This window comes from Caballeronia sp. PC1 (genome assembly GCF_021353155.1).
GTDB lineage: Bacteria > Pseudomonadota > Gammaproteobacteria > Burkholderiales > Burkholderiaceae > Caballeronia > Caballeronia cordobensis.
In genome coordinates this window covers 230561-345903 of record NZ_JAJUBH010000002.1, presented here as the reverse complement: position 1 = coordinate 345903, position 115343 = coordinate 230561, and the positions used below count along the sequence as shown (strand labels likewise).

The following is a 115343-nucleotide window of genomic DNA, read 5'->3' as shown; positions in this document are numbered from 1 at the left end:
CGTGCAGCGCATGCGCTACGAGCCCGGCGTGAAATTCGCGCTCGTGCAGTCGGACGTGTATCAGGCGTACATGGACATGGCGACCTCGGGCAACACCGACGCCGGCAAGATCATCAAGCCGCTGCGGCTCATCATGCCGCTCTACGACGAAGAGATTTACTTCGTCGCGCGCGCCGATTCGCCGATGAAGTACATCCACGAGATCAAGGGCAAGAACATCAGCGTGGGGCCGATCGGCAGCGGCACGGCGCAATCGGCGGAAACGCTGTACCGGCTGATGTTCGGCGAGCCGATCGCCGAGGCCAGCGAGCAGCATCTGAACAACGAGGATTCGCTCGCGCGGCTGATCGTCGGCAAGATCGATGTCGCGGTGATCGTCGCGGGGCAGCCGGCCAAGCTCTTTCAGGACATGAATCCCGAGTTGCTGAAGCAGATCAAGCTGCTGCGCCTCGATTCGGCCGCGCAGGAAACCGCGCGCGCCAAGCAGACGTATTTCCCGGCGACGATCCGCACGACGAGCTATCCGAACTGGATTCAGGAAGACACGCCGACGCTCACCGTGAAGGCGTTTCTCGTGACCTACGACTACGGCTTGCGCGGCACGGTCGGCGCGCTGTCGAAGTTCGCCGATTCGCTGTGCACGAACTTCGACACGCTGCAGGCGCAGGGCCATCCGAAGTGGAAGCAGGTGCATCTGGAATTGCCGCCGCTCACGAAGGGCTGGAAATACTATCCGCCGATGGAAAAGCACTTGCGCGCGTGCATCGCGCAGCGCAATGCGGCCGCGGATCAGTCGCAGAATCCGACGCGCAGGGTCGCGACGCGTCAGCAGGACGCCACCACGCAAAAGCCGAAGAAGGAGAGCTGCACCGCGCAGGAAAAGCTGCTGTTGTTGTGCGATCAGTGATGGTGGGGCGTTAAGGGTGAGCGCGGGGCGTCATGCCGCGCTCTTTTCAGCCGCCCTGATCGAACACCGCCTCGCAAAACCCCACGCCGTCCTCCGTCAGCCACGCGCTGCCCGTCCCTTCCTCGCTCGTCCGCACCTCGACCAGCCCGCCTTCCGTCAGCGCGGTCAGTAGCCGCCGTAGCGCGCTCATCGGCAGGCCGGACTGCTTCGCGAGCTTCGCCAGCGACCACGCGCGCGCCGGCGTTTCGCCGTGCGCCCGCCAGAGCTGCGCCAGCACGGCGACGAGCGCCGGATCGATGTCATCGTTCACTTGCATGCTCCTTCACCAGCGCGCCCAGCCGCTGCAGCGCGGCCTCGCTCTGTGCTGTCCACGGATAACTGTAATTGAGCCGGATGAAGTGGCTGAACGCATTGCGCGTCGAAAACATATAGCCCGGCCCGACGGTGATGCCGCATTCGAGCGCCGCGCGATAAAGCCGCATCGAATCGACGCGCTCCGGCAACTCGACCCACAGCACGTAGCCGCCCTGCGGCGCCGACATGCGCGTGCCCGCCGGGAAAAAACGCTCGACCATCGCGCTCATGATGCGCGCCTGCTGGCGATACAGCTTGCGCACGCGCCGCAGATGCCGGTCATAGCCGTCCTGACGCAGATAATCCGCGATCGCGACCTGCGGCACCGATGGCGTCGTCAGCGTATTGAGAAACTTGAGCTTCTCGACCTGCGCGCGATACCGCCCCGGCATCGCCCAGCCGATCCGGTACGACGCCGTCAGGCTCTTCGAGAAGGACGCGCAGTGCAGCACGAGCCCTTTCGTGTCGAAGTTCTTGAGCGCCGACGGCCGCGCATCGCCGTAGTAAAGCTCGTGATAGACATCGTTTTCGATGACCGGAATCTCATGCGCCGATAACAGTTCCACGAGCCGCCGCTTGCGCTCGTCCGGCATCTGAAAGCCGAGCGGATTCTGAAAGTTCGGCATCACCATGCACGCGGCGATCTTTCTGCGCGCGATGATCTGCCCGAGCGCATCGATATCGATGCCTTCCGCCGGATGCGTCGGCACTTCGATCGCGCGCATGCCGAGGCGCTCGATCGCGTGCAGCATCGCGTAATACGTCGGCGATTCGACCGCGACCGTATCGCCCGGTTTCGCGACCGCCTGCAGGCTCAGGTTGATCGCCTCGGTCGCGCCGACGGTGATCACGATCTCCTCCGGGTCTACCGGCACGCCGTTTTCCGCGTAGCGCCGCGCGATCTGGCGAATCAGTTCGCCATTGCCCGGCGGCAGATCGTCGATGAGATTCCAGGTCGCATGCCGCCGCGCGATCGCGTTCGCGTACTGGTTGATGCGCCGCCACGGAAACGGCTCGGGATCGGGATACGGCGAGCCGAACGGCACGGCGTCGTGGGCGCGGATGCTGCGCAAGGTCGAGAGCACGAGCCGGCTCACATCGACTTCCGACGCCACCGCCAGCGCGCGCGCCGGGCGCTTCGGCTCGGGCTTGAGCGTCGCGAGCGTCGCGCGCACGAAGTAGCCGGACTGCGGGCGCGTCTCCAGAATGCCGCGGCTTTCCAGAATCGCGTACGCGTGCAGCACCGTCTTGATGCTCACGTCGTGCTGCTGACTGGCCTGCCGCACGGACGCGACCTTCTCGCCCGGCGCGAACACGCCGCGGCGCACGGCTTCCTCGATTTCATCGGCGAGCTTCTCGTAGAGCTTCAACGCGCGTTTTCCTTTCTGCTCGATATGAGTCGCAGTCTATGTCAAAACGTCGCAACTGTATCCCTCTGATTTCGCATTTTCTGTGCGCCGCGCTCGATTCGGAACACAGTACGCTTCGTTCATCGCCTGCTCCGTCTTGAACCACCGCCATGAAGAAGCCTGAAGTCCGCGTCGAACCGCGCATCGAGCCCTACACGCATCCCGCCGCCGGCTGGGGCGCGCTGAAGCAGGTCGCCATCAATCTTGTCAAGGAGCGGGTCGCGGGCGGCAACTACCGGACGCTCTTCAAGCAGAACCAGCCCGACGGCTTCGATTGCCCCGGCTGCGCGTGGCCGGACCGCGAGCACGCATCGACGTTCGAGTTCTGCGAAAACGGCGTGAAGGCCGTCGCCGCCGAGGCGACGAGCAAGCGCGTCACGCCCGCGTTCTTCGAAGCGCACACGGTGGCCTCGCTGATGACGCAATCGGACTACGAGCTGGAGCAGCACGGACGGCTGACCGATCCGCTCGTCTACGACGCGAAGCGCGACCGCTATGTGCCGATCGAATGGGAGCAGGCGTTCGAGCTGATCGCCTGGCATCTGAAAAAGCTTCACGACCCGAATCAGGCCGCGTTCTACACGTCGGGCCGCGCGAGCAACGAAGCCGCGTTTCTGTATCAGTTGTTCGTGCGCATGTTCGGCACCAACAATTTCCCCGATTGCTCGAACATGTGCCACGAAGCGACGAGCCGCGGCTTGCCGCATACGGTGGGCATCGGCAAGGGCACGGTCACGCTCGACGACTTCGAGCACGCCGACACGCTGCTGCTCTTCGGCCAGAATCCGGCGACGAACCATCCGCGCATGCTCGGCGAATTGCGCGACTGCGCGAAGCGCGGCGCGACCATCGTGTCGATCAATCCGTTGAAGGAGCGCGGCCTCGAACGCTTCGCGAGCCCGCAGCACCCGCTCGACATGCTTTCGCCGAAGGGCGTGAAGATCAGCTCGGTGTTCATCCGTCCGAAAGTGGGCGGCGACTTCGCCCTGATCAAGGGCGTCGCCAAGCGCGTGATCGAACTGGATGACGCCGCATGGGCCGCCGGCGCGCCACGCGTGCTCGACGTCGAATTCATCGCGGAGCATACGGTCGGCTTCGACGCATTCGCCGACGACCTGCGCGCCGAAAGCTGGGATGCGATCGTCGCGGAATCGGGCGTGGACATGGACGGCATCCTCCAGCTCGCCGATATCTACGCGAAGGGCCGCGCCGTCATCGCGACATGGGGCATGGGCCTCACGCAGCACAAAAATTCCGTGCCGACGATTCAGCTTCTGTCGAACCTGATGATGATGCGCGGGAATATTGGCCGGCGCGGCGCGGGGCTATGCCCGGTGCGCGGCCATTCGAACGTGCAGGGCGACCACACGGTGGGCATCGAGGAAAAGCCGGCGCAAGCGTTTCTTGACCGCCTCGGCGCAGCCTACGATTTCGCGCCGCCGCGCGAGCATGGCTACGATGTGGTCGATACGATCCACGCGATGCTCGAAGGCAAGGTGAAGGTGTTCATCGGCCTCGGTGGCAACTTCTCGATCGCGACGCCCGACACGCCGCGCACCTGGGAAGCGATGCGCGCGTGCGATCTCACCGTGCACATCACGACGAAGCTCAATCGCAGCCATCTCGTGCATGGCCGCGACGCACTCATTCTGCCGACGCTCGGCCGCACTGAAATCGACATGCAGAACGGCGTGCCGCAAGGCGTAAGCGTCGAGGATTCGATGAGCATGGTGCACATCTCCTACGGCATGAACAAGCCGGCCTCCCCCAACCTGCTTTCCGAAGTGGCGATCGTCGCGCGCATGGCGGACGCGACGCTCGGCTCCGGCAAGGTCGACTGGCTCGCGCACGCGAACGACTATGCGCTGATTCGCGATGGCATCGAGAAAGTCATCGACGGCTTCGAGCGCTATAACGAGCGACTGAAGCAGCCCGGCGGCTTCCATCTTGGCGTGGCCTCGCGCGATCGCGTCTGGATGACGCCGAGCGGCAAGGCGCAGTTCATCGTCCACGAGATCGCGTTCGATACGCCGATTCACCGCGCCCGCGCCCTTCACGGCGAGCGCCTGATGACGCTCATGACCACACGCTCGCACGATCAGTACAACACGACGATCTACGGTCTCGACGATCGCTACCGCGGCGTATATGGGCAGCGGCACGTTCTGTTCGCGAACCGCGAGGATATCGATATGCTCGGTTTCGAGCCGGGCGAAGTTGTGGATATTACGAGCGTGTGGGACGACGGCGTGGAGCGCCGCGTGGACGGCTTCACGCTGGTCGAATACGACATTCCGCGTGGCTGCCTCGGCGCGTATTACCCGGAGACTAACCCGCTCGTGCCGCTTTCATCGGTCGCGGATGGCGCCGGTACGCCGACGTCGAAGTCCATTCCCGTGTTGTTGACACGCTCCCATCAGGCCGTGGCTGCCTGAAGACACCGCTTGCCGGTCCGCCGCAAAGCGCATGCAGACGCGCCTTCTGCCGCCGGCGGATACGGCGTTCGAGCGCCTTCGCGCCGCTGAACCGGCGATCGACGAATGCGCCCAGCGTAGCGAGAATCGCGACCCATGCGATCAATCCGGCCGCAACGCTGTTGAGCTCGCTGCTGAACCACACGCCGCCCAGCATGGCGGCGGCAAACACGAGCATGACCATGGCGAACGGCGGGCACTGCTCGTTTTCGACGTGGGCCACACCGATCACGCCCGTGCTCAGCCGATAGCCACTCATGGAATAAGTATCAACAGAACGATTCATTCCGTTCTCCAAACTGTTTCAGGTACTTGTAATTTGTCAATTTACCCAGTCGGAGACGCAAGCAATACAAGATTATTCCGAACTACGGCTTCGGCATAACACGGTTGACTTTTCGTGAAACGCCGAAACTTCGTGGTCTGTTATTTCGCGCCGGCAAACTCCTGAATGTCCGCATCGGCTTCGCCCGCGAGCGGCACCACGCCGGACGGCCCCGTCGCGTGCGGTTGCAGCAGCAGCGCCACCAGTCCGCTCCAGCCGGTCTGATGCGATGCGCCGACGCCGCGCCCGTTATCGCCGTGAAAGTATTCGTGGAACAGCACGAGATCGCGCGAGCGCGGATCGGCCTGCAGCAGCGGGTACGCGGCCATGACGGGCCGCTCGCCGTTGCGGTCGAGCAGAAAGAGCGTCGTCACGCGGCGCGCGAGCTCGTCGGCGATCTGCGCGAGCGAGAACTTCTGCCCCGAACCCGTCGGATATTCGACGCGGAAATCGTCGCCGTAATAGCGATGAAACTCGTGAATCGATTCGATCAGCAGATAGTTGACCGGCATCCAAACGGGGCCGCGCCAGTTCGAATTGCCGCCGAACACGCGCGAATCCGATTCCGCCGGCAGATAGCGGATGCTGAAACTCTCGCTGTTGTGATAGAAAACGAACGGATTGTCGAGATGCACGCGCGAGAGCGCGCGCACGCCGTGATCGGAGAGGAATTCGGTTTCGTCGAGCATGCGCCTCATGAGCGCCTTCATGCGATGCCCGCGCAACAGCGACAGCAGCACGCTATTGCCCTGCCCCTGCACGTTCCAGCGCGACACGAGCCGCGCGAGATCGGTGCGATGCTCCAGGAACCAGTGCAGACGCTCGCGCAGTTCCGGCAGCGAGCGGTACACCTTCGGCTCCAGCACATGCACGGCGAAAAGCGGAATGAGCCCGACGATCGAGCGGATACGCATCGGCACGTTCGAGCCGTCCGGCAGGCGCAGCTTGTCGTAGAAGAATTCGTCCTCGCTGTCCCAGAGTCCCGTCTCGCAGTTGTCCTCGCAACTCACCGCTTCCGCGATATACAGAAAGTGCTCGAAGAACTTCACGGCGATATCGACGAACACCTTGTTCGCATACGCGAGCTCCAGCGCGATGCGCATCAGGTCGAGCGCATACGCGGCCATCCATGCGGTGCCGTCCGCCTGATCGATGTGACCGCCCGTAGGCAGCGGCGACGAGCGATCGAAGATGCCGACGTTGTCCAGCCCGAGAAAGCCGCCCTGAAAGATGTTCTTGCCGTCGGCGTCCTTGCGGTTCACCCACCACGAAAAATTCAGCAGCAGCTTGTGGAACACGAGTTCCAGAAAGTCGCGGTCGCCGCGTCCAGTGATCGCGCGATCGATCTCGTACACGCGCCAGGTCGCCCAGGCGTGAACGGGCGGGTTGGCGTCGCTGAACGCCCACTCGTAAGCGGGCAACTGGCCGTTCGGATGCTGATAGCGGTCCTTCACGAGCAATAGCAGCTGACGCTTCGCGAACTCCGGGTCGATCAGCGCGAACGCGGCCGCATGAAACGCGAGGTCCCACGACGCGTACCACGGATATTCCCATTTGTCCGGCATCGACACGATGTCCGCGTTGCACAGATGCCGCCAGTCCGCGTTGCGCCCGAAGCGCCGCTGTTTCGGCGGCTTCGGCTGAAGCGGGTCGCCGTCGAGCCAGCGCGTCACGTCGAACTGATAGTACTGCTTCGACCACAACATGCCCGCGAGCGCCTGGCGCTGCACGAGCCGCTGATCCGCATCGGCAATGTCGTGCTGCAGCGCGCCGTAGAACTCGTCCGCTTCGGCGAGCCGGCGCGCGAAGAGCGCTTCGGCGTCGAGCGCGACCGCGTCCGGCGCGGATTCCGGCCGCCAGCGCATATAGACCACGGCCTTGCCGTGCGCTTCGAGCCGCAAGTGCGCGTGCGCCGCCGCGCGCGTGCCCGTGTCGCGGCGGATCGCGTCTTCGTCGCCGTTCAGGATGTAGTCGTTGAAGCCGTCCTTGAACGGACCCTCGCCTTCCATGCGAAAGAGCCGCTTCACGTTGGTTTCGTTCTCGCAGAACAGCCATTCGATGTTCGCGCCGCCCGGCGACCAGGCGGTCACGACCATCGGCTCGTGCGCGGCCTGCTGCGCGAGCACGTAGGTGCCCTCGCCTTCCACGGTCGCGACTTTCAGCGAAGGCCTGATCGGCGCGGGTTTCCACGACCACGTATTGCGCGCCCAGATTTGCGGCAGCACGTCGAGCGTCGCGGCCACGTTGCCGCGGTTTTCGACCGTCACGCGCATGAGGATGTCGTCGGCGGTGTGCTTCGCGTATTCGACCTGCACGTCGAAGTAGCGCTCGTCGTCGAACACGCCGGTGTCCAGCACTTCGTACTCGGGCATGTCGGCGCCACGGCGGGCGTTTTCATCGACGAGATCGGCATACGGAAACGCCGCATGCGGATACTTGTAGAGCATGCGCATGTAGGAATGCGTCGGCGTGCCGTCGATGTAGAAATACAGCTCTTTCACGTCCTCGCCGTGATTGCCCTCTTCGTTCGTCAGACCGAAGAGCCGCTCCTTGATGATCGGATCGCAGCCGTTCCAGAGCGCGAGCGAGACGCACCAGTTGAGCTTGTCGTCGCCGAAGCCCGCGATGCCGTCTTCGCCCCATCGATACGCGCGGCTGCGGGCGTGATCGTGCGGGAAGTACTCCCACGCGGTGCCGAATTCGCTGTAATCCTCGCGCACCGTGCCCCATTGACGCTCGCTCAGATACGGTCCCCAGCGCTGCCAGCGCGGGCCGTCCTTCGAATGTAGCCGGGAGCCTTCGACGGTGTCGATCTGATTGACGGGACGCGATTTCGGCATGAGCCTCTCCTCGTTGCGGCGTGCGAGCCGGCGGGCAAGACTCGTAATTTAGCGCGTTTTGATGCCGTCACGCGCGCCGCGCGCTCAAGTCCCGCCGAGCAGCTTGTCGAGGCGCATGAGTTCGGCGAGCGACCATGCCTGAAAGGGCGTGCCGCCGGGCACGTGAGGCGCGTCGGCATCGGCGACTTCGCTGATGTGATCGAGCCCGTAATGATCCAGATGGTCATAGAGCGGCGTCAGGAAACGCTCGCGCGCGCCCGCCGCGCCATGCACGCGCACCCACGCCTCCACGAACGGGCCGATCAGCCACGGCCACACGGTGCCTTCGTGATACGCGCCGTCGCGTTCCAGCACGCCGCCCGCGTAGTGGGCCTTGTACGCCGGGTCGGACGGCGCGAGCGTGCGCAGGCCGAGCGGCGTCAGAAGCTGCGTCTGAACCTGTTCGACGACGGCGCGCGCGATCTCGCCATCGACTAGCGCGAACGGCAATCCGCCGACCGCGAAGATCTGATTCGGGCGAATGGCGTGATCGATCTTGCCGGGCGCGTGATCGGCGTCGACGACATCGAAGAGCGTGTGCGTATCCGGATCGACGAAGCGCGCCGCGAACGATGCGCGCGCCTGATCGCGCAACGCCTGCCAGCGCGGGTTCCACGCGCTCGCGATGGACAGCGCGTTGATCCACAGCGCCTGAATCTCGACCGGCTTGCCGATGCGCGGCGTGACGACCCAGTCACCCGCTTTCGCGTCCATCCATGTGAGTTGCACGCCGGGCACGCCGGCGCGCAGCAGGCCGTCGGCATCGGCGGCAATATTGAAGCGCGTACCGCGCGAGTAGCCGTCGAGGATCGCGTCGACGGCGCGTTGCAGGCGGCTCGTGGTCGCGGCGTGCGCGTGGCCCGTGGCCAGATAGTCGTGAACGGCGACGACGAACCACAACGAGGCGTCGACGGAGTTGTATTCCGGCAGGCCGCCGCTGTCGGGGAAACGGTTCGGCACCATGCCTTCGGAGATCGTGTCGGCCCATTCGAGCAGGATCGATTCCGCTTCCTGATGCCGGCCCGACGCGAGCAGCAGACCGCGCATCGAGATGAAGGTATCGCGGCCCCAGTCGGTGAACCACGGAAAGCCCGCGATGATCGTCTTGCCGACGTTGCGCCTGACGACGTAGGCATCGGCGCTGCGCGCGAGCCGCGAGCCGAACGCCGCACGGCGCTCCGTTTCGCGCGATGCGAGCAGCGCTGCGCGTGCCGTTGCGGTTTCGTCGAATGGTTTCTCGTGGCCCGTGTGGGCGTGCAGGATCAATACGGCTTCGCCGCGCGCAAGATCGAAGGTGAAGACGCCGGGCGTCGCGAGGTCCTCGGTGAAATCCAGCCCGCGTTCGCGTTCGCGCACGTAGCAGAAGTTGCGGTACCAGTCGGGGGCGTGCTGGTAAGCGCCGTTCGACGTCGCGCAGATCGTCGGCAGATCGCCGTAGGGTTGCCATTGCACGCGCTCGCCTTCGAGCGTGGCATCGAAGGAAAAGGCCGGATTTTCGTGGTGCAGCGCGTGGTAGTCGCGGCCCGACAGGAGCGGGCGGACTTCGAGTTTTATCGCGTTGTTTGTTGTTTGTGTGATGCGCCAGCGCAGGACCGTTTCGCTGGTTTCTTTCACGACGAATGTTTCGGCGATTATCGTTGTGTTTTCATCGATGCGGTATTGCCAGGTTGGCCATGGGTCTGTGTCGAAGGAGAGCAGGCTCGCTGAGGTGTCGGGATAGAGAACGTCGGGGGCGTAGCGTTGCATCGACAGCGGGATGCGCGTGCCGTTCATGTCTAGCCATGCTTCGATGCCGTTCACGAGCACGACCCGGCCAGCAGGCGGTTGGGTTGCCGTGAGCAGCAGCGCCTGGTAACGGCGAGTGCGCATCGTGCCGACCGTGCCGGAAGCAAAGCCGCCGTAGGCGTCGGGTTCTAGCCATTCGGCTTCCAGGTTTTCTTGTCCCGCGGGGTGGTTTATTCGAGTCATGGGCTTTGGGCTTCTTTCGTTGAAAGCTGCTTTCGCGTCGGTCTATTAGCACTGCCCCTGTGCGGGGCGGCAGTTACTTTCTTTGCTGCTGCAAAGAAAGTAACCAAAGAAAGCAGCTATCCCCATCCAAAGTACTTCATGCCGGCCGCGGCACAGGCGATTGGCTGAATGGAACCCAGAGTAGCGAGTGCCCTCGTAGGCGAACCGGGCTTGGATCGCGCACGATCCGACAAGCCAGTCCACCAACGTAACTGGATCAGCAATCATACATCCGGCACAGCGCTACGCGCTGCCGCGGGGTTTGCGAAGGAAACCTGCAGGAAAGAAGCGCGCGCAAACCCGCTCTTCCCGTCGGCCGCGAAGCGGGCCGGAACTTGAAATGGCTGTACCAGTTTGTTATGTGGCGCGATGTGACGGACCGTGCGCGATCCAAGCCCGATTGGGCCTATGGGGGCACTCTTTAGGCGAGGGCCATTCCCGGAGGAGAAAAATGGCCAAACTGCGTGTGACCGCGGGCGGTGACAAAGCTGCTTTCTTTGGTGACTTTCTTTGCAGCAGCAAAGAAAGTTACCCCCGCCCCGGGGAGGGGCAATGCTAATAGACCACTACGAATACAAGTTCTACGAAACAACCACCCCCACAGCGTGAATCAAAATCCCAACCGCCCCCCCAACCAACGTCCCATTCACCCGAATAAACTGCAAATCCCGCCCGATATTCAACTCAACATCCCTTACAAGCGTCGCGTCATCCCACTGCTTGACCGTAGCGGCAATATGCTTCGCAATCCCATCCCGCAACTCCGGCGCAAGCGCCTTCAACGCATCGCGCATATGCTCGTTGATCGAATCGCGCAACGCCGGATCGCTGCCGAGCGACGCTGCGAAACTCCCCGCCATCGCCGTCACCTTCGCGTGCAGCGCCGAATCCGCGCGTTTGATATCCGCATCGAGCCACGCGATGAACTCGTCCCACAACCCGTTCACATAAGCACGCAACTCCGGCCGGCCGAGCCATTCGCGCTTGTGCTCGTCGATGCGCGTCTTGAACGACGCATCCGTCTTCAGTCGCTCGACGAAGCGTTCCACCGCCGCGTCGAAAGCCTTGCGGCGTTCGTGCTCGGGATCGCTGCTCACGTCGTGCAGCCACTGATTCGCGCCGCGCACGAGACCCGCCGCGAACTTCGCGCCAAGCTCATCGGCGTTCAGTCCGACAAAACCCAGCATGCCGATGAGCTTCGGATACTCTTCACCCGCCACCGCCACGATGCGCCCCGCCAGCATCTCCTGCACTTCAGGCTTGTCGAGCCACGCGGCCATCTGCTTCAGGCCTTCGTCGAGCAGCAGCTGATGACGCCGGTCCGACGTCAACGCCGACAGCACGCTGCCCGCCGCGTTCGCGAGATCGAACGTGTCCGCGCGCCGGCGCAGCTTGTCGTAGAGCATGTTCTTGACGCGCTCGTCGTCGACGAAGGACAGCAACTGCCCGACCGCCGTCACCGCTTTCCGGCCGAGCAGATCGGCGTTTTTCGGCTCGGCAAGCCACATCGACAAACGGCTCGCGGGATCGAACGCGTTCACGCGCGCGACCAGCGCATCGGTGCCGAGAAAACGATCGCGCACGAAAACGGCCAGATTGTCCGCGACGCGCGCCTTGTTCGCGGGCAGGATCGCGGTGTGCGGAATCGGCACGCCGAGCGGATGACGAAACAGCGCGACGACGGCGAACCAGTCCGCGAGCGCGCCGACCATCGCCGCTTCCGCGAACGACGATACCCACGCCCACGCGCCCGCATCGTGCTGGCTTTTCGCGAGCGCGAACAACGCGCCGGCCGCGATCAGCAGCGCGAAGGCGAACCACTTCATTCTTTTGAGCGCTAAGGCTTTGTCCTGGGCTGTGTCCTGCGTGTCCATCTATCTTCGCTTCATGGTTTCGGAAAGAGCGAAAGCTTACCAGCAGAACGCTGCAAATCCTGCAACGCATCCATCGCGCGCGCGGCATCGTCCACCGGTACGAAAATATGATCGTGATACGCCGCCGCAATCACGTTGCAACTGATGTTCGCTTCGCCGAGCGCACGCGCGAACGCCGCCGTCAGGCCGACCGCGTTCAGGTCCGAATGCACGGTCAGCGCGATCCACGCCGCGCGAAAAAGCGGCGCGATGCCAGCCGCCTTCGCCGCCTCTTCTTCCATCACGACGGTCATGCCCTCGCGCTCGCGAAACGTCGCGACGATGCCCGCGCCACCCACAGCCGCATCGTGCGGCAGCGAAGCGAACACGTAGACGCCCGGCTGCAATTCGGGCTCCATCGAGGCGATGAGCGTAGCGAGATCACGCAGCATTTTCAGTCGCCCTCGTTCGTCCCAACACCGGCCGCAGCGCCGCGCCCGTATGGCTGCGCGGATGCGTGGCGAGCGTGTCGGGATCGGCCGCCGCGACGATCGTGCCGCCGTTCACGCCGCCCTCCGGCCCGAGATCGAGCACCCAGTCCGCTTCGGCGATCACATCGAGATCATGTTCGATGACAATCACGCTATGCCCGCCATCGACCAGCCGATGCAGCACGCGGATCAGCTTCGCGACGTCGGCCATGTGCAGGCCGACCGTCGGCTCGTCGAGCACGTAAAGCGTGTGCGGCGGCTTCTGGCCGCGCCGCGTGATGTCGTCGCGCACCTTCGACAACTCGGTGACGAGCTTGATGCGCTGCGCCTCGCCGCCCGAGAGCGTCGGCGACGGCTGGCCGAGCGTCAGATAGCCGAGGCCGACATCGCGCAGCAATTGCAACGGATGCGCGATGCTCTGCATCGACGAGAAAAACTCGACGGCTTCGTCGATCTCCATCGTCAGCACTTCGCCGATGTTCTTGCCGCGCCATGTCACCGCGAGCGTCTCGGGATTGAACCGCTGGCCGTGGCAGACGTCGCACGGCACCTTCACGTCGGGCAAAAAGCTCATCGCGATGGTGCGCACGCCCTGGCCTTCGCACGCCGGGCAGCGCCCGTCGCCCGTGTTGAACGAGAAACGCGACGGCGTGTAGCCGCGCGCACGCGCTTCGAGCGTATCGGCGAAAAGCTTGCGGATCGTGTCCCACATGCCGATGTAGGTCGCCGGGCACGAACGCGGCGTCTTGCCGATCGGCGTCTGATCGACTTCGAGCACGCGGTCGATCGCCTCGTAGCCGGTCACGCCGCTGCACCCCTGCCACGCATGCGTCACGTCGAACTTCGGACGCGGCGCTTCGCGCGCGAGCACGCTGGCGCGCGATTTCGTCGCCGGGGCATCGGCTTGCGCTGCCTTGCGCGCGCGCCGCACCGCGGGCGACGAGAGCACCGAGCGGCCGACCGCATCGAGCAGGTTCGTCATCAGCACGTCGCGGGCAAGCGTCGATTTGCCCGAGCCCGACACGCCCGTGATCGCGACGAGCCGGTTCAACGGCATGCTGGCCGTCACGTTGCGCAGGTTATGCAGCGTCGCGCCTTCGACCGTGAGCCATTGCTCCGGCACGGCGGCGCGTTTGGCCGTCGCCGTGCGCACTTCGCGACGCGGCTGCAGCGGATGCACGATCGGATTCGCGAGGAACTGCCCGGTGAGCGACGCTTTGTGCGCCGCGAGATCCGTCACGTTGCCTTGCGCGACCACCGTGCCGCCGCGCTTGCCCGCGCCCGGCCCGATATCGATGATGTGGTCCGCGCGGCGAATCGTGTCCTCGTCATGCTCGACGACGACAAGCGTATTGCCCTTGTCGTTCAGCTTCTTGAGCGCGGAAAGCAGGATCAGGTTGTCGCGCGGATGCAGACCGATGGTCGGTTCGTCGAGCACGTAGCACACGCCTTGCAGATTGCTGCCGAGTTGCGCCGCAAGACGGATGCGCTGCGCTTCGCCACCCGAGAGCGTCGGCGCGGCGCGATCCAGGCTCAGATAGCCGAGCCCGACTTCTTCGAGAAACTGCAGGCGCCCTTCGATTTCGCTGACGACATCGCGCGCGATATCCGCATCGCGGCCTTTCAGCTTCAGCGATGCAATCCACTCGCGCGTATCGCTCACGGTCCAGCGGCCCACTTCGGTAATCGGATAATCGCCGAACGTCACCGCACGCGCGACGTCGTTCAGACGCGTGCCTTCGCAGTCCGGGCACGGCTGATCGACGATATCGTCCGGCTCCTGATCCACCGAGCCAATGCTCTGCTCGCGCCCGCGATCGTCCTGCGCGAAGAGCGTGTCGTCGAACGCGGCGCGCTGCTCCCGCGTCAGCTTCACGCCCGTGCCGACACAGGTATTGCACCAGCCGTGCTTGCTGTTGTACGAGAACATGCGCGGATCGAGCTCGGGATAACTCGTGCCGCAGACCGGGCACGCGCGTTTCGTCGAAAACACGCGCGTCTCTTCCTTGCCGCGGCGCACGCCGTCGTGCCACGCGCCGTACAGCTCATCGAGCGGCGCGCACAGATGCATCACGCCCTTGCCGATTTCAAGCGTTTCGTCGAGCAGGCGGCGCAGTTCGGCTTCGTTATCCGCCGAGACGACGAGATCCGCGACCGGCAATTCGATCGTATGCTCGCGGAAGCGGTCGAGCTTCGGCCACGGGCTCACGGGCAGAAATTCGCCATCGACGCGCAGATGCGTATTGCCGCGCGCCTTCGCCCATTTCGCGAGATCGGTATACACGCCCTTGCGATTGACGACGAGCGGTGCAAGCAAGCCGACGTGCTGCCCCTTGAAATCGCGCATGATCTGCGCCGCGATCGATTCCGAGCTTTGCGCCTGAACCGGCGTGCCGTCGTGGATGCAATGCTGAATGCCGAGCTTCACGTACAAGAGACGCAGGAAGTGCCAGACTTCCGATGTGGTCGCGACCGTCGACTTGCGTCCGCCGCGCGACAAACGCTGTTCGATCGCGACGGTCGGCGGAATGCCGTAGACCGCATCGACTTCCGGACGGCCCGCCGGCTGCACGATGGAGCGCGCATACGCGTTCAGCGATTCGAGGTACCGGCGCTGGCCTTCGTGGAACAGAATGTCGAACGCGAGCGTCGACTTGCCCGAACCCGACACGCCCGTCACGACATTGAACTTGTTGTGCGGAATATCGACATCGAGCGACTTCAGATTGTGCTCGCGCGCATTGACGATGCGCACCACGTCTTCGCCCTGCAATGCGCGCCGCGCGCTCGCCACTTCCGCCGCGAGTTGCAGCGGCACGCCCGCGCGCTTTTCCGCCGCGCCCGGCTGCATCGCTTCTTCGTAGTCGATCAGCGCGCGGCCCGTGTGCGACGCTTCGCACGCGGCCACATCGTCCGGCGTGCCGACGCAGACCACTTGCCCGCCGCCATCGCCGCCTTCGGGGCCGAGATCGATGATCCAGTCCGCCGCGCGAATCACGTCGAGATTGTGTTCGATGACGATCAGCGAATGCCCGCGCTCAAGCAGGCGGCGCAATGCCTGCATCAGCTTGGCGATGTCGTCGAAGTGCAGACCGGTCGTCGGTTCGTCGAACATGAAGAGGCGGCTATCGCTCTTCTTCGCTTGCGAGGTTTCCGCGAGATAGCCCGCGAGCTTCAGGCGCTGCGCTTCGCCGCCCGAGAGCGTCGGCACCGGCTGGCCGAGCTTCACGTATTCGAGACCCACATCGACGATCGGCTGCAGCACGCGCAATACTTCGGCATCCGAAGCAAATGCATCCACTGCTTCGCTGACGGTCAGTTCGAGCACATCGGCGACGCTCAGCCCACGCCCGCCGCGCTCGATTTTCACTTCGAGAACTTCGGCGCGGTAACGGCGTCCGTCGCAATCCGGGCAGCGCAGATACACGTCGCTCAAGAATTGCATCTCGACGTGCTCGAAGCCCGAGCCGCCGCACGTCGGGCAGCGGCCATCGCCCGAGTTGAAGCTGAACATGCTCGCGCTATAACCGCGCTGCAACGCGAGCGGCGCTTTCGCGTAGAGCTTGCGGATTTCATCGAACGCGCCGACATAGCTCGCCGGATTCGAGCGCGCCGTGCGACCGATCGGCGACTGATCGACGAACACCACATCGCTCAACTGCTCCGCGCCTTTGAGCGACCGAAATGCGCCGGGCGCTTCCGTGGCCTTGCCGAAGTGGCGCATCAGCGCGGGCGCGAGCACGTCCTGAATCAACGTCGATTTGCCCGAGCCGGACACGCCCGTCACGCAGACGAGGCGTTGCAGCGGAATATCGACGGTCACGTCCTGCAGATTGTGATCGCTCGCGCCTTCGAGAACGAGGCGCGGCGTGTTCGCATCGACGATGCGGCGGTTCCAGTTCGACGCATGCGCAACATGCTTGCGGCCGCCGAGATACGCGCCGGTCAGCGTGTCGGTGGCCTGGATATCGTCGGGCGCGCCGTCGTAGACGATTTGCCCGCCGCGTTCGCCCGGCCCCGGTCCCATGTCGATGAGACGGTCCGCCGCGAGCATCACCGACGGATCGTGCTCCACGACGACGAGCGTATTGCCCGCGTCGCGCAGCCGGTGCATCGCCTCGACGATGCGGTTCAGGTCGCGCGGATGCAGGCCGATGCTCGGTTCATCGAGCACGAAAAGCGTGTTCACGAGCGAGGTGCCGAGCGCCGTCGTCAGATTGATGCGCTGCACTTCGCCGCCCGACAGCGTGCGCGATTGCCGGTCGAGAGTCAGATAGCCGAGGCCGACGTCGCAGAGATATTTCAGGCGCGTGCGCACTTCCGCGTGCAGCAGCTTGAGCGCTTCGTCGAGCAAGGTGGACGGCAGCGTCAGCGAATCGAAGAAGCGGCGGATGCGCTCGATGGGCATCAGCATCAGATCGTGCACGGTCAGGCCCGGCAGCGCTTCGAGCTGTTCGCGGCTCCAGTCCACGCCTTGCGGCATGAAACGATCCGCCGGCGACAACACCGCGTCGGCCTGTTCCTTCGTGCCGAGACGCCACAGCAGCGATTCGGTCTTGAGGCGCGCGCCGTCGCACACGGGGCACGTCGTGTAGCTGCGATATTTCGACAGCAGCACGCGAATATGCATCTTGTACGCCTTCGACTCCAGATAGTCGAAGAAGCGCTGCACGCCGTACCACTGGTTCTGCCACTTGCCGGTCCAGTCGGGTGAGCCCTTGATGACCCAGTCGCGCTCCTGTTGCGTCAGATCGCGCCACGGCACGCCGAGACGAATGCCCGCCTTTGCGCCGTACTTCACGAGGTCGTCCTGATTTTCCTTCCACGCGGGCGTCTGCAGCGTCTTGACCGCGCCTTCGCGCAGCGTCTTGCTTTCGTCGGGAATGACGAGGCCATAATCGACGCCGATCACGCGCCCGAAGCCGCGGCACGTTTCGCACGCGCCGTAGGCGGAATTGAAGGAAAAGAGCGCGGGCTGTGGGTCGGCGTAACGCAAGTCGCTTTCCGGGCTATGCAGTCCGGTCGAGAAGCGCCAGATTTCCGGCTCGGCTTCTTCCTTCAGCACATAGACATTCACGCGGCCGGTGCCGCGCAGCAGCGCGCCTTCGATCGCTTCCAGCGCGCGCGAGCGCTCGGTGTTCTGCAGGCGGAAACGGTCCGCGACGACATCGAGCATCTGCCGCTTGCCGCTTTCGGTTTCGACGTGGCGCTTCGCCTGCACGCGCGTATAACCGCTCGCGGACAGCCATTGCGCGACTTCCTCGTCGCTCGCCGTGTCGGGCAATTCGACCGGAAACGTGATCGCGAGACGCGGATCGTCCGCGCGCGTGCGTTCGAGCAGTTCGGCGTAGATCGTCTCGGGCGTGTCGTGCCGCACGCGATGCGAAGTCTTCCTGTCGAAAAGCTCGGCGGCGCGCGCGTAGAACAGTTTCAGGTGATCGTTCAGCTCGGTCATCGTGCCGACGGTCGAGCGCGAACTGCGCACGGGATTCGTCTGATCGATGGCGATGGCGGGCGGCACGCCGTCCACGCGATCGACCTGCGGCCGGTCCATCCGGTCGAGAAACTGGCGCGCGTAGGCGCTGAAAGTCTCGACATAGCGACGCTGGCCTTCCGCGTAGAGCGTGTCGAACACGAGGCTCGACTTGCCGGAACCGGACGGGCCGGTCACGACCGTCATCTGGCCGGTGTGCAGGTCGATGTCGAGATTCTTGAGATTATGTTGACGGGCGCCGCGAATGCGGATTGCGTTGTTCGATGCCAATTTTTCAACCGGTTCAATGAGTTTGACGGTCTTCCTCGACCGATGGCGGCGCCGCGCGGGTGTTTGGAAGCGCGGCGGACGCAGCGAACAGTACTGTACACGCATACAGTATTTGTCGCAAAACGTGTCACGAGGCTCCGAACCACCGGCGCAAGACGCTCGCCTGATCCGCCTTTCTATTTCAGATGCGCGATGACCGCGTCCGCGACGGCGTCCGGCGCTTCGCGCAGCGGGAAATGCCCCGCGCCGTCGATCACGACGCGCCAGTAGCCCGCCGTGAAATAGCCGTCCTGCCCTTCCGAGCTTGCGGGCTCGTCGCAGAAATCCGCGCCGCCCTGAATCATCAGCGCGGGCACGCCGATGCGCTCGATCGTCCCGAGCCGCGCGTATAAAGTCGCGAGCGCCGGATCGGACGGCTGATCGCCGCGCCAGCGCCGCCGATACGCGTTGAGCGTGATCGGCACCCAGTCGGGATTCTCGAAGGCGCGCGCCGTCGCCGCGAATTCGGCTTCGTCGAACCAGCCGGGCGGCGACCACGTATCCCACTGAATGCGCGCGAAGCCTTTCGGATCGGCGGCGACCGCGTCCGGGCCGCCATCGAGCGACATGAACCATTGGTACCAGAAGCGCCGCGCCTGCGAGAAATCCGGCAGCCTGAATTCGCCGCGGGGCTGAAACGCCAGGGCCAGGGCGGCCATGCGGCGCACGCGTTCGGGAAACAGCGCCGCGATCGTGTACGCGGCGCGCGCGCCCCAGTCGTGGCCGACCACATCGAATGTGGCGATGCCGAGCGCATCCGCAAGCGCGACGGCGTCGTTCGCGAGCGCGACGCCCGAACCGTCGCGAACGGCGTCATCGCGCAGAAAACGCGTGCCGCCCGCGCCGCGCAGTTCGGGCACGATGGTGCGATAGCCGGCGTCGTTGAGCCGCGCCGCCACCGCATTCCACGCGCGGGCCGCATCGGGCCAGCCGTGCAGCAGCATCACGATGGGGCCGCCGGCGGGACCGGAATCGGCGTAGGCGATATCGAGCGTCGGAGTGCGCGCGTGGCGTTCGAAGTCCAGCATGGCGAGACTCCTCGAAGGGGATCGGTCATTCTAGCGAGCACGGAAAACGCCCGCTCGACCGACGCCCTCACGCCCCGATCAACACGCCCGTCCTGATCGGCGTCTCGCCCGTCACGCGTCCCATCGGTGCGCCGGCATGCACGAAGCGAATCGCACGGCGCATGTACAGCACGCCGTCGTTGCTCGTGGTGACGGTCGTGACCGCATCGCTGAGCGGATCGACGATATCGAAAACCGGATCGCCTGCCTTCAGCCGCGCGCCCGTTTTCGCGCGATACACGACGATCCCGCTCACCGGCGCCGTCAACTGCTGGCTGCCCGCGAGCGGCGTCGCGGGTTGCGCGAGCGGTGGCGCATCTTTCGAGTCGCCTTCGATCACCCCGCGCGCGATCAGATAGTCGACGATGGCATTCGCGTCCTGCGACGCCGTGTCGTAATCGACGTCGCGCTGCCCGCGATGCTCGATCGTGGCCGCGATATTCGGCGCGCCGAGCGGCGCCCGATCGCCGAGAAGCGCGCGCACTTCGTTCCATAGCAGCGCGTGAACTTCATCGAACGACTGGCCGCCGGAATCCGTCGCGAGCAGCACACCGTTCGCGCCGAGATGACGCGCGAGCGGCTCGATCGCGGGCCAGCTCGCGGGGCTCGTGTAAATGTGCATCGTCGCTTCGAGCGAGCAATGCAGATCGAGCACGATATCCGCGCGCGAAGCCAACGTGAGCAGCGCGAGCCGCAACGATTCGAACTCGTTCTTCGCGCGCATTTCGCCGAGCATCTCGACGAGCGCGCCACGCAGAATACGCGCGTTATGCGCGCCGTCGCCGGATGACAAGCGCGCGCCCACGCGTTCGATCAGCGCGGCGGCGCCCGGCATCGGAAAGCCGCGATTGAAGTTGTGGCCGCTGTTCGCCTCGAAGCGCCCGAGAAATTGCCCGAGCACGTGTTGCGAAAGGCCGATCGGATTCGCCACCGGCACGAGCGCGATTTCGCCGCGCACGCGTCCTCGTGCTTCGAGTTCGACGAGCCGCCGTTTCAGCGTCCACGCGGTGAGCATCGCGGGCGTCTCGTCGGCGTGCAGCGAGGCCTGGATGTAGACCGTTTCGCTCGAATCGCCAGCGTCGCCGAAATGAAAGCTGACGAGTTCGCGCGAGGTCCCGAGCGTCGTCGAAACGAGTGTCTTGCGTTCAGTTCGCATGGTCAGTCGCCGCTCAGTCGCCGTACACGTCGAAGTCGAAATACTTGCGCGCGATCTTCTGGTACGTGCCGTCGGCGCGCATGTCGGTCACGGCTTTGTCGACCTTGGCCTTGAGCGCCGTGTCGTCCTGGCGCAAGCCCATGCCGACGCCGTGATCGCCCATCGAAAGCGGCTCGCCGACGAACGCGAAACCCGCGCCGCGCGGCGTCTTCAGAAAGCCGTGCTCCGCTTCCACCGAGCCGAGCAGCGCCGCATCGATGCGCCCCGCGCTCAGGTCGTTCAGCACGCCGTCCATGCTCTGGTACGCGACGATTTCGACGCCGCCCGGCTGCCAGTTCTTCATCGCATAGGTTTCAAACTGGCTGCCGCTCTGCACGCCGATGCGCTTTCCGCGCAAGCCCTGCGCCGTCGCGGTGAGCGGCGCGCCCTGCTTCGCGAGCAGACGCGAGCGGAACTGAAAGAGCTTGCTGGAAAACGCGATCTGCTTCATGCGCTTGTCGGTGATCGCCATCGACGACATGATCCCGTCGATCTTGCGGGCCTGAAGCGCGGGAATCATCCCCGAAAACTCCAGCTCGACCCACTGACAGCGCATCGCGATGCGGCGGCAGATTTCATCGCCGAGATCGACGTCGAAGCCCGCGACATGGCCGTCGGGCGTTTTCACGTCCATCGGCGGATAACCGGGGTCGATGCCAAGGCGCAGCGTATCGGCGTCTTTCGCGTGAACGGACGCGGCGGCGATCAGCGCGGCGGCGATGAAGAGAGCTTTGGGTTTGAACATGAACACGGTGTCTCCGAAATTTGACACCGATGGTACGAGCGCGAAACGCTCGCAAAAAGAGCCGTTTTGCTTATCATGATCATTTTTCGAGATCATTCGACCGAACGCCGACGTGGACCTGACTCTGACGCAGTTGCGCATGTTCGTCGCCGTCGCCGATGCGGGCAGCGTGCGCGCCGCCGCACGCCGTCTCGATGTCGCGCAGAGCGGCGTCACGCAGCAGTTGCACAAGCTCGAAGCGCAGGCGGGCGGGCCGCTCTTCGAACGCGACGTGCGCGGCGCGCGCCTCACGCCCATCGGCGAGCGGCTGCGCGTGCGCGCCGAGCTGATTCTCGGTGAATGCAGGAAGACCGAAGAGGAGATGCGCCAGTTGCGCGGCGAGCTGACGGGCCGCGTGTCGCTCGGGCTCGCCGCCGAAGCGACCCTGCGGCTTTTTCCCGCGCTGCTCGCGAGCTATCGGGAACGCTGCCCGCGCATCGACGTGCACCTGACAAGCGCGACGTCGCGCATGCTGACGTCATGGGTGCGCAACGGCAGTCTCGACTTCGCGCTCGCGCTGATCGCCCCCGACGCCGATATCCACGACATGGACACGGTGCCGCTTTTCGATTCGGAAGTTGCGGTGATCGCGCGGCGCGGTCATCCGCTGGCGCGCTCGCGCACGCTGGCAGCGCTGAGAGAAGCCGAATGGGTCAGCACGCGGCAGCGCGGCGGCGGCGCGGCGGGCAACAAGCTGTCGGCTCTCTTCGACCATGCGAAACTCGCGCCGCCACGCGTCGCCGCGACGACCGAAGCGGTCTTTGACACGCTCCATTGCATCGCGTCGAGCGACTATCTCGGCCTCGAGCCCGCGAGCCTCGCGGGGCATCCGTTCTTTCGCGAGCACGTCGAGATCGTACCGGTCGCCGAACGCGCCGCCACAACGCCGGTGTGCCTGCTGCGCCGCGCGGGCGTACCGCTCACGCCCGCGGCGCAGGAACTCGCGACGATGGCCGTCTCGTTCTCCCGGATACTTCCCGCTCAGCGCGACGCGTGACGCGTACGTGAGCCCTTCGACCCGGCAGCCGCGTTCGCGCGGCGCGTCGCCCAGCCTTTCTTCGCCGCGGCCGAGCGATCGGCCGCCGAACGCCGGCTCGCCGCCGCATGCGACTGCCGCGACAGCGACTTGTGCGAAGCCGCCTTCGTGCTTTCGCGCTTGAGCACGCGCGTGGACGTTGCCGAGCGTTTGGCCTTCGACTCGGTGCTCGGACTCTTCTTCGTGCGATGCGCGGCCTTCGTATCCTGCGCGGCCTTCTTGCGCGTCGCCTCGGACGCCGCGCCCTTCTTAGGCGGCTTCATCTTCACGCCCGAGCGCCGCGCCTCGGACAGCCCGATCGCGATGGCCTGCTTCGCCGACTTCGCGCCGTGCTTGCCCTCACGGATGTGATCGATCTGCTCCTTCACGAATGCGCCGGCTTGCGTGCTTGCGGACTTGCCTTCGCGCTTGGCCCTGGACGCGCGTTCGAGGGTTTTCTTTTCGGGCATGTCAGACCTCCGTATGAAGTGAACTTGCCCTGAAGAGGCGAGCAACGTGCGTGCCCGCCTCGGCCGCAAACCCTTACTGCGTCAGGCGCAGCACACCGAGGTTGCCCGCGATCTGCTGGAAGATCTGATTGAGCGTCGCGTTGCTCGGCGCGTGATAGTAGTTGCCCGGGCTCGCGCAGCTCTGCATCGTCGCCTGCGCTTTGCCCGGATCGTCGCCGTAGTCGCCGAACGTGATCGAATAAATGACGATGCCGTCCTGCTTCATGGCCGAGCACACCGCGAGTTGGAAGGCGTTGAGATCGACGACCTCGCCCATCGAGCCTGGCCGGTCCGGCGACGTGAGCAGGGAGCCATCGTCCGCGCGCCGCACGTTATAGGCGAGCAGGTCGGCGTTGCCCACGCCCGAGAGTCCGTTGAACGCCTGGGGCGGCATGATGCCCGTCGCGCCGCCCGGATCGTTCTGCCCGTCCGACAGCACGATGACCACGCGCTGCAAGCCCTGCGTCGTCTCGGGGCGCGGCAGGCTCGTATCGGTCGAGATGAAACCGTTGCCCGTGCCCGCCACATTGTCCGACCAGGCCGATTCGAGCATGCGCCAGCCCCACAGCAGGCCTGTCGGAATGAGCGTCGAGCCGGCCGCCTGCATGTTCGAGATGGCGTTCGTGAGCGCGGTCTTGTCCTTGCTCAGGAACAGCGCCGGCGCGATGTTGCACGGTCCGTTGGTGCCGAAGTTGGTGTTGCCGTTCTGGTCGTAGGTGGTCGTCGAAGTCGAGCTGGTGTTGACATACCACTGGTCGTAGATCGCCGGCGGCGTCTTGCCCGAAAACGTCGTTTTGCACGACGTGGTCACGCTACCGCTTCGGAGATACGTCAGCGGCGCGCCAACCGTCAGCGTCGGGCTATTGGAAATCTTGCAGGTGGTCGTGCCGCTCTTGGAGGTGGTGGTCGTGTATGAATAGACCGAGAAGCCATTCTTCGGCACGTTGTAATAAAACGGCGTGAAGCCCGGCGAAGAGGCCGGCTGGTACGAGTCCGCATGCAGGTACTTCTGCGCGTCGCGCGGCTCGACCGCGCAGCCGCCCCAGCCCGAGCCGCGCCAGTTCGGGCTCGTCGCCATGGACATGTGCTGGTCGTTGTACGAAAACGTCTGCGACAGCCACTTGCCGGAGGGCAGCAGCGCCTTTTTCACGTTGACCATCGTCGTGAACGGCACGAGACCGACATACGAGTCGTTGCCCGTCACCGAGAAAAGACTGGTCACGAGGTTCTGCGCCGCGAGACGCAGACCGGTGATCTTCGTGCCCTGCGTATGGTCCTTGCTGTTGGCGTAGTCAGACATCGAGCCCGTGTTATCGAGCACCATCACGAGTTCGAGCGTGCTTTTGGGCAGGCGCAGCGCCGCGTTGCTCGCGCTCACGTTCGCCGTCTCCGGGTTCGCTGGATTCTGCCCGCCGCTGCTGCCGCCCGAGCCGTCCTGCGACGTCCTGTTGCTGAAGATGACCGGCGCGATCAGCGGCATCGTGCCCGTCGCCGAGAGCTTGATGGTCTGACCCGTCGCGGGCGCGCCCGACACCTGCGACGTGAAGTCCGAAGCGCGCAGATTCAGCGCCATGTAGCCCGTGGGCATGTTGACGTCGTAATAGGCGCGCGCATCCTTCTGCCACTGCGCGAGGTCGGCGGGCTTGGTGGTGTCGTAGTGCGCGAGATCCGCGCCCGCCGAGAGCGTCGCAACGTCGAGCGCCATCTGCATGCGCGCCTGCGTCATCTCGTAGTGGATCGCGTCGATCGCCATGCACATCGTGCCGATCATGAGGCTCGCGCAGACCGCGAACACCATCGTGACGGCGCCTTCGTCGCCGCGCAGCAGTGCGCGCGTGCCGCGCGCGCTCAATTGATCGGGGCGGTTTCGCATAGCGCGCCTGTTTTCGTGTTGTTGAGTGCGAGCACCTGTCCGTTGCGCGGCCGCACGTAAACGCGCTCGCGGATGGTCGTCGCGACGGGCGCCGTTTTCCAGAACGGCGCGGTGAGCGAGAACGGCGTGTAGTTGTAGAACACCTCGACCGCCACGGCCGAGTCGCCGTTCCAGAACGGCCAGTTCGATGGCGTCGGGCTCGTCTTCGTGACGGTCGACGTCAGTCCGCTGGCCTGCCACGTCGGCTTCGCCTGCCACAGCAGCGTCGGGGTGCCCGGCGCCTGCGTCGGATTGAACACCGACTTGCAGGTGCAATTGACGGTGCTGTCGCAGATCGACGAAATGACGACGCCGCCTTTCGTATCGAGCTGATTCGGCGATGCGAGCATCACCGCCGCCGCATAGATCGACGCGAGGCTGTTCGCATTGGTCTTGTCGGTGCTGTCGTCGATCACGTTGCTCATCTGGCCGATCGAATCCGCGAGCGTGAACGCCGTGTGCTCGACGAGGCTCACCGCGCGCATGTACAGATACAGTTCGGTGAAGCCGAGCAGCACGAGCAGCATGAGCGGCACGACGATCACGAATTCGATCGTCACCGCGCCGCGATCCGAGCGCGCGAGCCGCCGCGCCGCATGCCGCGCGCGGCGCGTGACCGCCGTCATGAATGCCGATCCCAGAGTGCCGTTCGCGGACGTCATTTTTCGTTCTGCACGAGATAGTTGCGCTGGAAGGTCAGCGTCTCGAAGCCGAACAGCTTCGGGATGCCGGAGAAAGTCGGGATCGTCACCGTGATGTTGTACGTGACCACGTCGCCGAAGCCGCCCATCGATTCCTGATAGTTGCTGCTGCCGAGGTCGTTGTAGGTGCTGTAAGCGCGCGTGGTGATGTCCACGGTGCCGCCCATCCTCGTCCAGCCGCCGAGGATGTCGTTGATGATCTGCCGCGCCTGCGCATCGCGCGTGACGTTCGACGGCACCACGGTCGTCAGACCGGCGCGCGAGGCCTGCTGCGCGGCGAATTGCACGGAGGCGTCGACGATCATGTCGAGCGCGACTTCCACCGTGCCGAGGATCAGGATGAAGACCAGCGGCCCCACGAGCGCGAACTCGATCGCCGATAGGCCGCGTTCGTCGCGCGCGAAACGCCGGAAGAAGCCGCCCGCGGTCGGCGAGAGCGCGCGCATCGTCACTTCACGCTCGCCGTCTGAACCCTGGGCGCCGCGATCGCCGATACGGCGACGCCCTTCGCCGGCTGCGCGCTCTGGCCGTCGCGCGCGCGCTGCAGCGCGTAGAAGCGCAGGTTGTCCTGCACCGACGCCTTCGGGAGATCGCGCGACAGAATCGCCGCGGCTGCGTCGTCGTTGCCGAGCAGGCCGTAGGCGAGCGCGAGATTCTGGCGTGCCTGTGGGGGCGCGGCGGGAAAGCGCGTCACGTCGAGCAGCACGTTCGCGCCCTGGCGCGGATCGCCCGCGAGCGTGAGCGACAGGCCGAGATTCACCGAGAGCATCGGATCGCCCGGATTGGCGTTCAGCGCTTCGCGCAGCAGCGCCTGCGCGTGTACGTGGTCGCCCGAAAGATCGAGCGCCGCGCCAAGGCCCGCGCACGCGAGCGGATCGTTCGGCCTGATCGCGAGCACGCGATGATACGCGGCGATGGCGTCGTCGAAACGGCGCTGATGAATCGCCACGCGCGCGATGCCGATGAGCGGCGGCGTCGCCTTCGGATCGATCTGGCTCGCGCGCTGATAGTAGACGCCCGCGCGCGTGTAGTCGCCCACGGCGTACAGCGTGTTGCCGAGTCCCGTCAGGCCCGGCACGGACTTCGGATCGGCCTGCACGGCCTTTTCGTACAGCGAGGTCGCGAGATCGAAATTGTTCGATTCGAGCGCCGTGTCGGCAATGCGCAGCTCGCTCATCGTGCTCGGCGCGGAGTTGCGCAGCACGGGGCGCGTGTCGGTGACCTGGCGCACGCTCGTCGTGCAGCCCGCCGCGGCGAACACAAAAGCGGCGGCGCAGGCGATTTGCGCGATACGTCGGATGGATGACTTCATTTCGAATTTCCCGCGATGAACGCAAGCAACTGAATAACGGCAGGCCCTGCGGCGATCGCGATGATCGCGGGGAGAATGAACAGCATCATCGGCACGACCATCTTCGGCGCGAGTTTCGCGGCCTTCTCTTCGAGCGACACGATGTGCGCGACACGCTCGGTGCGCGACAGCGTGCGCAGCGCCTGCGTGATGGGCGTGCCGTAGCGCATCGACTGCGTGAGCGTGGAGATCAGCGCGCGGATCGAAGGCAGGTCGATGCGTTCGGCGAGGTTGTTGAGCGCGCGCGTGCTGTCGCCGGAAAGCTTGAGCTCGTCGGCGGCGAGCGAGAACTCGTCGGAGAGCGGCGGGCAGATCGTCTTCAGCTCGTCGGCCACGCGCCGGATCGACACACCGAGACTGTTACCCGCGTTCGTGCAGATGACGAGCAGATCGAGCGCGTCGGGCAGGCACGCGGCCATCGCCTTGCGGCGGCGCGACGCCTTGAACGCGACGACGTACTCAGGCACGATCATCCCGACGATGAACACCATCAGCATGGCGATGCCGCGCCCCGCCGGATGCGCGCCGATCATCGGAATGCGCGAGCCGAGCATCACGGTCGCGGCGGCGCAGGCGAGCCCGCAGAAGAACTTCACCGCGAGCAGGATCGACACCGCGAGATGGCTGCGGTAGCCGCTCTTGATCATTTCCTTTTGCAGCTTCAGGCGATACTTCGCGTCGAAGAGCGGAATCTTGTCGCCGATGCGCGCGAGCCGCCGCAGGATGCGTTCGGTGCGCGGCGTGTTCTCGCCGCCGTCGTCGGCCGCCGCGCTTTCGAAGCGATGCGTGGCCGCGGCCATGCGCGCCCGCTCCGCAATGCGCCCGCGCTTGCCGCCGTGCTTGTGCGCCCACCACACCGCGAGCGCGGCGAGCAGCCCGAGCAGCATCAGCAGATTGATGAGGGTTTCGACGTTGTTCGGTGTCATCGCGAGGTATCGAGCTTCGACATCTTGCCGATCACGATCAGGCCCATGACGATGGACACCGCGCCGAACGTCAGCAGGTTCTGGCCGGACTCGGTGTTGAACAGCACCATCAGATAGGAGCGGTTGAGCATGTACATCGACAGCATGATGATCACGGGAATCGCGGCGAGAATCTTCGTCGTGATGCGCGCCTCGCCGGTCAGCGCCTTGGTCTTCTGGCGAATTTCGCGCCGCGTGCGCACGATGCCCGAGAGGTTTTCGAGCGTCTCGCCGAGCTGCCCGCCGGTTTCGCGCTGCAACAGCAGGCACACGCAGAAGAACGAGAAGTCCGCGATTTCGATGCGGCGCATCGCGACCGTGAGCACTTCGTCGAGATCGAGGCCCACCTGCAGCGAATCGGCCATCAACTGAAACTGGCTTTTCAGCGGTTCGGGGCACTCGCTCGCCGCCGAGCCGATCACCTGCGTGACCGGCACGCCCGCGCGCACGGCGCGCACGATCAGGTCGATGACATCGGGAAAGCCGTCGAGAAAGCGCTTGCGAAAGCGCTCGACCAGAAAGCGATACGCCTGCACGAGCGCGAGAATCGGCAAGCCGGCGATGACGAGCGGCCGCGCGAAATCGGGCATCGGCGCGAAGGCGTTCATCGGCACGGCGACGAGCTCGCCCGCCAGCGCCGCGACGATCACGATGCGCAGGCCGTTCGCGCCCGCGACGGTGCGCAGGCGCGCGAGACGCGGCCCGGTCCAGCGCGTGAGCGCGTTGTCCTTGCGGTTCACATGAAAGATGTCGAGATCGAGCTTGTTCGCCTGCGCCGCGTGCGCGCCCTGCGGCGTGAACGACTTCTGCATGCGCTGACGGATGCGCGACGGCGGCTGGTTGTCGCGCATATCCTGCAGGATCACGATCATCACGCCGGCGAGCAGCACGCACGCGAACGCAGCGAACGTCACCAGATTGACGAGGCTCATGGCTTCATCGCCTCCAGCAGCGCGTCTTCGAGACCGTAGTAAAGCGCGCGCTGCGCAAACGCCGGACGCACGGCCCCGGTTTCGAACACGCCCTTCACTTCCTCGCTGTACGCGCTCGCGTCGTAGCGGAACGTGAACAGATCCTGCGTGATGATGACGTCGCCTTCCATGCCGACCAGTTCGGTCACGCGCGTGACGCGCCGCATGCCGTCGCGCATGCGCTCGATCTGCACGATCAGATGCACCGCGCTCGCGATCTGGCGGCGGATCGACAAGAGCGGCAGATTGCCGTTGGCCATCATCACCATGCTTTCGAGACGCGTGATGCCGTCGCGCGGCGTGTTCGCGTGGATGGTGGTCATCGAGCCGTCGTGGCCGGTGTTCATCGCCTGGAGCACGTCGAAGGCTTCCGCGCCGCGCGTTTCGCCGAGAATGATGCGGTCCGGGCGCATCCGCAGCGCATTGCGCACGAGGTCGCGCTGCGTCACCGCGCCGAGGCCTTCGGCGTTTTCGGGCCGCGTTTCGAGACTCACGACGTGCGGCTGCACGAGTTGCAGTTCGGCCGCGTCCTCGATCGTCACCGTGCGCTCGCCGTGCCCGATGAAGTGCGACAGCGCATTGAGCAGCGTGGTCTTGCCCGAGCCCGTGCCGCCCGACACGATGATATTCAGCCGGCAGGTGCTCGCGAGCTTGAGCACGGTGGCCATCGCGGACGACAGATTGCCCTGCTGCGACATGCGGTGCAGCGTGATGTTGCGCTTCGAGAACTTGCGGATGGAGATGGACGCGCCGTGAATCGCGAGCGGCGGCAGCACGACGTTGACGCGGCTGCCGTCGGCGAGGCGCGCATCGACCATCGGGCTGCTTTCGTCGACGCGCCGCCCGACGCCAGCCGCAATGCGCTGGGCAACGTTGATCACATGCGCGTTGTCGCGGAACTTGCAGTTCGTCAGCTCCAGCCGCCCGTGCCGCTCGACCCACACCTGATCGGGTCCGTTGACGAGCACGTCGGTGATGGTTTCATCGGCGAGCAAGGGTTCGATCGGGCCTAAGCCGAACATGTCGTTCAGCAGTTCGCCGACGATCTGCACCTGCTCCGAAATCGTGACATTTAGGCGTTCGCGCTCCGCGACATCGAGCACGAGCGCCTCGACGGCGGGCTTCATCTGCTCGCGCGTCTTGCCGACCGCGGCCGATGGATTCATCGCGGCGAATACGCCCGTGCGGATCGTCCTGAAGAGATCGGAGCGCACCAGCGCTTCGTTGCCGTCGCCGGGCTGCGGGCGCACAGGCGCGGGCGGCGCGGCAGCCGGCTTTTCGACCAGCGCGAGCGGCGGCGCCTCGCCTTGCGGCGGCGCGCCGTCCTCGAGACCGGACGGCGGCGTGGCGGGCACCTGCTTTTGCCCGAACATCACGCCCTCCTGAGCTTGAGCCGGGAGAGGAACGTGCGCTCGACGGCGGCGTGCTGTCCGGTCAGATCGTTGGCGATGCGCCCGATGGCCTGCATGAAATTGTTCTGACCGCGTTCGCGCGGCGCTTCGCCGAGGTTCTCGGCGGTCGCTAGCATCTTCGGCTCGAACTGCACTTCGTGCAGCACGGTGCGGCCCAGTGCCGTCATGAAGTCGGCTTCCTGCACCTTGCCCGCAGTCGCGGCGTTCGGATTGTTGAGCAGCACAGACGTCGGCGGATTGCTGTCGCGGTCTTCGATATAGCGCAGCATGCGAATGGTTTCGCGCGTCGAATGCACCGAGCGGTCCGCGACAAGATAGACGCGCGACGCGTGATCGAACGCTTCGGCCGCGAGCGCGTCGTTCGGGTCGCCGATATCGAGAATCACGTAGTGGAAACTGTCGCACAGCAGCTCGACCACGCGGCGCAGCGCGCCGGGCTCGAACTGCTTCACCGTGCCGTAGTCGAGGTCCGCCGAGAGCACGAACAGACGGCTGCCGTTCGCGACGAGCGTGCGCTCCACGTATTGCGGATCGAGCCGATGCACGTTCTGCAGCACATCGACGAGACCGTTGTTGCTCTGCGTGCCGAGCATGCTGTTGGCCGCGCCGCCGCACAGCGTCAGATCGACATAGGCGACACGCCGGTGCGTGTCTTCCGCGAGGTGGCGCGCGAGATTGAGCGCGAGCGTCGTCACGCCGACGCCGCCGCGCGCACCCGCGAACGCAATGGTCTTGCCCGCGCGCGCCAGCGTCACCGGGCTCACCTTGCCCTCGGACACGTTGACGGTGCGCTTGAGCAGCTCGACCGTCAGCGGCTTCACGAGATAGTCGCGCACGCCGATCTTGAGCAGGCTGCGGAACAGGCCGACGTCGTTGCGCTCGCCGATCGCGACGACCTGCACCGACGGCTCGCACACTTCGGCCAGGCGGCCGAGGTCCGAGAGCGGCATCACCGAACCTTCGAGATCGACGAGCAGAAAGAGCGGCGAGCGCTCGATCTTCGACAGATGCGCGATCGCGTCGTCCATGTTGCCGACAGCGACGTGCACGTGCGGCATCGCCTGTTCGAGCACGAAGCTCTTCAACACCTGCTCGGTCTTGCGGTCCGCCACGAACGCGATGAAATCCGCGATGCGCACGCCCTGCTTGCCCTTGAAGAAACTGATCTCTGTTGTGCTCATGATGTCCGTCTTTAAGGGCGCTACTTCGCTTCGCGCGACGTGCTCGTGTCGAGCGGCGTCACGTGGCCGGTTTCGTAGCGGCGGATCGCGCTCGCCGCCGTCGCGCCGTTCGCCGGGCCGAGCGTCTGCGGCGCGACGATATCGGCCGGACGCGCGAGTTGCGCCGCGAGGTTCGTATAGGTCGCGCAGCCCCATTGCATCGCCGGGCGGCGGCGGCCCGCGTCGGTCAGCAGCGACGAACGCGTGAGCGAATCGCAATCGGGCGCGATCGCATCCTGGCCGTCATAGCCGATCACCGTATCGTTGGGCATGTTGCGCGGCGGCTGGAAGCAGCCGGTCGCGCCGAATGCGAAGGCGACGAGCGCCGCGAACATGAGATGACGTGCGTGTTTCATGGCCTGGCGCTCAATAGACGTAGCCCGCCGCGCCTACGAGACGCGGTTCGGATGCGGATGGCTGCGCGGCGTTGGACTGGCCCGCCTTGCGCTGGAAGCTGTATTCGACATCGCTCGACGGCGAGATCAGCGAATCGAGCGGCGAGCGCAGCTTCGCGGAGTCGGTTGGCTCGACGAGATACGGCGTCACCATGATGACGAGCTCGGTCTTGTTGTTCTGATAGTTCGACGACGAGAACAGCTTGCCGAGCACCGGAATCGAGCCGATGCCGGGCACCTGCGAAACGATGTCCGTCGTGTTGCTCTGCAAGAGCCCGCCGATCGCGAAGCTCTGCCCGCTCGCAAGCTCGACGGTCGTATCGGCGCGGCGCACCGACAGGCCCGGCACGGTCACGCCGCCGGTCGTCACGCTCGCGGTCGTATCGATCTGGCTCACTTCGGGGCGCACTTTCAGGCTGATGCGGCGCTCGTTCAGCACGGTCGGCGTGAAATCGAGCTTGACGCCGAACTGCTTGAACTCGACCGAAATCGCGCCGTTGGTCTGCGAGACCGGAATCGGAAACTCGCCGCCCGCAAGAAAGCTCGCGGTCTGGCCGGACATGGCGACCAGATTCGGCTCGGCCAGCACGGTGAGCAGGCCTTCCTGATTCAGCGCGTCGATGAGCGCGCGAATGTCCGTGTTGCCCGTCCTGAAACCGGCCAGAAACGAGAACGCATTGTTGGCCGCGAGATTGAACGGATAGGTCACGCCGCCGCTGCCGTTCGCGATCGGCTGATTCAGGTTCTGGATCGCGCGGCCGCTGAAGAGACCGCCGAGCCAGTTGCCCGAGCTGCCGAGCGCCTGCCAGTTGATGCCGAGCTGCTGCGTCACGTTGCGGTCCACTTCGGTGATGCGCACGCGCAGTTGCACCTGAAGCGGGCGATCCACCGTCAGGCGGTTGATCAGCACTTCCTTGTCCGCGAGAAAGGGTGTCACGGCCTGCACGATGGCATCGGCGTCCGACGCATTCGGCACCTGGCCGGAGACGAGCAGCGAGCCCTGGCCCGTGGTCGCCTGCACGTTCAGATTCGGAAAGCGCGTGAGGAGCATGTTGCGCAGCGCCGTCATGTCGCGCGCGACGACCACCGTGCGCTGCAGGAGCGTCTTGTTGTTCGGGCCGAGCACGTAGAGCGTCGTCGTGCCGGTCTTCTTGCCGAGCACGAACACGGTTTTCGGCGACGGCACGTGGACGTCCGCGACCGACGGATCGGCGACGAACACCGACGTGGCGTCTTCCGGCAGACGCAGCATCGTGCCCTTGCCCGCGTCGAGCGTGAGCGCGCCCTGTGCCATCTCGACGGCCGGCGCAACCGCGCGATTCGGCGCCGCGAGCGCAGCGTTGTGCGCGCGAGGCTGCGCGGCCTGAGCGGCCATCAGGTTCTGCGCCTTCGCGGGCATGACCGGCTGCGCCGCGTCCACGGACCATGCCAGCAGCATGCCCGCGCACGCGAGCGCGATTTGCGCGCCCCGCCTTTCGATGCTGCCGAAGTCCAACTGCGTTCTCATGAGTTTCGATCCTGGCGGTACTGTGCTGCCGCGACGGGTTGCTGCTGCTGTTTGCCGCATCACTGCGCGGTGCGCTGGACGTTCATCGGCCCGGCGGCACGCTCGGCAGCGGCGGCGCGCCATCCGACGATCCGCCGAGCTGCGCGATATTCGATGTTTCGCTCTTCTCCGAGCCGCGATAGATCGCGACCGGACGCGCGGGCGCAGGCGCGCGCGCCATCGCGACGGCCTGCGCGGGCCGCTGGCGCGGCAGATCGCGCACCGCGCGCGAGATGTCGCCGGCCCAAATCGGCGTGCGCTGCGCCGACGACGCCGCGGCGGCAGCGGCAGCCGTCGCGCCCGGACCGCGCGTATCGGTCGCGAAGCTGCGCAGCGCGAGCGACAGCGAGCCGAGACGCGCCGCCACCGCGACCACTTCGCCCATGCGCGGCGTCACTTCGAGCGTCACGGTGCGGGCGCGCGAGATCGCTTCGGCCACGTCGCCCGTAATCTTCGGCCGCTTGATCTCCGAGCCGACAGCCAGCACGCGCACATGCTCGACCACGGTTTCGCTCGACACGGCGAGGTCCGGGGAATCGGTGCGGCGATCCATTTGCTGCGTCAGAAGCAGATCGACGTAATCGCCCGGCTGAATGAGACCCGCGTTGCCGGACACGTCGTCCACGGCGACTGACACGGCGCGCATGTCGGGCTTGAGCGTGGCGGCGAGAAAGCCCGGCGCGCTCGGCAGGATGACATCGGCGGACGTGAGCACCGCACCGCTTTCGACCGGATGACGCAACAGCGCGCCCTTGATATCGACGGCGTTCTGCGCGCCTGAAACGATCGCATTCGGCGGCACCTGCGATGCGGGCACCGACTTCCACGCGAGGTCTTCGTCGCGCAGCAGGAGGCCTTGCGGCAATTCGGCGGCGCTCACCTGCACCTTCTCCGAAGTAACGGGGTGATCGGCCGGGCGCGAAGCGCTCGCGACCACCACGCGCACGATGAGCGCGATGAGCAAGGCGCCAACCAGCAGCACGGCGAATTTGATGATGTTGGACATGAGCGCGACGTCCTAGCGGATCGCAATGAAAGGCATGAGCGCCGGCAGCACGATCACGATGCCGCCGCCGAGCGCGAGGGCGACGCCGTAGGGCACGCCGCGCGCCCCGGAAAACATCGCGAGCGCCCTCATCGGCATGAAGCGCTGAACGGGATTCATGGCGCGCGTCGCGAGACTGATCAGCGACACGACGGTCCCGATCACGGAAATCAAAGTCAGAGCCGGCAGCGACAAGGCGAGGCCGGCCCAGAGAAAAATCACGGAGGCGAGTTTTGCATCGCCTCCGCCCAGCATCTTGGCCGCGAACAGCACGGCGCAGAACAGGAACACGCCAATGGCGAGCAGCAGATGCACGATGACATCGTCGAGCGGCATGCGGCGCGCGAGCGCGTCGGCAAAGAAGAGCGCCCCGATGACCAGTACGATTCTGGTCGGCAAACGGCGGGAGCGCACGTCGATGACCGCGAGCCAGAGCAGCACGCAGAGCACGATCAGACGGATGCCAAGAGACAGGAGCTGCACGATGGTCTGGTTTTTTTTGAGTGCGGGCGGTGTGTGCCTTGAGTCGGTATTCGAACGCCCGCGCAAGGAACGAACGACGATTAGTTGGCCTTGTTCTGCGCCGTCGAGACCTTGGCGAACAGGTCGCTGAACATCGTCGTGATGCTGGTGTTGAACGCGCCGGCCATCGCGCCCAGCGCCAGCACGACGATGCCGGCGAGCACCGCATATTCCATTGCGCTGACGCCGCGCTCGTCGCGCACGAATGCCTTCATCAGTTTGCGCATTTTTCTTTCCTTCAAGGTTTAGGTAGGTGTGGACCCGGCAAAAGGAATACCGGGCAGGACACATCCTAGCCATTTCGGAAAGAAATAACTTCGCGAATTAAAGGCCGGAAATGGCCTCTGTTAGCGCTTTAAAAAACCTGTGCGCGTGCCCTTGTCGGCAGGAATTCGAAAAACTTTAGAGGGTGGAATTTTTCTTTTTCGCTTTTTTCCGGAGAGCCCGGCCGCGCAAAAAATGCTTTTCGTTTCTTTAGCGCGTGTTGGCGAAAACGTTTGCGGCTGCTTAGGGAACCGCATCCGGAAAGGGAGTGTCTAGCAGCCTCGTGAAGGGCTATGGCCGGCGAAACCCCAAGCTTACATTCCTTTGCTGACCTTTGTCACGCACTTTGCGCCACGTTTTAAATCGATGCATACCATGCAGACTTAGAGGCGTTAACAGAATGACTTTTGCAGGTGTCGCCAGCATATGATGCAGCAAGCGATTTTCATGAAGGCCTCGTGGATGAAAGCGAGCCGTTCGAAGCGGATGCGCAGTCTGCGGAAGTTGTGAAGCCACGAGATGGTCCGCTCCACAACCCAGCGTGTTTTGCCTAATCCGCTACCGTGGGGCTGACCGCGCCGAGCGATTTCGGTTGCAATGCCGGCGGCATGCAGTGGACGTCGATATTTGTCGTGGTCGTAGCCTCTGTCGCCTTGAACGACCCGAGGCTTTGACAGTGGTCTGCCACGCTTGCCGCTGATAGGCGGGATGGCCTCGACCAGCGCTTGAAGTTGAGTGACGTCGTTGCGGTTGGCGCCGGTCAGTATCACCGCGAGCGGGATGCCCTGCGCTTCGGTGATGAGGTGGTGCTTTGAACCGGGTCGCGCGCGGTCTGTGGGATTCGGTCCTGTTTTTGACCTGAGCCCACAGCGCGGATTGAAGAGGAATCGACGATGACGCGAGACCAGTCGATTCGGTCAGCTGCACGCAGTCGCCCAAGCAGCACCTCGTGCAGTTGCTCCCAGACGCCTGCCGCCTGCCAGTCCCGCAGGCGACGCCAGCAACTCATGCCGCTGCCGCAGCCCATCTCGCGAGGGAGTAGGTCCCAACGCAGGCCTGTCTGTAAGACGAAGAGAATGCCGGTGAGCACCGCACGATTGTCGAGCGGCTTGCGCCCCGGATAACGGGCCCGGCGTGGCTTCGGAGGGGGCAGCAACTGTTCGATGAGTGCCCAAAGGTCGTCGTCGAGTAGCGGCTTGGCCATGTCCTTTTCACCGTCGAAACAATGAAAAGGTTAACAGGATTCATCGAGGGTTAACAGCCCCTTCGTTCATTTTGTTAAGGGTTCTTAGTCTTTGCGCTTATCGCTATTTGGGAAAACGGGCATTTCAATATCGCTGCTCGCCGACCGAAAGTTATCGCGCGCCTCTTGCGCGAGCTTCTCATAGCGCTTGCGAAACACCGCGAGTTCCTTTTCGTCGAGCTCTTCGAGATCGAGCAATGCGTTATGCGCCTTGTCCATCGCGCGGATGAGCTCGTCGAGCTTGATCTGCATCGCGGCGGTGTCGCGGTTTTGCGTGTTTTGAATCAGGAAGACCATTAAAAACGTGACGATAGTCGTCGACGTATTGATGACGAGCTGCCACGTGTCGCTGAAATGAAAGAACGGTCCGGAGAGGCCCCAGACGACCACGAGCGCGACCGCAATCATGAAAGTCGATGCGCGGCCCGCGATCTGCGCGAGCGCATTCGAGAACTTGAGAAACCACGACGTGTTCATTTCGGCGTCTCCTGATCGTTGGGTTTCGATGCGGCGGCGAGGGCGCGGCTAGAATACCGCCTGTGAACAGGAAACCCAAACCCATCGATTTTTACGCGCCGTCCGAAGAAGTCGCGCAACGCCTGATCGGGGCGATCGTGACCTTCGACGGTGTCGGCGGCCGCATCGTCGAAACGGAAGCGTACGATCGCGAAGATCCCGCGTCGCACACGTTTTCCGGGCCGACACCGCGCAACGCAGCAATGTTCGGGCCGCCCGCGCACGCCTACGTCTACCGCTCATACGGCATTCACTGGTGCCTGAATTTCGTGTGCCGCGAGGCCGGTCACGGCGCGGGCGTGCTGATTCGCGCGATCGAGCCGCTTGTCGGCATCGATCTGATGCGCGAGCGGCGCGGGATGGAGCCGCTCAGGCTTTTATGCTCAGGGCCGGGCCGTCTCGCGCAGGCGCTCGGCATCACGCACAAGCAAAATGGCATGTCGCTGCTGGAAGCGCCGTTCGAGATCGAGCCGCCGGAACAGGACTTTCCGATCGCGGTCGGCCCGCGCATCGGCCTTACGAAAGCGATCGACGTGCCGTGGCGCTTCGGGCTTGCCGGATCGAAGTTCGTCAGCAAGCCCTTCCCCAAGGGTTAATCGGCGGGACGCAGTTTCTTCACTTCCTCGTCCGATGGCTGCACGCTCGCGCCATCGACATAACGGAACGTCGTCATCACGCCTTTGCCGTCTTTCTGGCCCGTCACGCCGACATACGCGCCCATCGTCGATTGATTGTCCTGCTTGCGATACGTGATCGGACCGAACGGCGTATCGACCTGCAAGCCCTTGAATGCGGCGGCGAGCTTGTCCGGGTCGGGCGAGCCGGCTTTCTTCAGGCCGTTGGCGAGCGACATCATCGCCGCATAGCCGACGACCGAGCCCAGGCGCGGATAGTCGTGATACTTCGCCTGATACGCGGCGACGAATTTCTTGTTCTCGGGCGTCTCGATCGCATACCACGGATAACCCGTCACGATCCAGCCGACCGGCGCTTCCTTGCCGAGCGGATCGAGATAATCCGGCTCGCCGGTCAAGAGCGACACAACCGCGCGATCCTTGAACAGGCCGCGCGTATTGCCTTCGCGCACGAACTTGCCGAGGTCCGCGCTGAAAAGCACGTTGAAGATGGCGTCGGGCTTCGCGTCGGCGAGCGCCTGCGTGACCGCGCCCGCATCGATGTTGTTGAGCGGCGTGGCCTGCTCCATCACGAACTCGACATCCGGCTGCGCCGCCTTCAACAAGCGCTTGAACGTCGCCACCGCCGACTGTCCGTACTCGTAGTTCGGATAGACCAGCGCCCAGCGCTTCTTCTTGAGCTTCGCGGCTTCGGGCACGAGCATCGCGACCTGCATGTAAGTCGATGGCCGCAGCCGGTACGTGTACTTGTTGCCGTCCTGCCAGACGATCTTGTCGGTGAGCGGTTCGGCCGCGAGGAAGAAGATGCGCCGCTGCTTCGCGTAGTCCGCGAGCGCGAGACCCGTGTTCGACAGATAGCCGCCGAACAAGAGCTTCACCTGCTCGCGCGCGACGAGCTCTTGCGCGACGCGCACGGTATCGCCGGGATTGCCGTTGTCATCGCGCGAGATGACTTCCAGCTTGTTGCCGTTGACGCCGCCCGCCGCGTTGATTTCGTCGAGCGCGAGATTCCAGCCGTTCTTGTACGGCGTCAAGAATGCGGGCACGACTTTATAGCTATTGATCTCGCCGATCTTGATGGTATCGGCGTGCGCGGCGAAAGCCATGCTCGCTGCGATGGCGGCGACGGTGAAGCGCATTGACGTCATTGGGTACTGTCCTCTCTGTTTGGATGATCTTTCATACGCCAAGGAATTCGCGGCGCGCGGCGTCGTCGTGTGCGAACGCGTTCATCGCGCCTTCGTAGCGAATCTGGCCTTTTTCGAGCACATAGACGCGGTCGCTGACGAGTTCCGCGAAATGCAGGTTCTGTTCCGACAGCAGGATGGCGAGGCCTTCGCGCTTCAGTTCGAGAATCATATCGGCCATCTGCTCGACGATCACGGGCGCGACGCCTTCCGATGGCTCGTCGAGCAGCACGAGGCGCGGATTGCCCATCAGCGTGCGCGACACCGTGAGCATCTGCTGCTCGCCGCCGCTCATGCGGCTCGCGCGGCGCTCGCGCATTTCGCCGAGATTCGGGAACACGCGAAAGAGCTTCTCGGGCGTCCACGACGGTGCGCCCTCGCGCGGCGGCTGGCGGCCCGTGTCGAGATTTTCCATCACCGTCAGATCGCCGAACACGCGGCGATCTTCCGGCACGTAGCCCAACCCTTTTCGCGCGATGCGATACGGCGCCATGCCGGCGATGTTCTCGTCCATGAACGATACCGTGCCCGCGATGCGCGGCAACAGGCCCATCACGGCCTTCATGGTCGTGGACTTGCCCGCGCCGTTGCGGCCCATCAGCGCGACGACTTCGCCGCGCCCGACTTCGAAGCCGACATCGAACAGGATTTGCGCGCGGCCATAGAACGCATTCAGCGCGTCGACTTTCAGCAGCGTCATGACGATGCTCCCGCGCGCAAGGCGGCGCACGGCGCGAACGATGCGCCCGTGCCGAGATAGACCTCGCGCACGCGCGCATCGTTGCGGATCGCTTCGGCGTCGCCTTGTGCAATGAGCTTGCCGCGCGCGAGCACGATGAGCTTGTCCGCGTGCGAGAACACCACGTCCATGCTGTGCTCGGTGAACAGCACGCCGATATGGCGCTCCTTCGCGAGACGCGCGGTGAGCGACATCAACGCGTTGCGTTCCTGCGGCGCCATGCCTGCCGTGGGTTCGTCCATCAACAAGAGCTTCGGGTCATGGGCAAGCGCGATCGCCAGCTCGACGCGCTTCACGTCGCCATAGGCAAGCACGGCGCAACTGCGTTGCGCATGCGCCGTCATGCCGACGAGACCGAGCAAGGCCAGCGCTTCCTCTTCCTTCCATGACGCGACGCGCCTGAACAGGCCATAGATGCGCCGCTCGCGCGACAGCAGCGCCATCTGCACGTTTTCGAGCACGGTCATCGAATTGAAGGTCGCGGCGATCTGGAACGTGCGGCCTACGCCGAGACGCCAGATATCGCGGGAACGCATGCCGGCGATATCGTGACCGTCGAAGCGAATCGCGCCCGCGTCCGGCTTCAGTTGCCCGTTGATCATGTTGAAGCATGTCGATTTGCCCGCGCCGTTCGGACCGATCAGCGCGAGCAATTGTCCGGCTTCGAGATCGAAGGAGACATCGTCGACGGCCTGCACGCCATCGAACGACTTCGAGAGATGCGCGACGGAGAGCAGCGTCATTGCGCCTCCTTCGCGAAACGGTCGCGCACGAAGCCCGCGATGCCTTGCGGGAACGCGATCACGAGCACGAGAATGGCCGCGCCGAGCAGCGCCTGCCAGTAATCCGTCTGACGCGCGACGGTATCCTGAAGCCAGGTGAACACGCTCGCCCCGACGATGGGGCCGGCGAGCGTCTGAATGCCGCCGAGCAGGACCATCACGAGGCCATCGACGGAGCGGCCCACGCTGATCGCCTCGGGCGAGATGTTGCCTTTCGAGAACGCATAGAGCGAACCCGCGAGCCCGCACACGAGCGATGCGACGACGAACGCCGCCCATTGCACGCGCGCGACGTTCATGCCGATGGCTTCGGCGCGCAACGGCGAATCGCGGCCCGCGCGCATCGCGAGTCCGAGCGGCGAGAACAGCATGCGCCGCAGCAGCCACACGCCGATCACGGCGAAGAACAGCGTGAGGTAATAGAACGCGACGGGCGACGCGAGCCACGGCGATGGCCAGATGCCCAATATGCCGTTGCTGCCGCCCGTCACTGCATCCCATTGAAAGACGACGGACCAGACGATCTGCGCGAACGCGAGCGTGAGCATCGCCAGATAGACGCCCGACAGACGCACGCAGAACCAGCCGAACACGATCGCGCCAATGCCCGCGATGAGCGGGCCGAGTATGAGCGCCGCTTCCATCGGCAGCGCGAAGACCTTGAGAAAGAGCGCCGCGCCATACGCGCCGAGGCCGAAGTACGCCGCGTGACCGAACGAATGCATGCCGCCCGGCCCCATGATGAAGTGCAGGCTCGCGGCAAACAACACCGCGATCATGATCTCGACGAAGAGCACCGGCATGTAGGGAAACGCGTCGGCGGCAAGCGGCGCGAGCGCCAGCGCGATCACGACGGCGCCCGCCGCGATCTTCATCTTGCGTGTGGCGGCGCGCAAGGGTTGATCGGCGGGCGCGGCCGAACGCGCGATCGCTTGCGGGCGGCCGAACAGTCCCCACGGCCGCAACACGAGCACCACGGCCATCACGACGAACTCGGCGACGAGCGTGAACTTCGACAGCGAAAAGTCGATGCCCGCGATCGACACATGGCCGATGCCGATGCACATCGTCTTGATTTCGGCGATCAGCAGCGCCGCGACGAACGCGCCCGGAATCGAACCCATGCCGCCGACCACGACGACGACGAACGCGTTGCCGATGGTCTCCAGATCGAGCGACAGATTCGCCGACATGCGCGGCACCTGCAGCGCGCCGCCCAGTCCCGCGAGCAACGCGCCGACGAAGAACACGCCGGTGAAAAGCCACGCCTGATCGACGCCGAGCGCGCCGAGCATTTCGCGATCCGCGCTCGCCGCGCGCACGAGCGTGCCCCAGCGCGTGCGCGTGAGCGCGTACCAGAGCGCGAGCAGCACGAGCGGACCGATGACGATCAGCGCGAGATCGTAGGCCGGCAGCGCATGCCCGAGCAATTGCACGGCGCCTTCGAGATGCGGCGCGCGCGGGCCGAAGAGGTCTTCCGGTCCCCATAGATAGAGCGCGGCGTCGCGAATGACGAGCACGAGCGCGAACGTGGCCAGCAGGTGAAACAGCTCGGGCGCGCGATAGATGCGCCTCAGCACGCTCACTTCGATCGCCGCGCCGATTGCGCCGACGACGAGCGCCGCTGCCGCGACCGACGCCCAGAAGCCCGCGACGCTGTCGCCGAAACGGCTGGTGAGGCTATATGCGACATAGACGCCGAGCATATAGAGCGAGCCGTGCGCGAAGTTGACGATGCGCGTGACGCCGAATATCAGCGACAGGCCGGAGGCGACGAGAAAGAGCGCGCAGGCATCGGCCAGGCCGTTGACGAGTTGGACGAGCAAGTTGGAGAGCATCGGGCTCGATGGGTATTTCGGCTGAAAGAGCCGACATTATCGATGAATCGGGCGACGGCCTTCGCGAACGACAAAAAGCCCGTGCGCGACAGACATGGAAAAACCGTATTGACGGCGTTCATGTTCCGTATATGCTCCTCGAAGGGCAATCGTAATCGTCTGCGTTGCCCTGCAAATCAACTCGCCAAACGAGTGTTATCGTGAAAGTCCAAAGCCCTCTGGCACGTCGGAGCCTTCGCCGCTCCAGCGCCGATCGCTGCGGCAAGACTCCCGATCGCCGCTTCCTGTCGGTTCTGACCGTCCTCTCCCGCCGCTCGGTGCGGCGTCGCAACGTCCTGTCCGCGCGCGCGTTCATCGCCGTGCATTGCGTCGGCGCGGCATCGCTGCTGCCGTAGCGCCTCTTCCTTTTCTTCGCTGACTGACTGCTTCCGCGCGTGAACCTTCACGCGTGAATGCGCGCGCGCCTTTGCGATGCATCGCGAAGGCCGTGGAAACGCGCGCCTGTGCAAACCACGAGAACGAAAATGGAACGTATCGACGAATTCCTGCGAAAACATCGCATCACCGAGATCGAGGCGATCATCCCCGACATGGCGGGCACCGCGCGCGGCAAGATCATTCCGCGCAGCAAGTTCGAGTCGGGCGAATCGATGCGCCTGCCGCAAGCCGTGATGATCCAGACCGTGACGGGCGACTATCCCGACGACGGCAGCTTCACCGGCCTCACCGATCCCGACATGATCTGCGTGCCCGATCCCGCGACGATCCGCCTGATTCCGTGGGCCACCGATCCGACCGCGCAAGTCATTCATGATTGCGTGCATTTCGACGGCACGCCCGTGGCGATTTCACCGCGCCGCGTGCTGCGCGAAGTGCTTCAGAAATACGCCGCGAAGGGCTGGCGGCCGGTCGTCGCGCCCGAACTGGAGTTCTTTCTCGTCGACGTGAATCGCGATCCGGATCTGCCTTTGCAGCCGCCCGTCGGCAGAACGGGCCGCGCGGAAACGGGACGGCAGGCGTATTCCATCGATGCGGTCAACGAATTCGATCCGCTCTTCGAAGATATCTACGAATACTGCGAGGTGCAGGAGCTCGAAGTGGACACGCTGATCCACGAAGTCGGCGCGGCGCAGATGGAGATCAACTTCATGCACGGCGATGCGCTCAATCTCGCCGATCGCGTGTTTCTCTTCAAGCGCACGGTGCGTGAAGCGGCGTTGCGTCACAAGATGTACGCGACCTTCATGGCGAAGCCGATGGAAAACGAGCCGGGCTCCGCGATGCACGTGCATCAGAGCATCGTCGATGAAGAAACGGGCCGCAATCTGTTCACCGATCGAGACGGCGAACCAACCAGCCTGTTCTACGGCTATATCGCTGGCCTGCAGAAATACACGCCCGCGCTCATGCCGATCTTCGCGCCGTATATCAATTCCTATCGCAGGCTATCGCGTTTCATGGCCGCGCCGATCAACGTGCAATGGGGCTACGACAATCGCACCGTGGGCTTTCGCGTGCCGCACGCGTCGCCGCAGGCACGGCGCATCGAGAATCGCATACCGGGCGTGGACTGCAACCCGTATCTCGCGATCGCGGGGACATTGGCAGCGGGCTATCTCGGCATGACGCAGCATCTCGAACCGACCGAGCCGCTCGCCAGCGACGGCTATCGTCAGCCGTATCAGCTGCCGCGCAATCTCGACGAAGGTCTCGCGCTCATGGGCGCTTGCGAGCCGCTTGCGGACATGTTCGGCGACAAGTTCGTGCGCGCGTATCTCGCGCTCAAGGAAACCGAATACGAAGCGTTCTTTCGCGTGATCAGTTCGTGGGAACGCAAACATCTGCTGCTGCACGTTTGATATCGGGAGACGACGACATGAACGATCGAATCGATTCGACCGCGCATTACCGCGCACTCGACGCCGCACATCATCTGCATCCCTTCTCCGACATGGGCGCGTTGAACCGCGCGGGCAGCCGCGTGATCGTCAAGGCCGAGGGCGTGTATCTGTGGGACTCGGACGGCAACCGCATCATCGACGGCATGGCGGGTTTGTGGTGCGTGAACGTCGGCTATGGACGCCGCGAACTCGCCGATGCCGCGTTCGCGCAGATGCAGGCCCTGCCCTTCTACAACACGTTCTTCAAGACAACGCATCCGCCGGTGATCGAATTGTCCGCGATGCTGGCGGAACTGATGCCGCGCGCGTTCAACCGCTTTCTGTATTGCAATAGCGGTTCTGAAGCAAACGATACGGCGCTGCGCGCGGTGCATCGCTATTGGGCCGTGCAGGGCAAGCCGGACAAACGCTATGTGATCGCGCGAAACAATGCTTATCACGGCTCGACCATCGCGGGCGCGACGCTCGGCGGCATGCACTACATGCACGAGCAGATGCCATCGAAGGTGGAGCATGTCGCGCATATCGACCAGCCTTACTGGTTCGGCGAAGGCGCGGCGATGGATGCGCAAACCTTCGGCATGGAGCGTGCGCGCCAGCTCGAAGCGAAGATTCTCGAACTCGGCGCGGAGAACGTTGCGGCGTTTATCGGCGAGCCGTTTCAGGGCGCGGGCGGCGTGATCTTTCCGCCATCGAGTTATTGGCCGGAGATCGAGCGCATCTGCCGCAAGCACGACGTGCTGTTGATCGCCGACGAAGTGATCGGCGGATTCGGGCGCACGGGCGAATGGTTCGCGCACCAGCACTTCAGTTTCGAGCCGGATGTCATCACGATGGCCAAGGGCCTCACGAGCGGCTATGTGCCGATGGGCGCGGTCGCGTTATCGGATGCCATCGCGGACGCGATCGTGAACCACGGCGAGTTCAATCACGGCTTTACGTATTCGGGGCATCCGGTCGCGGCGGCGGTGGCGGTCGCGAATCTGAAGTTGTTGAGAGGCGAAGGCATCGTCGCGCGCGTGAAGGAGGATATCGGACCTTACTTCCAGCGGCGTTTGCGCGAGGCGCTGGACGATCATCCGATCGTCGGCGAGATCGTGGGCGCGGGTCTCGTCGCGGGCATTCAACTGGCCGCCGATCGCACGGCGCGCACGCGCTTTCCCGACGTCGACGAGATCGGCACGCTATGCCGCGACTTTTGCTTCGCGGGCAATCTCGTGATGCGTGCGAGTCACGATCGCATGTTGCTGTCGCCACCGCTCGTCGTCACGCACAGTGAGATCGATGAGATCGTCGACAAGGCGAAAGCGGCGCTCGACGCGACCGCGCACGCGATCACGCACGCCGCCTAGCGAAGTACTCCGCCGCCATGTGCCGGAAGGCGGTGACGGCGGGATTGTCCTGATCGGCACGCCAGGCCATGCTCATTTCGGCCTGAACGGGTTTGCCGGCGATTGCCCTGAACTCGACGTTGTCGTAATGAAATCGCTGCGACGATGCCGGCAGAATCGATACGCCCAGTCCCGCGCGAACGAGCGAGAGAATCGTCGGCGTCTGGTCGATGTATTGCGTGAAATGCGGCTTCACTTCATCGGCGACGAGCATGCTCAGAATGCGGTCGTAGAAGTATTTGCCGTGCGTCGGCGAATGCATGATGAACGGCTGCTCGTGCAACTGCCTGAGCGCGATGTCCTCGAAGCGGCACAACGCGTGTCCCGCGGGCAGCGCGACGATCATCGGTTCGCGATCGACGAGAAGAAACTCCACTTTCTGCCGCGACGGCAAGGGCCGCATGAAGCCGAGGTCGATTGCGTTCGCTTCGAAAGCCTCGATCTGCGCGACGGAAATCATTTCGAGCAGCACGACATCGATATCCGGCAAGTCGTGCTTCGCCGCCACGAGCAGTTCGGGAATCAGCTCATAACCCGCCGCGCCCGTGAAGCCGATGCGCACGCGCCCCGTCTTGCCCTTGCTCGCACGCCGCACCGTGCTCTCGGCCTGCTCGGAAAGATTGAGCAGCCGCGTGGCGTCCGCGAGAAACACGCGCCCTTCGGTGGTCAGCTTGACCGTGCGGCCAACGCGCTCGAACAGCTTCACACCGAGGTTCTCTTCGAGCAGATGAATCTGCCGGGAAAGCGGCGGCTGCGTCATGTTGAGCAACGCGGCCGCGCGCCTGAAGTTCAGCTCCGTCGCGGCGGCGACGAAGCAACGCACTTGTCCGAGATCGAGCATTCGTAATCGACGTTGAAGTGATAGCCGATCATTATATGTTCGCGCCGGACCTGCGTTCGCGCATGCGTCAGGTCGTCAGACTGCCTTCGGGACGCTGCCCCGCGAGACCTTGCGCGAGGCTCGCGAGCACCATCTCGCCCATCGCCGTGCGCGATTCGACCGTGGCGCTCGCGCGATGCGCCTGCAGCACGACGCGATCCATGCCGAACAATTCGGCGGGCACGTTCGGTTCATCGACGAATACATCGAGGCCCGCGCCCGCGATCGCACCGCGCGACAACGCTTCGACCAGATCGCTTTCCACCACGAGCTTGCCGCGCGCGATGTTGATGAGATAACCGTCCTTGCCCAAGGCATCGAGCACGGCGGCGTTCACGATGCCCTTCGCCTTATCCGCTGCGGCTGCTAGCACGAGAATGTCGCTTTCGCGCGCGAGCGAGAGAAGATCCGGCACGAAGCGATAACTGATGTCGTCCATCTGCCGCACGTCCGTATAAGCGATCGGACAATCGAAGGCGGCGGCACGCTGCGCAATTGCGCGGCCGACCTTGCCGAGACCGACGATGCCCACGCGCTTGCCGCTGAAACGGCGCGACAGCGGAATCGCGCTCGGGCTCGGGTTCTCTACCCATTTGCCAGTCTTGACGAAGTCGTTGCCCGGACAGATTTCGCGCAGCGCGGTGAGGATCAAACCGATGGCGAGATCGGCCACGTCTTCGGTCAGCGCCCCGAACGTGCCCGTGACCGGCAGGCCGCGCGAGCGCGCGAATTCCAGATCGACCGCATCGGTGCCGACGCCGTTCACAGCGATCACCTGCAATGCGGGCAGGCGCTCGATCAGCTCATTCGAAATGCCCGTGTGTCCACCGGTAATCACGCCGCGAATCGATGCGCCGTGCTCGCGGATATAAGCTTCCTTGTCGTCCTGTTCGAACAGGCGATGCATCGTGTAGAGCGCATCCAGCTTTTCATTGATGGTCGGTACGAGGATGGGGTTCAGTTGCAGAATGTTCGGCTTCAATTCGCGCGCTCCTGGAATTCGGTTTCTGATGTGGAGCGGATCATCTCTGCTTTTGGCGATGACGTCCAATCCCAAAAGGCTATCAATTGATCCACGAATCGAAGCGACGAAAATAGCGCGTCGAATCGATTCAATCCGGGAATCAGGTAATAGCAATAAAAGATTGGACGCTCTTGCGGGGCATCCCCACAATTCGAAGCATCGGAAGGCATATCAACAATAAAGCCTTTAAAAATGACATCGGAGACAACAGCGTGAGCCTGCGCCCTACCCGCTATCCATCCATTCGCCTTTTCCACACGGCAGTTCATGCGCAGGAGACATCGCGATGAGCAATGCCGACGGCATCATCGGGTCCGCAAAAGCGGAGCCTATCGCTGAGAAGCGCACGAAGCATCGCTGGGTCGTGATGGGACTGATCTTCTGCATCTGGGCGATCGCCTGTGCGGATCGCGCCAACTTCGGCATCGCGCTGCCGTATCTGAAGAAGGAATATCACATCACCAACACCGAGGCGGGACTCATCGTGAGCCTGTTCTCGTTCGCATACGGCTTCGTTCAGATTCCGGTGGGACTGCTGTACAAACGCCTCAGCGAAAAGACGACGGGCCTGCTGTTCTCCGTCTTCATGATCTTCACTTCGATCTTCACGGGCCTGATGGGCACCACGTCGTCGGTATTCCTGCTCATGGCATATCGCGTCGGTCTGGGCCTGTCGGAAGGGCCGCTCGGCATCGGCTGCACGAACGTCATCAACCGCTGGTTTCCCGCGCAGGAAAAAGGCACCGCGACAGGCCTGTGGATCGCGGCTTCGAAGCTCGGGCCGCTAATCGTGCCTTCGGTGTGCATCATCGTGATCCACTTGTGGGGATGGCGCGAGATCTTCTATGTATTCGCCGTGCCGGGCATCATTCTCGCGATCGTGTGGCTGTTCTTCGTGACGAACTCGCCGGGCGAGAACCGCTTCTGCTCGCCCGCCGAACGCCGCTATATCGCCGATGAAACCACGATCGGCAGCGGCAGCGGCAAGCCGCTCGCCCGCGCACGCATGACGCCGATGCCCCGCCTCGATGCGATCAATCGCACGAAACGCGTGCCGCAGCTCGAAACCATTCGCCAGGTGTTCGGCTCGTGGAATATCTTCGGCATTGCGCTGGGTTATGGCTGCATGATCGGCATCAGCAATATCTTCATCTCGTGGATTCCCACCTATCTCGTCACGGTGAAGGGCTTCGCTTCGGTGAAGATGGGCTTTCTCGCTTCCGCGCCTTTCATCGGCGCGGTGACGGGCAACATGCTGGGCGGCATCATCTCGGATCGCCTGCTCGGCGGCCGCCGCAAGCCGATGATGATGCTCGGCGCGCTCGGCACCATGATCATGACCTTCCTTTTGATCGATGCGCCCGATAGCGTCGCGTATCTCGGCGCGGCGCTGATGCTGGCAGGCCTCATGCTCGGCATCGGTTTCGCGGGCTATTCCGCGTATCCGATGGGCCTCGCGACGAAGGCCACCTATCCGACGGCGTTCGGCATCGTGAACTCGGTGGGCCAGATCGGCGGTGCCTGCGCGCCACTGGCTGTCGGCCTCCTGCTCGACAGCTATAGCTGGAGCGCGGTGTTCCTTTATATGGTCGGGACGGCGGCGCTCTGTCTGCTGCTGCTCTTGAGCGTGGTCGAGCCAATAGCGGAAGAGAAGCGATAAAACGAAACGCGCCGCTCCATGCGGCGCGATGCGCATTCAAAGGCCGTTTTCGACCATATCGAGCAAGCGCCCGGCCAGCGGCTCGATCTGCGCGCGCTTCAACGCTTGCAACGGGCCTTCGATGACGAGCAGCGCGAAGCCATGCACCGCGCTCCACGCAAGATATTCGGCTTCGGCGCGGCGTTTCGTATCGAGCGCGCCCGCCTCCACCATCTCATCCAGCGCACGGCTCAGCAACTGAAACGGATCGAGCCCGCTCGGCCCCACGCCATACGGCCCTTCGTGCTGCGCCCATTCCGCTTGCGGCGCGGCGAAAGCCGTGCGAAAGAGCCCCGTTTCCGTCTGCGCAAAACGCAGATAACCTTGGCCGATAGCGCGCAATCCCGCACGCGCGGCGTCCGCGCGCCGGCGCTTCTTGGGGCGCGCCGCAAGTTCTTCTTCCATTGCCTGCGCAACCTGCGACAGCGCCGCGGAACGCACCGCCGATAGCAATTCCTGACGGCTCTCGAAGTGGCGATAGGCTGCATTCGGCACCACTCCCGCGCGGCGCGTGGCTTCGCGCAACACGATCGCATCCGGGCCGCCTTCGCGCGCCAGTTCGATGCCCGCTTCGATCAGCGCGCGTCGCAAATCGCCATGTCGGTAGGTGCTGCGCGGCTTGCCATTCGTCATCTGATTCGTCGGGCTTTTCATATGTGGACACTGTCCATTATCTCTGCTACTTTTTGTGGACGGTGTACACAAGCGAAAATTTAGTTTCACATCGGTGCTTGCCGTTGCTTTGTCACGACGCGGCGGCATCGTGCTTAACGAGACGGAGGCAGTCATGACCCAGCCGAACGAGCGTGCGCAAGAGCGTGAAGATGTCGCGCGCATACGCGAACTCATCGAGGCGTGGCGGCAGGCGGTGCTCGCGAAAGACGTGAGCGCGCTCGTCAGCCATTACGCCGCGGATGTCGTCGTGTTCGACGTCGTGCCGCCCGCTTCGCTGCGCGGCGTCGCGCACTACCGCGAGAACTGGCAGCGCTGGTTCGACAGCATGAAAGGCCCGCTCACGTTCGAGATGCGGGAAGTGGAAGTCGCCGCGAGCGGCGATCTGGCTTATGCGCACTCCGTCAATCGCGTCGCCGTGGGCGAGCAGGAAGACATCGTGCGCGCCACCGTGTGTTTCAGAAAGATCGATGGCGACTGGCGTGTGGTGCACGAACACGCTTCGGTGCCGCTCACGATGGATATGGACCCCGACGAGAAGTCATAACCGCAAGGCATCAATCAAGGAGCAGACATGCAAGTGCAACCCTATCTGTTTTTCGAAGGCCGCTGCGAAGAAGCGATCACGTTCTATCGCGAGCATCTTGGCGCGCAAGTCGTGATGATGATGCGTTATAGCGAAAACCCCGAAGCCGGCGAAGTGGAAGCCGCCGGCGGATGCGGCATTCCGCCCGGATCCGACAACAAGATCATGCATGCGGCGTTCACCGTCGGCGATTCGTTGCTGATGGGCTCCGACGGCATGTGCAGCGGCAAGCCGGAATTCAAGGGCATCTCGCTTTCGCTCACGGCCAACGACGAACAGGAGGCGGAGAAGTACTTCAATGCGCTGTCGAATGGCGGACAGGTGCAGATGCCGATGGAGCAGACCTTTTTCGCGAAGCGCTTCGGCATGGTCGCCGACAAGTTCGGCATAACCTGGATGGTGCTCGGCGGGGCTCAAGGGAAGCCGGAATAAGGCAAGCATCGAGACGTCCGGCTGGAACGCGGCTTGCGCGCCTTTCATCGCATCATTTGAAAGGAGACGCGACATGAGCAGCAACAACTACGCCGGGCGTTCGCAGGAAGACCGCATCGCGCAGCGCAAGGGCAATCGCCCGACATCGCAGGAACAGCCGGGTGGGCCGATGGCCGAGCCCGGCACCGAACCCGACAAGGACCACAGCAGCGGCCAGTTGAGCGAAGAAGGCAAGCAGGTCTGGCGCACGGGCTCGGGCATCGATGGCGGCGGAAAAACCTGACATTCATATCGACCATCGGAAACGTGAAACAATGGCGGGATGCAAAAGGCACCGATTGCACCGATTGCATTGACCGACAGGAGTTTTCGATGAGCGCCCCGCGCAAAAACCATCTTTCAGGCTCGGACATGCCTGCTGAACAAGCCGATCGTCCGACCCGCGAGGAAGCCGAAGCCGCCGTGCGTGTCCTGCTGCGCTGGGCAGGCGACGATCCGCGCCGCGAAGGTCTGCTCGACACCCCGGCGCGCGTCGTGCGCGCGTATGAGGAGTTCTTTGCCGGCTACACGCAGAGCCCGCACGACATCCTCGCGCGCACGTTTTCCGAGGTGCAGGGCTATGACGAAATGATCGTCCTGAAGGATATCCGCTTCGAAAGCTATTGCGAGCATCACATGGTGCCGATCATCGGCCGTGCGCATGTCGCGTATCTGCCGAACAAACGCGTGGTCGGCATATCGAAGCTCGCGCGTCTCGTCGATGCCTTCGCGAAACGCCTGCAGATTCAGGAGAAGATGACCGCGCAGATCGCGGACACGCTCGACGAAGTGCTGCAACCGCTCGGCGTCGGCGTGATTCTCGAAGCGGCGCATCAATGCATGTCGACGCGCGGCGTGCACAAGGCGGGCGTGTCGATGGTGACATCGCGCATGCTCGGCTCGTTCCGCGACGATCCGTCGACACGCCGCGAGTTTCTTTCCATCGTCGGCAATCAGACCGCGTTCAGCGTGTCGAACACCTGACGCCACGCCTCGAACGGGCACGCGGAAAACGAAAGGGCCTCGCGGCCCTTTCGTCGTTTCATGCGCCGAATCCGTTGCCCGGCACTTCCGGCCCGCTGCCCTCGCGAACCTTGCCTTGCGAGACGTTGCTGCCCGGCGGCACGCTGTGCGTGAGCCACACGTTCCCGCCGATAACCGAGCCTTTGCCGATCGTCACGCGGCCGAGAATCGTCGCGCCCGCATAGATGACGACATCGTCCTCGACGATCGGATGGCGCGCGTTGCCCTTGACGAGCGAGCCGTCCGTCGTCGAGGGAAAGCTCTTCGCCCCAAGCGTTACGGCCTGATAGACGCGCACGTGCTGCCCGATCACCGCCGTCTCGCCGATCACCACGCCCGTGCCGTGATCGATGAAAAAGCTCGGCCCGATGGTCGCACCAGGGTGAATGTCGATGCCGGTGAGCGAATGCGCGATCTCGTTGATGAAGCGCGCGAGCAGCGGCACGCCGAGCCGGTGCAGCGCGTGCGCGAGGCGGTGATGCGTCATCGCCCACACGCCGGGATAACACAGAAGAATCTCGGTGATGTGCTGCGCGGCGGGATCGCCCGTGAAAGCGGCCTGAATGTCGCTGACCAGCAGCGCGCGAATGTGCGGCAGTTGCGCACCGAACTCGCGCGCGATCGCGAACGCTTGCGCGGAGAGCGCCGCTTCGCTCGTATCGCGATACTCGGGCAGAAAGCGCAGCGCGCGGCGAATCTGTTCATGCAGCAGCCGCAAGGTGCTTTCGAGCGTCTGGCCGACGTAATAGTCGACGCTTTCGTCGGTCAGATCGGGCGCGCCGTAATGCGTGGGAAAGAGCGCGGAGCGCAGGCCGTTCACGATTCTTACGATCGCCTCGCGCGAGGGCAGCTCGCGTATGCCGAGCGGATGCCGCGTGCGATGCAATTCCTCGCGCGACTGGCGCAAGTCCGCGACGATACCGGCAAGGCCCCATTCCTGCGGCTTGTCGTGCGTGGTGTCGTGAGCAATATCGAGCGGCGGTATGAAGCCAGGCGTGGGCGTGTTCTGCATGTCGGCCATGATGCGAGAGAAGCGGCCGCCGCGCTCGCGCACGGCGGAGGAAACCTCAAGCGTAACCGGTTTTGGGGAAGCCTGCCGCGCGGCGCTTTGCGCCCGTCGTGGCGTCTTCGCGCTTCATGCACGCACGGCGATCACACCGTGACGTTGCTCGCGTCGATCCAGCGCACGGCCCAGTCGCGCGCGTGCGCGATGGCGTCGTCCTCGCTGCGAAATCGCAACTCGGACGGAAAGAAGCGGTTCGCGACGAGTTCGCCATCGCTCGTTCGCGAGATCACCACATAGGGCTGGTAGCTGCCATCTCCGGCCCGGGCGGGCGCGCAGTTCAGAAGGTAGCCTCGATGTGAAAAGGCTGCATCGTGTTGCATGAGTCACCTGAGTAAAAGTGCCCTGCTCGTTCGAATCGCATTGCGCTTATCCGGCAGCAATGACAGATGCGCCCTCCTCGTGTTCGCATCGTGCCTGTTGCGCTTTGCCGCCGACAGGTTCCAAATGATACTTGCAGGACATCGGCTTGGGGTTGAAAAAAAAGCCTGAAATTTTTGGCATCTATCAGGACGCCTTCCTGCAAGGCTTGCGGTTCCGTCGCCAAATAGCCGGAATGAGATTTGCGTAACGGGCCGGGTCAGTGATATGCAACGGAGGATGCGATGAACAACGCTGAAGGAAACGAAGCGCAAGGCAAACAGAATGATCGCGCCGCCGATAGCCCGATCAAGACGCCGGCCGCCGAAACCGCGCACGTGACGATGAGCGATGCGGCGAAGGCTGCGGCGGGCGGCGAGGCTCACGCGGGCGCGGGCGATAAAACGAAAGCGGAAACGACGAAATCCGGCATGCACGTAGGGCCGCAAGGTTTCTATGAGAAATCGCCGCGCGGCGTCGATGTGGCCAACGACGACGGACTCGACGACACTGTCGACGCCGATGCGAAGAGCATCCACGCGCGGCGCGAAGCGGAAATGCTCGCGCGCGAGCCGGACTCCGTCATCAACTCGAATGCCACGACTGTGAACTACGTGGCCGAACCGGGCGATGGCCTCGGCGGCTTCGACAGCCGTCCGGCGCGCAGCGGCGTGCTGGTCGCGCTGGAGCGCGGTTATCGCCTGATCGATCGCGGCATGGTTGCGCCGACGGTGCCCGAAGTCGAAGACAAGGTCCGCTACGAAGGGCGCGATCCGCATGGCCATACGCTGCGCGGCCGCAAACATTACGCGCTCAATCATTTGCGGCCTTCGCGTCTGATCGAGCTGGAGCGTAGCTGAGCATAGCGTCAGCGCGCATAAGCAAAGAGCCGCCTGGAATAAGCGGCTCTTTTACTTCATCGCGCTTTCAGCTTACTTCTTTTCTTCCTTGTCTTTGTCCTTATCGGTTTCGATGCGCGTCACGCCGCCCGTCGCCGGCGGGTCGCTCGCGGGAAACGTGTCTTCGACCGCCTTGTCGACGTCTTCGTCGTCGCGTTCGGAATGAGGGTGTTGCTCTTTCGTGCTCATCATGGGCTCCCTGTGCCGTTATTCATCACGTTAGGACGAGCAACAGCCGTGCCCCGACCCTGGCACGGCGTATGCGGTTGACACGACGCAAAGCGACGCGAACAACACGGCCTAGAATCGACAAAAGGGGAAACGCAAGATGACCACCATCCACGCCTACGACGAGTACGAGCGCGAGCCTGACGAAGCGGCCCGGATCGAGCCGGCCGCGCGCCCGCTGGCGACGCCCGAGCAGCGTTTCACGTCCGCGATCGCATGCCTCGGCGCGGCCTACGCATTGTCATGGACCGAGCTTGCGCTGACGCTTGCAATCGGGCTGCCCGGCGACGCGTCGAGCCATCCGCTCGCGGCGTCGGTCGCGTCGCGCGTGCTTGTCGGCCTGCTTTACCTATGCGTTGCATCGCGGCTGCAATGGGCGCGCTGGCTCACCGTTGCGCTCGGCTTCGTTTCCGTCGCGCTCGTCGCGCCGACGCTCGCCCTGCAATGGCACGTGTTTCCCGCCGGTGCATTCGTGAGCGGCGCGGCGCTGGTCTGCAAGTTCGCCGCGTCGCTCTATCTGCTTTCGCCGATGCCCGCGCGCCTCGCGACGCGATAAGCATTCGAAACCGGCGGTTTGCAATCCTTGAAGCGTGCGCGCCTTGTTCGCGCGCACGTGCGCTCGCACAATGGCTGACCTCCTTCCCACTTGCGAGCTCAAACATGAAAATCGCTGTCATCGGTGCAACCGGCACGGTCGGTCGCGCGGTCGTCACGGAACTGAAAGCCCGGCATGACGTCATCGAAATCGGTGCGACGCGCGGCGCGCATCGCGTCGATCTGCTCGATCTCGGCAGCATCAAACGGCTCTTCGACGAGATCGGCCGCGTCGATGCGATCGTCGCCACGGCGGGTCACGTGCATTTCGGCGAGCTCGTCAAAATGACGCCCGAGCAGTTCCGTCTTGGTCTCGACGACAAGCTCATGGGACAGGTCAATCTCGTCCTCACCGCGCGCGAGTATCTGAACGACGGCGGTTCGTTCACGCTCACGAGCGGCATCGTGGGCGCGGCGCCGATTCGCGAAGGCGCGAGCGCGGCAGCGGTTAACGGCGCGATCGAAGGCTTCGTGCGCGGCGCGGCCATCGAATTGCCGCGCGGGCTGCGCATCAACGTCGTGAGCCCGACCATGCTCGAAGAGGCGCGCGAGAGTTTCGGCCCGTACTTCCGCGGCTTCGAGGCCGCGAGCGGCGCGCGCGTGGCGCTGGCGTACAGCCGCAGTGTCGAGGGCGCGGAGAGCGGACGTATCTACAACGTGCACTGACAGGCGCCAACTGTGCATGGAGCGCGGCGCATCGATCGCTTATCCTCGGCGCATCATGACGACGACGGAGCGGCGCGATGCAGTGGACCCGGGACGACTATCGGCTGAGCACGGACATCGATGAATTCGACTTCGATGTCGTGCATCGCTACCTGAGCGAAGTGGCTTACTGGTCGCCGGGCATCGCGCGCGAGAAGGTCGAGCGCGCCGCACGTCATTCGCTTGCTTTCGGGCTGTTTTTGCGCGGCGAGCAGATCGGCTATGCGCGCATGATCACCGATACCGCGACCTTCGCCTATCTCGCCGATGTCTTCGTGCTGCCCGCGCATCAGGGCGCGGGCCTCGGCACGTGGATGATGCAATGCGTGATGGCGCATCCCGATCTGCAAGGGCTGCGCCGCATGATGCTCGTGACCTCGGACGCGCACGGGCTTTACGCGCGTTTCGGGTTTGCGGCGAGCAGGCATCCGGAGCGGATCATGGAGAGGATCGGCAAGGCTTAGCCACCCTTCGCGCCCTGCGTATTCACATAAACCGCATACAACCCGTGGCTCGCCGCCATGAACAACCGGTTGCGATGCCGCCCGCCAAAGCACACGTTCGCGCAACGCTCCGGCAAATCGATATGGCCAATCGCTTCGCCTTGCGGCGTGAACACGCGCACGCCGTCGAGTTCGGCGTCGCCCATGCCCCAGCCGCACCACAGATTGCCGTGGATATCGACGCGAAAGCCATCGGGCGTGCCCGGTCCCGCATCGATCAGAAGGCGCGGCTCGCCGAGCCTGCGGCCGCCGTCGATGACATCGAACGCATAGATCCTGCGCGGCGTCGAACGCGATTCGACCACGTACAACACGGATTCGTCCGGCGAGAACGCGAGACCATTAGGGCCCACGAACGCGTCGATCATCATTGTGATTTCGCCGCTTTGACCATCGACGCGATACACGCACGGCTTCAGTTGCGCGTCGCGCTTCTCGCCTTCATAGAAGCCGTCGATGCCGAAGCTCGGATCGGTGAACCAGATCGAACCATCCGATTTCACGACGACATCGTTCGGCGAATTGAGCGGCTTGCCGTCGTAACGGTCGGCGAGCACGGTGATGGCGCCGTCGTATTCGGTGCGCGTCACGCGCCGCGTGAGGTGCTCGCAGGTCACGAGACGCCCTTCGCGGTCGCGCGTGTTGCCGTTCGCGTTGTTCGACGACTTGCGAAACACGCCGACCTGGCCGCTCTCCTCGTCCCAGCGCAGGATGCGATCGTTCGGAATGTCGCTCCACAAAAGCGTGCGGCTATCGCCGAACCAGACCGGCCCTTCGGACCAGCGCGCGCCCTGATACAGACATTCCACCGACGCCGATGCGATGCGCAGCGCGTTGAAACGCGGATCGAGCACGCGGATGGCGGGGTCGGGATAGCGGCGCTCAGGGTGAATCATGTTCGAGTGTCTCCTTACGAAGCGGACGCGCGGTCCGTTGTGATCAGACCGGCATGCCGGTCGCGGGCATCGCTTCGAGCGCGGCAAGCGACTTGCGCATGCCGGCGAAAATGCGCTCGGCGACGCGCTGCGGGAAGTCGTCCGGCAATTGAGCCGCAACTTCGTCGATGACGGCCGGCGTGCGTTCGACGATCCGCTGGATGATCGGCTCGGCGCTCTCGCCGAAACCGCACTTCAGCGCCATCGCGTTGAAATGCCGCCGCTTGACGTCGCGAAACCCATAGTGCCGGCTCTTGCCCGGTATCGCCATCGCGAGACTGGCCTTGTACCACGACCACTGATTCGCGCCGTCGCCTTCCACCGGCCAGATCGACATGACGTCATACAGCGGCGTGAGGCGGTATTGTCCGCCCCTCAGCAGATGAATGCTGAAGTTCTTCGCGTGGCCGTCCGGCGCGGCGAGCAGCCAGAAGAGAATCTGCGCCGTCATCAACGTTTCAATGTCGCCGCGCGCATGGATCGATTGCTGCAGCACGCGCGCGAGCGCAACCACGCCGGGACCGCCGTCCTGCTCGTACTTCTTGTGCGGCGGCAAGCCGCTCACCTGACAGAAATCCTCCTGCGGCAAGCGAAGAATCCATTCCCCGCCGGGATGCAAACGGCGGTCGAAACGCTCGACGGCGAGCACCCGCCGCCTGCCGAACCTCGCGATCTCGACGTTCGCCACGGGCACGCCGAACGCTTGCAGCAGGCGCATGCACAGCCATTCGTTCTCGACGGATGTCGTGAGGTCGGCGCGACGATTTCCGACGAGTCCAATCGGCAATTTGAGGATGTGCGTGGTCGGCGTCGCGCCATGCGGTTTGAGCCAACGGCCATCGTGCCGCAGCAACGCCGTCTTCTCCTGCGCGCCGGCGAGGGAGATGCGGAAGTCGTCGTGATCGTCGGAACCGAAGGGCGTGCCGCCGGCGACCTGATCCAGCAGGCCTTCGATGTCCGCGTCGGTAAGCGGCGTGCCTTCGATCGTTTCGACGTGCGTGGGCGATTCATCCTCGGCGAGCAATTGCACCGCACCGACGCAGTCGCGCCCGATGGCCTGCAGCAAATCGAAGCATCGGCACTTTCAGTCTGGAAACGCTGAGCGATGCGGCGCCGGATCGGTTCGCTATCGGGAAGCAGATTGTCGAAGTAGTTCACCACCGCGTCGCCTCTCAGCGGCGCGCCGTCAAGCCGGATCGGCAGTGACAGGGACAGCGGACGCGCCTCGTCCGAGCGGACCCAGGCATCGTCGTAAATGAGTTCGGCCGCGCCGCGTGTGGGCAGATGCCACGTCGCGACGCGCCTTCCGTTGGCCCAGACGGACAGCGACCGGGCGTGAGGCCGGCGGCCCGCCATCACCAGTCCGCCCCGCTCGGCTCGTTCGCCTCGAGGACAAGCGGCTCGGGCCGGTCCCGAACCAGCAGTTGCAGTCCGTAGACGCCGAACATTGCGAGCAGTTGATCCAGCGTCAACGAGCCCGAATCGCGTTCGAGCGTCGAAATGCGGCTCTGGCTGATGCCGAGATGCGCCGCCGCTTGCGCCTGAGTCAAACCGGCGCGCTTGCGGCCCGCCGCGAGAACGTGGCCCATGTGGCCGATGGTTGCGATGACTTGTTGCATGGCGCGTTTATCTGCGTGACGAATAAAAGCATTTTATTCGCTGCACGCATATTGTCAAACTCGCGTTCGCACTCGCGATAGATATCTCTCACACGAATAAACGGCTTTTATTCGCGTGAGAGATAATCTTACCTCTCATTCAATTCGGCCCCAGCTCCCCATCTCTCAGCCGCCAGAGCGACAGCGGATTGTCCTCCGCCAGCGCTTGCGGAAGCAGCGCCGCAGGCAAGTCCTGATAACACACCGGCCGCAGGAACCGCTCGATCGCCATCGCGCCGACCGACGTGGCGCGGCTGTCGGACGTCGCGGGGAACGGTCCGCCATGCACCATCGCGTACGAGACCTCGACCCCGGTCGGAAAGCCGTTTGCCAGAATCCGCCCCGCCTTGCGTTCGAGCACCGGCAAAAGCCGCCGCGCGAGTTCGATATCCCCCTTCTCCATCAGCAGCGTCGCGGTGAGCTGGCCTTCGAGATGGCGCGCGACCGAGATCATTTCGTCCTCGTCGCGGCAAATGACGATGACCGAGGTCGGCCCGAAAATCTCGCCGGACAACTGCGGCGTCGCGAGAAATTCGTCGGCGTTCACGCGATACAGCACCGGCAGCGCGCCGCTCGCCGCCTTGCCCTTCACGCCGGTCGCGATATTGCGCGCGCCGGACTCGTCGCGTTCCTTGATTCCGCTCGCATACGCGCCCGCAATCTGCGACGTGAGCATCGTCTGCGTGTCCTTCTTCATGATCGCGGTGGCGGCAAGATCGATGAAATCATCGAGATCCGGGCCGTCTAGCGCGATGACGAGGCCCGGATTCGTGCAGAACTGGCCGACACCGAGCGTCACCGAATCGATATAAGCCACCGCGAGCTTGTCGCCGCGCGCTTCGAGCGCGCCCGGCAGAGCGAACACCGGATTGACGCTGCTCATTTCGGCGAAAACGGGAATCGGCGTGGGCCGCTTCGCCGCAATATCGACAAGCGCAAGCCCGCCCCGCCGCGACCCCGTGAAGCCGACCGACTGTATCGCCGGATGTGCGACGAGCGCCTCGCCGATCGCATTGCCCTCGCCGACGACGAGTGAAAACACGCCTTCGGGCAAGCCGCTGTCCGCGACCGCCTTCTGCACCGCGCGCCCGACGAGTTCGGACGTGCCCAGATGCGCCGGATGCGATTTCACGACGACCGGGCACCCCGCCGCGAACGCGGACGCGGTATCGCCGCCCGCGACCGAAAACGCCAGCGGAAAGTTGCTCGCGCCGAACACGGCGACCGGCCCGACGGGAATCTTTTGCAAACGCAGATCGGAACGCGGCAGCGGTTTTCTGTCGGGCTGCGCGGAATCGAGCGTGGCCGCGAGCCAGCGGCCCTCGCGCACGAGCGACGCGAACAGGCGCAATTGCCCGACCGTGCGGGCGCGCTCGCCTTCGAGACGCGCCTTCGGCAGCGCGGATTCCGCCATCGCGCGCTCGATCAGCGTGTCGCCGAGCGCGATGATGTTGTCCGCGATCGCTTCCAGGAACTGCGCGCGGGTTTCGAGCGGAGCGTGGCGATAGTCGTCGAAGGCGGCCTCGGCGAGTTCGCACGCGCGCGCCACTTCCGCCGCGCCGCCGCCGCCGAACGCGGGCTCGAGATCGATATTGCGCGCGGGGTCGAACGCGCGGAGCGTGGCGTCGGCGCCCCGCACGGCCGATGCGCCGATCAGCATTTCTCCGGTGATCTTCATGTCAGCTCCTCATCTCCGTGGGCGGTGAACGGCGCGCGCGGCGCGGCTGTTCGTCAATCCGAGTGACCCGCGGCCCGCGCAAGCGTTCCATGTGAACGCGGCGGGCCGCCGTCGAGGGCGGTGAAGCAAATGCGGTGCACGGTCCCTGTCGGTGTGAACCCGCAGGTGTGAACCGCGCCGTGAATTCGGTCGCGCAGCGGGCCGGCCGCGCAACGCCAAAAACTATAGTCGGGGCGCAGCGCTTCGCAAAGGCGACGTCTTCAGGACTTCAGGACTTCGGAACGGCCGTCGCGCTCTTGCGAAACGTGATGTGCGCGATGCGCCGCACCAGCAACGCCGCCACGAGCGCGGCGACGGCCGTCAGCATCACGCCGATGTGGATCGACTGCACGAGCGCGTCGCGGGCCGCGTCGAGCAGCGCGGGGGCGTCGAGACCGGCGGCGGACAATTCGCCGATCGTGCGGTCGCGCAACGCTTCGTCGACGAGAATGCGCGGGTCCGACAGGCGCGGCAGCCATTGCGCCGCCACCGGCGCGCCGAGCACGCTGACCGTGCGCCCGACGACGCTCGCGTAATGATGCGCGACGATCGTCCCGACGATGCTCGTGCCCATCATCCCGCCGACCATGCGCGTCGATTGCAGCAGCGCCGTCGTGATGCCGAAACGCTCGCGGCCCGCGATCTCCTGCCCGAAGATGTTCATGTTGTTCAGAATGAAGCCGAGGCCGATGCCCGTCGCGGCCATCGGAATCTCGATCCACAGATACGGCGTCGAGGCGCGCGCGAACGCCAGCGCGACCGACGCGAACAGCAGCAGCGTGAAGCCGATCGACAGGATGTTCACCGGCTTCTTCATATGAATCACGATACGCGTGTTGATGAAACTGCCGAGCGCGATGCACGCCGCGATCGGCGTCGCGAGCAGACCCGCGTCCTGCGGCGACAGCCCAAAGCCGCCTTGCAGCAGCAGCGGCGCGAAGAAGATCAGCGAGAACATCACGAAGCCCGCGAGGAAGGACAGCGTGAAGAGCGTGTTCATCTGCCCGTCGCGGAAAATGTCGAGCGGAATGATGGGATGCGTCGCGCGCCGCTCGCAGATCAGGAGCGCCGCCGCGCACACCACCACGCCGATGCCGAGCGCGATATTGGCCGTCGTGAGGCCGTCCTGCGGCAGCGCTTCGATCAGCGCCTGGAAGCCGCCGAGCACGAGCGCGACGAGCGCCGCGCCGGTCCAGTCGATCTTCACGCTGCCCTCGCGCGGCCGGTGCAGATTCGGCAGATGCAGCCAGATGAAGTAAAGCGCCGCCGCGCCGACCGGAAGATTGACGAGGAAGGTCGAGCGCCATCCCCAGTGCTGGCTCATCCAGCCGCCGAGCGACGGCCCCGCCGCCGTGCCGATGCCATACGCCGCCGCCAGCACGACTTGCCAGCGCACGCGCGTGCGCGCATCGGGAAACAGATCGGGAATCGATGCGAACGCGGTGCCGACCATCATGCCGCCGCCCACGCCCTGCAAGCCGCGCGCGAGCACGAGGAACAGCATGCTCGGCGCGAGCCCGCACAGCACCGACGCGACCGTGAACGTGATCACCGCCGCGATCACGAAGCGCTTGCGCCCGAAGTAATCGCCGAGCCGCCCGAACACCGGCACCGTGACGACGGACGCGAGCAGATAAGCGCTCGCGATCCACGCGTAAAACTCGAAGCCATGCAATTCCGCGACGATCGACGGCAGCGCCGTGCTGACCACCGTCTGATCGAGCGCGACGAGCATGTTGACGAGACCGATGCCGAGCATCGCGAAAAGAGCGGTTCTGAACGGTAAGGCGTGCGGCGGCTGAGTCACGGTCGGGCGGGCAGGCTGAAGAAGTGCTAAAAAAGAGTGCGCGCAGACGCTTTTAAGCAAGCGCTGACGTCGAGAACCACGAATTGTACGGCTTGAGTTTGCGCTGGATCGACTTATCGCAAAAAAGCGGCGCGGCCGTGCAACGCGTGCGCCCTATCATGCGAGGGCGTGAAAGACGGCGCACGCCGCCCTTCAACCGATCGCTTCATGGAAGGAAACTTCATGTTCAAACGCATTCTCGTCGCCATCGACGGCAGCCGGACTTCCGAGCGCGCCTTTGCGGCCGCCCTCGATCTCGCCGTCACGCATCAGGCGATCATGCAGCCGTATTACGTCGTCGAAGCCGGGCCGATGTATCTCGACGTGCCCGGATACGATCCTTCGTTGCTCCAGGCGAGCCTGACGGAGCAAGGCGCGGCGCTCGCGGCCGAAGCCACCGGTCAGATGAAGGCGCGCGGCGTGAGCGGCGAAGTCGCGACCGTCGAGGCGACCGCCAGCGACGACGTCGCGGCGCTCATCATCAAGGCGGCGGACGCCTTCAAGGCCGATCTGCTCATCATGGGCACGCACGGCCGCAAGGGCTTTCAGCGGCTCATTCTGGGCAGCGTGGCCGAGCGCTGTCTGCGTCAGGCGACGCTGCCGGTGCTGTTGATTCCATCGGCCGCGGGGGAGCCATCCGAAAAATCAACCGGCTAAGGTAAAGAAGGTTGATAAATCCCCGGGGTGCGTCAATTTATGACTGAGCCGGGGCGGTGGCCTATGGGACAATCGTTTTGTCATTCATCAACAAACGAAGCCCAGAAAAATGACCGCCACGTCCGACCTTTCCCGCGCGCGACGCAATTCCGCGCACTGCTCGACCTGCGCGATGCGGCATCTGTGCATGCCCGAAGGCCTGTGCCCGAACGACGTCGCCAAGCTGGAGAACATCATCTCCGCCACGCGCAAGGTCAAACGCGGCGAAGCGCTGTTTCGCGCGGGCGACCGCTTCGACGCCCTGTTCGCCGTGCGCTCCGGATCGATCAAGACCGTCGTCACGCACGATGGCGGGCGCGAGCAGGTCACGGGTCTGCTGCTCGCGGGCGATGCGCTCGGCTTCGAGGGCATCGAGGAAGGCGAGCATATGTGCGACGCCGTCGCGCTGGAAGACAGCTCCGTGTGCGTCGTGCCCTACACGCTCTTCGAGCGCATGTGCCGCGAAACCGACGCACTGCAAAGACGCCTGCATCGCATGATGAGCCATGCGATGAACCGCGAGGTGAATCATGTCGTGCGGCTCGGCATGCTGCGCGCGGACGAACGCGTCGCGCGGCTGCTGCTGGACCTGTCGTCGCGGCTGTCGCGGCGCGGTTATGCTTCGTCGGAGTTCACGTTGCGCATGACGCGCGACGACATGGGCAGCTATCTCGGCATGACGCTCGAAACCGTGAGCCGCACGCTGTCGCGTTTCGACAAGGCGGGGCTCATCGAGGCGCAAGGCAAGTTCATCCGCATCCGCGACTTCGACGCCCTGCGCGCCGTCTGACGGAACGCCACGCGCAATTATTGCGCTTTCGCGAATAATCGCCGCCCATATTTCGGTTGGCACGCGCTTCGCTACGCATTAATCTCTTGTGTTCGGCCAAAGCTGGCGATCTCGCCGGCTCCGGCCGCATGCGAAGCCATTGGCCAGCCACGGAGATTGGGCGACATGAACCGCGAACCTTCCCTGCGTCATCCGCTGCTCGAACGCCTCGCCGAAGCGCGCCGCGTCACCGACGCGCTCTTTGACGTCGTCAAGCGCGAGCATCTTTACGACCGGCCAATCGCCGAGCGTCATCGCATCGTGTTTTATATCGGGCATCTCGAAGCCTTCGACCGCAATCTCTTCGATCAGCGGCTCTTCGACCTGCCGAGCCCGAATCCCGCTTACGACCAGTTGTTCGCCTTCGGCATCGACCCGGTGGACGGCGGGTTGCCGACCGACCAGCCTTCCGACTGGCCTTCGCTCGACGAAGTGCGCGCGTACCGCGACACGGTTCGCGCCGATATCGACGCGCATTTCGATCCGATCCAGCTCGCCGCCGCGCCCCTTTCCGCGGACGAACCGCCCGCCAAGCTGCTCGAAGTCGCGATCGAGCATCGGCTGATGCATGCGGAAACGCTCGCGTACATGCTGCATCAATTGCCGGTCGATAGAAAAATTGCACCATCGAATGCGCTTTCCGGGCGCGCGTCGGATCGCGCATACCGCCCCGAAACGGTGCGCGTTCCTGCGGGCCGCGCCACGCTCGGCCTAAAGCGCGAGAGCGGTTTGTTCGGCTGGGACAACGAATTCGGCGAGGAGCGCATCGACGTGCCCGCCTTCGAGATCGACCGCTACATGGTCACGAACGGCGACTATCTGCGCTTCATCGATGCGGGCGGCTACTGGAACGCGGCATTCTGGGACGACGCGGACTGGTCGTGGAAGGAAGACGAGCGCATCGCGCATCCGGCCTTCTGGATTCCCTTAGACGGCGACGACGGTGAAGGGTCGTGGAAGCTGCGCACGATGTTCGACGAGATCGAGTTGCCGCTCGACTGGCCCGTGTATGTGAGCCATGCGGAAGCGAAGGCGTATGCGCGCTGGGCGGGCAAATCGCTGCCGACCGAAGCGCAATGGCAACGCGCCGCGCTCGGCGTGCCGCATGTCGCGGAAGGCAATTTCGATTTCCGCCGATGGGACCCGTCGCCGGTGCAGGCGCATCCGGACAATCGCAGCGAGTTCGGCATCGAAGGTCAGTTCGGCAACGGCTGGGAATGGACCTCGACGGAATTCGGCCCGCTCAATGGCTTCGAGCCGTTTCCGTTTTATCTCGGTTATTCCGCGAATTTCTTCGACGGCAAGCACTTCGTGATTAAAGGCGGCTCGCCGCGCACCGCGGCCTGCATGCTGCGGCCGAGTTTCCGCAACTGGTTCCAGGCGCATTATCAATACGTGTACGCGGGGTTCCGGTGCGTGAGCGGCTGACGATACCGCGCAAGCCACTTTCGCCTGCCCCATCGATATGAATTTCAGGTCCTTGCAGTGCTTCATCATTCTTGCAGAGGAACTGAACTTCAGCCGCGCGGCCGAGCGCCTGCATATCGCGCAACCCGCGTTGAGTCAGCAAATCCGGCTGCTGGAAGAGCGGCTCGGCACGCAGCTCGTCGATCGCGCGAGGCGGCCGCTACGGCTCACCGAAGCGGGCCATTATCTCTGCACCGAAGCGCGCCAGATTCTCGGTTCCTGGGAACAGGCCAGCCTCGGCGCGCAGGAAATCGGCATCGGGCGGCGCGGCTGGCTGTCGATCGGCTTCACACGATCCGCGATGTACAGCATTCTGCCGCCCGCGCTGAAGGCCTTCCATCACGCGTATCCGCAAGTCGAACTCAAGCTCTTCGAAATGCTGACCGAAGAGCAGACCGACGCGCTGCGCGACTTGCGCATTCACGTCGGCATCGGACGGCAGCCGCTCGAGATCAACGGATGCACGTCGTATCCGCTCCTGCGTGAGCATGTGGTGGCGGTGCTTGCGCCGGACCACCCGCTGGCGGCGAAGAAGAAAGTGCGCATCGCCGATCTCGCGGATACGCCGCTCATCCTCTATCCGAAGCATCACAACGCGCAGTTCAAGCGCACCGTGCAGTCCTTGTATCGCGATGCGGGCGTGACGCCGTTCGTCGCGCATCAGGCCTACGAGATACAGACCGCGATCGCGCTCGTCGCGGCGGGGCTCGGCGTGACGTTCGTCGGCGAGTCGGTGGCGCGGCATGGACGCACGGACGTCGTGTTCCGTCATCTCGCGGGGCCGGGCGGAACGCTCTGGTCGACGCTCGCCGCAACCTTCCGCACCGACGATGATTCGGCGCACCTGCGCGCCTTTCTCGGCTGCCTTCCCGCACCGCTCGGCGACGCCGCACTATAAGCGAAGTTATATAGAAGAATAAGGAACGCGTCTTGGACGCGGACCTCCGCGCTTTCTATCATCGGTTTTCGTGCTCGGACCGGCCCGCCATGCGGCCCGCTTCGAGCCGGCACGCGGCGCAAGCCATGTGTAAGGCAGGGCCGCAGAGCCCTCGCGATCCGACGAAAAGAACGTGGAGACGGCATGACCCCATTCAACGAAGCGGCAACCATGCGAAAGGTGTACGGGCGGCTCATGCCGCTGCTTTTCGCGATGATGTTCTTCAACTACCTCGACCGCATCAACATCGGCTTCGCGGCCCTCGACATGAACCGCGCGCTCGGCTTTTCGCCCGCCGTGTTCGGATTCGCGGGCAGCATCTTCTTCGTCGGCTACATGGTGCTCGAAGTGCCGAGCAATCTGCTGCTGCATCGCGTGGGCGCGCGCCGCTGGATCGCGCGCATTCTGCTCACGTGGGGCGCGGTGGCGGCGGCCACGGCATTCGTCTTCGACGACAAGAGCTTTTACGCGCTGCGCTTTCTGCTCGGCGTGATGGAAGCGGGCTTCCTGCCGGGCGTCGCGGTGTACCTGACGAAGTGGTTTCCGGAGCGCTACCGGGCGCGGGCCGTGGGCGGCTACATCATCGCGGGATCGTTTTCGGCGGTGCTCGGCGGCCCGATCTCGACCGCGCTGATGACCTACGCCAACGGCATGCTCGGCCTGCAGGGATGGCAGTGGATGTTCATCCTCGAAGGCATTCCGGCGATGCTGCTGGGCCTCTTCACCCTGCGCATCATGACCGAGCGCCCCGCCGACGCCGACTGGCTCGCCGACGACGAAAAGCAATGGCTCGAAACGACGCTCGCGGCCGAGCGCGAAGCCATCGGCGGCCATACGCATTTTCCGCTCTTGCGCGTGGCGGGCGATATCCGCGTATGGAGCCTCGCGTGTCTGTTCGGCTGTGCGCTGGTCGGCATCTACGGGCTCTTTCTCTGGCTGCCGCAGATCGTCAAAAGCCTCGGACACCTGAGCAATATCGAAGTCGGCTTTCTTTCGGCCGCGCCGCCGCTTCTGGGCGTGCTCGGCACGTTCATCATCAGCCGCAGTTCGGATCGCACCGGCGATCGCAAGAAGCACCTCGCGTTCGTCTACGGCATGAGCGCCATCGCGATTGCAGGCAGCGCATACGCGCCGAACCCGGTCATCGCTTACGCGCTGCTCTGCGCGACCGGCCTCTTCATTTACGCGGGCAATCCGCTCTTCTGGAGTCTCGCCTCGTCGTTCAGAACCGGCGCGGCGGGCGCGGCGACCATCGCGCTCATCAATACCATCGCGCAGTTCGGCGGGCTGGTCGGACCGTGGAGCATCGGCCTCGTGCGCAACGCGACGGGCAATTTCAAGCTCGCCCTCCTGACGATCGCGGCCTTCCTCGTCGTCGCGACCGTGATCGCGCTCGTGATGCGCGTGAAACCCGCCGACGATGAAGACACCTCGCTGCCCGCATCCGATTCGCGCTCACAACGTCAGGAAAATCACGCATGATCATCGATTGTCACGGTCATTACACGACCTCGCCGCCTCAACACGAAGCGTGGCGCGCGAAGCAGATCGCCGCGCTGAAGGACGGCGCTTCTTCCCCGCCGCGCCCCGCCATTTCGGACGATGAAATCCGCGAGAGCATCGAGCATGGCCAGTTGCGCATCCAGCGGGAGCGCGGCACCGACCTCACGATCTTTTCGCCGCGCGCCGCCGGCATGGGCCATCATCTCGCGACGGCGCAAGCCAATGCGGTCTGGTCGGAAGCATGCAACGATCTCGTGCATCGCGTCGTCGAGATGTTTCCGCGCAACTTCATCGGCGTGTGCCAGTTGCCGCAAGCGCCGGGCGTGCTGCCCGCGAACTGCATCGCGGAGTTGCGTCGCTGTGTGGACGAGCTTGGTTTTATCGGCTGCAATCTGAATCCCGATCCGTCGGGCGGCCACTGGTCCGGGCTGCCGCTCACGGACCGCGCGTGGTATCCGCTCTACGAGGCGATGGTCGAGCTCGATGTGCCCGCGATGATCCACGTGTCGTCGTCGTGCAATCCGAACTTCCATGCGACCGGCGCGCATTACATCAACGGCGATACCTCCGCGTTCATGCAGTTGTTGCAGGGCGATCTGTTCGCCGATTTCCCGACGCTCAAGTTCATCATTCCGCACGGCGGCGGCGCGGTGCCGTATCACTGGGGGCGTTATCGCGGACTCGCACAGGACATGAAGCGGCCGCTGCTGACCGAATATCTGCTGAACAACGTCTTCTTCGACACCTGCGTCTATCACCAGCCGGGCGCGGAACTGCTCGCGAAAGTGATTCCGGCGAAGAACATCCTGTTCGCCTCGGAGACGATCGGCGCGGTGCAGGGCATCGATCCGGAAACCGGCCACTACTTCGACGACACGCGCCGTTATATCGACGCGATCGACTGGCTGAGCGATGCGGACCGCCAGCTCATTTTCGAAGGCAACGCGCGCGCGGTATACCAACGCCTTCCCGCGCAACTCGAACGACAACAACGATCGACCGAAGGAGCGACGACATGAATCACATCGGATGGCGCGAGTATGACTCCGCGACGCAGGCGAACCCGGCGACGCTCGCCGTGCTGCGCGAGCTCGCGGTCTCGCTCCTGAGCGACAACATGGCCCGCGTGAGCGGCACGACCGGCCTGCGCCCGTTTCATCGGCCGAAGCCGATGGCCGGCACCGCGGTCACGGTACGCACGCGCGGCGGCGACAATCTCGCGATTCATCGCGCGTTCGACTACTGCCGTCCGGGCGACGTGCTCGTGATCGACGGCGCGGGCGAACTCACGCAGGCGCTGATGGGCGACATCATGGCGAGCTACGCGGAAAGCCTCGGCGTGCAGGGTCTCGTGATCGACGGCGCGATCCGCGATGTCGGCGCGCTCGGCCAGCGCGATTTTCCGGTGTACGCGCGCGGCGTGACGCATCGCGGGCCGTACAAGAACGGCCCGGGCGAGATCAACGTGCCGGTGACGGTCGGCGGGATGGTGGTGCATCCGGGCGATATCGTCGTCGGCGACGAAGACGGCGTGCTCGCCATTTCGCCCGCCGATGTCGAAGCGGTGATCGAGGGCGCGCGCAAGCAGGCGGCCAAGGAAGCGGCGGCGCTCAAATCCATCGCGGAAGGACGCTTCGACCGCGCGTGGGTCGCCGTGCAGCACGACCGCATGATGAACGGCTGACCCCTTGCCGAGCCGTGGCGAACGCGCGCATGATGGCGCGTTCGCTTCCCTGCCCCATCGCCATGCCCGACTATCTGACCGCAGCAACACTGCTGGACCTTGCGCGACGCGCCGACGCTTGCGCGCCCGGTCCATGCACGTGCACCAAGACGCCGCTCGACGGCTGGCAATCGCAGCCGCTTTCGCTCGACGAATCGCAACTCCGCGAAATCGGCACGCTGCTCTCCGAACACGATCCCGAACCGACCTTCGCCGAATACCTGCCTGGCAAGATCGATTACTGGTCCGCCGATGCGCCCATCGCGCCGCGCTATTTTCCGTACAACCGCTGCGGCGTGTGGGAATGCACGTCTTGCGGGCGGCTTTATCTGCGCTATACGGAAGGCGGCGGCTATTTCGTCGATCGGAGAATCCGCGCGTTGCGTCTTGCCCTGATCGAAGACGTGCCGTTGTGAGCGTCGATAGTCCCAGAAGAAGAACTACGCGCCAGTGACCGATTTCACTTCTTTCCTGAGCGCCTCGACGATCTGCTTCAACGCCTGCTTCTGCTCGTCGTCGAGCGGCTGCAACGGTGTGCGCAATCCGCCGGTGCGCAGTCCGGCGAACTCGCATCCCTGCTTGATCGACTGGACGAATTTGCCTGCGTCTTCGAGGAAATCCATCAGCGGCATCATCGCGGACATAATCCGGCGGCCCTTGTCGAAATCCTTCTCGACCACGCACGCCTCGTACAGCGCGATATGTTCTTCCGGCAGAAAGTTCGATCCCGCGCACACCCAGCTTCGCGCGCCCCACGCAAAGAATTCGAGCGCCTGATCGTCCCAGCCGCAAGAGAGATTGATGCTCGGAAAGTGTCGCGCGAGCATGTGCAACTGGCCCGTGCTGCCCGAGCTCTCCTTGATCGCGATGAAGTTCTTCGATTTCGCCACGACCGCTTCGAAGAACTTGCGTCCCATCAGCGCATTCGTGCGTCCGGGATAGTTGTAGAGCATCGCGGGCAGACCGGCGGCCTGATCGACCGCGAGCGCATGAATGGCATTCTCTTCCTCGGTCGGCAACGCGTACGGAGGCGAACTGACGAGGATCGCATCCGCGCCGATCGACTTCGCCGCCTTGGCATACTCGACCGAATCTTCAGTGCGAATCGCGCCCGTTCCAACGATGAGCGGCACGCGCGTACCGATGATCTCCTTGGCGAGCGCTGCAAGCTCGAAGCGCTCCTGCGGCGTGTGCGAATAGTATTCGCCCGTGGACCCGCCAATGATGATGCCATGCACCTTCGAAGCAATCAGGTGCTCGATGACGTCGGCGAACGCTTGTTTGTCGATGCTTCCGTCGCTCGACAAGGGGGTGATCGCGGGGGTGTAAATGCCTTCGAATTTCATGGTCCAGCCTCAGCTAAGAAAAGGTACGGGTAATGGATTGCTTCGCTACGGATGACTGAGTGTCGTTGCGGCTCGCTCAACTCTCGAGACCGGCCATTTGCTGCCCCCCCCATAAGGTTGCGTTCACGCCCAGCGAGAGGAACGGTTCGGGCGGAGCCGTTTTCGGTCCCGGCGACTTCAAGAGATGCTCCACGAGCCTGTTGCTCTTGCCGGCGATCCAGTCGGCCAGCAGCGTGCCCGTCACCGTCCCGCGCGTGATGCCCAGACCGTTGCAGCACAGCGCACCATAGACGTTCGGTCCCAACTGGCCGAAGAACCCTTCGTGGTTCTGCGAGAGCGCCAGCGAGCCGCTCCACGTGTAATCGAAGCCGACATCGGGCAGCATGGGAAACCGCCGCTGAAACGACAGCTTATGCCTTTTCGCCATGCGCGCCAGATACTGCGGTTTCGGCCGTCCATCGGGATTGAAACTGAAGCTGTTGCGAATCAGGATCCGGTTGTCAGGCGTGCGTCGCACCGTGCTGCCGAACGGGTCCGCCGGAATGACGCCCCAGAACGGCTTGCCGCCCAACGCCTCCTGCTCTTGCGGCGTCAGCGGTCTGCTCAGACTCGCATACAGGAAAACGGGCAGCATGGAACGTTTGAGAAAGCCGAACCTCATGCCGAAGGCGTTGTTGGCGAGAATGAGCTTGTCGGTGACGATCTGCCCTTGCGCATGGCCCAGCACGACCTTCTTGCCATACTCCACCTCGGTGATCGGCGTGCGCTCGTACAGCGTCACGTTGGCCGGCAGACTGTCGGCAAGACCTTTGACGAGCGCCGATGGCTGCACGAGAATCGTGCCGGGCGTATAGAGCGCGCGCTTGTAGAAGCGCGTCCCGATATGCGCAGGCAAGTCGCGTCCCTCGATCATTTCGTATTGCTGATCAAGCTTGTCGAGGCCGCGCCGATACGCATCGAGCACTTCGACGCCGCGGCTTTCCACGGCGGCCTGATACTTGCCGGACGCGTGCATCGCACAGTCGATCCCGTGCTTTTCGACGATATCGCGAAGAATCGACTGCCCGAGCAGATTCAACTGCAAGGTCGCTTTCGCCGTCTCGATGTCGCCGATATAGTCGTCGGCCCCGATATCGTGCGGCAGATCGATGGCAAAGCCTGCGTTGCGCCCGGCCGTGCCAAAGCCCACTTCCTGCGCTTCGACGAGCACGATCTCCTCGTCCGGAAAATTCAGCGCAAGCTGCCGCGCGGCGGCGAGACCGGTGTATCCCGCGCCCACGACCGTCCAGCGCGCATCCTTCTTCCCTATGTGCGGCGGCCTGGGCGTGCGGGGGCCGCTAAGGTGATACCAGCCACACGCGGAATCATCCGCAGGCGTTGAAGTGACCTTTTGCATTGTCGATTCCAGCTTCTAATCTTTTTAGGCATCTCCCACGGCGCACCTTGTCTCCAGAATCGGCGCGTCGCAGGCTTCTGATACGTATCTTGGGTACAACGATATCCAATCGAAATCTACGCCACCACCGATATTTTCTTGGGTCGTAGCACTACTTTTCGTTATGCAAGCGATGACGACGCAGGCACGCGTTAATGGCCGAAGCCCGCAGCCGTCTCCGAGAGGCTCTTGCCTTTGGTCTCGGGCGCAAGCCATTGCGACAATGCCGCGCCCAGACCGGCGATGCCGGCCGCGATCAGCATGGTTCCCGAAGCGCCGATATGGATCATCGACCAGGGCAGCAGGAACGTGCCGAGACCCGCTCCGACCCGGCTCACGGCGGCCGCGAAGCCCGTCCCGATGCAGCGCACCTCGGTCGGGAAGACCTCGCCGGGATAGATGCCCGTCAGCGTGTTGTACCCTGCGTTGAAGAACGAGAAGACGAGAAACAGCGCCAGCACGGCGACCGGCGGCGCGCCCGTCCATAAGCCGATGATCGCGAGCACCACGGTGCACAGCCATTGCGGCGGGACCGTCAGCGTGCGGCGGCCGAGTTTTTCGATCAGGAGGACCGTTACCACGACACCGGCGAGTGCGACCGCGGAAAGACCGATGCCGCCCGCGAGCCCGCCGCCGAGACCGTACTTCTGGAGCACGCTATCCGCGAAGGTGCCGATCGCGAAGTACGGCGTCACGGCGCAGAACCAGAACATCGACATGAACAGCGTGGCGCGCCAATGCTTCGGCGAGAAGAGCATGCCGAGCCTCGCGCCGTCCACGCCCGCGCATTCGCGCTCGACGTCCGCCGCGTCGGCGGGATTCTCCATGTAGCGCCGGGCAATCGCGCGCGCCTCGCGCTGGCGTTTCTGGTTCCACAGCCACCGCGGCGACTCCGGCAGACCGAAACGCGCAAGAAACAGGATCGCCGCGATGAATGAACTCGTCCCCAGGATGAAGCGCCAGCCGAGGTGAGTCGATTCATTGAGCGCATATCCGACAGCGAAGGCGACCATGAATCCCGTGTACCACGCGACCTGCGTCAAGCCCATGAGCCGTCCTCGCAGCCGGGAAGGCGCGAACTCCGACATGAGCGGCCAGCCGACGGAGTATTCCGCGCCGATCGCGACGCCCATCAACAGCCGCACGAAGAACAGTTCCAATGGCGAGTTGACGAAGAACTGCATGACGGACGAAATCAGGAACAGCCCCATATCCGCCATGAAAAGCGGTTTGCGGCCGTACTTGTCGGCGGCCCAGCCACCCAGCGGAGAGCCGAACAGAATGCCGAACAATGCGCCGGCGGCGATCAGGCCTTCCCAGAACGTCGAGATGCCGAGTTCGGCGGTCAGCCTTGCGCTCACCGGGCCGACAATGCCCAGGATATAACCGTCGAGAAACATGCCGCCCGTCAGGACGAAAATCATCCTCATCATGAAACGTCGTTTGAACGCGGCCGAAGTCTCAGTTTCGGGCATTTCGCCGAATGCGCTCAAACTCTTGTTCTGCAATGACATAACAGCTCCTCCAGTTTCCGGCTCGTGCGCTCGCTCTTTTTATTCTGTTTCGCACAAGCGCATTTCAGACCCAACGAATGCGTCGGTTTTATTTCGACATCCGAATTATTATGGGTTTTGAAAAAGATGAGACAAGCAAATGAGCGGACGGGACGCTTTCGTCCCGTCACGCTATTTGAAGTCAGACAGGCATGGGCCGGCTAGAACGCCGCCGCACTCAGAACTCGTCCGTCTCGTCGTCGGTGAGATCGAGCCAGAGGGTCTTGAGCTGCGTGTACTGATCGTGTGCATGCAGCGAGTTGTCGCGCCCGCCGAAGCCCGATTGCTTATAGCCGCCGAACGGCGTGGTGATATCGCCCTCGCCGAACGAGTTCACCGTCACGGTGCCCGCCCGGATCGCACGCGCGGCGCGCAACGCCCGCTTGCCATCGCCGATGAAAACGGACGCGCACAGGCCGTATTCGGTGTCGTTCGCGATCTCGATTGCGTCCTTGAGGCTGTCCACCGTGATCACCGCGAGAATCGGCCCGAAAATTTCTTCGCGCGCATGCTTCGCGTCGTTGCTTTCGACATCGATGATGGCCGGATGGACATAGCGCCCCATGCTCGTCTCGCCGCCGAACAGCACGTTGATATCGCCCGACAGATACGACTGGACCTTCTCGAAATGCTGCTTCGAAACCAGCGGACCGACGCGGTTGGCGGGATCGAGCGGATCGCCCACGCGCCATTCGGCGGCCAGCTTCACGACGCGTTCGAGCAGCGGCGCCTTGATGTCGCGATGCACGATCAGCCGCGCGATCGCCGAGCAGTTCTCGCCCATGTTCCAGAGCGCGCCGTTGACGATGTGCGCTGCCACGGCGTCGAGGTTCGCTGCGTCGGGCATCACGACGCACGGATTCTTCCCGCCCATCTCCAGCACGACTTCCTTGAGATTGCTTTCCGACGAGTAGGTCAGGAAGCGGCGGCCCGTCGCCGTCGAGCCGGTGAACGACACCATGTCGATGTCGGGATGGCGGCCGATCGGCTCGCCCACCGAACGGCCGCTACCGGTCACGACATTGAACACGCCAGCGGGAATGCCCGCCTCCAGCGCGAGTTCGGCGACGCGCATCGTGGTCAGCGAGGTTTCGACGGCCGGCTTCACGACGAGCGAGCAGCCTGCGGCGAGCGACGGACCGATCTTCCACGCCAGCATCAACAGCGGAAAATTCCACGGCAGAACCAGACCGACGACGCCGACCGGTTCACGCACGATCATCGAGATGTGATTGTCCGATGCGGGGGACACCTGATCGTAGATCTTGTCGATGGCCTCGGCGTGCCAGCGCAGCACGTTGACGGTCTCGGGGACATCGACGGTCTGACAGTCGAAAATGGTCTTGCCGGCGTCGAGACTTTCCATCACCGCGAGTTCGAGCGCGTTCTTTTCGACCAGATCGGCGAGACGGAGAATGGCGTGCTTGCGCTCGGCGGGATGCAGCTTCGACCAGCGGCCGTCGTTGAACGCCGTGCGCGCGCTTGCGACGGCCGCGTCCACATCGGCCTTCGAGCAGGCGGGCACGTCCGCGAGGCGTTCGCCCGTCGCCGGATTGGTGCTCGTGAACGTCTCGCCGGACAACGCTTTGCAAAGCTTGCCATCGATGATCGCGGAACTCGGCAAGGTCAGGTCGTGAGCGATCCGGTGATATTCACTCGCGGAAAGAAAGTCGGTCATTCGTGTCTCCGTTGATATCAGTTTTCGAGAACCGGCCGCACTGCATGGCCATTCCCGATGTCGGAAACACAATATCGAACTGCCGACGCGCTCACCAACGATATTTTCTGGGAAGAAACCGGTACTTTTGGTTATGGGCGCGCTCAGTTCGACCGCTTGAGCCGCATCGCGACTGAAAAGCGTTCGGCGGGATGAATGCTCACGGACGTCTCGAAACTCTCGCCCGCCGAATCCAGATAGCGCCGCACGATCTCGAGCGCCGCCGTGCCCGGTTCCACGCGCAGCCGCTTCGCCATTTCGTCCGGCACCAGCACCGCGCGAATCGCCTGCTGAATCTCCGCGATGCCGTGCCCGTAGCGTTCCTCGATCATCGCGCTGATCAATGTGTCGGGCTGCTCGCGCGCGCGCTCGGCCACGTCGGCATAGTCGGGCGCGATATACACGTCCGTCCAGCCGACCGGCGCGCTGCCCTTTCCTCCCTCGATGCGCAAGCTCGATATGCGCAGAAACCGCGTGCCTTCGTCGCATTGCAGTGTCCGGGCGAGATCGCGATCCGCGGCGATCACCTCCGTCGATTGCACGAGCCGCAAATGCTCGGAACCGAATTGCGCGAGATCGTCGACGGAAGCGAGCGTCGGGCGGAATTCGCTTCGCGGGCGCGACGACTCGACGCGCGTGCCGGCGTTTTTCCGTCGCGAAACCAGACCGAGTTGCTGGAGTTCATGCAGCGCCGCGCGCACCGTATGGCGGCTCGTGCGGTAGTGATCCCGCAATTCGAGTTCGGTCGGCAGCACCGTGCCGACGGGATAGCGCCCCGAAGCGATCGCTTCGGTCAGTTCGCGCGCGATGTCTGCGAAATGGGGTCGGTTGGTCATCTTGTCCCTGAGTCTGTCTTTTCTGCTTGCTAGGGTAAATCATAGCTTGCCCGTACATGTCCGGACATATTATTCTGCATATGTCCGGACTTATTCCGATCTTCGAGGTTGCAATGACACACTCTCCCGTTCCGATGGCCAGCACCGTGGTCGATTCCATCCTGTTTCGCGACGCCTTCGGAACCGCGAAGATGCGCGCGCTGTTTTCCGATCATGCGCTGATCCAGCGCTATATCGACGTCGAAGTCGCGCTGGCCAAGGCTGAAGCGCGAACCGGCGTGATTCCCGCCGAAGCCGCCGACGTGATCGCGCGCGAGTCGACCATTCAGCGCATCGATTTCGATCACATGCGCGAAGAGACCGATATCGTCGGCTATCCGATCCTGCCGCTCGTGCATCAACTGGTCGAGATGTGCGGCGACGCGGGCCGCTACGTCCATTGGGGGGCGACGACGCAGGACATCATGGACACGGCGGTCGCGCTGCAAGTGCGCGACGCGCTCGATTCGATCGACGGCGATATCCGCGAACTGCGCGCGATTCTCGCGGATCTGGCGAAGAAGCATCGCGACACGCCGATGGCCGGCCGCACGCACTTGCAGCAGGCCTTGCCGGTCACGTTCGGCTACAAGGTCGCGATCTGGCTCGCGATGTTCGATCGCCATCAGGAACGCCTGGCGCAGATGCGCGAACGCGTGGCCGTCGTCGAATTCGCGGGCGCGGCGGGCACGCTGGCATCGCTTGGCGACAACGGCTTCGAAGTACAAAAAGCGCTCGCCGAAGAACTGAAACTCGGCGTGCCCGCCACGACCTGGCACGTCGCTCGCGATGGCTTCGCCGAGGCCGTCAACCTGCTCGCGCTGGTCACGGGCTCGCTCGGCAAGATCGCGCTCGACATCATGATCATGGCGTCCACCGAGTTCGCCGAAGTCTACGAGCCGTTCGTGAAGGGACGCGGCGCGAGCAGCACCATGCCGCAAAAGCGCAATCCCATTTCCAGCGAACTCATGCTCGCCGCGGCGAAGGCCGTGCGCCAGCACGCGGGCCTGATGGTCGATGCGATGGTGCAGGACTTCGAGCGCGCGACCGGCCCGTGGCACGCGGAGTGGATCGCGATTCCCGAAAGCTTCATCCTCACGGCGGGCGCGCTGCATCAGGCGAAGTTCGCGCTCGGCGGCCTGATCGTCGATGAAGCGCGCATGAAGCACAACCTCGGCATCAGCAAGGGCTTGATCGTCGCGGAAGCGGTGATGATGGGCATGGCGCCGCACATCGGACGTCAGCAGGCGCATGACGTCGTGTACGACGCCTGCCGCACGGTGAACGAGCATGGCGGCACGCTGGCAGAAGCGCTCGCCGCCCTGCCCGAAGTCACGCGGCACTTCGACCGCGCCGCCATCGACCGCATGACCGATCCCGCGAACTATCTCGGTCTCGCCCCGCAGATGGTGGACCGCGCCATCGCGCTGTCGAGCGAAATCTGAACGTGACGAATCATGGAGGAGCAGGCGATGCATAACCAACCCGCATCACACGACGCAACCGCCGCAGCGAAGAAGAAGCTGCCGTGGTACCGCAAGCTCGGCATGCAGGTGCTATTGGCGCTCGTCATCGGCATTGCGGTCGGATTGTTGTTTCCGAAGTTCGGCGCCCAGCTCAAGGTGCTCGGCGATATCTTTCTCGCGCTCATCAAGGCGGGCGTCGCGCCGCTCGTGTTTCTCACGATCGTGCACGGCATCGCCTCGGCGGGCGACGTGAAGAGCGCGGGACGCGTGGGCTGGCGCTCGATCGTCTACTTCGAAGTCGTCTCGACGATCGCGCTCGCCGTCGGCCTGCTCGCGGGCAACCTGCTGCAGACCGGCAAGGCGATGACATCCGTCACCGTCGGCGCGGTGCCCGCGATGGCGGTCAAAGCCGCGCCGCAGGGGTTCACCGAGTTCGTCATGCATATCGTGCCGGACAACTTCATCGGCGCGTTCGCGAAGGGTGAGTTGCTGCAGGTCGTCGTGCTCGCGGTGATGGTCGGCATCGGCATTCTCGCGATTCCCGAGCGCCGCCGCGTGCGCATCAACGAAGGGCTCGATCTCATTTCCGAAGTGCTGTTCTCGTTCATCAACCTCGTGATGAAGCTTGCGCCGCTCGGCACGCTCGGCGCGATCGCCTTCTCCGTGGGCAGCAACGGCACGGCGGTGCTGATCGCGCTCGCGCAACTCGTGTTGAGCTTCTATGCCGTGGTCGTGCTGTTCATCGTCGTGGTGATGGGCGTGATCGCAAAGCTCGCGGGCTTTAGCCTGTGGCGCTTTCTGCGCTATATCAAGGACGAAATCTTCATCGTGCTCGGCACCGCTTCGTCGGAAAGCGCCCTGCCGCGTCTTCTGATCAAGCTCGAACGGCTCGGTTGCGCGAAGCAGACCGTCGGGCTCGTGCTGCCGACCGGCTATGCGTTCAATCTCGACGGCACGTCGATCTTCATGTCGATGGGCGTGATGTTCATCGCGCATGCGTATGGCGTGCCGATCACGCTGGATCATCAGATCGGCATTCTGTTGCTCATGCTGCTCACGTCGAAGGGCGCGGCCACGGTGTCGGGCGGCTCGTTCGTGGTGTTTGCCGCGACCGTCACGTCGACCGGCATTCTGCCCGTGGAGGGTCTCGCGCTGATCTTCGGCGTGTACCGCTTCATGTCGATGGCGATCGCCACCTGCAATACCATCGGCAACAGCCTCGCGACGGTCGTGATCGCCAAGTGGTCGCGCACGTTCGATGACAGCGTCGCCGAGCGGCATCTGCATCCCGAACGCTACCCGGACATCGCGCAGGCCGACGAGAACCTTGCGGACGGCAATCTGTTGCCCGAAGATATGAACGACGCCAATCCGCATCCTCACGGCATTTCAATCACGAGATAGTGTCACGCGCCATGACCACACCATCGCGAATCGAACATGATGCATTCGGCCCCGTCGAGATTCCGTCGGATCGTTACTGGGGCGCGCAGACGCAACGCGCCCTCGGGCTTTTCGAAGTGGGCGAGGAGCGCTTCCCGGTGGTGCTGTTGCGCGCCTTCGGCTTGCAGAAGTTCGCGGCCGCGCGCGCCAACGTGCAATGCGGCGCGCTCGCGCCCGAGCTGGCTTCGGCAATCGAGCAGGCCGCGATCGAACTGCGCGAGGGAAAATGGGACGGCCATTTTCCGCTGACGATTTGGCAGACGGGGTCCGGCACGCAGACCAACATGAACGCCAACGAGGTCATCGCGAACCGCGCGAACGAGTTGCTTGGACAGCCGCTCGGCACGAAGGCGCCGGTGCATCCGAACGATCACGTCAACCGTTCGCAATCGTCCAACGACAGCTTTCCCACGGTGATGCACGTCGCGGCGGCCATCGAGGTGAGCGAACGTCTGCGGCCCGCGCTGGACGAACTTCGCGCGGCGCTCGCGGAACGCAGCCAGGCGTTCGCCGAGGTCCTGAAAGTCGCGCGCACGCATCTGATGGACGCCGTGCCGATGACCATGGGGCAAACGTTCGGCACCTTCGCGCAGCAGCTTTCGAACGCGCTCGCCCGCCTCGACGATGCCTTGCCGCGCCTTCTGATCCTGCCGCAGGGCGGCACCGCTGCCGGCACGGGGCTGAACGCGCCGAAGGGTTTCGACGCCCACTTCTGCGCGACGCTCGCGGAGGCGACCGGCTTGTCCTTCGTTCCGAACGCGCACAAGTTCGAAGGCATGGCGGGACACGACGCGCTGGTGGAACTGTCGGGCGCATTGAACACCATCGCGACTTCGCTTCTGAAAATCGCGAACGACATCAGGCTGCTCGCGTCCGGCCCGCGCTGCGGTCTCGGCGAATTGCTGATTCCGGATGACGGTCTCACTTCCTCCATCATGCCGGGCAAACGGAACCCGACCATCGCGGAAGTCGTCGCGCAGGCGTGTTTTCAGGTCATCGGCAATCACCAGACGATCACCGTCGCCAACGCATCCGGCAACTTCGAACTGAACGTCGCCAAGCCGGTGCTCGTGTACAACCTGCTGCAATCGATGCGCGTGCTCGCCGATTCAGCCCGCGTGTTTGCAAGACGCTGTATCCGCGGCATCGACGTGAACCGCGAACAGCTCGCGACAAACGTCGAGCGGTCGCTGCTCGCCGTCACCGCACTCAATCCGACACTCGGTTACGACCGCGTCGCGCAGATCACGGCGAAAGCCCTGCACGAGCGCATCACGCCGCGCGCGGCGGCGATCGCACTCGGTTTTCTCGATGGCGACGAATACGACCGGCTGGTCGATTTCGCCGCGCTCGCCGCGGGTGACGCCTCGAAGCGCTGACCGGCTTCAGAAATCGGTCGTCATCGACAACAGCACGGTGCGCGGCGCGCCCATCGTCAGATAGCCGCCGATGGTCGATGCCCAGTACGACTTGTTCGCCACGTTCAGCACGCTCGCGCGGAACGTCGTGGGCTTGCCGAACAGCACGGTGGCGTAGCGCGCGCCGAGGTCGAAGCGGTCCCAGGCGGGAATCGCGAGCGTGTTCGTCACGTTCAGATACTGCGAGCCCGTGTGGATCCAGCGCGCCGTCAGCGTCAAGCCGCTGAGCACGGGCACGTCGTATTCCGCGTTGACGTTGAACAACATGGTCGGCACGCCGATCGGCTTGTTGCCGTCGGTTGCACCGCTGGCCGTGCCTTCCTGCGTCGCGTGAAGATACGTCGCGCCCGCGATCAGGCGCACGCCTTTCAGCGGCTCGCCGTAAATCGATGCCTCCAGCCCGCGATGCTTCTGCGTCCCGTCCGCGACGAAAACGTTCGAACTGTTGACGAAGGTGAGCGGCCGCTCGATCTGGAACGCCGCGAACGACGCGCCGTACTGGCCGTTGTCGTATTTCGCGCCGACTTCCCATTGTTTCGACTTCGCCGGCGGCAGCTGGTCGCCAAAGTTCGCGGCGGTATTGGGCGCGGCGTCGCCGATGGTCAGCGCTTCGCTATGGTTCGCGAACAGCGCGACGTGCTCCATCGGCCTGACGACGAGACCGAACACCGGCGTCGTGATCGAGTCGTTGTAATTGCGCGTCTGTGTGCCGGTGTACGCGTAAGTGTTCGACAGCAATTCCTGATGGCGCGCACCAATGGTGAACAGTACGCGGTCGTTCAGGAAGCCGAGCGTGTCGGAGACGGCGATGCTGCGCATCAGGTTCAACGCCGTTGTCTGCGGATCGGCCAGATTGCCGCCCGAAAGCGTCGTCGGCGGATACGGCACTTGCGGCGTGTCGTAGAGGCTCGTCGGAAACGCGCTGCTGAACGTGAACGCCGACATCGAATCGACCCGCACGATCGACGCGCCCGCCGTCACGAAATGCGACACCGGACCCGTGTTGAAGTGGCCGCGCACGCCCGCTTCCGCCGACGAGCCGTCTTCCTTGTGCGGCACGCCGAGGCGCGTCGCCGTGGTCGTGCCGTTCGCCTGAACGCTCGGCGACGAGTATTCGCCCTGCTCGTCGGTGTGGCGCATGCCGCCCGTCACGTAGGCCGTCCAGCCGGGCAGGAAATCGTACTCGGCGCGCAGGATGCCGACCGTATCTTCGATCGAGCTGAAGCTCCAGGTCTGCGCGTAGTTATAGGTCGCCGCGGGCGGGCCGGGAATGAAGTTCGCGAAGTCGTTGACCGTCGGACGGCCGCTGTTGATGCGCTGGCGCTGGTACAGGAAATCGCCGTAAAGACGCAGCTTGTCGCCGCGCCAGTCGAGCGACACGGCCGTGGTGTTGTCGCGGCGGTGTTCGCCGTCGATGCTCGTCTCGCCGTCGTGATTCGCCTGATTCACGCGGATGCCGAACTGCCCTTCGCTGCCGAAGCGCCGGCCGATATCGACGTGCGCCCCGATCTCGCCCGATGCCGTGCCGTCGAGCGTGACGCGCGTGAGCGGCTTGTCGTCGGCGCGCTTGAGTTGCAGATTGATGCCGCCGCCCACCGCCGAGCCGTTCGGCGACGCGCCGTTCAGGAACGCATTCGCGCCCTTGAACACGTCCACGCGTTCGAGCGCGTCGGTCGCGACGAGCTGGCGCGGCGTGATGCCGTACAGGCCGTTCAGCGAGACGTCGTCGCCCTGCAGCTCGAAGCCTCGGATCACATACGTCTCCGCGAAATTGCCGAAAGCATACGCAGTCCGAACCGAGGGATCGTTCGCGAGCACGTCGGCGATGGTGCGCGCCTGCTGATCTTCGATCAGCTTCGACGTATAGGTCGTCATGCTGAACGGCACGTCGAGCATGTTTTGCTGGCCGAGCACGCCGAAATCGGCGCCCCGGGCGACCTGACCGCCCGCGAAGGTCGGCGCGAAATCGCCGGGCAATGACTCCTTCGACGCCTGGACCTTGACGGCCGGCAAGGTGCTTTCCTGCGGCGCGGCGGCGGCGGTATCGGCAGATTGCGCCTGCGCCGACAGGGAAAAGACCATCGCAACGGCTGCGACGACGGCAGCGCGATGCGACAGCGCTCGGACAGGCGCGGCCTGCGAATGTGAAGTACGGGACGAACGTGAGGCGGACATGAATGCGGACACTACGGGATGAGTCGGTCTTCCGTCCCGGGGCGCGACTGGAATCCGGGCGGCGTTGTTCTGACTCGCACGAGGCAAGACTGAATTATGCGCGGATTATAGAGTGAATAAGAGTCGTTATCATTCACGAATTGAGATGTTTTGCGCAAACGCAACATCCCACCCGCGTGTGGTGTTCTTGTCGAGCTTTATTCGAGGTATCGATGCGAGATTCGAACCGCGGCGGGCAGCCGTTATGACGCCACGGAACCGCCGCGCGCCGCGCGTGCGTCCGCAGCCGCCGCCGAATGTCGGCGCGCCGCCCGCTTTCTGAACCAGATGATGAGGCCGGTGGCGCTCAAGACCGCCACAGCGATGCCCACCGCGCTCACGAGAATGCGCCCGCTCAGGCCCACGATGCGCCCCGAATGCAGCGGAAACTGCGCCTGCATGAAGATGTCGCCCGCCGAGCCGCGGCCGGGAATCGTCGAGCCCGCGAGCGCGCCCGTCTGACCGTTGTAGTAGAGCCAGGCGTTGCCGAGACCCATGTCGCCGTGATCGTGACCGGGCGCGAAAAAGCCGACGCCATACGCCTTGAACATCGGCGCATAGTAGAGCGCGCCCATCGGTTCGGTCAGATTCTCGCGCTGCGCGTCGCGGGCGGCGGCGGCGATGATCGCTTCGCGCGTGGCCACGGGCTTGCCCGGCGGGCCGGCGCGCACGAGCTCCGGATTGTCGAGGAACGAGGGCGAGAGCTTCGAGAACATCGAGACGACCGGACGCATCACCGGCTCGGCGAGATTCATCGAGATCGACGTGAGCGCCATCACGAGCAGCAGGCCCCAGATCCACACGCCGCCCGAGCGATGCAGGTCGAACGTGAGCGCGTAGCCGCCGCGTTTTACGCGAAACGCGAACGACTTGCGCCATGCCTTCACGCTCGGAAACGAGAGGATCAGCGCGATGCCGCTGTCGAGAAACCACATGATGCCGACAATGCCGATCAGCCACGTGCCGACATCGAAACCGCCGACGATCGGCAAATGCAGCGTGTAGTGCAGCTTGTAGAGAAACGGCATCAGGTCGATGCGCGCCAGCGAGAACGCGCCCCACATGCGTTGCGCCTGAACCTGGCCCGTCGCGGGATCGACGGCGATCTGGTTGTACGGCACGTCGTACGGCGCGTTCGTCGCCGGATTCGTGCGCGGCATGACCATCATCTGCGCGGTATGCCCCGGCTCGACGCCAAGCGGCATGTACGTCACCTCGACGCGCGGATCGGCGGCCTCCACGCGGCGCGCGAGTTCGAGCGGCGGCAGCGCCGGGCCCCCGGTGCGCGCGTGGAAAAAGGCGGGATTGAGTATCTCGTCGATCTCGTGATCCCACGCGATGATCGCGCCGGTGAGACCCGAGACGAATAGAAAGAGCGCGGTCGCGACGCCGAGCCATCGATGCAGGCGAACCAATACCGGCCTCATGCCCGCAATCCTTCGAAGGAGCCGTGCGCAAACGCAATCATCGTTACGATGTTATGTAAATAGGAATTGTTCGCATTTTATAGACATTCGATCCGATATACAAGGTTCTCGTAAGCTGCTTACCAGGATTTCCGGTTCAGGCGGCGAGCGGGCGGAAAGGGGCCTGCGACACACTTCGACATAACTCCCGCGTCACGCCCGTCCCTTCTGCGACAAGGCTTTGCGGGCGACCCGTGACATTCCATGAAATAGTTTGTGCGTGGTTTTTAACCGGGTCGATCGCCACAATGGGTTCATTCGCAACCACCCACCAAGGCGAACCATCATGGAACCCGCACTGCTCGCAAAGATTTCGATGTACGCGTTGGGCATCGTCCTCGCCGCGTCGATGATCGAAGCCATCGTTCTGCACTTCAAGCACAAGGGCACCGACAAGGCTTTCGACTGGCACGAAACCTGGATTTCGCTCGTCGATCTCGTCGGCCGCAAGCTGCTCGCGTTCGTGCCGATCTCGCTCGCGACGCCGGTCTTCAACTTCGCGTGGGAGCATCGCATCCACACGGTCACGACGAACACCGCGCTCACGCTCTTTCTGCTCTTCATCGGACAGGAGTTCTGCTACTACTGGTACCACCGCGCGTCGCACACGATCCGCTTCTTCTGGGCGAATCACGCGGTGCATCACTCGCCGAACCAGTTGACGCTGTCGTCCGCGTACCGGCTGGGCTGGCTGACCAAGCTCGCGGGCTCGGCCATCTTCTTCACCCCGCTCGTGTGGCTCGGCGTGAAGCCGGAAGTGGTGCTCGCGGTCGTGTCGATCAACCTGCTCTATCAGTTCTGGCTGCACGCAACCTGGATTCCGAAGCTCGGCTGGCTCGAATACGTGTTCAACACGCCCTCGTCGCACCGCGTGCACCACGCTTCGAACGCGACGTATCTGGATGCGAACTTCGGCGGCGTGCTCGTGATCTTCGACCGGCTGTTCGGCACCTATGTGGAAGAACGCGCCGATGAACCCTGCGTCTACGGTCTCACGACCCCGGTGACGTCGCACAACCCGGTCGTCGTCGAGATGGAGCACTGGGTCAGCCTCGTGAAGGACATGTTCAACGCGAAGAGCGTGTCGGATGCGGTCGGCTTCTTGCTGCGTCCTCCGGGCTGGCTGCCGAACGGCGAAGGCAAGACGACGGAAGAGTTGCAAAAACGCGCGGCGCAGGCGGTCGACCAACCGGTTCACGCCGGACACTAAGAAGCGCTTCGCAGCAGTACTTTCGAATCCCGATGCCCGCATCGGGATTTTTTTATTGCTTACGGCGGATCGTGGCCGCCGCGACGCCCGCCGCGCCAAAGGCGCACGCCGCCGAGAGCAGCGCGACGGCGCGCAACGCCTCGGCGATGGCTTCGGACTGCGCGCGTGCAAGCGGCGTCGCGGGCGCGGCGGGAAGCACGTCGGCGTCGAGCACGGACAGGCTCTGGCGCGGCACATGCAAGCGGTCGAGCCGCGCCGACAAAGCCGCATCGTGCGTGCGCACGAACACGATGCCGAGCACGGCGATCGCGAGCAGGCCCGCCACGCGCGCGACCGCATTGTTGATCCCCGAGGCGACGCCCGCGCGCTCGCCCGGCACCGACGCCATCACGGTCGTGGTCAGCGGCGCGACGGTGATCGTCAGCCCCACGCCGAGCACGACGAGCGCGGGCAGAAATCCCGCCCAATAGCTGCTCGCGACGAACGGCAGCCCGAGCATCGCAAAGCCGAGGCCCGCGACGCACGGCCCGGCGATCAGCAACGCGCGCGCGCCGAAGCGGCCCGTGAGTCCGCCCGTGAACCGCGACAGCAGGCCGATGATGAGCGGCATCGGCAAGACGGCGGCGCCCGCTTCGGTCGCGCTGTAGCCGTACGCGCGAATCAGCGTGAATGGCAGAAAAAACAGCGCGCCGCCGAGCCCGAAGTAAAGCAGCAGCGTGACGAGATTCGCGCCGCTGAAATCGCGCGAGCGGAAGATGTCGAGCGGGACCATCGGATCGCGCGATCTCGCCTCGATCGCGACGAACGCCGCGAGCAGCGCGACGCCCGCACCGATCATGCCGAGCACGAGCGGATCGGCGAAGCCCCGCGACGGCGCTTCGGTGAGGCCGAACGTGAGCGCCGCGAGACCCGCCGCCGTGGCCGCCGCGCCCGGCCAGTCGAGCGTCTGGGGTGCGTCGGCGTCATGGCTGTCGGGCACCGCTGCGAGCGCCAGCGCGATCGTCGCGGCGGCGAGCGGCAGATTGAGGAAGAAGATCGCGCGCCACGAATAGACGTCGACGAGCCAGCCGCCCGCCGCCGGCCCCACCGACGACGTGATCGCGCCCACGCCCGCCCACGTGCCGATGGCGCGGCCGCGCGCTTCGCCCTCGAACACCGCGCCGATGATCGCGAGACTGCCCGGCACGAGCAGCGCCGCGCCGACGCCCTGCAACGCGCGCGCCGCGATCAGCCAGCCCATGCCGGGCGCCGCGCCGCACCCCGCTGACGCAGCCGTGAAAATCGCGATGCCCGCGATGAACACCTTGCGCCGCCCGAGCTTGTCGCCCATCGAGCCGCCCACGAGCACGAGCGCGCCGAGAAACAGCAGATACGCGTCGACGACCCACTGCATCGCCGCGATGCTCGCGCCAAGCTCGCGCTGTATCGACGGCAACGCGACGTTGACGACCGAGCCGTCGATGAACGCCATGCTCGACCCGAGAATCGTCGCCGCCAGCGCGAGACGCTTGCGCCGGCACGGGCGGTCGGTGGCGACGGGCTGCGCGCGGATGACGAGCTCGTCGCACGGACTCGCCTGCGAGGCGACCGCGTGCGCGTGCGTGCGCGCCCGGCTTTCGAGAGGTCGGCTGGCCAAAGTCGCTTCCTTGTCTGTCGTTGCGGCGAAAGGCCAAGTAAAGCATGTCCACGGCGACAACGTGAGATACGCGCCGTCACGCGCACCGGCGTCGCGCGCGTTAAGCTAACGGCTTCCGCTTGCTCGAGATGACGCCATGAATCGAACAGCAGGAGTCGCGCAAAGCCGATGGCTCGCCGACGCGCGCGAAGAAATCGCCGCCGCGCTGCGAACCTCCGACGAAGCCTGGCTGCACGACATGAGCATGCGCTGGGGATGCCGCCTCGCGATGCTCGTCGCCGATTTCGGCGTGCGCGTGATGCTTCACGAAGAAGGCGTCGTCATGAAGCTGGACTTGCCGGCCGACGCGAACAACGCGTTCGTCGATGGCGACATCGACCTGCCCGATTCCCTCGCGCGCGCGGCCTGGATCAAGCTGTCGAAATTCGAAGAACACGCGACCGCCGTGCTGGAGGCGAGCGCGCTCATTCAGGGCGATGCGCGCTGCGACGCCTGCCACGAGACGATTCTCGCGTGGCGTCAGATGCTCATCGCGGCGAACGAGTGGCCCAGAGACGAAGCGGACCCATACATCAGCCATGCGTGCCGGCCGATACTGAAGCAGTTCATGAACGTGGCCGCGTGCGCGACGAACGGACATCAGTTCGAACTCGCCCGCGCCGGCGACTATGAAGAAGCGTGGCGCGAATTCGAGAGCTTCTGCGCGAACGAACACGCGAGCCCCGTGACGGAATGGGGCCGCAAGTATCGCAACCGGCAAGGCGCGGCGAGCCGCCGCTTCACGGGGTCTGCGGCGTCGATCTGGTTCAGAACCGATGCCGCAATCCGACCGTCGCCTCGACCTGATTACTCGTCGAAGACGGCGCGGTGATGCCGTTGATCCACGACACGCCCAAAGGCGACCCGCTGCCCGCGCTCACGCCCTGCCACACGCCTTGAACATACACATCGGTGCGCCGCGTGAAGCTGTAGCCGGCCATCGCGCTGACCTGGTTCCAGTGCGGATTGCTGCCGCCCGCGAGCGCGCTCGCCCGCGTGTACGTATAAGCGGCTGAGAGCTCGACCGCGGGCGTCAGCGCATAACGCAGATTGCCTTCGAAGTTCTGGAAGTGCGTGCTGAGCCCGGTCTGGAACAATTGCGTGAGATTCGTCTGCGTATAGACGAAGCCCGCCACGGCCGGGCCGAACGAATAGTTCACGCCCGCGCCCCACGTCTGTTGACGGCTCGACAATGCGCCGAGCGGCACGCCTTGCAGCGATGAGGCGCTCGTATCGGTGACAGCGCCATTCGAATTCAGTTGCGCGGGCGTTTGCGCGTCGCCGTTGAGTTGCAGGAATCCCGCGCCGAAGTTGAGCGGCCCCCACATGTACGACATGCCGAAGCTATACGCGCGATTGTTCGAAAAACCGCCCGCCTGATTCGAGAACCCATAGAGCGCGCCGAGTTTGAAGCCCGCGAAATCGGGGCTTTGATACTTCACCGCGTTATTGATCTGGAACGAATCGTTGAGGTTATCGACATCGAACGGATGCGCGAAATGCGTGCCGCCGTATTCGGTGCCGGTCAACGAAAGCGGGCCGACGAAGTCCACCATATCGTCGGTCTGACGTCCGAACGTCAGCACGCCGTAGTCGCGGCTCGACAAGCCCACGTATGCCTGCCGGTTGAAAATGCGGTTGCTCGACGTGTTCTGCCCGCTGTTCAGGTTGAAGCCGTTTTCCAGATTGAAGATGGCTTTCAGGCCACCGCCCAGATCTTCCGCGCCGCGCAAGCCCCATCGGCTGTATTGCACGGGCCCGCTTTTCAGCTCCCAGTTGCTATGTCCGGCGCCCGTCGGGCCGACCTGATTGTTCGTGTAGGTCACGCCCGCGTCGATCAGCCCGTAGAGCGTCACGCTGCTTTGCGCGTGCGCCGTGCCGGCCAGCGTGAACAACGTCGCCGTGCCGGATATAAGCAACTTGTTCATTTGCCTGGGCTCCATCGATGTCACCACGGGACGCAGCGCGTTTCATCCACATTATGCGACCGCATCGGCAAACGGCAACCGGAAAATATGAACGCTCAGAAGTCGCGGCGCACGGAGAAAGTCATGCCTTTCTCATGCTCGTGATTCACGCCGAGCTGCGGATTCGCCGAGAAGTGCCATTCGTCTTCGTCACTCGCGACGCCGTCTCGCGGCTTGACCGGCCCGGGCACGGAAGTCGTCGACGGCGATTGCGGATAAAGCCGCGCGACCTGGCCCAGATCGGGATGAATGCTGTTGTCGTATTTGGATAGCGTGACGGCGTCCAGCACGCTCATGCCTTTGAAAAGATATCGCAGGCGCTGCGGCTTGACCGAATGCGCGGAAGCGGTCGAGACGATGGCGGGATAAGGGAAAAACAGCACATTCGCCGCGACTCGCGCAACGGGAATCACGCGAGTTTGCTCATTGGCTGATGCAGTGATGCCGACGAATAAAGCCACGATGCCGGCAAACCAGTATCTTCGGATATGGCGTGTCATCGAATGCCCAAAAGGCCTGCTATCGAAATATATCAGGCGTCATTAAAGCATTTTAATTCATTCGACGAAGGTTTTCCTGGCAACGACGCCATTCATCGTGCAGGAAATCGAAATGATCGTGCGCACCGCTATAAGGCTTTCACAAGTGCGTGCGCAACACCTATCTTGAAGAGCGCCCTTCGCAGCAGCATGGGCACGCCGCCCTCCCGTGCATCGGCGCACTGCGTTTCGTTTGTTCATGTCTCCCCTTTCCGTCGCACTTTCGCCACAAGGAGATGTTTCGATGAGCAAGCATTCCAGAAATGGTGCATCGCATTCTTCCGCGCTCGCAGGCGATGAACTTCGACTCGTCGATGCCTGGTGGCGCGCGTGCAACTATCTCTCGGCGGGCATGATCTTTCTCGCCGACAATCCGCTCCTGCGCGAGCCGCTGAAAGCGGATCACGTGAAGCGGCGTCTGCTCGGGCACTGGGGCGCGAGTCCGGCGCTGTCTTTCGTGTGGGCGCATCTGAATCGCGTGATCAGGCGTGAGGATCTCGACGTGATCTTCATGGCCGGCCCCGGTCACGGCGCGCCCGGCGTGCTCGGCCCGGCGTATCTCGAAGGCACCTATTCCGAGGTCTATCCGGACAAGAGCGAAGATGCCGAAGGCATGCAGAAGTTCTTCAAGCAGTTCTCCTTTCCCGGTCATATCGGCTCGCACGTGACGCCTGAAACGCCGGGGTCCATTCACGAAGGCGGCGAGCTCGGCTATAGCCTTTCGCACGCATATGGCGCCGCGCTGGATAACCCGGACCTCATAGTCGCGTGCGTCGTCGGCGACGGCGAAGCGGAGACCGGCCCGCTCGCGACGGCATGGCATTCCAACAAGTTCATCAATCCCGCGCGCGACGGTGCGGTGCTGCCGATCCTGAACCTGAACGGCTACAAGATCGCCAATCCGACGATTCTCGCGCGCATCAGCCATCAGGAACTCGAAGCGCTCTTCGTCGGTTATGGCTACCGGCCGTATTTCGTCGAAGGCTCGGATCATGCGCAGATGCACGAAAAGATGGCGGAAACGCTCGATGCCGCCGTCGCCGATATCCACGCGATCTGGGAGAAGGCCCGCAGCGGCAAGGCCACGGAAAGGCCGCGCTGGCCGATGATCGTATTGCGCACGCCGAAGGGATGGACCGGCCCGAAGGAAATCAACGGCCATAAAGTGGAAGGCTCGTGGCGCGCGCATCAGGTGCCGTTCTCGGACGTGCATAACAATCCCGCCAATCTCGCCGTGCTCGAACGCTGGATGCAAAGCTACAAGCCCGAGGAGCTATTCGACGAAAGCGGCCGCCTGCGCGCGGAAATCAGGGCGACGGCGCCCGCGGGCACGCGGCGCATGAGTGCGAATCCTCACGCGAACGGCGGCATGCTGCGCAAGGAACTGAAGATGCCCGACTTCCGCGACTATGCCGTCGATGTCGGTCAGGCGGGCAAGATCCTGCACGAGAACACGCGCCCGCTCGGCGCGTTTTTGCGCGACATCATGCGTTGCAACATGCAATCGTTCCGCGTGTTCGGCCCCGACGAAACCGCGTCGAACCGGCTTCAGGCCATCTATGAAGTCAGCAAGAAAGTCTGGATGGCGGATTTTCTACCCGAAGACGAGGACGGCGGCGAACTCGCGCGCGATGGCCGCGTCATGGAAATGCTCTCCGAGCACACCTTGCTCGGCTGGCTGGAAGGCTATCTGCTCACGGGGCGGCACGGCTTTTTCCACACGTACGAGGCCTTCGCGCATGTGATCGACTCCATGTTCAACCAGCATGCGAAATGGCTCGATATCTGCAAGAACCATGTGCCGTGGCGCGCGTCGGTGTCGTCGCAGACCATTCTGCTTTCGTCCACCGTGTGGCGGCAGGATCATAACGGCTTCTCGCATCAGGACCCCGGCTTCATCGATCTGGTCACGAACAAGAGCCCGTCCGTCACGCGCGTCTATCTTCCGCCGGATGCCAACACGCTGCTCGTCGTGGCCGATCAGTGCATGCGCTCGACCGATTGCATCAACATCATCGTCGCGGACAAGCAGAAGCATCTGCAGTTCGCGACCATCGACGAAGCGGTCGTGCATTGCGCGAAAGGCATCGGCGTATGGCGGCGCGCCAGCACCGACGAAGGCGAAGAGCCCGATGTCGTGCTGGCCTCATGCGGCGATGTCGCGACGCAGGAAGCGCTCGCCGCCGCCGCGATTCTGCGCGAACGGCTGCCCGAGTTGAAGCTGCGCTTCGTGAACGTGGTCGATCTCTTCCGCATGCAGCCCGATACCGAGCATCCGCATGGATCGAGCGCGCGCGAGTTTGACAGCCTCTTCACGCTCGACAAGCCCGTGATCTTCAATTTTCACGGCTATCCGTGGCTGATTCACAAGCTCGCGTATCGCTTCCATAACCATGAAAATCTGCACGTGCGCGGCTATAAGGAGAAAGGCAACATCAACACGCCGCTTGAACTGGCGATACTCAATCAGGCGGATCGTTTCAATCTCGTGATCGACGTGCTCGATCGCGTGCCGCGCCTGCAAAGCCGGGCCACGCATCTGCGGGAAGACATGCGAAACGCGATCATCCGCCATCTGGATTACGCGCACACGCACGGCACCGACAAGCCGGAAATCGCCGAATGGGTCTGGCCGTTCTGATTCAGGGCGATTCTTTCAGCACGCGGAGTTCCGGCTGCGCCGGAGTCTCCGCGGCATGACGGCTCTCCGCCGGGCCGCGCTCGCCCGGCGCGGCGTGAATCTGCATTTGCGGCAACAGCATCTCCAGGCCCGCGTCGTCCATCTTGAGCTTGAGTCTCGCGTTGAACGCGCGCGCCACGCTCCATTGCTGCAACGGCCGCGTCTTGATCTGCCCTTTCACGACGATGCAATTCGCCTCGAAACGATCCAGCCCGAAGATTTCGACGGGACCGAGAATGTCCTGGCGAAAGCGATAGTCTTGCATCAGCTCCGCGCCCACTTCCACGATCATCCGGTTGATGTCGTCCATCTTCGCGGAGAACGGCACCCTGATTTCGAAGACCGCATTCGCGAAATCGCGCGAGAGATTCTTCACGATCTTGATCTGCGAAAACGGAATCGTATGCACCGCGCCCTGACCGTCGCGCAGGCGGACCGTGCGGATCGTGAGGTCCATCACGGTGCCGGCATGACCGCCGTCGATATCGATCCAGTCGCCGACCGAGATCGTCTCCTCGACGATGATGAACAGTCCCGTGATGAGATCGGTGACGAGCGACTTCGCGCCGAAGCCGACCGCGAGACCGATCACGCCGGCGCCCGCGAGCAGCGGCGTGAGATTGATGCCGAGCGTCGCGCAGGCGACGATGGCCGCCAGCGTCGCCACCGTCACGAAGATGGCGTTGCGTACGAGCGGCAGCATCGTGCGGGCGCGCACGCCGGGGCTCAGCGCCTTGTTGCGCGAACTGTTCGGCCCGAGCGCTTCGAGAATGATGCTGTCGATCAGAATCCAGATGAACCACGCGCCAAACACCGTCGCGACCACGGCGATGAGTGCGTGCCGGAAGCCGGGCGTCATCGCGCTGTGCTTGATGAGCCGCGCGATCGGCCCGCTCCATAGCTCCAGTTCGAAGCGCAGATACGCGAGCCAGATCATCAGCACGACGAGCGTACAGCCAAAGCGCAGAAGCCGCGTGAGGTGCGGCGCGCGCCGCTGCGCACGCGTGTCGCGCCGGCGCGTCAGATGCAGCAGCAGCGCCGAGACGAACAGCGTCAGCACCAGCAGCACCGCGCTCAACAGCGAAGGCCGCAGCACGTCGCCTTCCGCGCCGCGCCCGTCGATGATCGCCACCACCGAGGCCGCCGCGATCAGCAGCATCGGGATATGCCACAGCGAAGCGAGAATATCGAGCGCTTCGGTCGCGAACTGATGATCGCGCCGGCGCGCATACGGCCGGTTGCGGATCAGATGCGTGACGGGCCGCCGGTAAGCGAGCGCGAAATAACCGCTCAAGAGCGCCGCAGCCAGCGTCGCGAAGGTCGATACGACGCCCGCGAGATTCGGGCCGAGCTGACGCGTGACATCGGCGTTGGCGGTCGCATCGCCGAGCGCGCCGCATGCGCCGATCGCGAAGAGCGGCCAGAACGTGCGCGCGAGCAGTTGCTGCACGGCGACGCGGCGATGCGCGGTGCTGAAGATCGAGAACACGATCATGCAGATCGCGGAAAAGATCGAACCCGCGACGATCGCATAAGCGATGACGAGCCCGAGCGTGCGCCCGAGCGCCTCCGGCATGCTGCGCGCGAGGAGCAGCACCGCGAAGAACGCGACGACCCACGGCCCGGTCTGCCGCAAGGCGAAGGTCAGCAATTCGATCGATGTCGGATTCGGCGAGAGTGCGCCCTTGCCGCCATCGCGCATGAAGAAGCGCCGCTGAAGGCGGATCAGCACGAACGCGCACAGGCCCCAGACCGCGAGCGTCGCGCTCATCCGCGCAACGATTTCGCCGATCGATTCGCCATTGGCATCGGCGCCGATCGCGCGCAACTCGTTCGCCGCGGCGCTCGACCGCGCGCTCCAGAAACGCAACGGCGTAATGCCTGCGCTGAGATTCGTTTCGACCGATGCAATGCCCGATGCGATCGCGCCGAGCAGATCGCCGCCAACGGGTGCGGGAGCGGGCGGCGCGGTTTTCTGCGTCGCGTCGCGCAGCATCTTCAGTTGCGCGACGAACGCGCTGCGTTGCGCATCGTTGTCGAGCGTGCCGATGAGCGTGTTCAGCGCGCGCACCATTTCGGCCTGGCTCGCGGGCGTCGGCGCGGACGCGGCCTGCGGCGACGAGGCTGCCCAGTTCGAGATGATGCCCTGCATCGACGCGGGCAGAGGCGCGGCCTGCGCGCATCCGAATCCGATGAAGACGCCGAGCGCGATCATCCACGCGCGAGTGTAAGCAAGGACATGCCCGACTTCGATGCGCCGCGTGAATGCGCTCATGGAGAGACCTCCAGGGAATCATTCCCGTTTCGCGAGATCGCGAACGACTTCGAGAGGCTGCATGCGGCTGCTTTGGCTCTCGCGCAAAGATTAGCGCATCGAATTCAGGCGTGTCATCCCTTGCGCTGTCCGCCGGCTTGCGAGCCGACGAACGCGCATCACTGCGCGCCGCCGCTCAGCACCACACGCCGGAAGAACTGCCCGAGCACGTCTTCGGCGAACTGCGCGGGCACGGATTGCGGGTCGGACGAATAGAAGAACTGCACGCCGTCGCACAGCGCGATCAGGCCGAGCGCCATCTGCTCGGCGGGCATGGTGAGCGGCGTGCCCACGCGCTCGGAGAAGGCGCGGATGTAATCGGTCGTGGTCTGCCGCAGCTCGCGCATGAGCGCATTGAAGCTCGCGCGAAAGCTCGCGTCGCGGCTCGCGTGCAGCTTCGCTTCGACCCACAGCAAAAAGCACGCGTTGTTCTGATAACACTCGCTGTAATACTGCAGGACGCGCGCTTCCATGTCGGCGCGCGAGGCTTCGCCATCCTCGAAAAGGGTGGAAAGCCGCTGCATGATCGTGTCGTGATCGCGCTTGAGCACTTCGAGCAGAAGCTCGGCCTTGCTCGAAAAATTCGAATAGAACGCGCCGCGCGTATAACCCGCGTCGGCGGCGACATCCTCGACGCTCGACGCGCCGAATCCCTTCGTGGTGAAAACCGCCTGGGCAGCGTCGAGCAGACGCTGGCGCGTCTGGTCACGGCTCTGCTCGCGGGTAAGACGTACTGGTTTCATCTCCAAAGTGTAGCACCGCGCAGCTTACGAATCCGGCTTTGCATTCAGATACAACTGTGTATTAGAATTCACTTCGTACTGACGTCCGGGTCGTCGAAACCCTTGCCGGACGCGGCTTCCAGGTCTGTTCGACGACCTATGCCGCGCAGGCTCGTTTCTCGAATTTGCCTGCCGGACCACCGTTTCCCTTGCTTCGCCCATGAACGGCGCGCCTCGCTTCGAAGGCGTGCCGCACCATGCCCTTGCGGGCGCCGAGGTTCCTGTGAAGCTCTTCCCCTCACCCGCGCCTGTCGTGGCGCGCGCGGCACTTCTTTCGATCGTCTGCGCAGCGCTTGTCGCCTGCAAGCGGCACGAGACGCCCGCGCCCGCGCCGCGTCCGGTCGTCGCCGTGGCGGCGCAGGCCGATGGCCACGCGAGCTCGTCGAGCCTGCCCGGTCAGATTCAGTCGCGTTATTCGACGCCCCTTTCGTTTCGCATCAACGGCAAGATTCTCGAGCGGCGCGTGCGGCTCGGCGACAACGTGAAGGCCGGGCAGATCGTCGCGCGTCTCGATCCCGCCGATGTCGAAAAGAACAACGCCAGCGCCCGCGCGCAGCTCGATGCCGCCGAGCATCAGCTCATCTATGCGAAGCAGCAGCTCGACCGCGATCGCGCGCAGGCCGCCGAAAACCTCATCGCGCCCGCGCAGCTCGAACAGACGCAGAACGCTTACGCGTCCGCGCTCGCGCAGCGCAATCAGGCGCGGCAGCAGGCGGGACTGTCGTCGGATCAACTGCGCTACGCCACGCTTTTGGCCGATCACGCGGGCGTGATCACGGCGGAGCAGGCCGACACGGGCCAGAACGTCACCGCAGGCCAGGCCGTATACACGCTCGCCTGGAGCGGCGATATCGACGTGATCTGCGACGTGCCCGAAACCGCCCTGCCCGCGTTCGCCGTCGGCAAGGAGGCGATCGTGAAACTCGCCGGTCTGCCGGGCAAGACCTTCAAGGCGCGCGTGCGCGAGCTTTCGCCCGCCGCCGACTCGCAAAGCCGCACCTGGCGCGCCAAGCTCACGCTCGAAACGCCCGCGCCCGACGTCCGCCTCGGCATGACGGCGGATATCGCGTTCGCCTCGTCGGATGCGGATAAAGGCGCGTTCACGGTGCCATCGACGGCGCTTTTCCACGACAACGGCCACCCCGCCGTGTGGATCGTGAAGCAACCCGGCGATGCGCTCGAACTGCGGCGCGTCGAAGTCGCGCGCTATGGCGAGCGCACCGTGACGATCGCAAGCGGCGTCGCGGCGGGCGATCGCATCGTGTGGCAGGGCGTGCATACGGTGAGCGCGGGCGAAAAGGTGCGCGTCGTCGCGCCCTTGCATCCCGAGGACTTCGCCTCATGAGCGACACCCGCGAAACCCGCGACGCACCCGAAGACGACAACAACGCGCATCGCCACGAAGAAGGCCGCTTCAATCTCTCGGCGTGGGCGCTGCGGCATCGCGCGCTCGTCGTGTTTCTCATCGCGATGTCGACGCTCTTCGGCATCCTCGCCTACACGCGGCTCGCGCAATCGGAAGATCCGCCCTTCACGTTCCGCGTGATGGTCATTCGCACCTTCTGGCCGGGCGCGACCGCGCGTCAGGTGCAGGAGGAAGTGACCGACCGCATCGCGCGCAAATTGCAGGAAACGCCGTACACAGACTTCATGCGCAGCTATTCGCGCCCCGGCGAGTCGCTCTTGTTCTTTCAGATGAAGGACTCCGCGCCCGCGAAGGACGTGCCCGAAGAGTGGTATCAGATCCGCAAGAAGGTGGGCGATATCGCGGCGACCTTGCCGCCCGGCGTGCAAGGCCCGTTCTTCAACGACGAGTTCGGCGATGTCTACACCAACATCTACGCGCTCGAAGGCGACGGCTTCTCGCCCGCGCAGTTGCACGATTACGCCGATGCCCTGCGCACCGTGCTCTTGCGCGTGCCGGGTGTCGGCAAGGTGGATTACTTCGGCGATCAGGAAGAGCGCATCTACGTGGAGATTGCCAATACCACGCTCACGCGCCTGAACATCTCGCCGCAGCAGATCGCGCAGGCTATCGACGGACAGAACGCCGTCTCGCCCGCTGGCGTGCTGACCACGCCCAACGACCGCGTGTTCGTGCGCCCGAGCGGCCAGTTCAAAAGCGTGGACGCGCTCGCCGATACGCTTATCAACGTGAACGGCCGCTCGTTCCGTCTCGGCGACATCGCGACGATCAAGCGCGGCTACATCGATCCGACCGTCACGCAGATGCGCTCGGCGGGCACGCCCGTGCTCGGCATCGGCGTCACGATGCAGCCGGGCGAAGACGTCGTGCGCCTCGGCAAATCGCTCGACGCGCAAATGACCACGCTGCGCGCGCAACTCCCGGCGGGCCTCAAGCTGACCGAAGTGTCGAGCATGCCGCGCGCGGTCTCGCATTCCGTCGACGACTTCCTCGAAGCGGTCGCCGAAGCGGTCATCATCGTGCTGATCGTGAGCCTCGTGTCGCTCGGCGTGCGCACGGGCATGGTCGTCGTGATCTCGATTCCGATCGTGCTCGCCGTCACCGCGCTCTTCATGTATCTGTTCGATATCGGCTTGCACAAGGTATCGCTCGGCACGCTGATTCTCGCGTTGGGCCTGCTCGTCGACGACGCGATCATCGCCGTCGAAATGATGGCCGTGAAACTGGAGCAAGGCTGGAGCCGCGCGCGCGCCGCCGCGTTCGCCTACACGAGCACCGCGTTCCCGATGCTGACCGGCACGCTCGTCACGGTTGCGGGCTTTCTGCCGATCGCGCTTGCGAAATCGAGCACCGGCGAATACACGCGTTCGATCTTCGAAGTGTCGGCCATTGCGCTGATCGCGTCGTGGCTCGCCGCCGTCGTGCTGATTCCGCTGCTCGGCTACAAGCTGCTGCCCGAGCGCAAGAAGGAAGCGCATCTGCCCGACGATCACGAACACGATATCTACGACACGAAGTTCTACGGCCGTTTGCGCCGCTGGGTCGGCTGGTGCGTGGAGCGGCGCTTCGTCGTGCTCGCGATCACGGTCGTGCTGTTCGTCGTCGCGATGGCCGGTTTCTCGCTCGTGCCGCAGCAGTTCTTTCCGAGCTCGGACCGGCCCGAATTGCTCATCGACGTGCGCCTGCAGGAAGGCGCGTCGTTCGATGCGAGCTTGCGCGAAGCGAAGCGCCTCGAAGAAGCGCTCAAGGGCCGCGATGAAATCGATCATGTGGTGAGCTTCGTCGGCACGGGCGCGCCGCGCTTTTATCTGCCGCTCGATCAGCAATTGCCGACGCCGAACTTCGCGCAGTTCGTCGTCACGGCCAAGTCGGTCGAAGCGCGCGAGGCGCTTGCGCGCTGGCTCGAACCGATGCTGCGCGAGCGCTTCCCCGCCGTGCGCACGCGGCTGTCGCGGCTGGAAAACGGGCCGCCGGTCGGCTATCCGGTGCAGTTCCGCGTGAGCGGCGACGAGATCGGCACGGTGCGTCACATCGCCGAGCAAGTGGCCGCCGACATGCGCGCCGATTCGCGCACGACCAACGTGCAGTTCGACTGGGACGAGCCTTCGGAGCGTTCGGTGCGCTTCGAGATCGACCAGCAGAAGGCGCGCGATGCGGGCGTCACGTCGCAGGACGTATCGAGCTTTCTCGCGATGACGCTCTCCGGCACCACGGTCACGCAGTATCGCGAGCGCGACAAGCTCATCAGCGTCGATCTGCGCGCGCCCCGCGCCGAACGCGTCGATCCCGCGCGCCTGGCCACGCTCGCGATGCCGACGCCGCATGGCCCCGTGCCGTTGAGCGCGCTCGGGCGCGTCGTCGATACGCTCGAATACGGCGTGATCTGGGAACGCGACCGTCAGCCGACCATCACCGTGCAATCGGATGTGAAGGGCGACGCGCAAGGCATCGACGTGACGCACGCCATCGACAAGAAGCTCGACGAGATTCGCCGCGCGCTGCCGGTGGGTTATCGCATCGAAGTGGGCGGCCCGGTCGAGGAAAGCGGCAAGGGACAGGCGTCGATCAACGCGCAGATTCCGGTGATGGTGATCGTCGTGCTCACGCTCTTGATGATTCAGTTGCAAAGCTTCTCGCGCGTGATGATGGTCGTGCTCACCGCGCCGCTCGGGTTGATCGGCGTCGTGGTGACATTGCTCGCGTTCGGCAAGCCGTTCGGCTTCGTCGCGATGCTCGGCGTGATCGCGATGTTCGGCATCATCATGCGCAACTCGGTGATTCTCGTCGATCAGATCGAGCAAGACATTGCCTCGGGCCACAAGCGTTTCGATGCGATCATCGGCGCGACGGTGCGGCGCTTCCGGCCGATCACACTGACGGCCGCCGCCGCCGTGCTCGCGCTGATTCCGCTTCTGCGCAGCAACTTCTTCGGCCCGATGGCGACCGCGCTGATGGGCGGCATCACGAGCGCGACCGTGCTCACCCTCTTCTATCTGCCCGCGCTCTACGCCGCGTGGTTCCGCGTGAAGCTCGACGAACGCGAAGGAGCACCGTCATGAATCGCCGGCTATCGATGACTTTGGCGTGCCTCGCGCTCAACGCCTGCGCATTCGGCCCCGACGGCAAGCCGCCCGCGATGCCGCAGCCCGCGCATTACGGCGCGCAACCGCAAGCGGAATCGAGCGTGACGGCCGAAGGCGCGTCGCAGCATTTCGACGTCGGCGCGAAGCCCGTGCCCGAATGGTGGAAGCTGTACCGCTCGGATGCGCTGAACGCGCTCGTCGACGAAGGCTTGCGCGCAAGCCCTAATCTCGCCGCCGCGGACAAGAGCCTCGTCGCCGCGCGCGAGCAATTGCGCGCGCAGGTCGGCTCGTCGCTGCTGCCGACCATCGATGCGGGCGGTCAAGCCACACGGCAACGCGGCCTCGGCATTCCGCAGGGCGGGCCGCCAACGGTGCTCTATAACCTCTTCGTCGGGCAGATTCAGGCGCAATACACGTTCGATCTTTTCGGCGCCGCGCGCTATGCGAATGCGTCGCTTGCCGCGCAGGTCGATAGCCAGGCCTTTCAGCTCGATGCCGCGCGCCGCGCGCTCGCCGCGAACATCGTGACCGGCGCGATCGGCGCGGCGGCGCTGCATGCGCAGATCGACGTGACGGCGCGTCTCGTCGCACTGGCGCAAGACGACGCGCACGATGCCGAACGCCGTTACGCACTCGGCTCGGCTTCGCGCACCGAGATGCTGAACGCGCAGCAGAACGCGGCGTCGCTCGCCTCGCAATTGCCGGGCTTGCGCGCGCAATGGCTCTCGACACGTCATGCGCTGGCTGTCCTGCTCGGACGCACGCCCGATCGCGCACCCGACGATCTCGATCTCGCGAGCCTCGCCGTGCCGTCCGACGTGCCGGTCGTGCTGCCATCGGAGCTATTGCAGACGCGCCCCGACATCCAGGCCGCCGACGCCGCGCTGAAAGGAGCCGCCGCGCAGGTCGGCGTGGCGACCGCGCAGTTGTTTCCGAGCCTGTCGCTCTCGGCGTCGATGGGCAAAGGCGGCTTCGACTGGCCGACGGCGCTGTCGGGCGCGGGCGCGCTGTGGAGCATCGGCGCGTCGCTGTCGCAGCCGATCTTTCACGGCGGCGCGCTGCTCGCGCAACGGCGCGCGGCCATCGCCACTTACGACGCCGCCGTCGAGCAATACAAGCAGACCGTGCTCGCGGCCTTCCAGAACGTCGGGAACACGCTGGCCGCGCTCGAAAACGACAGCGAAGCGCTCGCTTTCGCCGACACCGCCAGCCAGGCCGCGCGCGACGCCTCGGCGGATGCGGCGGCGCGCGTGCGCCTCGGCGCGATCGCCCCGCGCGCCGCGCGCGGCAGCGAGCAGCAATACCTCAACGCGCGGCTATCGACGATTCGCGCGAGCAGCGCGCGCATGAGCGACACCGCCGCGCTGTTCCAGGCGATGGGCTCGCCCGTCGCGTCCGGCGCGACGCTGTCAAAAGGCGATGAAAGCACCATAAAGTAAGGCGAAGGCCGTCCGTAAACAGCATGAAAGCATTGGGTTTCCCATTGGCGGAAACCCTGCCTCATCCTGTCCACGGAGAATTCCAACCATGAAGGTCGTCACCAAACTGAGCCTGGGCTTCGGCATCGTGCTGTCGATGTTGTTCGCGGTGCTCGTCTTCGGACTCGTCAGCATGGCGCAGATCCAGGCGCGTTTCGACGAGGTCGTCGAGGTCAACAATGCCGAAGCGAAGCTCGCGCACACACTGAGCCTGTCGGTGAGCGACCGCATGATCGCGCTGCGCAATATCGCGCTCCTGACGGACACGGCGGCGGTCGAGGCGGAAAAGGCGCGCGTGCGCGAGCAGGCGCGCGGCTACACGCAGGCTTACGACGCGCTCGCCGCGCGCTTCAGGGAGAACCCCGATACGTCGGCGAACGAACGTGCGGTCCTCGACAAGCTGCGCGCGAGCGACGCCGCCGCCGCGCCGATCATCGAAAAGGCGATCGCGCTTGCCGAGGCGCGCGAGCAGCAGGCGGCGGTGCGCGTGCTGACCGGCGAATTGCGGCCCGTGCAGCGCGACTGGATGAACGCCACGCACGAACTGGTCGCGCTGCAGGACGAACAGAACGACATCGCGAACCGCGACGCCGACGCCGCCTATGCGCGCGCGAAGGCGATCATGCTCGCGCTCGGCGCGGCGGCCGTGCTCTGCGGCATCGCGGCGGCGCTCGTCATCACGCGCGGTCTCACGCGCGCGCTCGGCGGCGAGCCGGACGAAGCGAAGGCGCTCGCCGCGCGCATCGCGGAAGGCAATCTGCGCGAGCCGGTCGGCATCGACGGACGCGATCCCGGCAGTCTCATGGTTTCGCTCGAAACGATGCGCGCGCGCCTCAACACCATCGTGCTCGGCATTCAGTCGTCGAGCGTGGCGATCGCGGAAGCGGCCGGCGAGATCGCGCAGGGCACGGTCGATCTGTCGAAGCGCACCGAATCGCAGGCGGCCTCGCTCGAAGAAACGGCGGCGAGCATGGAAGAGCTCGCGAGCACCGTCGCGAAGAACGCCGACAACGCGGCCGAAGGCACGCATGCCGCGACCCGCGCGTGCGGCGACGCAACCCGCGGCGGCGAGACCGTCACCGATGTCGTGGCGACCATGCGCGGCATCACGCAGGCTTCGTCGCAGATGGCGGACATCATCGGCGTGATCGAAGGCATCGCGTTTCAGACCAACATTCTCGCGCTCAACGCGGCCGTGGAAGCCGCGCGCGCGGGCGATCAGGGACGCGGCTTCGCGGTCGTCGCGGGCGAAGTGCGCGCGCTCGCGCAGCGCAGCGCCGTGGCCGCGAAGGAGATCAAGACGCTCATCGACGATTCGACCGCGCGCGTGTCGAACGGCTCGGCGCTCGTCGAGCACGCGGGCGGCACGATCGACGGGCTGGTGGCGTCCGTGACGCGCGTGACGGCCATCATGAGCGAAGTGGCCGCGGCGTCGGGCGAGCAGCGCATGGGCATCGATCAGGTGAATGTCGCCGTCGCGCAGATGGACGAAGTCACGCAGCAGAACGCGGCGCTCGTCGAAGAGGCGTCGGCCGCGGCGCAATCGCTGGCCGAGCAGGCCGACGCGCTGCGGCAGGCGGTCGCGGTGTTTCAGGTGGAGCACGCGGCGTAGCGGCGATACGGCGCGCGGTCAATCCGACAGCCCGCCCAGCGTCTTCTCATGCGCAACCGATGGCGGCGCTGCGGGCGCGGCCGTCGCCACCCGCGCCTGCGCGAGCGCGCGATACGTGACCATCGCGCCGGCGATCGCAAGGCCCAGCGGGATCAGGAACGCCTGCTCGACGCGCGTGAATTCGAGCGTGAGCACGAGCGCCGTCAGCGGCATCTGCATCGCCGAGGCGAGGAAGGCGGCCGCGCCGATCACCGCGAATGCGCCGAGCGGCGTGCCCGGCCAGAACACGTTGAATGCGCTGCCGAGCACCACGCCGAGCAGCGCGCCGTTCGTGAGGCTCGGCGTGAGCAGCCCGCCCTGCGCGCCCGCGCGCAGCGAACTCACTTCGATGGCCACCTTCAGCACGAGCAGCACGCCCGCGAGCGCGAAGCCCAGACGATCGTCGAAGGACAGGCCGGCGGCGCTCTTGCCGTTGCCGGCCAGCTGCGGATACCACATCACGAGCACGCCGATCACCGCGAAGTTGAGCACCAACAAGAACGGCAGCGCATTGCCGCGCGCCGCTTTGTCGCGCGCCGCCTTCGTCAGCACGACGAAAAGCCGCGCCGCCGCGCCGAACAGCGGGCTCGTGACCACCGCCCAGGCGATGAGTTGCGCATCGAGCGAATACACCGGCAGACGATACGTCAGCTCGTCGCCGAGGCCGATCCACGCGACGACCGCGCCGATTGCCGAAGTCGCCAGCGCCGCCGTGACGATCGGCCATTCGAAGGTGCCGAGCAGCACTTCGAGCACGAAGACCGCGCCGCCGAGCGGCACGTTGTAGACGGCGGCGAGCCCCGCGCCTGCGCCGCACGCGACCATGACGCGCGCCTGCGCCGGCGTCAGATCCGCATAGTGCGAGAGCCAGCCCGCCCACAGCGCACCGATCTCGCGCGGCGCGACTTCGCGGCCGAGCGGCGAGCCCATTGCGACGGTGACGATCTGCAGGACCGTATGCGCGAGCGTCGTCAAGACGGGCATGCGCGGATCGTCCGACTTGAGCGCCTTCGCGATGCTCACGAGCGGCTTGCCGAAACGATAGATGCACCACCAGCCGACGCCCGCGAACACGCCGCACAGCGTCAGCACGATGAAGCGGCGCAGCGGCGGCGCGCCGCTGATGCCTTCGAGAAAGCTCTCGCTGCCGGGCAGCGCATCGAGGCTGTAACCGAACGCGACGTGCTGGATCGCGTGCAGCAGGAGCGCGAGCGACATGCCGCCCAGACCCGCGCCGAGCCCGACGAGCACGGTGACGATGACGAGCTTCGTGGCTTTTATCGGCGAGGGCATCGCGTTCACCTCGGGGGAAAAGACGAGAGCGTAGCGCGGCCGCGATGCGCGGGTCTTCGCGGGATGCGCGGAATTTCGAATATACACGGCTTTGTTTTGCGGGCGGGATATCGCGCGCGCCTGCCGGTCGTCCTTGGGAAATGCGCAAAGTCTCACTATGATCGAATCGTTCATCAGGGAGGCAGCGTGAGTCTCGTGATCTCCGGCCGCATCGTGCCGCTTGCGCGGAACGCTGAGAAGAGCACGTTCCAGGGCAAGGTATGGATCGGCGACGACGGGCGCATCGAGCGCGTCACGCGCGGCAACGCGGCCGGTCCGCGAAGCGGCTTCGACAAGGCCGCGAAGGTCGATGCGGGGCACAACCTCGTGCTGCCCGGCTTCATCGACCTGCATAGTCATCTCGCCTATGCCACGCTGCCGCTCTGGACCGAGCCGGGCCGCACGAAGCCGTTCCTGCATCACGATTCGTGGCCGTCCGCGAGCACCTATGCCGCCGACATCACCTGGCCCGCCTACGCCTTCATCGAAGCCGCGCCCGAGGCGCTGCTCGCCTATGCCGAAGTGCGCGCGCTCGTCGGCGGCACGACGAGCATTCAGGGCTCGCCGCCGAAGAACCGTCCGCTGGACGGCTGGATGGTGCGCAACGTCGAAGACGAAACGTTCGGCGGCACTATTGCATCGACACGCGTGCTGGCCTCGACCCTCACGCTCAAGCCCGACGTGCTCGCGACGCGCGCATCGCAAATGAAGGCGGGCGCGAGCTTCATCTATCACTGCGCCGAAGGGCAGCCGAACACCATCGTCGCGGGGGAATATCAGAGCGCGCGCAAATGCGGCTGCCTGCAAAAGGACTTCGTCGCGATTCACACCAACGCGCTCGATCCCGGCGATTACGCCGCGTGGACCGATCCGGGCACCATCGTCTGGTCGCCGTTCTCGAATCTATGGCTCTATGGCGGCACGACCGACGTGCCCGCCGCGCTCGCGCGACACATCCGCGTGTGCGTCGGGTCCGACTGGGGGCCGTCGGGCACGCGCAACGTGCTCGGCGAAATCAAGGTCGCCGCGCTCGTGAGCAAAAGCCGCGGCTGGAAGCTCACGCCCTTCGATCTCGTGCGCATGATCACCTGCCATCCCGGCGACGCGCTCGCCGGACCGTGGAACGTGCAGGCCGGACGCCTTCAGCCCGATGCGCTCGGCGATGTCGTGATCCTCTCGGCGCGCGCCGCCGCCGATCCGTTCGCGGCCGTGCTCGCCGCGACCGAGCGCGACGTGCGGCTCGTGGTCATCGGCGGACAGGCGCGCTATGGCGACGCGGCGCCGATGAAAGCCGCGAAGGCGGCGTTTCCTTCACCTCTGACGGTCGCGGGCACGCGGCGCGTCCTGTCGATGACGCAACTCGACGACGCATCCGCGCCGTGGAGCTTCGCGCAGGTTCTCGCGCGTCTGAAAGCGGTGCGCGACGATCCGAAAAAGGCGCTCGACGACGCCGCGAATGCTTCCGCCGAAGCGCGCATGACGGGCGCCGCGCCCCGCTTGCGGCTCGCGCTCGACATGCCGCTCGGCAAGGTGCCGATCGGCGGGCTGCCGAAGAATCTCGGCCAGATCGTGGTGCCGCCGATCCAGCCGCTTAGCCACGATGCGGCGTTCTTCGCGTCCGTCGCCGGGCGAGGTTTTCATGGCGGCCTGCTCGACGGGCTCGCCAGGTTCTACGCGTGATTTCGCGAGCGGATCATGGCCACCAGGACACCTTCCTTACTTCAGTCGCAAACGGGCGTGCTGCTCGCCGAACGCGCCGGCCTGCTGAAGGCGCCACACACCAGACTGCCCGCCGCCGCCCGCGATCAGCTCGACGCGGCCGAGCGCGAAGTCGTCGTCGATGCGCTGCTGACCGCCATCGGCGGGGCGTACTGTCATCTGCATCAGAAGCGCGCGGGCTACGCGAACGATCCCGTGCAGGCGCTCGAACTGCTGCGCACCCACGCCGCCGACATGAGCGAAGCCGAGTTCCATATGATCGTGACGGGCATCGTCGTCGATCTGCGCGATGCGCACACGCTCTATGCCGGACCAGCGTCGCTCGCGGGCGCGGTGGCGCAGCTTCCGTTTCTCGTCGAGCAATACGGTTCGACGGACACGCCCTCGTTTCTCGTCACGAAAGTGGCCCACGGCAAGCTCATCAAAGACGCCGCGTTCAGGCCCGGCGTGCTGCTCGATACCTGGAACGGCATGCCGTTCGAGCGCGCGGTGGCCCTTCATGCCGACCGCGAAACCGGCGGACGTCCCGACGCGCGCCTTGCCCGCGCGCTCGAATCGCTGACGTTCCGCTCGCTGCAATACGGCCCGCCGCCCGATGAACTGTGGGTCGACATCGGCTTTCGCGACGGTCCGGGCAAGGCGCGGCGCGAAGTGCGCATCCCGTGGCGCATCGTGTGGCCGGGCCGGCCCGCGACCGGCGTGCGGCCCGGCGCGCACGCCGCGCTGCGCGTCGCGATGAGTCCGGCCGCGGAACAGGTCCGGCGCGCCAAGAAGCTGATGTTCTCCGGCAAGGAATGGCACGCCGAAAACCTGCGCGCGGAAATGGCGCGCGACGCGGGCTGGATCAAGACGCGCTTTCCCGATGCGCTTTCCGCGAGAACGTATGCGACCAAAACGCTCGGCGAGGTCGGCTACGTGCGCATCTGGACCTTCGATGTCGGCGATCACGAAGCCTTCGTCGATGAAGTCGTGCGCCTCGTGGAACGCTTGCCGGACCGGGGTCTCATCGTCGATGTGCGCGGCAATCCCGGCGGCCTCATCTGGGCGGCGGAGCGCCTCTTGCAGGTCTTCACGCCGAACAAGGTCACGCCGACGCGCTTCAGTCTCGTCGCGACGCCGCTCACGCGCGCCATGGCGAAGAGCGCGTTCAACCGCATGGAACTGGAGCCGTGGATCGCGTCGCTCGAATCCGCGATCTCGACCGGCGAGGCGTATTCGCAGGCGCTGCCGATCACCGATCCGTCGTGGTGCGACGATATCGGCCAGCGCTACGGCGGTCCGGTCGTGTGCGTCGCCGACGCCAACACGTATTCGTCGGGCGATCTCTTTTGCGCGGGCTTCGTCGACAACGAAATCGGCGCGCTCGTGTGCGTGGGCCAGGCGACCGGCGCGGGCGGCGCGAACGTGTGGACGAGCCACGATCTGACCGATGCGCTCGACGGCACCGACTTCGCGCTGCCGCGCCTGCCCGACGGCGTGAGCTTCACCATGGCGTTTCGCCGCGCGGTGCGCTCCGGCGGCGCGGCCGGCGTGCCGATCGAAGACCTGGGCATCGGCGGCATTCCGTATGCGATGACCCGGCGCGACGTGCTCGACGGCAATGCCGATCTCATCGACTGGTGCGCGCAGTTGCTCTCCGGCGCGCCGTATTCGAGCCTGCGCGTGACGCTCGGCAAGTCCGACGTGACGATCACGACGGCCGGTCTCGACGAGCTCGAACTCTATGTGGACGGCAGGCCCGCCGAAGCGGCGCGCGCCATCGCGGACGGCACGCTTAAACTGCCGCGCCCGGTGGCGGGCGCCATGCTCGAAGTCGTGTGCCGCAAGTCCGGCTTCGTGGCGCAGCGCCGCCGCGTCGCGCTCGCCTGACGAACGGCGTCAGTTCTTGTCGGCGACGACCTGATCGAACGTGCCGCCATCGGCGAAATGCGTCTTTTGCGCCTGCTGCCAGCTACCGAACATCTGTTCGACGGTGAATGTTTTCAGCGGCTTGAACTCGCTCGCATGTTTCGCAAGCACATCGGCATTGCGCGGACGCAGATGATGCTTCGCGATGATCTCCTGCGCGGCGGGCGTGTACAGGAAGTCGAGATACGCCTGCGCCTCTTTGCGCGTACCGCGCTTGTCCACGACCTTGTCGACGATCGACACCGGCGGCTCGGCCAGCAGGCTCACCGACGGATACACCGCGTCGAAGTCCTTGGCGCTCGCGCCCGCGCTCATCAGGCCGACTTCGTTCTCGAACGTGACGAGCACGTCGCCGATGCCGCGCTGCGTGAAGGTCGTCGTCGCGCCGCGGCCGCCCGTATCGAGCACCGGCACGTTCTTGAAGATCGCTTTCTCGAAGTCCTGCGCCTGCGCGTCGCTCGCGCCCTGCTGCTTCTTGTAGCCCCATGCGGCGAGATACGCATAGCGCCCGTTGCCCGATGTCTTCGGATTCGCGATCACCACCTGCACGCCGGGGCGCGCCAGGTCGTTCCAGTCCTTGATGTTCTTCGGATTGCCCTTGTGCACGAGAAAGACCATCGTGGTCGTGTAGGGCGCGCTCGCGTCGGGCAGACGGCTGCGCCAGTTCGCGGGCACGAGCTGGCCGCGTTCGGCGAGCAGGTCGATGTCGTTAGGCTGGTTCATCGTCACGACATCCGCCTGCAGGCCTTGCGTGACCGACAAGGCCTGCGCGCTCGATGCGCCATGCGATTGCCGCACCGCGACCGTCTCGCCCGTTTTCCTGGCGTAGTCCGCGACGAAGGCCGCGTCGATATCCTTGTAGAGCTCGCGCGTCACGTCGTAGGACACGTTGAGCAGCGACGTCTCAGCATGCGCGATGCTCGCCGATGCCGATGCGATGCAGAGCGCGACCGCGATAACCAGCTTCTTCATTTCTTCTCCGTAGACAGGGTTTCGATCCGCACAACACACAAAGGCCGCCCGAGGGCGGCCATGCCATTCAATTTTCCCCGAAAGCAGGGCTAAGCGTAAGCGCGTCGCGCCTCCTCTTCGTATTCGGGCGATGCACGGCGCGCGAGCGTCTCGATGAAATGCTTCGCGAGCGGCCACGGCCCGAAGCCCGCCGCCGTGTTGATATGACCCGCCTTGCCGAGATTCACGAACGCACTGTTCCAGCGCTGCGCGAGCGTGCGCGCTTCGTCGAGCGGCATCCACGGATCGGTCTCGCTGCCGACGACGAGCGACAGCGTATCGAGCCTGCGCGCGCTGAATGCGCCGGCGAAACGGAACTTCGCGGGGCTCGCGGGCGCGACGAACAGTACGCCCTTCACCTTCGAAGCCTGCGCGTGATTCGCGTCCGGCTGCCCGAGCGCATGCGCGGTCGCGAGGCAGCCGAAGCTATGCGCCGCGATCACGACGGGACCCTCGACGCTCGCGAGCACATCGCGCACGGCGTCGCTCCAGATGGCGAGATTGGGCGTGTCCCAGTCGCGCTGGCCGACACGCCGCGCGCCCGGCACCTCGGTTTCGAGCCAGCTCTGCCAGTGCGCCGCCTCGCTGCCATGCAGGCCGGGCACGGTCACGAGCGTGACCGACGACAACGACGACACCTCCACGCTGCGCTCATTCATCTTCGTTCCTCGCCGTCACTCGAATGGGTCAGGCTCCATTCTCGATGAACGCGCGATGGCCGCTAACCAATATTTCGTCATTTGTTTATGGGTATGGAAGTCGCAATGGGCGGCGACCGTGCCCATCAGCGCCCATCAGCGCCCGGCGCGCTTCACATAGCGCGCGATGAAGGTGCGCGTTTCATCATCGGCAAAGCGCACGACGACGCGATCGGCGCTGACCATTTCGACGACGCCTTCGCCATAGCGCCGCACGCGCACGCGATCGCCCTGCGCGAACGCCGGCACACGGCTTTCCGGCGACGATTGTTCTTTCTCGCGCATTTCACGCATCTCGCGCGGGCTCTCGATCACTTGCGGCGGATGCACGCAGTTGTCGCATGCGCCGCAGGTTGCGCCGCCGAGTTCGTCGTCGGGGGCGCGGTAGTCGACATCGCTTGCGCAAAGCGGCGCCGATGCGCGTGCGCCGTTCATGTCGTCGGCGAAATAGTCGAGCAGCATGCGCCAGCGGCATTGCGCGCTCTGCGCATAGCCGATCATGCGTTCGAGCACCGCACGGTCTCGCTCGGCCCGCTCCGCATAAAGGCGCGATGCATCGTCGAGCTTCGCAAGCGGCGCATCGTCGCCGACGAGCTTCATGCCGCCGCGCCGCGTGCGCCGCGTCATGCCGATATCGTTGAGCAGCGTCGCCGCGACGCGCAGCTTGTTCGCGCCCACGTTCGGCAAGGCTTCGCGCAACCGCGCGAGCGGCTGCGCCAGCGTGCGGCCGCTGTCTTCCATCGCCAGCTCGCGCACTTTCTCCGCGACGCGCGCGATCGTCTCCGCGCTCGGATAACGCCCGCTCATGAAAAACTGCTGCACCTGCCTGTCCTTCATGTCGAAAAGCAGCGTGCAGCGCGCGGGCTCGCCATCGCGCCCGGCGCGGCCCGCTTCCTGATAGTACGCATCGAGACTGCCCGGCATCTGCGCATGAACGACGAAGCGGATATCGGGCTTGTCGATGCCCATGCCGAACGCATTGGTCGCGACCATCACGCGCGCGCGATCCGCCATGAAGGCATCCTGCGCGTCCGAGCGCGCGCCCGATGACAACTTCCCGTGATAGCGCTCGGCCGCAACGCCCGCATCGACGAGTGCGGCATGCAGCGCCTCGCATTCCGCGACGGTCGCGCAATACACGATGCCGCTGCCCGCTTCCTGCGTCGCGAGTTCGATCGCGCGCTTGCGCCTGTCTTCGGGATTGGTCAATTGCTCGACGTTGAAATGCAGATTGTCGCGATACACGCCCGTGTGAATGACATGCGGATGCCGCATCTGCAACTCCCGCACGATATCGACGATGACGGCGGGCGTCGCGGTCGCGGTGAGCGCAAGCACGGGCGGACGGCCGAGCATTTTGATCGCGTGGATCAGCTCGACATACGCGGGCCGGAAATCATGGCCCCATTGCGAAATGCAGTGGGCCTCGTCGATGACGGCGAGCGCGATCGGCGGCATGTCCTTCGCGGTGAGCTCGGCGCCGAAGTCGGCATCGACGAGCCGCTCGGGCGTGACGAAGAGCATGCGGATCTCATGACGCGCGAGCGCCTGCATGGCCTCGCGCGCTTCGCTCGCCGAGAGCGCGCTGTTGAGCACGGCAGTCGCGATGCCCGCTTCGGTCAGTTTCGTCGCCTGATCGCGCATCAGCGAAATGAGCGGCGACACGATGATCGTCATGCCGTCGAACTGCAGCGCGGGCAACTGATAGCACAGCGACTTGCCCGCGCCCGTCGGCATCACGGCGAGCGTGTCGTGGCCGTCGAGCACGCTGCGGATCACGTCTTCCTGTCCGGGGCGCAGATGCGGAAAGCCGAAGACCTTGCGCAGCGCTGTTTCGAGATCGTGATCGCGCGGCTTGCGCGATCGTGCGTGGAGGGCGTGAGTGTCGTTCATGCGTGCCGGAAGCGAATCGTCTGCCGGTCACACAGCGCGACCGATTCGCCAACGGCACGAGCAAACGCCGTTCCATGCGCGGCGCGTCTAGTGGCTGATCATCCAGGGCCGGCCGCCGGGCGATTTCATCGACGGCCGTGTCTGATCGGTCGCGGCAGGCCTTGGCTTGCAACAGGCGCATCCCGGTCCGTGACGGTATCCGAGACTCTTAGAACTCGTGGGCGCGTGCGCGCTGCGCTCGTTCGTCGCGTAAGCGTCGCGGCGGGATTGCGGCATCAGGGAAAGCATCGCGGAGCCCGTGATCGCGCGCGCGGTTTGCACGCCGCATTCTGGGCATAGGTGCGGCAGATCGCGATCCGCGATGCTGCGCATCACGTCGAAGCTGCCGCACGCTGCGCATTCGTATTGATAGATCGGCATTGCATTCGCATCCGAAAGCGTCGGGCGCGATGCGCTCAGCGCATCGCGCCCTTCGGTTGGCGGGATCAGGCCTTGTCTTGCGAGAGCGGAATATCGACGCCGCCCTTCACCGCCTTCACCGGACCATCGGCGTTGGGGCGAATATCGAAGTCGAAGATCTGCGTGGGCAGCCACAAGGTCGCGCATGCGTTCGGAATATCGACGACGCCGCTGATATGCCCCTGCACCGGCGCCGTGCCGAGAATCGAATACGCCTGCGCGCGCGTGTAGCCGAACTTCGTCAGATATTCGATCGCGTTCAGGCACGCCTGACGGTACGCGATATGCACGTCGAGATAGTGCTGCTTGCCCGCTTCATCGACGGAAATGCCTTCGAAAATGAGGTAATCGTCGTAACGCGGCGTGATCGGGCTCGGCTTGAAGATCGGATTCTTGATGCCGTATTTCGCCATGCCGTCCTTGATGACGTTCACGCGCATATGCACCCAGCCCGCCATTTCGATCGCGCCGCAGAAGGTGATTTCGCCGTCGCCCTGACTGAAGTGCAGGTCGCCGACAGACAGCCCCGCGCCGTCCACGTACACCGGGAAGAAAATCTTCGAGCCGCGCGACAGGTCCTTGATGTCGCAATTGCCGCCATGCTCGCGCGGCGGCACCGTGCGCGCGCCTTCGGCGGCGGCTTTCTCGCGCGTGTCGCCGGTCATCTTGCCCATGTGCGCGGTCGCGGCGAACGGCGGGTTCGCGAGCGGCGGCACGCGATCGGGCTGCGTCGCGATGAAATCGACTTCACGCTGATTCCATGTCGCGAGCAGCTTCGGATCGGGCAGGCAGCCGATCAGCCCCGGATGAATCAGCCCGGCGAACGACACCTGCGGAACGTGGCGCGAGGTCGTATACAGCCCGTGGAAATCCCAGATGGATTTCTGCGCGAGCGGGAAGTGATCGGTCAGAAAGCCGCCGCCGTTCTTCTTCGAGAAGAAGCCGTTGAAGCCCCACTGGCTTTCCTGCTTCGCGCCGATATCGAGCAGGTCCACGACGAGCAGATCGCCGGGTGCCGCGCCATGCACGCCGATCGGCCCCGAAAGGAAGTGGACGATCGACAGATCGATGTCGCGCACATCGTCCGCGGAATCGTTGTTCTTGATGAAGCCGCCCGTCCAGTCGTAGGTTTCGAGCACGAAGTCGTCGCCGGGCTTGACCCACGCGGCCATCGGAATGTCGGGGTGCCAGCGGTTATGCACCTGCTCGTTGTCGAATGCGGACTGATTCAGGTCGACCTTGATGAGCGTTTCAGCCATGACGAATGTCTCCTTGTCGGATCAGGCCGGCACTCGCGCCGGCATAGGACAGCACTTCGATTCAGCTCAGCGTGCCGTTGAGCAAGAGGTAGCCGGGAAGCCAGCCGGTCACGATGCCCGCGATGACGGTGACGGCCCCCGTCAGCTTCACGATGGGACGCTGCAGCGCGAGCAGCACGAAAAACAGGAACCACAGGAACGCCCAGCCGAACCAGCACAGCGCGAACCAGACGGACCATGTGGAGTCCGCATGCGCGATCGAGTCGATGCCGACGGGAATTATCGTGATCGCGACGAACAGGCTGAACCAGCCGAGCCCGCGGCCATCCGCGCCGTTATAGCGATTGATCGCCACCCAGAAGTACGTGAACGTGAAGAGCAAGGTGAGCGCGGCCGCCTTGATCGACGCGGCGTCCGCTCCCGAGCCGAACGCGAGCTTGAGCGATGCGAGCAGGGTCACGCCGCCCGCGAAGACGTTGATGACCCATATCTCCCGATCGCCGATTCTGCCCAGCAGCCAGAGCCCGTTCAGAAACAGGACCGCGCCGACATAAAGCAAGCACAAACCCAGCATGGTGATCTCCTCGGCGCGCACTGGCGCAAGGTTCGTGGTCTGGAATACGAACCATGATAGGGATGCGCGATCACGCGCGAATCCCCCAGCGCGAGGATTTTGATTCGCCTTGCCGGGTGAGGCCGTCTCACCCGAATGGGTGAGGAGTACGAGGAGTGGAGGAGATCAGATCGCGACGCAGATGCGCCCGTGCAGATGCACGAGCTCCATCTGGCTATGCGTGTCGGTCTTCTGGAAGATCTGCTTGAGATGACTGCGCGCGGTGTTCTCGGAAACGTGCAAGGCACGCGCCGCGCTCGCGATGGAATGCCCCGTCACGATGAGCGAACTCATGCGCGCCTGCGCCGGGCTCAGGCCGAATTGCCGCACGAACGCGCAATCGGCGTGATCGTCTTCGGAAGGCGCGTTGAGCGCCGTGACGATGGCGAGGCGGCGCGTCTCGCCAAACTCCGCGCTGAACACCGAGCCCGCCGCGCGTATCGATATCACGCTCGGCTGCGATTGCCCCGGCGCGGAGAGCGACAAGACCTGCGCGGCGCGTTCGTCGGCCTCGGCCGATGCATGCGTGGCGCGGGCGATGGCCTCCTGCAACACGCGATCGTCCGCGCTCGCGGCCGCGACGATGCGCCCTTCTTCGATACGCAGCCCCGCCACCGGTTCGCACGCGCCCGGCGCGCCGTCGCTGCCGAACACCATGCGCGCGTCCGAATCGACGAGCATCGCCGCGCGCGCATGCGTGTTCACGATGCGCCTGAGCGCACGATTCATGTCGTCTGTTTCGCGCAGGCGCCAGCGCAGATCGAGCGCAAGCGTCAGATGCGGCAGCAGCGCGGCGAATGCGCTGCGCTCGCGCGGGCCGAAGCGCGGTTCGTCGGGGCCGCGATGCAGGTCGAGGTAATAGACGAGCGTGTTGCGCCGCGCAATCACGCCGCACAGCCGGTGATAGAGACCATGCGGCAGCAAGAGACCGCGGTAGAAGTCCGTCTTGACGAGCTCGCGATTGCTGAGCAGTTCATCGCCGGCCATCACGCGGCCTTCGCGATAGGCATCGCTCGACAGAAACCACGGATTGCGCGATGCGTAATCGGACAGCGCGGCGCTCAGACGCGGGTCGCGCGGCGCGGAA

At 64.6% G+C, this 115343-nt stretch carries 98 protein-coding genes and 1 pseudogene (2 of these 99 running past the window's edge); 36 read left to right on the top strand and 63 right to left on the bottom strand.

The features are described from left to right. Positions 1-907 carry the 3' portion of a TAXI family TRAP transporter solute-binding subunit gene (locus LY284_RS17325; protein WP_063177198.1) on the top strand. The gene continues 233 nt to the left of window position 1, outside the view, so only the last 907 of its 1140 coding nucleotides appear in the window; its start codon lies beyond the left edge, outside the window; it ends in the stop codon at positions 905-907. Between the two features lie 46 nt (positions 908-953). On the opposite strand, the gene LY284_RS17320 is transcribed toward LY284_RS17325, so the two are convergent. Both LY284_RS17320 and LY284_RS17315 read right to left on the bottom strand, forming a co-directional pair. Then, the gene (locus LY284_RS17320) at positions 954-1223 is read right to left on the bottom strand and encodes a helix-turn-helix domain-containing protein (protein WP_233387424.1); all 270 of its coding nucleotides are present in this window, start codon (positions 1221-1223) and stop codon (positions 954-956) included. Continuing rightward, on the bottom strand, positions 1207-2631 hold the full coding sequence (locus LY284_RS17315; RefSeq protein ID WP_233387423.1) for a PLP-dependent aminotransferase family protein: 1425 nt from the start codon (positions 2629-2631) through the stop codon (positions 1207-1209). Before LY284_RS17315 ends, LY284_RS17320 begins: the two co-directional genes overlap by 17 nt. A gap of 149 nt (positions 2632-2780) precedes the next feature. Between LY284_RS17315 and LY284_RS17310 the strand changes: the two genes are divergently transcribed. Further along, entirely contained in the window at positions 2781-5105 is a 2325-nt protein-coding gene (locus LY284_RS17310) for an FdhF/YdeP family oxidoreductase (RefSeq protein ID WP_233387422.1), read from the top strand. Here the strand turns inward: LY284_RS17310 and LY284_RS17305 are convergent. The 9 genes from LY284_RS17305 to LY284_RS17265 all read right to left on the bottom strand — a co-directional run bounded on the left by LY284_RS17305 (position 4999) and on the right by LY284_RS17265 (position 21509). After that, positions 4999-5430 carry a hypothetical protein gene (locus LY284_RS17305; protein WP_233387421.1) on the bottom strand — a complete coding sequence of 144 codons (432 nt, stop codon included), beginning with the start codon at positions 5428-5430 and terminating at the stop codon, positions 4999-5001. The two genes, LY284_RS17310 and LY284_RS17305, sit on opposite strands and share 107 nt — an antisense overlap. A 140-nt stretch (positions 5431-5570) precedes the next feature. After that, positions 5571-8309 carry a glucosidase gene (locus LY284_RS17300; protein WP_233387420.1) on the bottom strand — a complete coding sequence of 913 codons (2739 nt, stop codon included), beginning with the start codon at positions 8307-8309 and terminating at the stop codon, positions 5571-5573. A gap of 84 nt (positions 8310-8393) precedes the next feature. Further along, entirely contained in the window at positions 8394-10316 is a 1923-nt protein-coding gene (locus LY284_RS17295; RefSeq protein ID WP_233387419.1) for an amylo-alpha-1,6-glucosidase, read from the bottom strand. 620 nt (positions 10317-10936) lie between these two features. Then, positions 10937-12181: a DUF445 domain-containing protein gene (locus tag LY284_RS17290; RefSeq protein WP_233387418.1), complete on the bottom strand. Its 1245-nt coding sequence runs from the start codon at positions 12179-12181 to the stop codon at positions 10937-10939. Positions 12182-12240: 59 nt separating this feature from the next. Beyond that, complete coding sequence (locus LY284_RS17285; RefSeq protein WP_233387417.1) at positions 12241-12660, bottom strand: ACT domain-containing protein; 420 nt, start codon at positions 12658-12660, stop codon at positions 12241-12243. Then, the gene (gene uvrA / locus LY284_RS17280; RefSeq protein ID WP_233387416.1) at positions 12650-18463 is read right to left on the bottom strand and encodes an excinuclease ABC subunit UvrA; all 5814 of its coding nucleotides are present in this window, start codon (positions 18461-18463) and stop codon (positions 12650-12652) included. Before uvrA ends, LY284_RS17285 begins: the two co-directional genes overlap by 11 nt. Positions 18464-18639: 176 nt before the next feature. Next, complete coding sequence (locus LY284_RS17275; protein ID WP_233387415.1) at positions 18640-19530, bottom strand: alpha/beta fold hydrolase; 891 nt, start codon at positions 19528-19530, stop codon at positions 18640-18642. Positions 19531-19597: 67 nt separating this feature from the next. Next, positions 19598-20725, bottom strand: coding sequence for a succinylglutamate desuccinylase/aspartoacylase family protein (locus LY284_RS17270; protein ID WP_233387414.1), 1128 nt, complete (start codon positions 20723-20725; stop codon positions 19598-19600). 13 nt (positions 20726-20738) lie between these two features. Continuing rightward, positions 20739-21509: a transporter substrate-binding domain-containing protein gene (locus LY284_RS17265; protein WP_233387413.1), complete on the bottom strand. Its 771-nt coding sequence runs from the start codon at positions 21507-21509 to the stop codon at positions 20739-20741. A 112-nt stretch (positions 21510-21621) separates the two neighbouring features. Here LY284_RS17265 and LY284_RS17260 point away from each other — a divergent pair, with 112 nt between their 5' ends. Continuing rightward, positions 21622-22545, top strand: a complete 924-nt coding sequence (locus tag LY284_RS17260; protein WP_233387412.1) for a LysR family transcriptional regulator — start codon at positions 21622-21624, stop codon at positions 22543-22545. Here the strand turns inward: LY284_RS17260 and LY284_RS17255 are convergent. The 16 genes from LY284_RS17255 to LY284_RS17180 all read right to left on the bottom strand — a co-directional run bounded on the left by LY284_RS17255 (position 22530) and on the right by LY284_RS17180 (position 37096). After that, positions 22530-23033, bottom strand: a complete 504-nt coding sequence (locus LY284_RS17255; protein WP_233387411.1) for a DUF6496 domain-containing protein — start codon at positions 23031-23033, stop codon at positions 22530-22532. The two genes, LY284_RS17260 and LY284_RS17255, sit on opposite strands and share 16 nt — an antisense overlap. 73 nt (positions 23034-23106) lie before the next feature. Further along, entirely contained in the window at positions 23107-24945 is a 1839-nt protein-coding gene (locus LY284_RS17250) for a TadE/TadG family type IV pilus assembly protein (RefSeq protein WP_233387410.1), read from the bottom strand. Next, positions 24921-25646 (bottom strand): TadE/TadG family type IV pilus assembly protein, encoded by a 726-nt coding sequence (locus LY284_RS17245; RefSeq protein WP_233387409.1) that lies wholly within the window; start codon positions 25644-25646, stop codon positions 24921-24923. The genes LY284_RS17250 and LY284_RS17245 overlap by 25 nt, the downstream gene beginning before the upstream one ends. Beyond that, positions 25643-26131, bottom strand: coding sequence for a TadE/TadG family type IV pilus assembly protein (locus tag LY284_RS17240; RefSeq protein ID WP_233388355.1), 489 nt, complete (start codon positions 26129-26131; stop codon positions 25643-25645). The genes LY284_RS17245 and LY284_RS17240 overlap by 4 nt, the downstream gene beginning before the upstream one ends. 2 nt (positions 26132-26133) lie before the next feature. Further along, positions 26134-26997, bottom strand: coding sequence for a tetratricopeptide repeat protein (locus LY284_RS17235; protein WP_233387408.1), 864 nt, complete (start codon positions 26995-26997; stop codon positions 26134-26136). Then, positions 26994-27962 (bottom strand): type II secretion system F family protein, encoded by a 969-nt coding sequence (locus LY284_RS17230; RefSeq protein WP_233387407.1) that lies wholly within the window; start codon positions 27960-27962, stop codon positions 26994-26996. Before LY284_RS17230 ends, LY284_RS17235 begins: the two co-directional genes overlap by 4 nt. Further along, on the bottom strand, positions 27959-28933 hold the full coding sequence (locus LY284_RS17225) for a type II secretion system F family protein (protein WP_233387406.1): 975 nt from the start codon (positions 28931-28933) through the stop codon (positions 27959-27961). The genes LY284_RS17230 and LY284_RS17225 overlap by 4 nt, the downstream gene beginning before the upstream one ends. Further along, the gene (locus tag LY284_RS17220) at positions 28930-30345 is read right to left on the bottom strand and encodes a CpaF family protein (protein ID WP_233387405.1); all 1416 of its coding nucleotides are present in this window, start codon (positions 30343-30345) and stop codon (positions 28930-28932) included. The genes LY284_RS17225 and LY284_RS17220 overlap by 4 nt, the downstream gene beginning before the upstream one ends. Next, positions 30345-31565 carry an AAA family ATPase gene (locus LY284_RS17215; RefSeq protein WP_233387404.1) on the bottom strand — a complete coding sequence of 407 codons (1221 nt, stop codon included), beginning with the start codon at positions 31563-31565 and terminating at the stop codon, positions 30345-30347. Before LY284_RS17215 ends, LY284_RS17220 begins: the two co-directional genes overlap by 1 nt. A gap of 20 nt (positions 31566-31585) precedes the next feature. Continuing rightward, a complete protein-coding gene (locus LY284_RS17210) occupies positions 31586-31960 on the bottom strand; it encodes a CpaD family pilus assembly lipoprotein (RefSeq protein ID WP_077158302.1) in 375 nt (124 codons plus the stop codon). Positions 31961-31970: 10 nt separating this feature from the next. After that, positions 31971-33398, bottom strand: coding sequence for a type II and III secretion system protein family protein (locus tag LY284_RS17205; RefSeq protein WP_375294289.1), 1428 nt, complete (start codon positions 33396-33398; stop codon positions 31971-31973). A gap of 190 nt (positions 33399-33588) precedes the next feature. After that, on the bottom strand, positions 33589-34551 hold the full coding sequence (gene cpaB, locus LY284_RS17200; RefSeq protein ID WP_077158300.1) for a Flp pilus assembly protein CpaB: 963 nt from the start codon (positions 34549-34551) through the stop codon (positions 33589-33591). Positions 34552-34563: 12 nt separating this feature from the next. Beyond that, entirely contained in the window at positions 34564-35073 is a 510-nt protein-coding gene (locus LY284_RS17195) for a prepilin peptidase (protein WP_077159075.1), read from the bottom strand. An 80-nt stretch (positions 35074-35153) separates the two neighbouring features. Continuing rightward, positions 35154-35339, bottom strand: a complete 186-nt coding sequence (locus LY284_RS17190; protein ID WP_077159074.1) for a Flp family type IVb pilin — start codon at positions 35337-35339, stop codon at positions 35154-35156. A 429-nt stretch (positions 35340-35768) separates the two neighbouring features. Further along, positions 35769-36580 (bottom strand): IS5 family transposase gene (locus LY284_RS17185; protein ID WP_233387403.1). Its coding sequence is split into 2 segments (ribosomal slippage): positions 35769-36232 and positions 36232-36580, totalling 813 coding nucleotides; the frame shifts between segments, so codons are not numbered across the junction. Positions 36581-36664: 84 nt separating this feature from the next. After that, a complete protein-coding gene (locus LY284_RS17180) occupies positions 36665-37096 on the bottom strand; it encodes a low affinity iron permease family protein (protein WP_233387402.1) in 432 nt (143 codons plus the stop codon). Between the two features lie 62 nt (positions 37097-37158). Between LY284_RS17180 and LY284_RS17175 the strand changes: the two genes are divergently transcribed. Beyond that, positions 37159-37731: a DNA-3-methyladenine glycosylase gene (locus LY284_RS17175; protein ID WP_083746854.1), complete on the top strand. Its 573-nt coding sequence runs from the start codon at positions 37159-37161 to the stop codon at positions 37729-37731. On the opposite strand, the gene LY284_RS17170 is transcribed toward LY284_RS17175, so the two are convergent. From LY284_RS17170 to LY284_RS17155, 4 genes are read right to left on the bottom strand one after another with little or no spacing between them, the layout of a single operon-like run. Then, entirely contained in the window at positions 37728-38918 is a 1191-nt protein-coding gene (locus LY284_RS17170; protein WP_233387401.1) for an ABC transporter substrate-binding protein, read from the bottom strand. The two genes, LY284_RS17175 and LY284_RS17170, sit on opposite strands and share 4 nt — an antisense overlap. Before the next feature lie 31 nt (positions 38919-38949). Further along, positions 38950-39657: an ABC transporter ATP-binding protein gene (locus LY284_RS17165; protein ID WP_053569064.1), complete on the bottom strand. Its 708-nt coding sequence runs from the start codon at positions 39655-39657 to the stop codon at positions 38950-38952. Next, a complete protein-coding gene (locus LY284_RS17160; protein WP_233387400.1) occupies positions 39654-40439 on the bottom strand; it encodes an ABC transporter ATP-binding protein in 786 nt (261 codons plus the stop codon). The genes LY284_RS17165 and LY284_RS17160 overlap by 4 nt, the downstream gene beginning before the upstream one ends. Next, positions 40436-42316: an ABC transporter permease gene (locus LY284_RS17155; protein ID WP_233387399.1), complete on the bottom strand. Its 1881-nt coding sequence runs from the start codon at positions 42314-42316 to the stop codon at positions 40436-40438. Before LY284_RS17155 ends, LY284_RS17160 begins: the two co-directional genes overlap by 4 nt. Positions 42317-42516: 200 nt before the next feature. Between LY284_RS17155 and LY284_RS17150 the strand changes: the two genes are divergently transcribed. From LY284_RS17150 to LY284_RS17140, 3 genes are all read left to right on the top strand, one after another. Continuing rightward, positions 42517-42711 (top strand): hypothetical protein, encoded by a 195-nt coding sequence (locus LY284_RS17150; protein ID WP_041731521.1) that lies wholly within the window; start codon positions 42517-42519, stop codon positions 42709-42711. A gap of 129 nt (positions 42712-42840) precedes the next feature. Next, entirely contained in the window at positions 42841-44175 is a 1335-nt protein-coding gene (locus LY284_RS17145) for a glutamine synthetase family protein (protein ID WP_014250527.1), read from the top strand. A gap of 17 nt (positions 44176-44192) precedes the next feature. Continuing rightward, positions 44193-45569, top strand: coding sequence for an aspartate aminotransferase family protein (locus LY284_RS17140; protein WP_233387398.1), 1377 nt, complete (start codon positions 44193-44195; stop codon positions 45567-45569). Here LY284_RS17140 and LY284_RS17135 read toward each other — a convergent pair. From LY284_RS17135 to LY284_RS17125, 3 genes are all read right to left on the bottom strand, one after another. Continuing rightward, a complete protein-coding gene (locus tag LY284_RS17135) occupies positions 45553-46449 on the bottom strand; it encodes a LysR substrate-binding domain-containing protein (RefSeq protein ID WP_233387397.1) in 897 nt (298 codons plus the stop codon). The genes LY284_RS17140 and LY284_RS17135 overlap by 17 nt on opposite strands. A gap of 67 nt (positions 46450-46516) precedes the next feature. Then, positions 46517-47470: a 2-hydroxyacid dehydrogenase gene (locus tag LY284_RS17130; RefSeq protein ID WP_233387396.1), complete on the bottom strand. Its 954-nt coding sequence runs from the start codon at positions 47468-47470 to the stop codon at positions 46517-46519. Beyond that, on the bottom strand, positions 47467-47769 hold the full coding sequence (locus LY284_RS17125; protein ID WP_148276104.1) for a hypothetical protein: 303 nt from the start codon (positions 47767-47769) through the stop codon (positions 47467-47469). Before LY284_RS17125 ends, LY284_RS17130 begins: the two co-directional genes overlap by 4 nt. A 29-nt stretch (positions 47770-47798) precedes the next feature. Here LY284_RS17125 and LY284_RS17120 point away from each other — a divergent pair, with 29 nt between their 5' ends. Then, a complete protein-coding gene (locus LY284_RS17120) occupies positions 47799-49172 on the top strand; it encodes an MFS transporter (protein WP_014250523.1) in 1374 nt (457 codons plus the stop codon). 36 nt (positions 49173-49208) lie between these two features. On the opposite strand, the gene LY284_RS17115 is transcribed toward LY284_RS17120, so the two are convergent. After that, complete coding sequence (locus LY284_RS17115) at positions 49209-49844, bottom strand: TetR/AcrR family transcriptional regulator (protein WP_375294288.1); 636 nt, start codon at positions 49842-49844, stop codon at positions 49209-49211. Between the two features lie 154 nt (positions 49845-49998). Here LY284_RS17115 and LY284_RS17110 point away from each other — a divergent pair, with 154 nt between their 5' ends. The 4 genes from LY284_RS17110 (at position 49999) to folE (ending at position 51924) form a co-directional block, all read left to right on the top strand. Next, entirely contained in the window at positions 49999-50430 is a 432-nt protein-coding gene (locus LY284_RS17110) for a nuclear transport factor 2 family protein (RefSeq protein WP_233387394.1), read from the top strand. Positions 50431-50457: 27 nt separating this feature from the next. Then, positions 50458-50901, top strand: a complete 444-nt coding sequence (locus LY284_RS17105; RefSeq protein WP_045453432.1) for a VOC family protein — start codon at positions 50458-50460, stop codon at positions 50899-50901. 73 nt (positions 50902-50974) lie between these two features. Then, positions 50975-51184 carry a hypothetical protein gene (locus LY284_RS17100; protein WP_041731516.1) on the top strand — a complete coding sequence of 70 codons (210 nt, stop codon included), beginning with the start codon at positions 50975-50977 and terminating at the stop codon, positions 51182-51184. Between the two features lie 89 nt (positions 51185-51273). Then, complete coding sequence (gene folE / locus LY284_RS17095) at positions 51274-51924, top strand: GTP cyclohydrolase I FolE (protein ID WP_014250518.1); 651 nt, start codon at positions 51274-51276, stop codon at positions 51922-51924. Positions 51925-51982: 58 nt separating this feature from the next. Here the strand turns inward: folE and epsC are convergent, their stop codons facing one another. Then, positions 51983-52984 carry a serine O-acetyltransferase EpsC gene (gene epsC, locus LY284_RS17090; protein ID WP_375294287.1) on the bottom strand — a complete coding sequence of 334 codons (1002 nt, stop codon included), beginning with the start codon at positions 52982-52984 and terminating at the stop codon, positions 51983-51985. 131 nt (positions 52985-53115) lie between these two features. Beyond that, positions 53116-53349 carry a hypothetical protein gene (locus LY284_RS17085; protein ID WP_014250516.1) on the bottom strand — a complete coding sequence of 78 codons (234 nt, stop codon included), beginning with the start codon at positions 53347-53349 and terminating at the stop codon, positions 53116-53118. A 282-nt stretch (positions 53350-53631) separates the two neighbouring features. Here LY284_RS17085 and LY284_RS17080 point away from each other — a divergent pair, with 282 nt between their 5' ends. Further along, positions 53632-54246: a DUF3005 domain-containing protein gene (locus LY284_RS17080; RefSeq protein ID WP_233387393.1), complete on the top strand. Its 615-nt coding sequence runs from the start codon at positions 53632-53634 to the stop codon at positions 54244-54246. Positions 54247-54318: 72 nt separating this feature from the next. Here the strand turns inward: LY284_RS17080 and LY284_RS17075 are convergent, their stop codons facing one another. Beyond that, positions 54319-54477, bottom strand: coding sequence for a hypothetical protein (locus LY284_RS17075; protein WP_014250514.1), 159 nt, complete (start codon positions 54475-54477; stop codon positions 54319-54321). 136 nt (positions 54478-54613) lie between these two features. Between LY284_RS17075 and LY284_RS17070 the strand changes: the two genes are divergently transcribed. The 3 genes from LY284_RS17070 (at position 54614) to LY284_RS17060 (ending at position 56276) form a co-directional block, all read left to right on the top strand. After that, positions 54614-55069: a hypothetical protein gene (locus LY284_RS17070; RefSeq protein WP_014250513.1), complete on the top strand. Its 456-nt coding sequence runs from the start codon at positions 54614-54616 to the stop codon at positions 55067-55069. Continuing rightward, positions 54958-55773, top strand: coding sequence for a short chain dehydrogenase (locus LY284_RS17065; RefSeq protein WP_304503011.1), 816 nt, complete (start codon positions 54958-54960; stop codon positions 55771-55773). Before LY284_RS17070 ends, LY284_RS17065 begins: the two co-directional genes overlap by 112 nt. 77 nt (positions 55774-55850) lie before the next feature. After that, positions 55851-56276 (top strand): GNAT family N-acetyltransferase, encoded by a 426-nt coding sequence (locus LY284_RS17060; protein ID WP_233387391.1) that lies wholly within the window; start codon positions 55851-55853, stop codon positions 56274-56276. On the opposite strand, the gene LY284_RS17055 is transcribed toward LY284_RS17060, so the two are convergent. The 5 genes and pseudogenes from LY284_RS17055 to LY284_RS17035 all read right to left on the bottom strand — a co-directional run bounded on the left by LY284_RS17055 (position 56273) and on the right by LY284_RS17035 (position 62384). After that, complete coding sequence (locus LY284_RS17055; RefSeq protein ID WP_077158285.1) at positions 56273-57211, bottom strand: SMP-30/gluconolactonase/LRE family protein; 939 nt, start codon at positions 57209-57211, stop codon at positions 56273-56275. The two genes, LY284_RS17060 and LY284_RS17055, sit on opposite strands and share 4 nt — an antisense overlap. A 43-nt stretch (positions 57212-57254) precedes the next feature. Continuing rightward, positions 57255-58606, bottom strand: a pseudogene (locus LY284_RS17050) (type II toxin-antitoxin system HipA family toxin). Continuing rightward, positions 58606-58869: a helix-turn-helix domain-containing protein gene (locus LY284_RS17045; RefSeq protein WP_053569050.1), complete on the bottom strand. Its 264-nt coding sequence runs from the start codon at positions 58867-58869 to the stop codon at positions 58606-58608. The pseudogene LY284_RS17050 and the gene LY284_RS17045 overlap by 1 nt, the downstream one beginning before the upstream one ends. Positions 58870-59008: 139 nt before the next feature. Further along, positions 59009-60586 carry an aldehyde dehydrogenase (NADP(+)) gene (locus LY284_RS17040; protein ID WP_233387390.1) on the bottom strand — a complete coding sequence of 526 codons (1578 nt, stop codon included), beginning with the start codon at positions 60584-60586 and terminating at the stop codon, positions 59009-59011. 268 nt (positions 60587-60854) lie between these two features. Next, positions 60855-62384: an MFS transporter gene (locus LY284_RS17035; RefSeq protein ID WP_233387389.1), complete on the bottom strand. Its 1530-nt coding sequence runs from the start codon at positions 62382-62384 to the stop codon at positions 60855-60857. A gap of 270 nt (positions 62385-62654) precedes the next feature. Between LY284_RS17035 and LY284_RS17030 the strand changes: the two genes are divergently transcribed. The 8 genes from LY284_RS17030 (at position 62655) to LY284_RS16995 (ending at position 70042) form a co-directional block, all read left to right on the top strand. Further along, entirely contained in the window at positions 62655-63128 is a 474-nt protein-coding gene (locus tag LY284_RS17030; protein ID WP_233387388.1) for a universal stress protein, read from the top strand. A 109-nt stretch (positions 63129-63237) separates the two neighbouring features. Next, the gene (locus LY284_RS17025) at positions 63238-63957 is read left to right on the top strand and encodes a helix-turn-helix domain-containing protein (RefSeq protein ID WP_045453411.1); all 720 of its coding nucleotides are present in this window, start codon (positions 63238-63240) and stop codon (positions 63955-63957) included. A gap of 165 nt (positions 63958-64122) precedes the next feature. Further along, positions 64123-65424 carry an SUMF1/EgtB/PvdO family nonheme iron enzyme gene (locus tag LY284_RS17020; RefSeq protein ID WP_233387387.1) on the top strand — a complete coding sequence of 434 codons (1302 nt, stop codon included), beginning with the start codon at positions 64123-64125 and terminating at the stop codon, positions 65422-65424. A gap of 37 nt (positions 65425-65461) precedes the next feature. Beyond that, entirely contained in the window at positions 65462-66361 is a 900-nt protein-coding gene (locus LY284_RS17015; RefSeq protein WP_014250502.1) for a LysR family transcriptional regulator, read from the top strand. A gap of 183 nt (positions 66362-66544) precedes the next feature. Beyond that, positions 66545-67882: an MFS transporter gene (locus tag LY284_RS17010; RefSeq protein WP_014250501.1), complete on the top strand. Its 1338-nt coding sequence runs from the start codon at positions 66545-66547 to the stop codon at positions 67880-67882. Beyond that, entirely contained in the window at positions 67879-68922 is a 1044-nt protein-coding gene (locus tag LY284_RS17005; protein WP_233387386.1) for an amidohydrolase family protein, read from the top strand. The genes LY284_RS17010 and LY284_RS17005 overlap by 4 nt, the downstream gene beginning before the upstream one ends. Then, entirely contained in the window at positions 68919-69587 is a 669-nt protein-coding gene (locus tag LY284_RS17000; RefSeq protein ID WP_014250499.1) for an RraA family protein, read from the top strand. The genes LY284_RS17005 and LY284_RS17000 overlap by 4 nt, the downstream gene beginning before the upstream one ends. A 62-nt stretch (positions 69588-69649) precedes the next feature. Continuing rightward, positions 69650-70042: a hypothetical protein gene (locus LY284_RS16995; RefSeq protein WP_233388346.1), complete on the top strand. Its 393-nt coding sequence runs from the start codon at positions 69650-69652 to the stop codon at positions 70040-70042. A 24-nt stretch (positions 70043-70066) separates the two neighbouring features. Here the strand turns inward: LY284_RS16995 and LY284_RS16990 are convergent, their stop codons facing one another. From LY284_RS16990 to LY284_RS16970, 5 genes are all read right to left on the bottom strand, one after another. After that, positions 70067-70972 carry a dihydrodipicolinate synthase family protein gene (locus LY284_RS16990; RefSeq protein WP_233387385.1) on the bottom strand — a complete coding sequence of 302 codons (906 nt, stop codon included), beginning with the start codon at positions 70970-70972 and terminating at the stop codon, positions 70067-70069. 76 nt (positions 70973-71048) lie between these two features. Next, positions 71049-72368, bottom strand: a complete 1320-nt coding sequence (locus LY284_RS16985) for an FAD-binding oxidoreductase (protein WP_233387384.1) — start codon at positions 72366-72368, stop codon at positions 71049-71051. Between the two features lie 191 nt (positions 72369-72559). After that, positions 72560-73840, bottom strand: coding sequence for an MFS transporter (locus LY284_RS16980; protein ID WP_233387383.1), 1281 nt, complete (start codon positions 73838-73840; stop codon positions 72560-72562). Positions 73841-74138: 298 nt separating this feature from the next. Next, positions 74139-75638, bottom strand: a complete 1500-nt coding sequence (locus LY284_RS16975) for an aldehyde dehydrogenase (RefSeq protein ID WP_233387382.1) — start codon at positions 75636-75638, stop codon at positions 74139-74141. 143 nt (positions 75639-75781) lie between these two features. Further along, the gene (locus LY284_RS16970; protein ID WP_233387381.1) at positions 75782-76513 is read right to left on the bottom strand and encodes a GntR family transcriptional regulator; all 732 of its coding nucleotides are present in this window, start codon (positions 76511-76513) and stop codon (positions 75782-75784) included. Between the two features lie 113 nt (positions 76514-76626). Here LY284_RS16970 and LY284_RS16965 point away from each other — a divergent pair, with 113 nt between their 5' ends. Genes LY284_RS16965 through LY284_RS16955 form a run of 3 tightly spaced genes read left to right on the top strand, consistent with a single transcriptional unit; the run spans position 76627 to position 80840 of the window. Beyond that, a complete protein-coding gene (locus LY284_RS16965) occupies positions 76627-77997 on the top strand; it encodes an adenylosuccinate lyase family protein (RefSeq protein ID WP_233387380.1) in 1371 nt (456 codons plus the stop codon). Positions 77998-78024: 27 nt separating this feature from the next. Further along, complete coding sequence (locus LY284_RS16960) at positions 78025-79422, top strand: cation:dicarboxylate symporter family transporter (protein ID WP_053569262.1); 1398 nt, start codon at positions 78025-78027, stop codon at positions 79420-79422. An 11-nt stretch (positions 79423-79433) separates the two neighbouring features. Further along, entirely contained in the window at positions 79434-80840 is a 1407-nt protein-coding gene (locus LY284_RS16955; RefSeq protein ID WP_233387379.1) for a lyase family protein, read from the top strand. Positions 80841-80846: 6 nt separating this feature from the next. Here LY284_RS16955 and LY284_RS16950 read toward each other — a convergent pair whose 3' ends face one another. Both LY284_RS16950 and LY284_RS16945 read right to left on the bottom strand, forming a co-directional pair. Next, positions 80847-83054, bottom strand: a complete 2208-nt coding sequence (locus LY284_RS16950) for a TonB-dependent siderophore receptor (protein WP_233387378.1) — start codon at positions 83052-83054, stop codon at positions 80847-80849. A gap of 242 nt (positions 83055-83296) precedes the next feature. Next, positions 83297-84520, bottom strand: a complete 1224-nt coding sequence (locus LY284_RS16945) for a PepSY domain-containing protein (protein ID WP_233387377.1) — start codon at positions 84518-84520, stop codon at positions 83297-83299. Between the two features lie 325 nt (positions 84521-84845). On the opposite strand from LY284_RS16945, the gene LY284_RS16940 reads away from it, so the two are divergent. Beyond that, complete coding sequence (locus LY284_RS16940; protein WP_233387376.1) at positions 84846-85769, top strand: sterol desaturase family protein; 924 nt, start codon at positions 84846-84848, stop codon at positions 85767-85769. A 52-nt stretch (positions 85770-85821) separates the two neighbouring features. Here the strand turns inward: LY284_RS16940 and LY284_RS16935 are convergent, their stop codons facing one another. After that, positions 85822-87405, bottom strand: a complete 1584-nt coding sequence (locus tag LY284_RS16935) for an MFS transporter (protein ID WP_233387375.1) — start codon at positions 87403-87405, stop codon at positions 85822-85824. A 136-nt stretch (positions 87406-87541) separates the two neighbouring features. Between LY284_RS16935 and LY284_RS16930 the strand changes: the two genes are divergently transcribed. Next, positions 87542-88276 carry a hypothetical protein gene (locus LY284_RS16930; protein ID WP_233387374.1) on the top strand — a complete coding sequence of 245 codons (735 nt, stop codon included), beginning with the start codon at positions 87542-87544 and terminating at the stop codon, positions 88274-88276. Here the strand turns inward: LY284_RS16930 and LY284_RS16925 are convergent. Together LY284_RS16925 and LY284_RS16920 are read right to left on the bottom strand one after the other, a co-directional pair. Continuing rightward, positions 88212-89372, bottom strand: coding sequence for a porin (locus LY284_RS16925; RefSeq protein WP_233387373.1), 1161 nt, complete (start codon positions 89370-89372; stop codon positions 88212-88214). The genes LY284_RS16930 and LY284_RS16925 overlap by 65 nt on opposite strands. Before the next feature lie 95 nt (positions 89373-89467). After that, entirely contained in the window at positions 89468-89824 is a 357-nt protein-coding gene (locus tag LY284_RS16920; protein ID WP_233387372.1) for a hypothetical protein, read from the bottom strand. Positions 89825-90194: 370 nt separating this feature from the next. On the opposite strand from LY284_RS16920, the gene LY284_RS16915 reads away from it, so the two are divergent. After that, positions 90195-92591, top strand: coding sequence for a phosphoketolase (locus LY284_RS16915; RefSeq protein WP_233387371.1), 2397 nt, complete (start codon positions 90195-90197; stop codon positions 92589-92591). 1 nt (position 92592) lies between these two features. On the opposite strand, the gene LY284_RS16910 is transcribed toward LY284_RS16915, so the two are convergent. Further along, positions 92593-94905, bottom strand: a complete 2313-nt coding sequence (locus LY284_RS16910; RefSeq protein ID WP_233387370.1) for a mechanosensitive ion channel family protein — start codon at positions 94903-94905, stop codon at positions 92593-92595. 158 nt (positions 94906-95063) lie between these two features. Further along, on the bottom strand, positions 95064-95687 hold the full coding sequence (locus LY284_RS16905) for a TetR/AcrR family transcriptional regulator (protein WP_014250480.1): 624 nt from the start codon (positions 95685-95687) through the stop codon (positions 95064-95066). Positions 95688-95949: 262 nt separating this feature from the next. Here LY284_RS16905 and LY284_RS16900 point away from each other — a divergent pair, with 262 nt between their 5' ends. From LY284_RS16900 to LY284_RS16885, 4 genes are all read left to right on the top strand, one after another. Then, entirely contained in the window at positions 95950-97071 is a 1122-nt protein-coding gene (locus LY284_RS16900) for an efflux RND transporter periplasmic adaptor subunit (RefSeq protein WP_233388344.1), read from the top strand. Beyond that, the gene (locus tag LY284_RS16895) at positions 97068-100211 is read left to right on the top strand and encodes an efflux RND transporter permease subunit (protein WP_233387369.1); all 3144 of its coding nucleotides are present in this window, start codon (positions 97068-97070) and stop codon (positions 100209-100211) included. Before LY284_RS16900 ends, LY284_RS16895 begins: the two co-directional genes overlap by 4 nt. After that, entirely contained in the window at positions 100208-101674 is a 1467-nt protein-coding gene (locus LY284_RS16890; RefSeq protein WP_233387368.1) for an efflux transporter outer membrane subunit, read from the top strand. Before LY284_RS16895 ends, LY284_RS16890 begins: the two co-directional genes overlap by 4 nt. A gap of 88 nt (positions 101675-101762) precedes the next feature. After that, a complete protein-coding gene (locus LY284_RS16885) occupies positions 101763-103325 on the top strand; it encodes a methyl-accepting chemotaxis protein (protein WP_233387367.1) in 1563 nt (520 codons plus the stop codon). An 18-nt stretch (positions 103326-103343) separates the two neighbouring features. Here LY284_RS16885 and LY284_RS16880 read toward each other — a convergent pair whose 3' ends face one another. Next, entirely contained in the window at positions 103344-104657 is a 1314-nt protein-coding gene (locus LY284_RS16880; RefSeq protein WP_233387366.1) for a chloride channel protein, read from the bottom strand. 186 nt (positions 104658-104843) lie between these two features. Here LY284_RS16880 and LY284_RS16875 point away from each other — a divergent pair, with 186 nt between their 5' ends. Together LY284_RS16875 and LY284_RS16870 are read left to right on the top strand one after the other, a co-directional pair. Continuing rightward, on the top strand, positions 104844-106376 hold the full coding sequence (locus LY284_RS16875; RefSeq protein WP_233387365.1) for an amidohydrolase family protein: 1533 nt from the start codon (positions 104844-104846) through the stop codon (positions 106374-106376). A 15-nt stretch (positions 106377-106391) separates the two neighbouring features. Next, complete coding sequence (locus tag LY284_RS16870; protein ID WP_233387364.1) at positions 106392-108284, top strand: S41 family peptidase; 1893 nt, start codon at positions 106392-106394, stop codon at positions 108282-108284. A 9-nt stretch (positions 108285-108293) separates the two neighbouring features. On the opposite strand, the gene LY284_RS16865 is transcribed toward LY284_RS16870, so the two are convergent. The 7 genes from LY284_RS16865 to LY284_RS16835 all read right to left on the bottom strand — a co-directional run. Continuing rightward, positions 108294-109295, bottom strand: a complete 1002-nt coding sequence (locus LY284_RS16865; protein ID WP_233387363.1) for a sulfate ABC transporter substrate-binding protein — start codon at positions 109293-109295, stop codon at positions 108294-108296. A gap of 89 nt (positions 109296-109384) precedes the next feature. Further along, a complete protein-coding gene (locus LY284_RS16860; protein ID WP_014250471.1) occupies positions 109385-109993 on the bottom strand; it encodes an alpha/beta hydrolase in 609 nt (202 codons plus the stop codon). A 135-nt stretch (positions 109994-110128) separates the two neighbouring features. Further along, positions 110129-111925 (bottom strand): ATP-dependent DNA helicase RecQ, encoded by a 1797-nt coding sequence (locus tag LY284_RS16855; protein ID WP_233387362.1) that lies wholly within the window; start codon positions 111923-111925, stop codon positions 110129-110131. Between the two features lie 87 nt (positions 111926-112012). Then, entirely contained in the window at positions 112013-112345 is a 333-nt protein-coding gene (locus LY284_RS16850; RefSeq protein WP_233387361.1) for a zinc ribbon domain-containing protein, read from the bottom strand. A 65-nt stretch (positions 112346-112410) separates the two neighbouring features. Further along, a complete protein-coding gene (fmdA, locus tag LY284_RS16845; RefSeq protein WP_014250468.1) occupies positions 112411-113643 on the bottom strand; it encodes a formamidase in 1233 nt (410 codons plus the stop codon). A 61-nt stretch (positions 113644-113704) separates the two neighbouring features. Next, positions 113705-114217, bottom strand: coding sequence for an AmiS/UreI family transporter (locus LY284_RS16840; RefSeq protein ID WP_233387360.1), 513 nt, complete (start codon positions 114215-114217; stop codon positions 113705-113707). 165 nt (positions 114218-114382) lie between these two features. Next, positions 114383-115343, bottom strand: the 3' portion of a protein-coding gene (locus LY284_RS16835; protein ID WP_233387359.1) for a helix-turn-helix transcriptional regulator. It continues 188 nt past the right edge of the window; only the last 961 of its 1149 coding nucleotides appear in the window; the start codon falls outside the window, past its right edge; its stop codon occupies positions 114383-114385.

Coding starts and splice junctions, on each gene's coding strand:
- LY284_RS17085 (WP_014250516.1), bottom strand. CDS start 53,349: ATGCAACACGATGCAGCCTTTTCACATCGAGGCTACCTTCTGAACTGC.
- LY284_RS17265 (WP_233387413.1), bottom strand. CDS start 21,509: ATGTTCAAACCCAAAGCTCTCTTCATCGCCGCCGCGCTGATCGCCGCC.
- LY284_RS17290 (WP_233387418.1), bottom strand. CDS start 12,181: ATGAAGTGGTTCGCCTTCGCGCTGCTGATCGCGGCCGGCGCGTTGTTC.
- LY284_RS17025 (WP_045453411.1), top strand. CDS start 63,238: ATGACCGCCACGTCCGACCTTTCCCGCGCGCGACGCAATTCCGCGCAC.
- LY284_RS16980 (WP_233387383.1), bottom strand. CDS start 73,840: ATGATGAGGATGATTTTCGTCCTGACGGGCGGCATGTTTCTCGACGGT.
- LY284_RS16940 (WP_233387376.1), top strand. CDS start 84,846: ATGGAACCCGCACTGCTCGCAAAGATTTCGATGTACGCGTTGGGCATC.
- LY284_RS16960 (WP_053569262.1), top strand. CDS start 78,025: ATGCATAACCAACCCGCATCACACGACGCAACCGCCGCAGCGAAGAAG.
- LY284_RS17035 (WP_233387389.1), bottom strand. CDS start 62,384: ATGCTCGGCATCGGTCTCGTCAACATGCTCGTCGCGCTCGATCAGACG.
- LY284_RS17230 (WP_233387407.1), bottom strand. CDS start 27,962: ATGACACCGAACAACGTCGAAACCCTCATCAATCTGCTGATGCTGCTC.
- LY284_RS17155 (WP_233387399.1), bottom strand. CDS start 42,316: ATGCTCTCCAACTTGCTCGTCCAACTCGTCAACGGCCTGGCCGATGCC.
- LY284_RS16905 (WP_014250480.1), bottom strand. CDS start 95,687: ATGAAACCAGTACGTCTTACCCGCGAGCAGAGCCGTGACCAGACGCGC.
- LY284_RS16850 (WP_233387361.1), bottom strand. CDS start 112,345: ATGCCGATCTATCAATACGAATGCGCAGCGTGCGGCAGCTTCGACGTG.
- LY284_RS17000 (WP_014250499.1), top strand. CDS start 68,919: ATGAATCACATCGGATGGCGCGAGTATGACTCCGCGACGCAGGCGAAC.
- LY284_RS17065 (WP_304503011.1), top strand. CDS start 54,958: ATGGCACGTGTTTCCCGCCGGTGCATTCGTGAGCGGCGCGGCGCTGGT.
- LY284_RS16885 (WP_233387367.1), top strand. CDS start 101,763: ATGAAGGTCGTCACCAAACTGAGCCTGGGCTTCGGCATCGTGCTGTCG.
- LY284_RS16990 (WP_233387385.1), bottom strand. CDS start 70,972: ATGAAATTCGAAGGCATTTACACCCCCGCGATCACCCCCTTGTCGAGC.
- LY284_RS17145 (WP_014250527.1), top strand. CDS start 42,841: ATGGAACGTATCGACGAATTCCTGCGAAAACATCGCATCACCGAGATC.
- LY284_RS17205 (WP_375294289.1), bottom strand. CDS start 33,398: ATGCCCGCGAAGGCGCAGAACCTGATGGCCGCTCAGGCCGCGCAGCCT.
- LY284_RS17210 (WP_077158302.1), bottom strand. CDS start 31,960: ATGAAACACGCACGTCATCTCATGTTCGCGGCGCTCGTCGCCTTCGCA.
- LY284_RS16860 (WP_014250471.1), bottom strand. CDS start 109,993: ATGAATGAGCGCAGCGTGGAGGTGTCGTCGTTGTCGTCGGTCACGCTC.
- LY284_RS17170 (WP_233387401.1), bottom strand. CDS start 38,918: ATGACGTCAATGCGCTTCACCGTCGCCGCCATCGCAGCGAGCATGGCT.
- LY284_RS16865 (WP_233387363.1), bottom strand. CDS start 109,295: ATGAAGAAGCTGGTTATCGCGGTCGCGCTCTGCATCGCATCGGCATCG.
- LY284_RS17140 (WP_233387398.1), top strand. CDS start 44,193: ATGAACGATCGAATCGATTCGACCGCGCATTACCGCGCACTCGACGCC.
- LY284_RS17030 (WP_233387388.1), top strand. CDS start 62,655: ATGTTCAAACGCATTCTCGTCGCCATCGACGGCAGCCGGACTTCCGAG.
- LY284_RS17015 (WP_014250502.1), top strand. CDS start 65,462: ATGAATTTCAGGTCCTTGCAGTGCTTCATCATTCTTGCAGAGGAACTG.
- epsC (WP_375294287.1), bottom strand. CDS start 52,984: ATGGCCGACATGCAGAACACGCCCACGCCTGGCTTCATACCGCCGCTC.
- LY284_RS16870 (WP_233387364.1), top strand. CDS start 106,392: ATGGCCACCAGGACACCTTCCTTACTTCAGTCGCAAACGGGCGTGCTG.
- LY284_RS17295 (WP_233387419.1), bottom strand. CDS start 10,316: ATGACTCGAATAAACCACCCCGCGGGACAAGAAAACCTGGAAGCCGAA.
- LY284_RS17245 (WP_233387409.1), bottom strand. CDS start 25,646: ATGACGTCCGCGAACGGCACTCTGGGATCGGCATTCATGACGGCGGTC.
- LY284_RS17005 (WP_233387386.1), top strand. CDS start 67,879: ATGATCATCGATTGTCACGGTCATTACACGACCTCGCCGCCTCAACAC.
- LY284_RS16945 (WP_233387377.1), bottom strand. CDS start 84,520: ATGAGGCCGGTATTGGTTCGCCTGCATCGATGGCTCGGCGTCGCGACC.
- LY284_RS17075 (WP_014250514.1), bottom strand. CDS start 54,477: ATGATGAGCACGAAAGAGCAACACCCTCATTCCGAACGCGACGACGAA.
- LY284_RS16985 (WP_233387384.1), bottom strand. CDS start 72,368: ATGCAAAAGGTCACTTCAACGCCTGCGGATGATTCCGCGTGTGGCTGG.
- LY284_RS17060 (WP_233387391.1), top strand. CDS start 55,851: ATGCAGTGGACCCGGGACGACTATCGGCTGAGCACGGACATCGATGAA.
- LY284_RS17220 (WP_233387405.1), bottom strand. CDS start 30,345: ATGTTCGGGCAAAAGCAGGTGCCCGCCACGCCGCCGTCCGGTCTCGAG.
- LY284_RS17055 (WP_077158285.1), bottom strand. CDS start 57,211: ATGATTCACCCTGAGCGCCGCTATCCCGACCCCGCCATCCGCGTGCTC.
- LY284_RS17285 (WP_233387417.1), bottom strand. CDS start 12,660: ATGCTGCGTGATCTCGCTACGCTCATCGCCTCGATGGAGCCCGAATTG.
- LY284_RS17010 (WP_014250501.1), top strand. CDS start 66,545: ATGACCCCATTCAACGAAGCGGCAACCATGCGAAAGGTGTACGGGCGG.
- LY284_RS17305 (WP_233387421.1), bottom strand. CDS start 5,430: ATGAATCGTTCTGTTGATACTTATTCCATGAGTGGCTATCGGCTGAGC.
- LY284_RS17120 (WP_014250523.1), top strand. CDS start 47,799: ATGAGCAATGCCGACGGCATCATCGGGTCCGCAAAAGCGGAGCCTATC.
- LY284_RS16930 (WP_233387374.1), top strand. CDS start 87,542: ATGAATCGAACAGCAGGAGTCGCGCAAAGCCGATGGCTCGCCGACGCG.
- LY284_RS17160 (WP_233387400.1), bottom strand. CDS start 40,439: ATGACGCTGCTCTCCGTCGCGCATCTCTCGAAGTCGTTCGATGGCGTG.
- LY284_RS17250 (WP_233387410.1), bottom strand. CDS start 24,945: ATGCGAAACCGCCCCGATCAATTGAGCGCGCGCGGCACGCGCGCACTG.
- LY284_RS16995 (WP_233388346.1), top strand. CDS start 69,650: ATGCCCGACTATCTGACCGCAGCAACACTGCTGGACCTTGCGCGACGC.
- LY284_RS17080 (WP_233387393.1), top strand. CDS start 53,632: ATGAACAACGCTGAAGGAAACGAAGCGCAAGGCAAACAGAATGATCGC.
- LY284_RS17070 (WP_014250513.1), top strand. CDS start 54,614: ATGACCACCATCCACGCCTACGACGAGTACGAGCGCGAGCCTGACGAA.
- LY284_RS17180 (WP_233387402.1), bottom strand. CDS start 37,096: ATGAACACGTCGTGGTTTCTCAAGTTCTCGAATGCGCTCGCGCAGATC.
- LY284_RS17020 (WP_233387387.1), top strand. CDS start 64,123: ATGAACCGCGAACCTTCCCTGCGTCATCCGCTGCTCGAACGCCTCGCC.
- LY284_RS16910 (WP_233387370.1), bottom strand. CDS start 94,905: ATGAGCGCATTCACGCGGCGCATCGAAGTCGGGCATGTCCTTGCTTAC.
- LY284_RS17300 (WP_233387420.1), bottom strand. CDS start 8,309: ATGCCGAAATCGCGTCCCGTCAATCAGATCGACACCGTCGAAGGCTCC.
- LY284_RS16955 (WP_233387379.1), top strand. CDS start 79,434: ATGACCACACCATCGCGAATCGAACATGATGCATTCGGCCCCGTCGAG.
- LY284_RS16855 (WP_233387362.1), bottom strand. CDS start 111,925: ATGAACGACACTCACGCCCTCCACGCACGATCGCGCAAGCCGCGCGAT.
- LY284_RS17275 (WP_233387415.1), bottom strand. CDS start 19,530: ATGCTGGACTTCGAACGCCACGCGCGCACTCCGACGCTCGATATCGCC.
- folE (WP_014250518.1), top strand. CDS start 51,274: ATGAGCGCCCCGCGCAAAAACCATCTTTCAGGCTCGGACATGCCTGCT.
- LY284_RS17100 (WP_041731516.1), top strand. CDS start 50,975: ATGAGCAGCAACAACTACGCCGGGCGTTCGCAGGAAGACCGCATCGCG.
- LY284_RS17240 (WP_233388355.1), bottom strand. CDS start 26,131: ATGCGCGCGCTCTCGCCGACCGCGGGCGGCTTCTTCCGGCGTTTCGCG.
- LY284_RS16950 (WP_233387378.1), bottom strand. CDS start 83,054: ATGTCCGCCTCACGTTCGTCCCGTACTTCACATTCGCAGGCCGCGCCT.
- LY284_RS17045 (WP_053569050.1), bottom strand. CDS start 58,869: ATGCAACAAGTCATCGCAACCATCGGCCACATGGGCCACGTTCTCGCG.
- LY284_RS17320 (WP_233387424.1), bottom strand. CDS start 1,223: ATGCAAGTGAACGATGACATCGATCCGGCGCTCGTCGCCGTGCTGGCG.
- LY284_RS16890 (WP_233387368.1), top strand. CDS start 100,208: ATGAATCGCCGGCTATCGATGACTTTGGCGTGCCTCGCGCTCAACGCC.
- LY284_RS16880 (WP_233387366.1), bottom strand. CDS start 104,657: ATGCCCTCGCCGATAAAAGCCACGAAGCTCGTCATCGTCACCGTGCTC.
- LY284_RS17165 (WP_053569064.1), bottom strand. CDS start 39,657: ATGACGCTGCTGAAAGTCGACGCGCTGAATGCGTTCTATGGCCGCGCG.
- cpaB (WP_077158300.1), bottom strand. CDS start 34,551: ATGTCCAACATCATCAAATTCGCCGTGCTGCTGGTTGGCGCCTTGCTC.
- LY284_RS16895 (WP_233387369.1), top strand. CDS start 97,068: ATGAGCGACACCCGCGAAACCCGCGACGCACCCGAAGACGACAACAAC.
- LY284_RS17190 (WP_077159074.1), bottom strand. CDS start 35,339: ATGCGCAAACTGATGAAGGCATTCGTGCGCGACGAGCGCGGCGTCAGC.
- LY284_RS17270 (WP_233387414.1), bottom strand. CDS start 20,725: ATGCGAACTGAACGCAAGACACTCGTTTCGACGACGCTCGGGACCTCG.
- LY284_RS17225 (WP_233387406.1), bottom strand. CDS start 28,933: ATGAGCCTCGTCAATCTGGTGACGTTCGCTGCGTTCGCGTGCGTGCTG.
- LY284_RS17310 (WP_233387422.1), top strand. CDS start 2,781: ATGAAGAAGCCTGAAGTCCGCGTCGAACCGCGCATCGAGCCCTACACG.
- LY284_RS17215 (WP_233387404.1), bottom strand. CDS start 31,565: ATGAGCACAACAGAGATCAGTTTCTTCAAGGGCAAGCAGGGCGTGCGC.
- LY284_RS17040 (WP_233387390.1), bottom strand. CDS start 60,586: ATGAAGATCACCGGAGAAATGCTGATCGGCGCATCGGCCGTGCGGGGC.
- LY284_RS17115 (WP_375294288.1), bottom strand. CDS start 49,844: ATGACGAATGGCAAGCCGCGCAGCACCTACCGACATGGCGATTTGCGA.
- LY284_RS17110 (WP_233387394.1), top strand. CDS start 49,999: ATGACCCAGCCGAACGAGCGTGCGCAAGAGCGTGAAGATGTCGCGCGC.
- fmdA (WP_014250468.1), bottom strand. CDS start 113,643: ATGGCTGAAACGCTCATCAAGGTCGACCTGAATCAGTCCGCATTCGAC.
- LY284_RS16915 (WP_233387371.1), top strand. CDS start 90,195: ATGAGCAAGCATTCCAGAAATGGTGCATCGCATTCTTCCGCGCTCGCA.
- LY284_RS17105 (WP_045453432.1), top strand. CDS start 50,458: ATGCAAGTGCAACCCTATCTGTTTTTCGAAGGCCGCTGCGAAGAAGCG.
- LY284_RS17255 (WP_233387411.1), bottom strand. CDS start 23,033: ATGCCCGAAAAGAAAACCCTCGAACGCGCGTCCAGGGCCAAGCGCGAA.
- LY284_RS17135 (WP_233387397.1), bottom strand. CDS start 46,449: ATGCTCGATCTCGGACAAGTGCGTTGCTTCGTCGCCGCCGCGACGGAG.
- LY284_RS17235 (WP_233387408.1), bottom strand. CDS start 26,997: ATGAAGTCATCCATCCGACGTATCGCGCAAATCGCCTGCGCCGCCGCT.
- LY284_RS16840 (WP_233387360.1), bottom strand. CDS start 114,217: ATGCTGGGTTTGTGCTTGCTTTATGTCGGCGCGGTCCTGTTTCTGAAC.
- LY284_RS16925 (WP_233387373.1), bottom strand. CDS start 89,372: ATGAACAAGTTGCTTATATCCGGCACGGCGACGTTGTTCACGCTGGCC.
- LY284_RS16975 (WP_233387382.1), bottom strand. CDS start 75,638: ATGACCGACTTTCTTTCCGCGAGTGAATATCACCGGATCGCTCACGAC.
- LY284_RS16965 (WP_233387380.1), top strand. CDS start 76,627: ATGACACACTCTCCCGTTCCGATGGCCAGCACCGTGGTCGATTCCATC.
- LY284_RS16970 (WP_233387381.1), bottom strand. CDS start 76,513: ATGACCAACCGACCCCATTTCGCAGACATCGCGCGCGAACTGACCGAA.